At 40.3% G+C, this 115343-nt stretch carries 90 protein-coding genes and 10 tRNA genes (2 of these 100 cut by a window edge); 39 read left to right on the forward strand and 61 right to left on the reverse strand.

What is annotated here, in order from left to right:
• Positions 1-3048 carry the 3' portion of a response regulator gene (locus IPZ59_RS19365; RefSeq protein WP_236137690.1) on the forward strand. Its footprint begins 183 nt before the window's first position, so only the last 3048 of its 3231 coding nucleotides appear in the window; its start codon lies beyond the left edge, outside the window; the stop codon is at positions 3046-3048.
• Positions 3049-3100: 52 nt separating this feature from the next.
• Here the strand turns inward: IPZ59_RS19365 and IPZ59_RS19370 are convergent, their stop codons facing one another.
• Positions 3101-4501 (reverse strand): hypothetical protein, encoded by a 1401-nt coding sequence (locus IPZ59_RS19370; RefSeq protein WP_236137691.1) that lies wholly within the window; start codon positions 4499-4501, stop codon positions 3101-3103.
• Between the two features lie 171 nt (positions 4502-4672).
• Between IPZ59_RS19370 and IPZ59_RS19375 the strand changes: the two genes are divergently transcribed.
• Both IPZ59_RS19375 and IPZ59_RS19380 read left to right on the forward strand, forming a co-directional pair.
• Entirely contained in the window at positions 4673-5905 is a 1233-nt protein-coding gene (locus IPZ59_RS19375; RefSeq protein WP_236137692.1) for a serpin family protein, read from the forward strand.
• A gap of 421 nt (positions 5906-6326) precedes the next feature.
• The gene (locus IPZ59_RS19380; protein WP_236137693.1) at positions 6327-7037 is read left to right on the forward strand and encodes a hypothetical protein; all 711 of its coding nucleotides are present in this window, start codon (positions 6327-6329) and stop codon (positions 7035-7037) included.
• Between the two features lie 448 nt (positions 7038-7485).
• Here the strand turns inward: IPZ59_RS19380 and IPZ59_RS19385 are convergent, their stop codons facing one another.
• The gene (locus tag IPZ59_RS19385) at positions 7486-8400 is read right to left on the reverse strand and encodes a glutaminase (protein WP_236137694.1); all 915 of its coding nucleotides are present in this window, start codon (positions 8398-8400) and stop codon (positions 7486-7488) included.
• Between the two features lie 58 nt (positions 8401-8458).
• Between IPZ59_RS19385 and IPZ59_RS19390 the strand changes: the two genes are divergently transcribed.
• The 10 genes from IPZ59_RS19390 (at position 8459) to IPZ59_RS19435 (ending at position 15520) form a co-directional block, all read left to right on the forward strand.
• On the forward strand, positions 8459-9022 hold the full coding sequence (locus IPZ59_RS19390; RefSeq protein WP_236137695.1) for a YdeI/OmpD-associated family protein: 564 nt from the start codon (positions 8459-8461) through the stop codon (positions 9020-9022).
• Positions 9023-9398: 376 nt separating this feature from the next.
• Positions 9399-9743: a PadR family transcriptional regulator gene (locus tag IPZ59_RS19395; protein WP_236137696.1), complete on the forward strand. Its 345-nt coding sequence runs from the start codon at positions 9399-9401 to the stop codon at positions 9741-9743.
• Between the two features lie 142 nt (positions 9744-9885).
• A complete protein-coding gene (locus tag IPZ59_RS19400) occupies positions 9886-10569 on the forward strand; it encodes a hypothetical protein (RefSeq protein WP_236137697.1) in 684 nt (227 codons plus the stop codon).
• Positions 10566-11297 carry a hypothetical protein gene (locus IPZ59_RS19405; RefSeq protein WP_236137698.1) on the forward strand — a complete coding sequence of 244 codons (732 nt, stop codon included), beginning with the start codon at positions 10566-10568 and terminating at the stop codon, positions 11295-11297. The genes IPZ59_RS19400 and IPZ59_RS19405 overlap by 4 nt, the downstream gene beginning before the upstream one ends.
• Positions 11294-11956: a hypothetical protein gene (locus tag IPZ59_RS19410; RefSeq protein WP_236137699.1), complete on the forward strand. Its 663-nt coding sequence runs from the start codon at positions 11294-11296 to the stop codon at positions 11954-11956. The genes IPZ59_RS19405 and IPZ59_RS19410 overlap by 4 nt, the downstream gene beginning before the upstream one ends.
• A 62-nt stretch (positions 11957-12018) precedes the next feature.
• Positions 12019-12693 (forward strand): hypothetical protein, encoded by a 675-nt coding sequence (locus IPZ59_RS19415; protein WP_236137700.1) that lies wholly within the window; start codon positions 12019-12021, stop codon positions 12691-12693.
• 25 nt (positions 12694-12718) lie between these two features.
• On the forward strand, positions 12719-13423 hold the full coding sequence (locus IPZ59_RS19420) for a DUF3784 domain-containing protein (protein WP_236137701.1): 705 nt from the start codon (positions 12719-12721) through the stop codon (positions 13421-13423).
• Positions 13424-13435: 12 nt separating this feature from the next.
• Positions 13436-14125, forward strand: coding sequence for a hypothetical protein (locus tag IPZ59_RS19425; RefSeq protein ID WP_236137702.1), 690 nt, complete (start codon positions 13436-13438; stop codon positions 14123-14125).
• Entirely contained in the window at positions 14112-14801 is a 690-nt protein-coding gene (locus tag IPZ59_RS19430) for a hypothetical protein (protein WP_236137703.1), read from the forward strand. Before IPZ59_RS19425 ends, IPZ59_RS19430 begins: the two co-directional genes overlap by 14 nt.
• Positions 14802-14821: 20 nt before the next feature.
• Positions 14822-15520: a hypothetical protein gene (locus IPZ59_RS19435; RefSeq protein ID WP_236137704.1), complete on the forward strand. Its 699-nt coding sequence runs from the start codon at positions 14822-14824 to the stop codon at positions 15518-15520.
• 49 nt (positions 15521-15569) lie between these two features.
• On the opposite strand, the gene IPZ59_RS19440 is transcribed toward IPZ59_RS19435, so the two are convergent.
• From IPZ59_RS19440 to IPZ59_RS19525, 18 genes are all read right to left on the reverse strand, one after another.
• Entirely contained in the window at positions 15570-16721 is a 1152-nt protein-coding gene (locus tag IPZ59_RS19440; protein WP_236137705.1) for a lyase family protein, read from the reverse strand.
• Between the two features lie 93 nt (positions 16722-16814).
• Positions 16815-18017: a 3-oxoadipyl-CoA thiolase gene (gene pcaF / locus IPZ59_RS19445; protein WP_236137706.1), complete on the reverse strand. Its 1203-nt coding sequence runs from the start codon at positions 18015-18017 to the stop codon at positions 16815-16817.
• Between the two features lie 6 nt (positions 18018-18023).
• Complete coding sequence (locus IPZ59_RS19450; protein ID WP_189580145.1) at positions 18024-18788, reverse strand: CoA-transferase subunit beta; 765 nt, start codon at positions 18786-18788, stop codon at positions 18024-18026.
• Positions 18778-19599 carry a CoA transferase subunit A gene (locus tag IPZ59_RS19455; protein WP_236137707.1) on the reverse strand — a complete coding sequence of 274 codons (822 nt, stop codon included), beginning with the start codon at positions 19597-19599 and terminating at the stop codon, positions 18778-18780. The genes IPZ59_RS19450 and IPZ59_RS19455 overlap by 11 nt, the downstream gene beginning before the upstream one ends.
• 1 nt (position 19600) lies before the next feature.
• A complete protein-coding gene (pcaG, locus tag IPZ59_RS19460; protein WP_236137708.1) occupies positions 19601-20182 on the reverse strand; it encodes a protocatechuate 3,4-dioxygenase subunit alpha in 582 nt (193 codons plus the stop codon).
• Entirely contained in the window at positions 20175-20879 is a 705-nt protein-coding gene (pcaH, locus tag IPZ59_RS19465) for a protocatechuate 3,4-dioxygenase subunit beta (protein WP_189580154.1), read from the reverse strand. Before pcaH ends, pcaG begins: the two co-directional genes overlap by 8 nt.
• 10 nt (positions 20880-20889) lie before the next feature.
• A complete protein-coding gene (gene pcaC, locus IPZ59_RS19470) occupies positions 20890-21261 on the reverse strand; it encodes a 4-carboxymuconolactone decarboxylase (protein ID WP_189580157.1) in 372 nt (123 codons plus the stop codon).
• Positions 21258-22043, reverse strand: a complete 786-nt coding sequence (gene pcaD / locus IPZ59_RS19475) for a 3-oxoadipate enol-lactonase (protein ID WP_236137709.1) — start codon at positions 22041-22043, stop codon at positions 21258-21260. Before pcaD ends, pcaC begins: the two co-directional genes overlap by 4 nt.
• A gap of 1 nt (position 22044) precedes the next feature.
• Positions 22045-23259 (reverse strand): NAD(P)/FAD-dependent oxidoreductase, encoded by a 1215-nt coding sequence (locus IPZ59_RS19480; RefSeq protein ID WP_236137710.1) that lies wholly within the window; start codon positions 23257-23259, stop codon positions 22045-22047.
• A 72-nt stretch (positions 23260-23331) separates the two neighbouring features.
• Entirely contained in the window at positions 23332-23652 is a 321-nt protein-coding gene (locus tag IPZ59_RS19485; protein ID WP_189580163.1) for a 2Fe-2S iron-sulfur cluster-binding protein, read from the reverse strand.
• Between the two features lie 21 nt (positions 23653-23673).
• Positions 23674-24861: a cytochrome P450 gene (locus IPZ59_RS19490; protein WP_236137711.1), complete on the reverse strand. Its 1188-nt coding sequence runs from the start codon at positions 24859-24861 to the stop codon at positions 23674-23676.
• Between the two features lie 18 nt (positions 24862-24879).
• Positions 24880-25626, reverse strand: coding sequence for an SDR family NAD(P)-dependent oxidoreductase (locus tag IPZ59_RS19495; RefSeq protein ID WP_236137712.1), 747 nt, complete (start codon positions 25624-25626; stop codon positions 24880-24882).
• A complete protein-coding gene (locus IPZ59_RS19500) occupies positions 25626-26228 on the reverse strand; it encodes an HD domain-containing protein (protein WP_236137713.1) in 603 nt (200 codons plus the stop codon). The genes IPZ59_RS19495 and IPZ59_RS19500 overlap by 1 nt, the downstream gene beginning before the upstream one ends.
• Position 26229: 1 nt before the next feature.
• Complete coding sequence (locus IPZ59_RS19505; RefSeq protein WP_236137714.1) at positions 26230-27657, reverse strand: aldehyde dehydrogenase family protein; 1428 nt, start codon at positions 27655-27657, stop codon at positions 26230-26232.
• A gap of 3 nt (positions 27658-27660) precedes the next feature.
• Entirely contained in the window at positions 27661-28269 is a 609-nt protein-coding gene (locus IPZ59_RS19510; protein WP_236137715.1) for an HD domain-containing protein, read from the reverse strand.
• Positions 28266-30092 (reverse strand): PEP-utilizing enzyme, encoded by a 1827-nt coding sequence (locus tag IPZ59_RS19515; RefSeq protein ID WP_236137716.1) that lies wholly within the window; start codon positions 30090-30092, stop codon positions 28266-28268. Before IPZ59_RS19515 ends, IPZ59_RS19510 begins: the two co-directional genes overlap by 4 nt.
• A gap of 26 nt (positions 30093-30118) precedes the next feature.
• On the reverse strand, positions 30119-31198 hold the full coding sequence (locus tag IPZ59_RS19520) for a PEP/pyruvate-binding domain-containing protein (RefSeq protein WP_189580180.1): 1080 nt from the start codon (positions 31196-31198) through the stop codon (positions 30119-30121).
• Positions 31199-31216: 18 nt separating this feature from the next.
• The gene (locus IPZ59_RS19525) at positions 31217-32461 is read right to left on the reverse strand and encodes a cytochrome P450 (RefSeq protein WP_236137717.1); all 1245 of its coding nucleotides are present in this window, start codon (positions 32459-32461) and stop codon (positions 31217-31219) included.
• A 264-nt stretch (positions 32462-32725) separates the two neighbouring features.
• Between IPZ59_RS19525 and IPZ59_RS19530 the strand changes: the two genes are divergently transcribed.
• Complete coding sequence (locus IPZ59_RS19530) at positions 32726-33634, forward strand: helix-turn-helix domain-containing protein (RefSeq protein WP_236137718.1); 909 nt, start codon at positions 32726-32728, stop codon at positions 33632-33634.
• Positions 33635-33686: 52 nt separating this feature from the next.
• Here IPZ59_RS19530 and IPZ59_RS19535 read toward each other — a convergent pair whose 3' ends face one another.
• Complete coding sequence (locus tag IPZ59_RS19535) at positions 33687-34895, reverse strand: ATP-binding protein (RefSeq protein ID WP_236137719.1); 1209 nt, start codon at positions 34893-34895, stop codon at positions 33687-33689.
• Between the two features lie 438 nt (positions 34896-35333).
• Here IPZ59_RS19535 and IPZ59_RS19540 point away from each other — a divergent pair, with 438 nt between their 5' ends.
• Positions 35334-37412: a glycoside hydrolase family 97 protein gene (locus tag IPZ59_RS19540; RefSeq protein WP_236137720.1), complete on the forward strand. Its 2079-nt coding sequence runs from the start codon at positions 35334-35336 to the stop codon at positions 37410-37412.
• Between the two features lie 407 nt (positions 37413-37819).
• Here the strand turns inward: IPZ59_RS19540 and IPZ59_RS19545 are convergent.
• The 8 genes from IPZ59_RS19545 to IPZ59_RS19580 form a co-directional block, all read right to left on the reverse strand.
• Positions 37820-37892: transfer RNA gene (locus tag IPZ59_RS19545), tRNA-Lys, on the reverse strand.
• A gap of 45 nt (positions 37893-37937) precedes the next feature.
• Positions 37938-38011 (reverse strand) — tRNA-Arg (locus tag IPZ59_RS19550).
• A 172-nt stretch (positions 38012-38183) separates the two neighbouring features.
• Positions 38184-38260, reverse strand: a tRNA-Pro gene (locus tag IPZ59_RS19555).
• 314 nt (positions 38261-38574) lie between these two features.
• Positions 38575-38658, reverse strand: a tRNA-Lys gene (locus IPZ59_RS19560).
• A 195-nt stretch (positions 38659-38853) separates the two neighbouring features.
• Positions 38854-38926, reverse strand: a tRNA-Lys gene (locus IPZ59_RS19565).
• Between the two features lie 45 nt (positions 38927-38971).
• Positions 38972-39045, reverse strand: a tRNA-Arg gene (locus tag IPZ59_RS19570).
• 409 nt (positions 39046-39454) lie between these two features.
• Positions 39455-39531: transfer RNA gene (locus IPZ59_RS19575), tRNA-Pro, on the reverse strand.
• A 134-nt stretch (positions 39532-39665) separates the two neighbouring features.
• Positions 39666-39738: transfer RNA gene (locus IPZ59_RS19580), tRNA-Lys, on the reverse strand.
• Between the two features lie 113 nt (positions 39739-39851).
• On the opposite strand from IPZ59_RS19580, the gene IPZ59_RS19585 reads away from it, so the two are divergent.
• Positions 39852-40580 (forward strand): tetratricopeptide repeat protein, encoded by a 729-nt coding sequence (locus IPZ59_RS19585; RefSeq protein WP_236137721.1) that lies wholly within the window; start codon positions 39852-39854, stop codon positions 40578-40580.
• On the opposite strand, the gene IPZ59_RS19590 is transcribed toward IPZ59_RS19585, so the two are convergent.
• Both IPZ59_RS19590 and gap read right to left on the reverse strand, forming a co-directional pair.
• Entirely contained in the window at positions 40575-41231 is a 657-nt protein-coding gene (locus tag IPZ59_RS19590; protein ID WP_236137722.1) for a hypothetical protein, read from the reverse strand. The two genes, IPZ59_RS19585 and IPZ59_RS19590, sit on opposite strands and share 6 nt — an antisense overlap.
• Before the next feature lie 127 nt (positions 41232-41358).
• Positions 41359-42363, reverse strand: a complete 1005-nt coding sequence (gene gap, locus IPZ59_RS19595) for a type I glyceraldehyde-3-phosphate dehydrogenase (RefSeq protein WP_236137723.1) — start codon at positions 42361-42363, stop codon at positions 41359-41361.
• 264 nt (positions 42364-42627) lie between these two features.
• Here gap and IPZ59_RS19600 point away from each other — a divergent pair, with 264 nt between their 5' ends.
• Positions 42628-43503: a trypsin-like peptidase domain-containing protein gene (locus tag IPZ59_RS19600; protein WP_236137724.1), complete on the forward strand. Its 876-nt coding sequence runs from the start codon at positions 42628-42630 to the stop codon at positions 43501-43503.
• An 85-nt stretch (positions 43504-43588) separates the two neighbouring features.
• On the opposite strand, the gene IPZ59_RS19605 is transcribed toward IPZ59_RS19600, so the two are convergent.
• The 5 genes from IPZ59_RS19605 to IPZ59_RS19625 all read right to left on the reverse strand — a co-directional run bounded on the left by IPZ59_RS19605 (position 43589) and on the right by IPZ59_RS19625 (position 48492).
• Entirely contained in the window at positions 43589-45814 is a 2226-nt protein-coding gene (locus IPZ59_RS19605; RefSeq protein WP_236137725.1) for an NADP-dependent isocitrate dehydrogenase, read from the reverse strand.
• A gap of 111 nt (positions 45815-45925) precedes the next feature.
• On the reverse strand, positions 45926-46720 hold the full coding sequence (locus IPZ59_RS19610) for an amidohydrolase (protein WP_236137726.1): 795 nt from the start codon (positions 46718-46720) through the stop codon (positions 45926-45928).
• Between the two features lie 45 nt (positions 46721-46765).
• Complete coding sequence (gene def / locus IPZ59_RS19615; RefSeq protein WP_236137727.1) at positions 46766-47320, reverse strand: peptide deformylase; 555 nt, start codon at positions 47318-47320, stop codon at positions 46766-46768.
• Positions 47317-47730, reverse strand: coding sequence for a Holliday junction resolvase RuvX (ruvX, locus tag IPZ59_RS19620; protein WP_236137728.1), 414 nt, complete (start codon positions 47728-47730; stop codon positions 47317-47319). The genes def and ruvX overlap by 4 nt, the downstream gene beginning before the upstream one ends.
• Complete coding sequence (locus IPZ59_RS19625; protein ID WP_236137729.1) at positions 47731-48492, reverse strand: hemerythrin domain-containing protein; 762 nt, start codon at positions 48490-48492, stop codon at positions 47731-47733.
• A gap of 152 nt (positions 48493-48644) precedes the next feature.
• On the opposite strand from IPZ59_RS19625, the gene IPZ59_RS19630 reads away from it, so the two are divergent.
• Both IPZ59_RS19630 and IPZ59_RS19635 read left to right on the forward strand, forming a co-directional pair.
• Entirely contained in the window at positions 48645-50279 is a 1635-nt protein-coding gene (locus tag IPZ59_RS19630; protein WP_236137730.1) for a S41 family peptidase, read from the forward strand.
• Between the two features lie 118 nt (positions 50280-50397).
• Positions 50398-50862 (forward strand): VOC family protein, encoded by a 465-nt coding sequence (locus IPZ59_RS19635; protein WP_317208025.1) that lies wholly within the window; start codon positions 50398-50400, stop codon positions 50860-50862.
• Positions 50863-51159: 297 nt separating this feature from the next.
• Here the strand turns inward: IPZ59_RS19635 and IPZ59_RS19640 are convergent, their stop codons facing one another.
• Entirely contained in the window at positions 51160-53115 is a 1956-nt protein-coding gene (locus IPZ59_RS19640) for a M1 family metallopeptidase (protein ID WP_236137731.1), read from the reverse strand.
• Positions 53116-53347: 232 nt separating this feature from the next.
• Between IPZ59_RS19640 and IPZ59_RS19645 the strand changes: the two genes are divergently transcribed.
• The 5 genes from IPZ59_RS19645 to IPZ59_RS19665 all read left to right on the forward strand — a co-directional run bounded on the left by IPZ59_RS19645 (position 53348) and on the right by IPZ59_RS19665 (position 71778).
• Positions 53348-54601 (forward strand): DcaP family trimeric outer membrane transporter, encoded by a 1254-nt coding sequence (locus IPZ59_RS19645; protein ID WP_236137732.1) that lies wholly within the window; start codon positions 53348-53350, stop codon positions 54599-54601.
• A 3-nt stretch (positions 54602-54604) separates the two neighbouring features.
• Positions 54605-55609 carry a glutaminase A gene (gene glsA / locus IPZ59_RS19650; protein ID WP_236137733.1) on the forward strand — a complete coding sequence of 335 codons (1005 nt, stop codon included), beginning with the start codon at positions 54605-54607 and terminating at the stop codon, positions 55607-55609.
• 141 nt (positions 55610-55750) lie between these two features.
• Positions 55751-57595: a TonB-dependent receptor plug domain-containing protein gene (locus tag IPZ59_RS19655; RefSeq protein ID WP_236137734.1), complete on the forward strand. Its 1845-nt coding sequence runs from the start codon at positions 55751-55753 to the stop codon at positions 57593-57595.
• A gap of 562 nt (positions 57596-58157) precedes the next feature.
• Positions 58158-70730, forward strand: coding sequence for a T9SS type B sorting domain-containing protein (locus IPZ59_RS19660; RefSeq protein ID WP_236137735.1), 12573 nt, complete (start codon positions 58158-58160; stop codon positions 70728-70730).
• A 22-nt stretch (positions 70731-70752) separates the two neighbouring features.
• Positions 70753-71778 carry a PorP/SprF family type IX secretion system membrane protein gene (locus IPZ59_RS19665; RefSeq protein WP_236137736.1) on the forward strand — a complete coding sequence of 342 codons (1026 nt, stop codon included), beginning with the start codon at positions 70753-70755 and terminating at the stop codon, positions 71776-71778.
• A gap of 201 nt (positions 71779-71979) precedes the next feature.
• Here the strand turns inward: IPZ59_RS19665 and IPZ59_RS19670 are convergent, their stop codons facing one another.
• The 7 genes from IPZ59_RS19670 to IPZ59_RS19705 form a co-directional block, all read right to left on the reverse strand.
• On the reverse strand, positions 71980-75174 hold the full coding sequence (locus IPZ59_RS19670) for a CheR family methyltransferase (protein ID WP_236137737.1): 3195 nt from the start codon (positions 75172-75174) through the stop codon (positions 71980-71982).
• A gap of 421 nt (positions 75175-75595) precedes the next feature.
• A complete protein-coding gene (locus tag IPZ59_RS19680; protein WP_317208026.1) occupies positions 75596-75748 on the reverse strand; it encodes a hypothetical protein in 153 nt (50 codons plus the stop codon).
• Between the two features lie 127 nt (positions 75749-75875).
• Positions 75876-75950, reverse strand: a tRNA-Val gene (locus IPZ59_RS19685).
• Between the two features lie 31 nt (positions 75951-75981).
• Positions 75982-76056, reverse strand: a tRNA-Val gene (locus IPZ59_RS19690).
• A 118-nt stretch (positions 76057-76174) separates the two neighbouring features.
• Complete coding sequence (gene amaB, locus IPZ59_RS19695) at positions 76175-77719, reverse strand: L-piperidine-6-carboxylate dehydrogenase (RefSeq protein ID WP_236137739.1); 1545 nt, start codon at positions 77717-77719, stop codon at positions 76175-76177.
• Positions 77720-77789: 70 nt separating this feature from the next.
• The gene (locus IPZ59_RS19700; RefSeq protein WP_236137740.1) at positions 77790-78812 is read right to left on the reverse strand and encodes a DUF4421 domain-containing protein; all 1023 of its coding nucleotides are present in this window, start codon (positions 78810-78812) and stop codon (positions 77790-77792) included.
• Between the two features lie 614 nt (positions 78813-79426).
• Entirely contained in the window at positions 79427-80629 is a 1203-nt protein-coding gene (locus tag IPZ59_RS19705; RefSeq protein WP_236137741.1) for a pyridoxal phosphate-dependent aminotransferase, read from the reverse strand.
• Positions 80630-80762: 133 nt separating this feature from the next.
• Here IPZ59_RS19705 and IPZ59_RS19710 point away from each other — a divergent pair, with 133 nt between their 5' ends.
• From IPZ59_RS19710 to IPZ59_RS19725, 4 genes are all read left to right on the forward strand, one after another.
• Entirely contained in the window at positions 80763-81620 is an 858-nt protein-coding gene (locus IPZ59_RS19710; RefSeq protein WP_236137742.1) for a toxin-antitoxin system YwqK family antitoxin, read from the forward strand.
• A 72-nt stretch (positions 81621-81692) separates the two neighbouring features.
• Positions 81693-82133 (forward strand): MarR family winged helix-turn-helix transcriptional regulator, encoded by a 441-nt coding sequence (locus tag IPZ59_RS19715; RefSeq protein WP_236137743.1) that lies wholly within the window; start codon positions 81693-81695, stop codon positions 82131-82133.
• A gap of 79 nt (positions 82134-82212) precedes the next feature.
• Entirely contained in the window at positions 82213-83217 is a 1005-nt protein-coding gene (locus IPZ59_RS19720) for an NAD(P)/FAD-dependent oxidoreductase (protein WP_236137744.1), read from the forward strand.
• Between the two features lie 21 nt (positions 83218-83238).
• A complete protein-coding gene (locus IPZ59_RS19725; protein WP_236137745.1) occupies positions 83239-83559 on the forward strand; it encodes a 2Fe-2S iron-sulfur cluster-binding protein in 321 nt (106 codons plus the stop codon).
• Between the two features lie 42 nt (positions 83560-83601).
• On the opposite strand, the gene IPZ59_RS19730 is transcribed toward IPZ59_RS19725, so the two are convergent.
• From IPZ59_RS19730 to IPZ59_RS19740, 3 genes are read right to left on the reverse strand one after another with little or no spacing between them, the layout of a single operon-like run.
• Positions 83602-85521, reverse strand: a complete 1920-nt coding sequence (locus IPZ59_RS19730) for a DUF389 domain-containing protein (protein WP_236137746.1) — start codon at positions 85519-85521, stop codon at positions 83602-83604.
• Positions 85522-85534: 13 nt separating this feature from the next.
• Positions 85535-87655 (reverse strand): methylmalonyl-CoA mutase, encoded by a 2121-nt coding sequence (gene scpA / locus IPZ59_RS19735; protein ID WP_236137747.1) that lies wholly within the window; start codon positions 87653-87655, stop codon positions 85535-85537.
• Between the two features lie 11 nt (positions 87656-87666).
• Positions 87667-89067 (reverse strand): methylmalonyl-CoA mutase family protein, encoded by a 1401-nt coding sequence (locus IPZ59_RS19740; protein WP_236137748.1) that lies wholly within the window; start codon positions 89065-89067, stop codon positions 87667-87669.
• Positions 89068-89203: 136 nt separating this feature from the next.
• On the opposite strand from IPZ59_RS19740, the gene IPZ59_RS19745 reads away from it, so the two are divergent.
• The 3 genes from IPZ59_RS19745 (at position 89204) to dnaA (ending at position 92412) form a co-directional block, all read left to right on the forward strand.
• A complete protein-coding gene (locus tag IPZ59_RS19745) occupies positions 89204-89959 on the forward strand; it encodes a 5'-nucleotidase C-terminal domain-containing protein (protein ID WP_236137749.1) in 756 nt (251 codons plus the stop codon).
• Between the two features lie 4 nt (positions 89960-89963).
• Positions 89964-90866, forward strand: coding sequence for a bifunctional metallophosphatase/5'-nucleotidase (locus IPZ59_RS19750; RefSeq protein WP_236137750.1), 903 nt, complete (start codon positions 89964-89966; stop codon positions 90864-90866).
• Between the two features lie 115 nt (positions 90867-90981).
• A complete protein-coding gene (gene dnaA, locus IPZ59_RS19755) occupies positions 90982-92412 on the forward strand; it encodes a chromosomal replication initiator protein DnaA (RefSeq protein ID WP_236137751.1) in 1431 nt (476 codons plus the stop codon).
• Positions 92413-92417: 5 nt separating this feature from the next.
• Here the strand turns inward: dnaA and IPZ59_RS19760 are convergent, their stop codons facing one another.
• The 3 genes from IPZ59_RS19760 to IPZ59_RS19770 all read right to left on the reverse strand — a co-directional run bounded on the left by IPZ59_RS19760 (position 92418) and on the right by IPZ59_RS19770 (position 94838).
• Complete coding sequence (locus tag IPZ59_RS19760) at positions 92418-93161, reverse strand: DUF3298 and DUF4163 domain-containing protein (RefSeq protein ID WP_236137752.1); 744 nt, start codon at positions 93159-93161, stop codon at positions 92418-92420.
• 233 nt (positions 93162-93394) lie between these two features.
• The gene (gene meaB, locus IPZ59_RS19765; RefSeq protein ID WP_236137753.1) at positions 93395-94402 is read right to left on the reverse strand and encodes a methylmalonyl Co-A mutase-associated GTPase MeaB; all 1008 of its coding nucleotides are present in this window, start codon (positions 94400-94402) and stop codon (positions 93395-93397) included.
• A 31-nt stretch (positions 94403-94433) separates the two neighbouring features.
• Positions 94434-94838: a hypothetical protein gene (locus IPZ59_RS19770; protein WP_236137754.1), complete on the reverse strand. Its 405-nt coding sequence runs from the start codon at positions 94836-94838 to the stop codon at positions 94434-94436.
• Between the two features lie 51 nt (positions 94839-94889).
• Here IPZ59_RS19770 and IPZ59_RS19775 point away from each other — a divergent pair, with 51 nt between their 5' ends.
• The 3 genes from IPZ59_RS19775 to IPZ59_RS19785 are packed head-to-tail and all read left to right on the forward strand — an operon-like array spanning position 94890 to position 96544.
• Positions 94890-95423, forward strand: a complete 534-nt coding sequence (locus IPZ59_RS19775) for a CopD family protein (protein WP_236137755.1) — start codon at positions 94890-94892, stop codon at positions 95421-95423.
• 10 nt (positions 95424-95433) lie between these two features.
• Entirely contained in the window at positions 95434-96087 is a 654-nt protein-coding gene (locus tag IPZ59_RS19780) for an SCO family protein (protein ID WP_236137756.1), read from the forward strand.
• A 1-nt stretch (position 96088) separates the two neighbouring features.
• The gene (locus tag IPZ59_RS19785; protein ID WP_236137757.1) at positions 96089-96544 is read left to right on the forward strand and encodes a c-type cytochrome; all 456 of its coding nucleotides are present in this window, start codon (positions 96089-96091) and stop codon (positions 96542-96544) included.
• Here IPZ59_RS19785 and IPZ59_RS19790 read toward each other — a convergent pair.
• Together IPZ59_RS19790 and IPZ59_RS19795 are read right to left on the reverse strand one after the other, a co-directional pair.
• Positions 96541-96963 (reverse strand): hypothetical protein, encoded by a 423-nt coding sequence (locus IPZ59_RS19790; RefSeq protein WP_236137758.1) that lies wholly within the window; start codon positions 96961-96963, stop codon positions 96541-96543. The two genes, IPZ59_RS19785 and IPZ59_RS19790, sit on opposite strands and share 4 nt — an antisense overlap.
• Before the next feature lie 59 nt (positions 96964-97022).
• Complete coding sequence (locus IPZ59_RS19795; protein ID WP_236137759.1) at positions 97023-97457, reverse strand: MerC domain-containing protein; 435 nt, start codon at positions 97455-97457, stop codon at positions 97023-97025.
• A gap of 40 nt (positions 97458-97497) precedes the next feature.
• Between IPZ59_RS19795 and IPZ59_RS19800 the strand changes: the two genes are divergently transcribed.
• Positions 97498-98319, forward strand: a complete 822-nt coding sequence (locus IPZ59_RS19800) for an aminotransferase class IV (RefSeq protein WP_236137760.1) — start codon at positions 97498-97500, stop codon at positions 98317-98319.
• A gap of 104 nt (positions 98320-98423) precedes the next feature.
• Here IPZ59_RS19800 and IPZ59_RS19805 read toward each other — a convergent pair whose 3' ends face one another.
• From IPZ59_RS19805 to IPZ59_RS19825, 5 genes are read right to left on the reverse strand one after another with little or no spacing between them, the layout of a single operon-like run.
• Positions 98424-98867, reverse strand: a complete 444-nt coding sequence (locus IPZ59_RS19805; RefSeq protein ID WP_236137761.1) for a hypothetical protein — start codon at positions 98865-98867, stop codon at positions 98424-98426.
• 36 nt (positions 98868-98903) lie between these two features.
• A complete protein-coding gene (locus tag IPZ59_RS19810) occupies positions 98904-100127 on the reverse strand; it encodes an ABC transporter permease (RefSeq protein ID WP_236137762.1) in 1224 nt (407 codons plus the stop codon).
• On the reverse strand, positions 100124-100756 hold the full coding sequence (locus IPZ59_RS19815; RefSeq protein WP_236137763.1) for an ABC transporter ATP-binding protein: 633 nt from the start codon (positions 100754-100756) through the stop codon (positions 100124-100126). The genes IPZ59_RS19810 and IPZ59_RS19815 overlap by 4 nt, the downstream gene beginning before the upstream one ends.
• Positions 100757-100758: 2 nt before the next feature.
• Positions 100759-101937, reverse strand: coding sequence for a hybrid sensor histidine kinase/response regulator (locus IPZ59_RS19820; RefSeq protein WP_236137764.1), 1179 nt, complete (start codon positions 101935-101937; stop codon positions 100759-100761).
• 55 nt (positions 101938-101992) lie between these two features.
• Complete coding sequence (locus tag IPZ59_RS19825) at positions 101993-105421, reverse strand: ATP-binding protein (protein WP_236137765.1); 3429 nt, start codon at positions 105419-105421, stop codon at positions 101993-101995.
• 130 nt (positions 105422-105551) lie between these two features.
• Between IPZ59_RS19825 and sucD the strand changes: the two genes are divergently transcribed.
• The 3 genes from sucD to IPZ59_RS19840 all read left to right on the forward strand — a co-directional run bounded on the left by sucD (position 105552) and on the right by IPZ59_RS19840 (position 107651).
• Complete coding sequence (gene sucD / locus IPZ59_RS19830) at positions 105552-106433, forward strand: succinate--CoA ligase subunit alpha (RefSeq protein WP_236137766.1); 882 nt, start codon at positions 105552-105554, stop codon at positions 106431-106433.
• A 196-nt stretch (positions 106434-106629) separates the two neighbouring features.
• Complete coding sequence (gene hemG, locus IPZ59_RS19835; RefSeq protein WP_236137767.1) at positions 106630-107166, forward strand: menaquinone-dependent protoporphyrinogen IX dehydrogenase; 537 nt, start codon at positions 106630-106632, stop codon at positions 107164-107166.
• 86 nt (positions 107167-107252) lie between these two features.
• Positions 107253-107651 (forward strand): hypothetical protein, encoded by a 399-nt coding sequence (locus tag IPZ59_RS19840; RefSeq protein WP_236137768.1) that lies wholly within the window; start codon positions 107253-107255, stop codon positions 107649-107651.
• 61 nt (positions 107652-107712) lie between these two features.
• Here IPZ59_RS19840 and IPZ59_RS19845 read toward each other — a convergent pair whose 3' ends face one another.
• From IPZ59_RS19845 to tsaD, 4 genes are all read right to left on the reverse strand, one after another.
• Entirely contained in the window at positions 107713-109596 is a 1884-nt protein-coding gene (locus tag IPZ59_RS19845) for an amidophosphoribosyltransferase (protein WP_236137769.1), read from the reverse strand.
• Between the two features lie 139 nt (positions 109597-109735).
• Positions 109736-110251 (reverse strand): HNH endonuclease, encoded by a 516-nt coding sequence (locus IPZ59_RS19850; RefSeq protein WP_236139842.1) that lies wholly within the window; start codon positions 110249-110251, stop codon positions 109736-109738.
• A gap of 55 nt (positions 110252-110306) precedes the next feature.
• A complete protein-coding gene (gene smpB / locus IPZ59_RS19855) occupies positions 110307-110774 on the reverse strand; it encodes an SsrA-binding protein (protein WP_236137770.1) in 468 nt (155 codons plus the stop codon).
• 457 nt (positions 110775-111231) lie between these two features.
• A complete protein-coding gene (gene tsaD, locus IPZ59_RS19860) occupies positions 111232-112236 on the reverse strand; it encodes a tRNA (adenosine(37)-N6)-threonylcarbamoyltransferase complex transferase subunit TsaD (protein WP_236137771.1) in 1005 nt (334 codons plus the stop codon).
• Positions 112237-112249: 13 nt separating this feature from the next.
• On the opposite strand from tsaD, the gene IPZ59_RS19865 reads away from it, so the two are divergent.
• Positions 112250-115343, forward strand: partial view of a translocation/assembly module TamB domain-containing protein gene (locus IPZ59_RS19865; protein WP_236137772.1) — the 5' portion only. Its footprint extends 1526 nt past the window's final position; the window shows 3094 of its 4620 coding nt (coding positions 1-3094); the start codon lies at positions 112250-112252; its stop codon lies beyond the right edge, outside the window.

Consider the following 115343-nt stretch of genomic DNA (forward strand, 5'->3'; position numbering starts at 1 on the left):
GAAGTTTTTAAAAATCAGGAGTTTTGGCATAGCCATGTGGCTGAATTAAGGCAAATTCCATTCATGATCTTGGAGGGCACGAATAGCAATGTTCAAACAGGTGAAAAGTTTCCTGTTGAAGTAACCGTAAAATACCTTTTACTGGACAACATTGGTTATGTTGTAGCTACCTCGCGAGATATTTCAGAGCGAAAACATATTGAAGCAGAGCTGGTAAATGCCAACGGCTTTTTAAAAAGAGCCATGAATATGGCTAAAATGGGTTCATGGGAGCTTGACCTTGATACAAGAAAGCTTAAGTGGACAGAAAACCTCTTTAAAATCCATGAATTATCAGAAGGTAAAGATATGGATTTGGAAAAGGCCATGAGCTTTTACAGTAAAAAAGATCAGGTTTTACTACAAAAAATATCAGAGCAGGTCATTCAGACGGGTAAGGAAGCAGAATTTGTTGGGAGAATCACAATAGACGAAAATAAATTCAAGTGGGTCAAAGTCAAACTTTTATTAATTGAGGAAGAAGGACAATCCAATAAACTTGTTGGACTCACGCAAGATATCACTGATCAGCAACTTGTGAAAGAAGAGATTGATAAACAAATCGAACTTCAGACCTTGATGATTGATATTTCTTCCACCTATATCAATACCAAAATTGAAGACCTTTCCAAAACCATCAATGAATCCCTTTACAGAATTTCAACCTTTGTAAAAGCCGATAGAGGCTACGTTTTTGATTATAATTTCATTGATAATACGGCATCCAATACCTATGAGTGGTGTGCAGCAGGTGTGCCTCCCGAAATAGAAAATTTGCAAAACCTCCCCATAGAATTTATACCAGCATGGGTTGAGCAACATCAGAATAGTCAGACCTTCGAAGTTCCTGACATCAGTACCTTGGAAAATGAGAACTTGAAATCTATCATTGAACCTCAAGGAATCAAAACACTGATTACATTCCCTATGATTCATGGAGACAAATTGATCGGGTTTGTAGGCTTTGACTGGGTACATGATGTTCATAAGTTTCAGGATTCAGAAAAAAAGCTGTTAAAGATCTTTGCAGAACTCTTGGTGAGTGTCAATACCAAAAGTATGCTTGAGAAATCATTGATTTCAGCCAAAGAAGATGCTGAAAAATCGAATAAAGCAAAGTCTGAATTTTTAGCCAATATGAGTCATGAAATCAGAACGCCACTCAATGGGGTAATCGGATTTACCGATTTATTGATTAATACTGACTTATCAGATGTACAACTCCAATATGTAGAAAGCGCCAACTCCTCTGCTCATTCCTTGTTGGGGATTATCAATGATATCCTAGACTTTTCTAAGATAGAAGCGGGTAAACTGGAGTTGGAAGAAGTGGAAACAGACCTAGTTGAACTGATTGAGCAAACAGCAGATATTGTAAAATTCAACACTGCCACCAAAGATTTGGAACTACTGCTCAATATTCAGATCGAAATGCCGAGATATATCGTCGTCGATTCTATCCGGTTGAAGCAAATCCTTGTCAATCTGCTCAGCAATGCAATCAAATTTACTGAAAAAGGCGAGGTTGAATTAATTGTAAAGTTCCAAGAAGATCCTACAAAAGAAGGAATAGGGCAGTACACCTTTTCCATCAGGGATACGGGTATTGGGATTTCCGAAGAACAACAACAAAAGCTGTTTAAATCTTTTTCCCAAGCGGATTCCTCCACTACTAGAAAATTTGGAGGGACAGGATTAGGTTTGGTTATTTCTCAAATGCTCACAGAAAAAATGGGGTCCAAAATTGAGTTACTTAGTGAACTCGGCAAAGGGTCTACCTTTTATTTCTCTATAGAGAGGCCATTTAAATCCACTACTCAAACGAAAGTCAAGGAATTTTCAAGTATAAAGAAAATCTTATTGGTTGATGACAATGTCAACAATAGAAAAATCCTAAAAGACATTTTACATTATTGGAAAATTGAAACCGAAGAAGTAGACAATGGTCTGACTGCTTTGCAAATTTTAGCCGAGGATAAGAAATATGATATCTTAATTGTTGATTATCATATGCCCTTTATGGATGGCTTGACCACTATTGGGGAGGCGAAAAAAATCATCTCAACCTTCAAAGGTAAAAAGCCAAAAATACTTTTATACAGTTCGGTAGATGAAGTACAGAATGATGAGCGATTTGAAAACTTACAAATTGATGCCAAACTTATCAAACCGGCAAAAATCTCTGAATTATTCAATTGCCTGCTAAGCTTGGCGGATGACAAAGATAATACCATCAGTGCGATGAAAAAAGGTCCGGCGGAATTTGAACTTCATGCAGATGGTCCGATCAAAATTCTCATTGCAGAGGATGTTTCCTTGAATATGATTTTGCTTAAAACGATCCTGATGGCTCATTTCCCTAAGTGCGAAATCATTGAAGCTATCAATGGTCAAGAAGCTATAGACTCGTTTGAATCCCACCAACCCAACCTGATTTTTATGGACGTTCAAATGCCTGTGAAAGACGGTTTTGAAGCAACTAGAGGTATCCGAGCTTTGGAGGGAGAGAGTGGCATCCAAACTCCAATTATTGCCTTAACTGCAGGAGCATTACAATCAGAGAAAGAAGCTTGCCTTGCGGCAGGGATGAATTATTTCATGACCAAACCTCTAGAAAAACAAAAAATTCTAGACTTGGTCAAAGAGATTTTTAAAAGACCTGACTCTGATGACTTAAGCCTAAAGAAAGAAGAATTTGACTATGAGTCACTTTTAGAAATGCTTTCTAATGATGAAGATCTTTTACGAAGTATTATGCTTCAAGGCTTTAGTGAAATTGAAGAAAGTCTTCAAAAATTATGCACGGTGGTACTCGTAGATGAGAAAGAAAAAAACAATCTACTTCACAAGTTAAAAGGGCTTACTGGTAGCTTGTGTATGAATGAGTTTTCACAAAGTATCCGATTAATGGAAGCTATGGAAAATCCCGTAATGACCATTGCGGCTAGCAAAAAAGCCTTGGCTTCTTTCAAAGATCTCAAACTTAAGATTGAAAAAAAGATTTTATAAAAAACAACTAAACCCCTATTCGGTTATATTTCGAATAGGGGTTAAATAGTTATCATTTTTTAAAAATAATATTCAAAGGCAACTTGTACCCCATCTCCAAAACCCAGCCATTGAGAGAGCCAGAAAAAATCTGATCAAATGGTTCACCATTTACTTCCCCCACCAATTGAACTTTTCCAACTTTGGGACTTCCAAAATTTCGGGAAAAATTAAAGGTCAACAGACTCGAATTGAAAATTGGCACTTCCATATATGCTCCTGCATTAAAAAGAATTTTCCCAGAAATAGTTTGCTCAATCGGAATAGAAGCTAGATCATAGATTACGTCATTATTTCTCCCAGAAAATGCAAACCAACTCCAATATGGTCCTTGAGAATCTAATATAACCATTGAAGAGGCAGAGGCACCAACCCTCAATCGATTACTCGACCCCATAGCCACATGATACCTCAATCGCAGGGGAACTACATCAACACTGTAGTCTGAAGGTGTGTGATTGTTTACACCATCTATAAAGACCGCATTGGTGTAAGCATTCATTTTCTTGTAGCCAGTCTCCAAACTCCAAGACCCCTTCGTATAACCGGCCAAAAATTCATATCCCCCAGAAATATTTGAGAATTCAAGATTTTGCTCTCGTTCTGATTTAGGCCTAAATCTCAAGAGGCCTGAAACCAGCACATATGAACCATCTCCCCATGCTATCGTTCGTTTATTGATTTTCCGCTCTTCCTTTCCTGATTTCCAAAGCGTCTTTTCTTCCCCTGTCTTTCCTTTAAAATCAATCCCATAGCCTAAAACTAAACCAGTGTATGATCCCCTTCTCTGAATGGTTGAAACTGGAGCATCATTAAACCAATTGAAATTGACAGGATATAAATCATTAAAGCCTTGTTGGTGACGAAGACCAATAGTATAATAATTTTTATTTTTGGTATAGAATTTCATTCCGAGCTCTAACCCCATATTGACACTGACTGAGGTCCTCCGTGTAAAAAAATTGAATGAGGAAAGTGTGTCATATTGAGAATAATCAATGTACCTAGCCATAGTAATCCCAAGCATGGGTTGCATGTAGAGCGCATGAGCACCCTTCTCCCAGGTTTTTCTAACACCCAATCTATGATTCCAGAGTTGGCCACCTCTTGCTGTAAATCTTGTGGCACCCTCAACTGATGGGAAATTGGGGTAAGCGGTATACCTATAGGCAAGACCTGTAAATTCTGACTGCACTATAAGTTGCCAATCCGGCTTAACTGAATAAAGTAATCCTAATCCTAGGTGGTTGGCTACTTTCGGCTTAAAATTAAGACTAGGCCGTGAGTCATTCAAGAGTTGCTGATACCCCATCTGAGGACCAGTGTATAACTCCAGTTTTACATCACTTTGAGCATTTACTTGACTAAAAATGCTAAAAAGTATACCAACTATGAAAATACGGTGATTCATCATGAATTTTTTTTTAAAATTAACTAAAAAAATTTTATTCATTCAAATCAAAAAAAATAAATTTTTTGTAGCGTTTGTTTAGATCCTTGCGTCTTTACTTTTAAACGCTTTGCTATGAAACCTGATTTTAAAAACCTCCCCTTTTCCGTAACATTCCTTGCTAAATGTACCGTAATGTTATTAATTATTTTGGTAGTAGGCTGCTTACCAGGAGAGCCTCCCCTTCCCGGTAGAGTTGAACCCAATCTGAGAGTACTTTCTGCTTCAGAAGAGAAACTTTCTGAATCAAGCACCCAATTTGCAATCAATCTTTTTCAGCAACTGAATCAATCAAATGAGGCAAAGAATCAATTTTTTAGCCCCTACTCCATTCATCAGGCTTTAGCTATGACAATGAATGGCAATGAGGGGGAAGTGAAACAAGAATTTTTGGATGTCTTACAAATGCAGGGTATGAGCTTAGAGGATGCCAATCAGGCTGTTAAAGACTTGACTACTTTTTTATTGCAGGTAGATGAAAAGGTTAAACTCAACATTGCCAATGGTATTTGGTATAAGGAAGGTTATCAGGTAAAACCACCTTTCAAAGCTGCGGCTAATCGCTATTTCAATGCAGAAGTGGCACCCTTGGATATGTTAAACCCCAACTCTGTGAACGTTATCAACAATTGGATTGCCCGACAAACCAATAATCTAATTCGAGAGATGCTGGATCAAATCCCACCGAATGCTGTAATGTATTTGGTAAATGCTATCTACTTTAAAGGAGACTGGACCTACAATTTTCCGAAAGCCAATACCAAAAAAGAAAAATTCACACTGAGGAATGGTCAGGATATCATGGTTGACATGATGGACCTCAAAGATGCCTCGGATATGAGATATGGGTTTGGTCATGGAGCCGCCTATTTGGAAATCCCTTACAGTTCAGAACAATACTCTATGGGCGTTATATTCAATGAATCCGGTGATCTCTCACAGTTGGCACCGCTACTTACCTTAGAAAATCTAACTGAATGGAGAAGCAATGCAAGAGAAAGAGGTGTCATTCTCAAAATGCCCAAATTCAAGATTTCTTATAAAATGGACAATATGAAAGGAGATCTGATGGCTATGGGTTTGGTTCGCCCATTCTCTTTCCATCCGGATAACTTTACTGCCCTTTTTTCCAATCCTACCGATGACTTGAAGATAAGCAGGGTCATCCATCAGGCTTTTATAGAAGTGGATGAAAAAGGCACCGAAGCCGCTGCTGCAACCATTGTAGAAGTAGTCGAAAGGTTCAGTGCAGGACCTTCTGGCCCACTTAGAATTACATTGGATCGTCCATTCATCTTCTTTATCCAAGAAAAACACAGTGGTGCCATCCTGTTTATGGGCAAACTCGAGAATCCATTAGAGGGATGACGGAAAGTGAACAGTGAACAGTTGGCAGTGAACAGTGAGTAATGAACAGTGAGTAGTTGGCAGTGAACAGTGAGCAGTGACACACAGTTGGGAAATTTAGAATGAAAAATGAACAGTGAGCAGTGGGAAGTGAGCAGTGAACAGTGAGTAATGAACAGTGAGAAGTGAATAGTGGATAGTTCAGAAATACAAGACTTAATTCCCTTAATACCTTAATGGTTATAAAAAAACCTCATTTAACTGCTAATTTCACAATGGTAGGAAAACCATTAAGAAATTAAGGAGCATTAAGAGAGGTATAATTCTCTCAACATCTGGTGAACTTTGGAAAAGTTTCTCATTATCAGTAATTTATATGTTAGCTCTTACTTCTTGATTCTTGCCTCTTGGCTCTTGATTCTTACCTCTTAATTCTAATAACATGACAAAACTCCCGTATCTAATTTCTCGCCTCTCGTTTCTCGCTTCTGGCCTCATGCTTCTATTCATCAATTGGTCTTGTATTGATGCTGATGAGTCTACATCCTTACTCGAGGAATGTGATATTTTAAACTACCGGATTTACCAAGGAGAGCAGTTAACTTTGGGAGAAGTGTCTCGAGAATTTATATTTATCGGGATAGACAAAAGTTATACTGACGAGGATATTAGTGATTTTTTACAAACACAAAATTTTTTAGATCAAGGTTTTAACTTCACGATCCATGAAGATGCTCAATACCAATTCAAACAAATCCCCGTTCGATTAAACAGACAAAGAAACTGTTCCGAAATCTCGGTGATCCTTGAATCACTCGAAGGTAGTGATATCGTTGCCTATGCCCACCCAACTTTTGAAACAGATGATTGCCAAGATGCCATCGGTAACCCTGTGGGAGAGCAATGCGTAAGGGTGTACGTCAGTTCCTTTTTTGTTCGAGTTCCTAACCCTGAAGAGTTAACAGCGCTCCAAGAATTGATTGCTTCCACTAATACCGAGTGGCTTGGTGCCAATCAGTTTATGTCCAATTGGCATGAAATCCGCGCCACCAAAAACTCCCAGGGAGATGCTCTAGAAATGGCTAATTTCTTTCTACAATCCGGAGTAGTGAATGCCGTTGATCCAGGTATTGGAATTTATCCGGTTAGGTAGTGAGCAGCGAGCAGTGGATAATGTGGAATGAAAAATGAGAAATGAACAGTGAGCAGTTCAGAAACACCAGGCTTAATCCCCTTAATACCTTAATGGTTATAAAAAAACCTCATTTAACTGCTAATTGCCCAATGGGAGGAAAACCATTCAGAAGTTAAGGAGCAGTAAGAAAAACCTTAAAAAGGCTTAATTCCCTTAATACCTTAATGGTTTCAAAAAAACCTCATTTAACTACTAATTTCACAAAGGTAGGAAAACCATTAAGAAATTAAGGAGCAGTAAGAGAGGTATGATGCTCTCAACATCTGGTCAACTTTGGAAAAGTTTCTTGGTCTCTGTACATTCATCCTTCCTTCCTTCATCCTTTGTTTCTTGATCGGTCCATGAACCTGTCAAAAGGTTCGCTTCAATCAGTCATCAAGTTCAAAATAAAGAAATAGCTAAAAGTTTAGAATAGCGAGAACGACAATTTATCCGTCAACAATTCCAGCGCTTGAATCGCCTTGACAGAATTCCCTTTTTCATTGAGTTCGGGACTCCACACGGCAATGCTAAACTTATGAGGCATAACAGCAGCAACACCACCTCCTACCCCACTTTTGCCAGGCAAACCCACTCTAAATGCAAACTCCCCCGCTTCATCATAAAACCCACAGGTGAGCATCAAGGCATTGATCCTGCGTGCATGACTTTCAGAGACAATTTCCCGTTGTGCAAATATAGAATAACCGTCATTAGCCAAAAATGAGAATGATTTGGCCAAGTCCACACAGCTCATCTCTATGGCGCAATGTGAAAAATACACATCCAATACCTCCTCCACATCATTATCAAAGTTTTTATAGGCTTTTAGGAAATAGGCCAATGCTGTATTTCGCTCCCCATGATTTTTTTCAGAATTTTTCACAGAGGGATTGATACTAACACATGTCTTACCCGCCAATTCATTAATAAAATCGGATACCTGTTTTGTGGCATGCTCAAATTTACTACAAAGTGCATCTGTAATGACCAAAGCTCCCGCATTGATAAAAGGATTTCGCGGAATACCCTTTTCAAACTCCAATTGGGCAATAGAATTGAAAGGGTTGCCACTTGGCTCAACATTCACCCTTGACCAAAGCTTGCTTTTAAACACATGAAAGACCATGGTAAGCGTGTGCACCTTACTGATACTTTGGATAGAAAAAGGAACTTCATAATCCCCTACCCCATAAACATTCCCTTCCAAATCCACCAATGCGATCCCAAACTTATTCGGATCTACACTTGCCAACTCAGGAATATATGTAGCCACTTTTCCTCTTAAATTTTTCTCCTGTACTTCCTGGTATACTTCTTCTATAACTTGCTGATAATTCATACTATCAAAGGGAAAGATTTTTTACTACAAATTCAACAGCTTTTTCTTATTTTTCACCATGAAATCAGCAGCTAACGATTGGACCGAAGAACTCAGTGCCCTCCAAGGATTATTGAATGAAACCGAGCTTACCCCTCTCATTAAATGGGGAATTCCCGTGTATTGCCATGAAGGCCAGCATGTGGTTGGCTTGGCAGGGTTTAAAAATTTTGTTTGTTTGTGGTTTTACCAAGGCGTATTTTTATCTGACCCAGATAGAGTTTTATTGAACGCTCAAGAAGGAAAAACCAGAGCCCTCAGACAATGGCGATTTACTGATAGCTCCGAAATCAACCCCGAACAAATTCGAACCTACCTAGCTGAAGCTATTGCCCATGCCAAAGAAGGCAAGAAACTAGCTCCTGTTCCAGCAGGTGAAATCATTGTGCCAGAAATCTTAGAAAAAGCCTTCCAATCATCACAAGAACTTCAATCCGCCTTCGATCAACTCACTCCTGGAAAACAGCGGGAATACATCGAATACCTTAACCAAGCCAAGCGTGACGCCACCAAACAATCCCGACTAGAAAAAATCACTCCCATGATTTTGGAGGGAAAAGGATTGAATGATCAGTATAAGTAGAGAAGTGAGACTTGCCTGCTGCAAGCAGGAGTCGAGAAGCGAGAAACGAGAGGTTAGTGATATGTCCTGAAATTACTTGACACTTTTTTAAAGAATAATTCTATTGTTTACACGACCCCAATATATCGCCGATAGGCATATATCAACTTATATCGCGCAAGCATATATCACTCTCTACCTCTCACAATTTCTTTTTCTAGCAGTTTCATCCTCTATTTCTTGACTCTTGTTTCTTGTCTCCAAAACTGAAGTCGGCTTCCGAGTAGATTCGAGTCTAATCTCTCCCTTCTAACCTCTCGTCTCTAAAAAAATATACCCAAGTTTCTTATGTATATATTTTTTTTATATATTTAGCCATCCAATGTACTTAAACACCATGTCGAATAACAATCTAATCAAGGGAAGCCTACAAACCATCATCCTCAAACTACTGGAAGAGAATGAGAAAATGTACGGCTATGAGATAACCCAACGGGTAAAGGAACTGACAAAAGGCGAAATCAAAATCACCGAAGGTGCCCTCTACCCTGCCCTACACAAGTTGGAGGCAGAAGGACTGCTGACCACCGAAATCCAACAAGTGGATAACCGGGTAAGAAAATACTACAGCCTGACCAAAAACGGGCAAAAGGAAGTCAGCGCCAAGATGTCCGAGTTACAGAATTTCGTAGGTAATCTCCAACGCATCTTGGATCCTGAATGGAAGCCGGGCTTGGCTTAAAGGGTTCGCGCAGCGTTCGCAACGAATGACGCAATGAACGCAAAGAAATATTAAACAATAATTTAAAAGTTAATAACAGCCAAAAAAGTACTCGTAGCGCACGTGGCGAAAACTTTGCGCCCGTTGCGAGAAACCAACATGTATGCGCCAACTAACCGACATAGAACTTCAAGAAATCCGCAAAGCCATCATGCGGAAAGAGATCTCCTCAGCTGAGATTCTGATGGAGGTGTATGACCATTACATCAGTCACTTGCAGGAGTTTTCTGAAGAGGAATTCAATGAACAACTTTTTGAATTGGAACATAAGTTTACCTATGCCTACTGCCATGCCCTGCAGGCTAAATTCAAAAAAGCTGCCCATGAGGATATCAGTAAGACCCAATGGAAGGTCCTCAGAAGTTTTTTCTGTTTGGGCCGCTGGATGTATTTCGTGGGTTTCTTGGCAATTGTCATTTACTTAAGTACTTATTTTCAAACCGTTGAGGAGGTGAAAATGATTATTTTATTACCTTTTATCCTCTTACTAGGCTTTCAGCTATACTATGGCTATCAATCGTACAAGCACATGAAACCCATACGTCAAAACTTTAAAGGCATCGGAATACCCATCCAATCATCCTTGGCAGGCTTCTTTGAAAATAGAGCTAGTTTACCTGGTATGTTCATCTATGCTTTCATCAGTTTCCCTGCTTTATTTTTCAATTGGGAGCTGACTAAAGTAATTGCACCCCAGGTCGCTGCTGTTTTCACCATACTGATAACCCTTTATGCTTTATCGTTGATAGAAGTCTGGAAAATCAAATCAAAAACGGCACTGGTATGAAACTGACAGCAAAAGATATCGAAACCTTGCATTATCACATCAATGCTAAACAAATCCCTTACATTGAGGTGAGGGATGAGGTATTGGATCATTATCAGACAGCTTTAGAGTTGGAGCAAAAGCGATCTTTGGAAGAAGTTTTGGCTGAGTTGGATCAGACTTTTACCGTAGGGTATTGTAAACAATTAGCAGAAAACTATCTAAATGAATTACATTCAGCTTATCCAGAAGTTTTCAAAAAGAAATTAACGAATTTATTAATCGGTAGAAATTGGTGGATCGCAGTCCTATTGCTCGCATTTTCCTTCTCACTCCCGTCTTGGGTTGACAAGGCTAGAAACCTACAGTTTTTTATCACCATATTAATATTGTTCAGTACTGGTTTGGTTAGCTGGACAATTGATAGGGCCTACCCGAAAAGAAAGATAAAACACCAATACAGATTAGTAGATGACAAACCCATACTAGCCATGTATCATGTAGGCAAGCCAAGAGGTATTGCTTTGATTGTTGCGCTCATGCTACTTCTTGTTGCATTGCCCATCCTTATCCTGAGCACACTTGAGTTTTTTACAGAACACTCAATAGTATTCCTTTTCCAAGCTCCTTATGTGTATTTCACGGTTGGATTGATTTGGTTATTTTTCATAGCAATCATTGCCAGAGCCCAAGCAATTATTTCCATGACTAAAGCATATACTCCGAAATTAAACTGTGGTATTCGATGAAAAGAACCCTGTCTGCTATAGAACTACAAACCATCAAAGCCCGTCTCGATCGCTGCCAGATTAGCTATCAGGAGGTCTATGATGAGCTGTTTGACCATTATGTTTCGGTATTGGAACACGCTTCCGAAGAGGAATTTCCACACAGGAAGGAAGCGTTGGACCACGCTTTTAACTGGTCCACCATTCGTCAAATGGAAAAGCAACAAGTAACACTAGCAACAAGAGATTTAGACAAGCTATTACTTACAAAAATATCATTACAGATTTTCAACAAATTAACAATGGGTATCCTTGCCTTGCTTTTGGCATTGAATTACAGCTTGTATTGCTTCATGGGCTTTCATTCCTTTGCCAATCTCACACTACTGATGGTTTTTGCCCTACTTGCTTTTGCAGCCTATGCCTCACAAAACATTCCTTTTTTGTTGGTACAAAACAAAGCGAAAAAGGCAATCCATGAAGCAGCGTTCAAAAAGCATTTATTCTATTTCAATGTACTGAACTTTGTTTTGCTAGTTCCCTCGTTTATGCTCCATCACCATGGTTATCAAGAACCTAGTCAAGTACTGATCATTGGATATGCAGTTATTGTGCTATCTATATCCTTATTAATTTACAGGACAATCAAGCACAAACCATTGGAAATAACTCATAAATAATTCCGACATCAAAGCATTTTAAAGACATTGCCTAAAAACTTAAAAAGCCAATCTGAAAATCAATGAGATCGCTTACTGAAACCGAAATCCAAACCATCAAAACCCGACTCGATCGTTGCTTGATTGCGTATCAAGAAATCTACGATGAGTTGTTAGATCATTATATATCGGCTTTAGAACAAGTTCCAGTTGAGGTGTATTTACAAAAGAAAGAAGAACTGGATAATACTTTTTCCTGGTCCGTTATCAGGGGCATGGAAAAAGCATTAGAAAAATCTGCTAGGAAGGAGTTTTTACGCACCGCTCGCTCAAGCTATAAAATCTGGACTTTAGGCTGGAAAAAACTTGCATTACTATTAATCATAAGTTTACTAGTTGTACCTGTTTTCCAGTTTACAGGCCCGGAAGGCACGTACATCGTCTCTGCTTTAGTACTTTTTTCTATGGTTGGCTTTTCCCTCTATTTTAATAAAACCAAATATGGATTTAGCTGGTCTTTGGCTCCCGGCGTTCATAAACCTAGATATGTCTTGGCCCATCAATTCTTTGGTTCTCATGTTTTCATCTTTGGGATCACCAATTTATTTGCCCAGCTACTCCCAAAACTCTTGGAAAACACTTCGTTCGCTTATTTGACTCCCTATCTTTTGCTCTTATTCAGCATGATTTTACTGACATTTTGCTGGGTGATTTTCAACGCTATTAATCTAAAAACCTTAAAGCTAATTAAGTCATGAAAACTAAACCTGCGAAAATAACAGTATGACTACCCTAATTGGAATAACGTTAATCAGCTTTGGCTTTTTCGTGAAGGCCTTCCCAAAGTTAATTTCGGGATACAATACCATGTCCAAGCGCCAACAGGAAAATATCGATATAGAAGGTTTATCGACCTTTATGAGGAATACTTTTCTGGCCATGGGCTTTTTGGTGGTAGTAGGTCATATCCTATTGAAAGCAGTTAATCAACCGTCTTTATCGGACTATTTCGCTCCGTTAGTCATTGCAATAGGAGCGATCATAATGGTGGTAAAAGGAAGGCAATTTGATCATAACCAAGAGAAGTTTGTCAATTCTAAGTTTAAAGTACTGTTTACCGCTCTCATCTTAATAGGAGCTTTGCTTAGCGTAATCTTTGGCATCATTCCTTCCAAACATGAGATGAAGTATGAATCAGTTGCCTTTTCTGGTGCTTATGGAACAGAATTGAAATTTTCAGAGATTGACTCCATCGCCCTTACGGATCGGATTCCAAGGGTCCTATCACGCAACAATGGCTTGGGCGTAGGCCAAATCAAAAAAGGAACTTTCCGTGTAGAAGATATTGGCAAAGCCCACTTACTAGTGCATGCTTCGTCAGGCCCCTTTCTAGTAATCATCACCAAGTCAGGGGAAACGACGATTATCAACTATAAGGACAAAGCTAAAACAGACCAGATTTACAAGGAGATACAAGCTAAAATTTAAAAATCAACTGCAATGAAAATCTCTCCAACAGACATTCAATTCTTAGAAGAAAAAACAACCGAACTCCCGATCCATAGCGAGGAATTGTATATTGAAATTCTTGATCATATCCTGTGTGCCTATGAAGCATCAGGAACTAAGGATGTCTATAGCTTTTGGGAAAAAGAAAAAGAGAACTGGACCGGATGGAAGCTGTTCAAAATCAGATTTAAACATGAGAATGCGCTAAGTTTAGAGTTTGCTTCTTGTTTTGTCAGAAGTATTTTTTCTTTAACTCCTAAAAATATCCTGGGCCATCTCTTATTATTAGCCATAGCAGCAGTTGTTGGATTTAGTTTTTCAATATATAGCACACTTATGGTACCGCTATTTTTACTTTTTGTCTTACTTCCAATCTTCTTTTTTGCATGGATTTATCACACTAAGGATACCTTTGGAGAGAGAACTCTTGAATTGAAAGGAAAAGGACTATACAGTAGCAGAAGAGACGCATTCAATGTACTAATTGCTGCGCACCTATTTGGATGGGGGATTTTTCTTTTCACTATCAAGCAGTTAAACGATTTTGAAAGCATTTTTGATGTACTTACTTCAACCCCTGCCACTACCACAGCCATCTTATGGATGTTACTCTTAGCTAACAGAGCACTCTTAAAAGTCTATGAAACCAAACTAAAACCTTTCCTGTATGAAACTAAGTAAAGACCAAATCGGGCAATTAAAGAACTTGATTTCTTACAAGGGCCATGCATACATCGATGTCCAATACGAAATCCTGGACCATGTGGCATGTAAAGTTGAGGAATTAATGGAAGAAAACCCCAACCTTCCATTGGATGAGGCTTTTCGCAAGGTATTTGCCAGATTTGGTGCTAAAGGATTCAATGAACTAGATGCATCTTATCAAAGAATGATTGAAAAAAGGCATCGCTCCTATTTTTGGGAGGAATTCAAGCGCTTTTTATTAAGCTATAAAGTATTAATAGTGATGGGGATTTTTACTTTATTCTACCAATTCCGCTATGAATTTGAATCCGAAAATGGCTGGATTGGAGGATTGTTGATACTTTTTGTTTGCTGTGCAGTAACTATGGCTGTTATTCACTGGCGAAAATCTAAAAAATACCGGAAATATGCATCCTTTAACACAACAGGGAATTTCTTTATTATCTTCCCTTTTGTTTACCAACTGTGCAGTTTCAGCTACATCCTTTTGAATAATTCCTTAAAAGACGAAACCATTTGGACTAGTTATGGAGTACTTGGGATAACCGTTTTACTCGCATCCATGTTTGCTTGTTTATTTATCTTGCCCAAAGTCTTTCAAAGAAGTCAAGCAGATACAGAGAAACTCATCCAACAGTACCAAACCAATTGAGTCTAAAATCCCAAAACCCAATGAAACTAACCAAAGACCAAATCGAGCAACTCAAAAAAATGATCTCCCGTAAGGGTTATCCATTTATAGATGTGCAGTACGAGATTTTGGACCATGTGGCTTGTAAGATAGAAGAACTAATGGCCGGCGACCCTAAAATCTCCTTGGAAACAGCCTTCGCTAAGGTGCATGCTTCCTTTGGGATTTTTGGGTTTTCAGGGTTGGAGGAGTCTTATGTCAAGTTGATTGAAAAGAGATTTAAGAGCCATTACTGGACTGAAATCAAAGCCACCTTTAGCAGTACTAAAATCATCCTACCCATTGGTATTGCAGTAGCTATGTACCAAGTTTTCCTTCTAGTCCCTGATCTCAAGACTTGGTATATCATCATGATTGCAGCTTTGGTTATTCCTTTGGCCGCTATGTTTTTCAAATACAGGAAATACCATTCACGGTACAAGCAATATGTTTCCTACACTGCTCAAAATACCTTGTTTGTATATTTCAACATAGGCATGCAAATATGTTTGCAAGGTCATGTATTCCTAAATCAATCGAGATTTCTTATCGAAAATATTATTGGACAGCTGTATTTAGGATTGGTCGTTGCCATCATGGCATTTTTATTCCTAAGCTTCTTTTTACTCCCTAAAGTCTTAAACAAGAATATCGCAGATACAGAAAAATTGATGCAACTATATGGAGAAGTGAAGAAATAGGAATTATCTGACACTGGATTGAAAACTCCAACCATATGATGTTTAAAATTCAATCCTCTTCGGATAGCAACAATCTCAGCAATTCCTCTTTAAAACCTTTGCTTAAGACTGCTTCCTGCAACTGATGCTGAAAGAAAGAGGCGTGCCTTCCCAAAGCCTCTTTTTGCCATTCCATCAAATGCATCGTTTTTAAAAATCCATGCGCGGCCAATTGAAGCTGACTATCCAAAGCCGACAAATAGTACCATTCCAATGTCCAACTCACCCCATCCCGCTCGGAACTAAAGATAGCATGTTTTTTATAATTTTGAATGCTATCTAGGGCTATGCTTACCAAAACCATCGCTTGTTCGAGCTGCACGGGATTGTTTTTATGGGCCATGGCCGAACTCTTTCCCTTTGTAAGCAAGCGAAGCTCAGCAATCTCTGAATTAGCCAAAAAAATCCAATCCTGAAGGATTTTTCTCAATTGCATCAAGATGCGTTCGTAAACATTTACAATTTCTAAAACCGGCTGCCTATTTTGATGCCAAACAGCTCCAAAATCATCCATGCCCAAGGCCTCAGCCAACTTTTCCGTAAGCACCTTCCCCTGCTCACCAAATGCCCGCATATCCCCTACAGGACCGCCCAGAGAAACCGGAAACCGGAGTTGTTCGAGTATCTTCAAACTATCCACTAATGGCGAAAACCAATGGTAGAGTTTGTATCCAAAAGTCACTGGCAGTGCCTGTTGCTGTCGGGTTCGTGCCATACATATCCAATCACTATGCTCCAACCAAGACTTTACCAAGGATTGAAAATTTCCAGAAAAAACCTGCTGAAAGTCTTTGGTCAGTTGCTGAAGTGCAAGCATGTGCGCCGTATCAATCAAATCTTGAGAAGTAACCCCAACATGTAAAAATGGATGATAACTTTGGTCCAGCTGCTCTTTTATGGCCTCAACCACTGCGATGATGGGAATACCGTTTTCCGCAGTGGAACTGTCCACTTGTTGAATCAAGCCATCATCTACCCTCACTCGATTGACAGCCTCATGGATGGCTTGAGCAGCCTCCTTTGGAATGATACCTAAACTGGATTGACAGGAAGCTAGACATGATTCGTATGTCAAAATCGCACGAATGAAACTTACATCGCTAACATGTGAGTTCACCTGAGGGTACCCCCAATAAGTTCTGAAAATCTTTCTGTCAATCATGCCTTCAAGTTAAGAAAAAAGAAGGGAGCTATAGTCCATGGGACCTGTAAATCATCCTGCCACAGAGATATTCACATTCGGCTCCCCAATAAGTCAAACCAATTCCAATGCAATACTGATACCCTGCCCCACTCCTATACACATAGTGGCCAAGCCTCTTTTGGCTTTTCTAGCCTGCATTTCAAGCGCCAATGTGCCTGTAATCCGAGCTCCCGACATGCCCAGTGGGTGCCCAAGAGCGATCGCTCCACCGTTCACATTTACTCGAGGGTCATCAAAAGCAATCCCTAATTCCTGCAAACATGCCAAAGCCTGTGCAGCAAAAGCCTCATTGAATTCATACAAATCAAAATCTCTGTCTGAAAGCCCTGTTCTTGCCCATAGTTTTTGTGTAGCAGGTACAGGTCCTATACCCATAATTCTTGGAGGAACACCCGCCACGGCACCTGTCAACACCCGGGCAATGGGCTCCAGTTGATACTTTTTTATGGCTTTTTCAGATGCCAACACCAGACAGGCAGCACCATCATTGATACCAGAGGCATTGCCAGCGGTTACTGTTCCATTTTTTCTAAAAAGTACAGGTAGCGAACCCAACTTTTCCAAACTTGTTCCTGCTCGTGGATGCTCGTCTTGGTCAAAGAGCACCTTATTTTTCCCCACCTTCACTTCCATGGGGAGAATCTCCTGTGCAAACCTTCCCGATTGCTGGGCAGCGGCACATTTTTCCTGAGAAGCAAACGCAAAGCGGTCTTGGTCTTCCCGCTTGATATGATACATTTCGGCCACATTTTCCGCCGTCTCTGGCATGCTATCCGAACCATACAAGGAATCCAACACAGGGTTGATAAAGCGATAACCCAAAGTACTATCCTCAATACTCATGTTTCTAGAAAAAGCCGCATCTGCCTTAGGAATGATAAATGGTGCCCGTGACATGCTTTCGACTCCTCCTGCCAAAATTAAATCGGCATCCCCAGATTTAATCATGCGGGAGGCTATCAAGATGGCATCCATTCCAGAACCACAAAGCCTATTGACCGTGCCGCCTGGTATGGATGTCGGTAATCCGGCCAACAAAGAGGCCATGCGGGCCACACTGCGATTATCTTCACCTGCCTGATTGGCACAGCCAAAAATCACATCGTCAATTGCTTCTGTATCCACATGAGGAAGGGTAGCTAACGTACCTTTGATAACTGCTGCTGCTAAATCATCCGGTCTTACCCCTGACAAACTCCCTCCATAGCGTCCAATGGGACTTCGCTTAAACGCGCAAATAAAAACTTCCTGCATGGTGTATTAGCCCTGATGGGCCATTTTAGTTTTTTCATTCAATAATCTCAATGCCTCCAACTCTTCCAACTCGGGAACATCAGTAATGGCAACTTCTTCTGCGAATCGAATCTTCCACCCGGTATTTTCTTGGATAGTTTCCCTAGCTACCCCTGGGTGTATGGATGTGACAATAAATTCACCCGTCGCCTCTTCTGTCTCCATAATGCACAAGTCGGTAATAATTTTGGATGGGCCACTCGTGTTAAGTCCCATGGCTTTTCGCTGACCGGGACCATCTCCATGGCCAAAAGAGGTGATAAAATCCACTTTTTCCACAAAAGCGCGAGGGGATTGCTTCATGATCACATAAATGGTATGACAAAATGCAGCAATTTCGGGAGCGCCTCCTCCACCGGGAAGCCGAACCTTGGGTTTGTGATAATCCCCTACAACGGTGGTATTGATATTGCCAAACTTATCAATTTGAGCCCCTCCTAGGAATCCTACGGTAATCCTCCCGCCCTGCAACCAATAGCTAAACATCTCGGGTACAGATACGGTGGTCAAGGCTGTTTCACACAGTTCTCCATCCCCTATGGAAAGTGGCAATACGTCTGGCTTGGTTTGAATAGTACCGGATTCGTAAATCAAGGTGATATCTGGTGCGTGGGTAAGTCTGGCTAAATTACAGGCTGCAGATGGCAAGCCAATTCCAACAAAGCATACATCGGAATTTTTTAATATCCGGGATGCCACCACGGTCATCAATTCTGTTGAATTATACTGCATAGTCTGTTGATTTTAATTCCTGAAGCCACTGATTAAATTTATCTCGGTCTTTGGAAATCGCTTCCCAATCCATGTACGCTTTGTTATCTCGGCTATAATATCCATGGGCATAACTGGGTTTGGCACCACCGGGTACATGTACTACAGCGCTGACAGTCCAGGAAGGCAAAATCACGGCATTCGGGCTTGAAGGCTGTAACTCATCCACGATTTCCTCCACAGTTACGATGGCAGCTTTGGCAGCAAGGACAGCCTCCTTTTGCACACCCACAATTCCTTCCAAGGAAACGTCCCCTTTTTTGGAGGCTTTTTGGGCATGGATGATGGTAACATCAGGTCGAATGGCTGGTACTGCCACCAATCGTTCTCCAGTAAATGGACAGGCAAGTGTCTTGATAGAAGGATTGACTTTCTCCAAATCCGCTCCATAATATCCTTTGAAAATGGCACATGGCATACCTGATGCTCCGGCTGCATAAGCTGCTGCCATGGCCGCATGAGAATGTTCATCGACTTCCAAGGGTTGAGGGTAGCCTTTTTCAATAGCTTCCCGCAAGCGGTACAAAGATCCCACCCCCGGGTTTCCTCCCCAAGAGAATCTTAATTTGCGAACACACCCTGCCCCAATCAGCTGATCATAAATCATATCCGGAGTCATCCGAACCAATTCCAGATTTTTGAATCCCTGACGGATAATCTCATGGCCTGCGGCAAAGGGAATCAGATGTGTAAATCCCTCCATAGCTACCGTTGCCCCATCAAAGAGATGGGTGGCAATAGCCTCTTGCAATGTTTGTATCTTAGCTTGCATATCAATAATCAAAAAACACCGTTTCATTTTCGCCCTGCATATGCAGATTGAACTCATATATTGTAACAGGGCTCTCCTGTACCTTTTGGGCAATCAAAGTACTTCTTCTTTCTTCGGCAACTAACTTCAAATAAGGGTCTTCCTGATTTAATTCCTTGAAATCCTCGAAATACACACGGGTATACACATGACTCAACAGCCCTCGCATAAAAACAATCATGTGAATGGCAGGTGCCTGATCTTGCTTTTCCGCTGCAGGAATGCAGGTGGTAAATTCAAACCAGTTTCCTTCTATGGTACCTGTACCCATCCTTCCGATGGAGAAAAAGCCTTGATGAGGTTTGATCTGGAATTTACCTTCTTGGTCCACTTGCCAGATTTCAATCATCGCATCATCCACAGCCTCTCCATGGAGGTCATACACCTTTCCTCGGAGAATGATGGCATCCTGAGAGTTCTTCTTAGCATCAAGCAAAACGGGAGTAGCCAAACTTTGATGGTCAAATTTATATTGCTCTGGTGTCAGACCATAGGCAAAATAGGGCCCTACTGTCTGTGATGGGGTTTGTCCTAGCTTATTCATTTTCAAAAGGGGTTGAATGATGTCCTCTCAATACAATGTCAAATTGGTAACCCAAGGCAAAACCTTCTTCGGTCAAGCCCAGGTCAAAGCTTGAAATCAAGCGCTCACGTGCTTTTTCTGGAACAGCCAAGTAAATGGGATCATAATCCAACAAGGGGTCTCCTGGAAAATACATCTGGGTTACTAAGCGCGTACCGATATTGGGTCCAAATACACTGAAATGAATGTGATTAGGTCTCCAGGCATTGGGATGATTTCCCCAAGGGTAGGCACCTGGCTTGATGGTGTAAAACTTAAAAATGCCTTCTTCATTGGTCACGCATCTCCCTGCACCAAAGAAATTGGGGTCCAAAGGGGCATGGTGTTGGTCACGCTTGTGTACATACCTTCCCGCTGCATTGGCCTGCCATACTTCAATAAGCGTATTTTTCAGTGGCTGTCCATGTTGATTCAACACCCTTCCACTGACTACAATACGTTCTCCAAGCGGTTCACCGTTTTTGATGCCATTCTTGGTCAAATCATGATCAAGGGGAGCCACAGACTCCAAACCGAAGATGGGTCCGGAACTCGGTTTCATCAATTCGGGTACGGTAATCAGGTTTTGAGAAGGTCCTCTGAAAATGGTGGATTTATAGCCTGGAGCTATCAAGGGTGGATGGCTTGTCCAATCGCGTTGGTTTTGTGTAGTATCCATATGCGTACTGTTAAAGGTTAAAGACTTGTTTGGCTATTCTAAAGGCAGTATTGGCAGCTGGCACACCTGCATAAATGGCCACATGCATCAATACTTCTTGAATATCTTCCAGGCTTGCACCTGTTTGCTGGGTTGCTTTGAAATGCAGGATCAATTCCTCTTCATGTCCAAGACCTGCCAAGAGCGCTATGGTAATCATGCTGCGTTCCCGCTTGGTCAAATGCTCAGAAGACCAGACAGTACCCCAAGCGGATTCCGTAATAAATTGCTGGAATCCTTCATCAAAGGAAGTTTTTGCAGCCTCCGCTTTGGCAACGTGGGCTTCTCCTAAGACTGATTTGCGGGTTTGCATGCCCTTTTGGTACTTATCTGTTGGATTCATAGTGCTGAAATAAAATCTTGTAAAATGACCGTAGTCCGCTTGGGGCTATCTACGCAAGGCAAATGCCCTGCATTGGGAATTGTAATCAAGGAGCAGTTCATCAATTGGGCAAAGCCTTGAACCAATGCAACAGGAGTGGACTTATCCTCTTCGCCTACCATACAGATTACCGGAATAGCAATACCTTGAGCGGTTTCAGTATAATCCGCATCCCGAATTGCTTCACAGGCAATCCGATAACCCAAAACATCCGCCCGTTCCAACATGGCTTGATACAAGGCAAATGCTGCTGGCTGTTGCTCCTGAAAACTCGGTGAAAACCAATTAGTCAATATCGAAGGAGCTACCGCTTGCATTCCTTTCGTGGAAATGGCTTGTATGCGATTGTTCCAAGCTTCTGCCGTTCCAATCTTTGGAGCGGTATCCATAAAGACGATTCCTGCAATTTTGTCGGGATAACGTTGGTAGATATCCAAGCTAATCAAGCCACCAATGGACAGTCCGACCAAAACGATTTTATCCAAATCCAAGACTTCACATAGGCCTATCACATCAGCTGCATAGCTAGAAATACTGCCTTTTTCAACAGCTCCTAAACTACTTAACCCATGACCCCTTTTGTCAAATCTGAGTGTCCCAAATTCGGTACCCAAGCCATCAATCACGGCATCCCAAATGCGAAAGTCCGTACCCAAAGAATTGATAAACACCAAGCAAAGGTTTTTCTCCCCTTTGTTGTATGCGTAGTGAATGGTGGTATCATGTATCCGAACCGCTTGCATATCAACACTCGTTCAATTTGATGGAATCGTCCGACAACTTTTGTACGTCAGGCGTGTAAGAAGCCTGAATCCATTTTCTCGCCTGTAAATGATCTGCAGGTTTGTTGATAGAATCTACAGCTATCAATTGGTTATTCTTGAAATAGAAGACCGAAAACTTATCCCCTTCCACATCTCCTCGGACGATGAGTTGGTCATAGCCTTCGGATAGACCGGCCATTTGCAATTTGAGATTGTATTGGTGTGTCCAAAACCAAGGCACCTGATGGTAGCTCACTGGTTTCCCACAAATGGTAGAGGCAATGGCTTTTGCCTGATCTACTGCATTTTGAACAGATTCCAGACGAACCATTCCTCCACCCGCAAATGGATTGGGATGCAAAGCACAGTCGCCGATAGCAAAAACCCCTGTTGCAGACGTTTCGCAGAATTCATTGACCTCAATACCATTGCTACATTTTATACCCGCTTGTTGAGCTAAGTTCTGGGACGGGAGCACACCAATACCGACAACTACTTGGTCTGCGGCAACCGTTTCTCCAGTGCTCAAAGAAGCGGTCCATCTGGAGTCCTGATTCAGGGCTTGCACCCCTACACCCATCCGAAGATCCACTCCATAGGCTTTATGTTTGGCGGCAAAATGCTCACTTAACATGGGCGGAAGAACCCGCTGCATCAGGCGTGGCTGATACTCCACAACAGTTACTTTTTTCCCGGATTTGGCCGCATAGGCAGCGATTTCCAATCCGATAAAGCCTCCACCAATCACCAAAATATCCTGGACATTCTCCTGATCGAGGGCAACCTTTAAGTAATCAGCATCTTTCATGGTCCGCAGGTACAGCGGTTGGTCTGTTCCCTTGATAGGAATTGGCAATTCTCTGTTGTATGCACCCGTAGCAAAAACCAAGAAATCAAATGTATAAACCCCTGAAGTTGCATACACTGTATTTTGTGAAACATCTACTTTGTCCACAAGCTCCCCAAGTTTTAACTCCACTTGATTGTTTTCATACCAAGCTTCAGAGCGAAACATGATGCTGTTCTTTTGCTGGGAACCATCCAAATAGCCTTTGGATAGCGGTGGTTTTTGATAGGGAAAATCAGCATCTTCTGAAAAAATACAGATGGACCCTTCAAAACCCTCTTCGCGAAGGGAAGCAGCAGCCTGTATGCCTGCATGGCCGGCACCGATGATGATGACATTTTTCTTCATGGGAATGGAATTGAGTGGTATATTGGGGAAAGGCAGAGGTAGTAGTATTTCCTTCTACCTCCACTGATGTGCTTATTGTTCTTGAGGAATTTCTACGACCAAACCATCCAAGGCATTGCTGATCCGAACCTGACAGCCCAAGCGGCTTCTTTCTGTTCGAGGTGCTACTGCTCCCTCCAACATTTCGTCTTCCTCTTCTTCCATTTCAGGGAGTTTGTCGAGGTATTCCTCGCCAATGTAGCAATGACAAGTGGCGCACATGCAGGAACCTCCGCACTCGGCGATAATTCCTTTAATGTCGTTTTGAACTGCACCTTCCATAATCGTAGCGCCCAAAGGCAGTTCTACTTGGTGCTTGTTTCCGTCTGAATCGATGTAAGTAATCTGTGGCATATTGATAAAATTTAAATGTGTTTATTTTCCAATGGTCAAAGGTAACTTGACCGGTGAGCGGAAAGTAGTGGATGGATTCCAATCCAACTGTTCCGTGCTGATGTAATATTCAGGTATTCTGGTGAAAAATTCACCCATAGCGATTGTGGTAATCATCCGGGCAAACATATTGCCCAGGCACAAATGAACACCGCCTCCGAATCCCAAATGACCTCTCGTATTTCTTTCCAGATCATACACGTCAGGGTTTCTGAAAAAGCGCTCATCTCTATTGGCAGATCCGTAACAAAGCATGACGAAATCTCCTTTTTTTATTTGCTGACCATGCATCTCCAAATCCTTGGTCAATACCCGCTTGAAGCGCTGTGCAGAGGTATTGAAGCGAAGGGTTTCCTCGATAGCTTTTGGCATCAAGCTGGCATCGGCTGCTATTCTCCTACGGGCATCGGGGAAGGTGGCCATGTTGTAAGCCATCATGGATAAGAAACTGGAAAGCGACTCCACTCCCGCCAAGATGATGGTAGCAGAAGTCATGATGATTTCCGCCTCTTCCAATTTATCTCCGTCGATCTCCGCCAAAATCAAGCGAGAAATCAAATCATCCTTCGGGTCTGCTCTTCGCTGACGCACGATATCTTCCACATAGTTGGTCAAAAACTTAAAGCCACCGATATGCTCTGGTCCTTTTTGTCTGGTTTCTTGATCTGACTGAATGGACAAAATCACATTTCTACGAACCTCGTGATGGTCCTCATCGGGCAAGCCCATCATGGCAAATAGGGTTCCCACCGTAATTTGACTGGAAAAGTCTTGCACAAAGTCAAATGAACCCATTTCCAGCACCTTGTCCAAGACCTCTGTAACCAACTCCTTGGTAGGGTCCATCAGGTGCATCAAATTATTTTTTGCAAAGGCTGATTGGATAAGCTTGCGCAAGCGATCATGACGGGGAGGATCAGTAGTGCCTAGGGTTGAACCAGATCTTCCTGGGAGCTCATCCACCAAATTTCCTTCACTGGAAGAGAATGTTTCCCACTCTACTCCAGCACGTTTGATATCATCGTAGCGGGACAAAATCCACATATTCACATCATCCGACCAAAAGCAAGGATATTGATCGCGTAGCGTTTTGTAGAATGGAAAAGGGTCGGCGTCCATGATTGGACTATAGGGGTTAAACTGAAATTTCTGTTCGGTGATGGTTTCCATGTGGCTATGATTTTATTGTTAAATGAATTGTTTTCCTCCGTCGACGACGATAGTTTGCCCAGTCACATAATCGGATAAGGCACTACTGAGGTACAAAACTGTCCCCACGATGTCTTCGGAGCTTGAACTTCTTTTGATGCTGCCCCTATCTACTCCATAGGTAGCGGCATTTTCCATGATGGAAAGACTGGCTTCCGTTAAGGTAAACCCGGGTGCTACCGCATTGACATTGATATTGAATGGTCCACATTCTTTGGCAAGCGTTCGGGTGAGTCCAATAACTGCACCTTTGGAACTCACATAATGGGACCAATTAGGCGAACCTGACATAAAGGTGGCAGAACTGATATTGACTATTTTACCGCCATTTTCTTTCATGTAGGGAAAGCATGCTTTTGCAAGCAACCAAGGTCCTTTGATATTGACTTGCATGACCTTGTCCCATTCCTTTTCTGAAATTTCATAGAAAGGTGCACGGCTCAAATTTCCGTACATGGCTGCATTGTTGACCAAGATATCGATGGATCCGAAGTCTTTATGAATGGCTGCTACCACTTCTTCTACTTGAGCCGCATTGCTCACATCCATGGCATAGGCCAAGGCAGAGGCACCCAGTTCCAGAGCAGTTTCTTGGGCTGCTTGTAAATTGATATCGCAAATGGCCACCTGAGCTCCTTTTTGGACAAAGGCTTCTGCAAATGCTTTGCCCAGTCCTATAGCTGCCCCTGTGATGATGACCGTTTTTCCTTTAAAATTTAAATCCATTACTGCTTGATTAATGTACCTGCATTCAGTTCTGTGTATGACACTTCTAAGAAGGATTTGGCCAACCATTTCCCTTCTTTGGTGAGTAATTTTGGTAAGACGTGCCCATCCAAAATATCCAAGACTTCCGCTTTCTCAATTTCAAACCACTTTCCGATGGTGGCGACACCGTGAGGGGTATACCTCCACAATTTGTCAGCATCCTTCACAAGGGAATCTTCCAAAGATCTCGCTTCGGCGGTGGTGTCATGCCCGTCGATAATAGCTGTCACTTGGGCAATGAACTCCTTGGAATAACCATGTTTTTCCAAGAGCCCTAAGGCTATTTCCATCCCATATACTTCATGCGCACGGGTCAACTCAGGATACTGATTATTGGGACCAAATGCCTTCAAAATCTTATCCTCGGGTATTCTGCTCCATCCGGTATCGTGCAGCATCATCGCTAGCAAGCACACCTCTCTATCAGCTTCTGCATGCCAATCAAGGAGTAATTTCACCAACTGATAGGAATGGAGGGTATGAACATCGTTGTCTCGGATAGTCAGAAATTCCTTGGCTTCCTCCCAAATGGCGATATGATTTTCTTGAAGGATTTCCATATCAGTAGTTCAGGTAAATGGTTTTCAATTCGGTATAGGCTTCCAATCCATGGATACCTTTTTCCCGTCCAATCCCACTTTGCTTCATGCCTCCAAAAGGCACCGAATGATAAGAACGTTGGATATTGTTGACCCAAACCGAACCTGCCTGCAACTGCTCCGCAATCCGAAGTCCTCTACCGATGTTATGGCTGAAGACATACGCTGCTAATCCATACTGCGAGGCATTGGCTTCTTGGATGGCTGCTGTTTCATCTGTAAAACTTGCAAGGCCTATGACTGGTCCAAAAGTTTCTTCCCGCATGATTTTCATCTCGGAACTTGACTCAGCGATCAGCGTAGGTTCTAAGAAAAAGCCTTTTTCAAAGATCCCTCCTGTTCTTCGTTTGCCACCCGTCAGAATGCGAGCGCCTTTGCTTTGGGCATCTTCAATCTGTTGGAAAGCATTGGCGAAAATTTTCTCATTGACCATGGGGCCTAAATCGCAGGTATCTTCGATTCCAGCTCCCAAAGTCAGTTTTTCGGTAGCCTTCTTCATTTTTTGGCAGAATTGCTCATACAAGCTTTCGTGTACATAGACGCGATTGACTCGGTAACAAAACTGTCCTGTATTGGCAAAGCCATGTTTGACAATGGCCGGAACAGCCGTATCCAAATCTGCATCTTCACAAAGGATGGCCGGTGATTGCCCTCCCAATTCTAAGGTTATTCGTTTATGTGTTCGGGCAGCTACCCCAGCAATATGTGCACCTGTGGAAGTTCCTCCCGTAAAGGCTATTTTGGCAACTTTGGGATGAGATACCAAAGCATCTCCAATTTCCCTACCGTAACCAGTAATGACATTGAAAACACCTGCTGGGTAACCAGCTTCCTCAAAGCAAGCAGCCAATGCCAAGGTACTTAAAGGGGTATCTTCTGATGGTTTGCTGACCATGGTACATCCCATAACTAAGGCAGCACCCATTTTGAAAGTCAGTAAAGTAATCGGGTAATTGAACGGAGTAATGGAAACAACCACTCCCAAAGGTTCTCTGGTCACTAGCACTTTTTCTCCTTCCACATTTGTCAAAGGAAAATAGCCTTTCATGCGCAAAGCCTCTTCGGCATAGTATTCAAGAAGTTCTGCACTCCGATTGATCTCATGAATACAGGCTGCCAATGGTCTGCCCAATTCCAAAGAAAGTTGGCGTCCGATGGAAGCACTGTGCTTGCGCATGGAGGCAGCCAATTTCTTTTGAAGCTGTACGCGCTCTTGCATGGGTGTTTTTTTCCAGGTCTCGAAAGCTTTGGTAGCAGCATTCACAGCGGCATTCACATCCTCCAATCCAGAGCGGCATACGCTATCCAGTAAACTGCCGTCTACCGGATTGTGTACGTCCATTTCTTCTTGACTGAAGGCTATCCATTCACCGTTGATATAATTTTTCATGTCTTACAATACATGTGCGAGCAACAGAGCTCTTGTGGCAGTTAATTCTCTTTTAGCGATGGCTACAGATTCCGGCAGATGCAGCTGCTCAATATTGGTGTCTTCCAATCGTTGGGCATATTGCACAGGAGTCATTTTAAACCAATCACAGGCTACACTGACGCCTGTGACGGCAAACCTCCATAACTTATCTGCATCCCGTACAATTTCATCCTCTTTGGATTTGGCAAACTTACGGGTATCGTGACCATCGATGATAGTACAGACCTTCTCGATGAATTCCTCATCATAGCCCAAGCTTGCCAATAAAGGTTTGGCATATTTCACTCCTTCAGACTCATGTAGATAGCGCACATCCGAAGTCAGGATATCAGGTCCACTAAAGCCTTTTTCGAAGATTTCTTCCTCGTCTATGGCATACCAGCCGATATCGTGCAGGATGATTCCGGCAGCAACAACAGCTTGATTCACCTCGGGATAGTGTTCCATCAACTCTAGAGCAAATCTATAAGAGAGTGGGATATGCACGTCGTTTTTACGGACGCGCATATACTTCTCTGCTGCTTTGAAAATGGCTTCGTATGCCGGCATATGCAAAGGATGCATCATCATGCTTCTACTAATTCCTCCAAAATCTCTACTGTACCCTTTCCTCCGTCAACCCGGATTTTCATACCCGTTTTAATTTGTGTGGAAGCGGAACCCGTACCTGTCACAGCAGGCAGCCCGTACTCTCTACACACAATCGCTGCATGGGACATCATTCCTCCAATATCAGTAACAGTAGCTACAATTTTATTGAAGACCGGTGCCCAGCTCGGTGCAGTCACTCGGGTTACAAGAATTTCTCCTTGCTTCAATTGGTCAAGTTCTGAGGCATCGTTGATGATGCGAGCATACCCTTCTACCAAACCTGGGGATGCTGCCATGCCTTTCATATGACTGGATTTTTCGTCTCCGCCTAGCCAAGATTCCACTGCTTCTGTGGTAATGCCCCACAACATGATGGTAAAAGGCTCAGTAACCACTTTTGGAGGATTATTGAATGCCGGTTGAGGAGGTGCAGTTGCCAAGGCGTCTACAATTTTCTTTCTTCGGCTAATCTCTTCTTGCAACACGGCAGGCCCTACGGCAGGAACACCTACCGCCCAACTGTTGCCATAGTCAAACAACACCTGAAGAATTTCCTCTCTACGGAAGTAATACATATCGGATTCCTGTTGCCAGAAGCCTTGCTCCTTCAGCATGCGGCTGAGTTCGCGGGTTTTTCTCCAAAACACCCCCATCGCCCAATGCTCAATGTAGAAGTTATGATTCTCTACGTAAGGGAATACTACTCTTGCAAGGCCTAACTTACCTTCAAAAATTGCTCTTGCTTCATCATCCAAGGATTCAGCGTATTCGGTAGTGATTCGATCACGCTCTGCTTCCAAAGCTTCGGTAGGTCTATCAATGACTTCGCCTCTCTGCAATTTCTCCACATAATTTTTCAAATAGCCATATGGAATATCCAAATGCTCAATCCAATACTTATCTGAAGAATAAAAACCATTCCCTGAGGTATAGTTAAACCAAGGGTGCTTGGCTTTTTCCCATGCCTGCAACCACTGACCGCCGTTTTCTTCTAAGGCGATACAATGCAAGGCTTCGTTGACATCCTTTTTTTCAAAGCATTTCTCTAAACCAAAGGAGATGGCAAGCTTTGCCAATTTCTTTAGTTCATCATCTGGTCTGAACAAATCTACATCGATGCCTTGGACCATTTTTGCTACAGACAGATCCGGGATTCCTGGGAACACTTCCTTGCAGAAACCAAAGAAATCCAAGTAGGCTGCATAGCCGAGATTTAAAAATTCAAAATGGTATTGCCAGGTTTCGTAGCAAAGAGAAATCAACTTATTGTAATCGTTGATCATCTGAAAGGTAGGATCGAGCCCTACTCCACCTTTGATTGCCTGTATATCCACCCGATCAGGAAGCGGTTCAAAATGAATGCTTTCCATATCGTCAATGACGCGTTTTACTTTTTTATGCCAGTTTTCCAACAGCTCATTCCAATTTTGGAAATAATAGCCGGCTCTTTCCATGAATTCAGGAACCCTTCCTTCAATCAATTCAGGGCTGACAGCTACTGGGCTCATGTAGCAGTAGCCATTATGGATTTTAAAATCAACCCCATTGGCTGGAGGAATCACATAATGCCTGGAATTATATTGGGAAAGACATTTCACAGCAAACTCCACTGTCATAGCATCAAATGGCTTGAATACATTCGGCCAATGCTGTGAGTCGCAAAAAAAGAATTTGTCTTCCTCCTGCTCCTTTAATTGCTCTTGAAAAACCAAGAAATAAGGATACAATTCTTTCCATCCTTCTGACCCTTTGGGAGCTGTATGCTCGTAAGGGCTGATAAATTTTTTCTTCTTGTCGGTCATAATGGTGTATATTGTTTGGGGTTATGTTATTTTTTTGCACTTAAGGGGTTGATCAGCGAACCTACTAGTCCTTGCATTCCGGACATGTAGTGTTTTTTGGTCTCTGTTTTTTTATTGGACCAGACGGTTTCCGGGCGACTTTGAAGCAAGGTGAATGCTTCTTCGCCTTCTGCATCTGCGTCCAAAGCCCATTCGATATCCTGTGGACAGCCGTAATGTTTTTCTATACGTTTGGCGATTTTGCTGATAAAAATCAATTCATCTCGAGTAAGACAGGCTTCAGTCGCTTTCACTGGATCCACTTCAATTTCTATCACACGCTTGTTGGCAGGGTCGGGAATCAAGGCTATCTTTTTATCCTGAATAGAGGACTCCACCAATTCAAAAATCACCTTATCCATCAGGTAATTATCCGGGGTAACGGTACCTGATACCACACTTTCTCCCAGTCCGTAAGATGCTTCAATAGCAATTTTTGTTCGGTCTCCGTTTGTTGGATTTAGGGTCATCGTCACCCCCGCAACTCTGGCATTGACCATTTTTTGCACCACCACACTCATATGTATGTCCTCTTCTGGGATATTGTGGTCCTTTCTGTAAGCTATCGCACGGCTCGTATACAAGGAAGCCCAGCACATTTTGATATGGCTTAACACCTCATCTTCTCCCACTACCCATAAGTAGGTGTCTTGCTGACCTGCAAAGCTGGCATCTGGCAAATCCTCCGCCGTAGCTGAAGAGCGGACTGCTACCGGAAGGTCCCCTTCTTTACCATACATTTCACACAAGCTGCGATAACTCGCCAAAATATCTTCTTGAATGTCCGCAGCAATGGTTTTGTTGAGAATCTGACTCCTAATTTCCCCGGACAACTTATCCAAGGACCCCATATTTTTGGTGTCCAATTTGGCCAAGGAAGCAAAAAGTCCTTTGGCAGTCATCAAATCCTGGATAAAGGCTACAAACGCATCTGTGGTTACACAGAAACCTTGCGGCACCGGTAGATCTGCTTGGGACATACTGGCCAAGCTCTTTCCTTTCCCTCCGAGACTTTCTAATTGTTCGGGCTTAGCATCTTTGAAAAACAGGCTGTAAGTGGGTTTCATGTTACTTAAATTAAAGGTTTACCATTGTACCTGTAGTGCTTGTGGCGCTCTAAAGGATGTATTGGGTGCAAATGTGAATGTTTGATTAGGCTTCAATTGAAGACTAGGAATGCGTGCCGTGAGTTCTTCAAGCACAACTTTAAACTCCAGTTTAGCCAAGGGAGAACCCAAGCAAAAATGGATACCAGAACCGAAAGACAAATGTGTTCCGGCATTTCCACGGGTGATATCGAAGTTTTCTCCGTTTTCGTACATCGCCTCGTCCCGATTAGCCGAACCCATCACCATCAGAATATCTGCCCCTTCAGGAATCATCACGCCTCCTACTTCGGTAGCTACTTTACATTTCCTTCTCCAGGATAAAATGGAAGGAGAATATCGCAATACTTCATCCACTGCTTTTGGGATGAGCGTTTTATCTTGTTTGATTGCCTCCCAACTTTCGGGATGCACCAGTAATTCACGAATGCCATTTCCAATCAAGGAGGTAGTTGTTTCGTGGCCTGCAAACAATTGGCTGTAACAAATGGCGGCAATTTCTCGATCTGTAATTTCATGCCCTTCGGACTGCAAAGTCACTAAGTCACCTGGCAAATCATCTTGCATTTGATGTTTTCTATCACTGACCAGCTTTTGGCAATAATTCCAGTAACGGATCATATTTTCTGCATGCATCATCTGCGCATCTTCATCCAAATCCCCCCAAGTAAGGAGTAGTCGACTTTCTGCCCAGCTTTTCACCTGTGCTACATCGCTGTCAGGTACACCTAGTAATTTGAATATTACCAAAGCCGGTAAATCATAAGCCAATTCAGAAACCATTTCAGCCTGATTTTTACCTGCCTTCAACTCTTCAATCATGCGAATTGCTATTTTCCGGATTTCAGGCTCTAGCTTTTTGATACGGGCCAAATTAAACGCCATGCTGACAATCCTCCGAATACGGGTATGGTCTGGGGGAATTCTTCCAGAAAGCCCGGATAAGCCTACCAATCCAGCAGAGTCCATCAAGGCTTTTGCTTTGGAGGCAATCGGCTTAAATGGGCTTTGTGCATTTTCAGAACTGAATGCCTGCCAATTTCCAAAAATAGCTTTGACATCCTCATACTTAGACACCACATAATAGCCTAACTCCTCACTGAAAAAAATAGGACACTTTTCTCTAACTTCTTGATAAAAAGGAAAAGGATTGGTGAGGTCAAATGGTTGGTAAGCTGCATTTAATTCCTTGTGATAAGGACATTGCTCGATTCCTGCATTCATGTCGTTTTGGGTTTATGAAGAATTCTCTGCAATATCCCTCGATTTCCTGGCTTACATCCATTGATTTTAAAAAATTACTTGTACTTTTATTACATATGGAAAATAAATTAGTTTTTTGCTAAACATAAACACACAACCTATTTCCAAACATTCTATCGAAAAAAAGTACTAAACCCGTTTATGTAAAGTTTTAACCCATCATACCACAGAAAATCCTGAAAATATCCGTAAAATAACTACTTGCACTTTTAACCAATATCACCAATGAAAAAAATAGATAACTATGTATTGTATGGGGAAACCAAGCAGGAAATCCTTCCAGAGTTTATTCACTGTGAATCCATCGACGCACGAAGCAGAAATCATGATTGGGTCATCAAGCCTCATTTACATAATCGCTTGTATCAGTTTGTGATAATCGAAGAAGGCTCCTTTGAATTTACTTGCGGTCCCACAGTGCAACATATAGACGAACCTTGCCTGATAGCCATGCCTGCAAATACGCTGCATGGGTATTTATTCACCCCTGATATCAAAGGAATGGTGCTCACACTTTCAGATGAGTTTGTCGAGGAAATTCTCAACCCACAACCCCATGTATTATTAGAAATCGAAAAGCCGAGGGTAATCTTCAGCAGTTGGAACAATGAGCGCTTTGGCCTGATGTCACGGCTTTTCAGAAGAGCTAACAATGAGTTACTAACTGAATATCAAGGGAAGTCTTTGGCCATCAAGTCTTATTTGTCCATCCTCTTCGTGGAGTTTTACAGAATGATTTTGGAAAACCGACACAACACCTATAAAGTAGTCAATACCAATATCAAGTTTTTCCGCTCATTTATGACTCATATCAAACGTTATTATAGTAATCGATTATTTAAAGGCGAAAACGTCGACAAAAAGTTAACCGTAGCATCCTTGGCTGATGCCATGGGAATTTCTACCGTCCATCTGAATCGTGTTTGCCAAGCAGTAGCTTCCAAGTCTCCCATGCAGGTCATCCATGAATTTATCCTTAACGAATCCATCCGATACCTAGAGCAAACAGATTACAGCATTGCAGAAATTAGCTATAAGCTAAAGTTCGAAGACCCAGCTTATTTCTCCCGCTTTTTCAAAAAGTTTACCGGGAAAAGTCCTTCAGAATTTCGAGATAAAATAGAAGTTGCTTAAGCTAATTTAGAAGCATGCCACATACAATATCATTCAAAGCTATTTAGAAAGTCTAAACTGGCAATTGATAAAAAGGCAGAACCTTGATGGCATACCCGTCCTGCTCAAATTGATCTTCTTGACTGAATGTCACTAATAATGCTTCTTTTTGATCGAAAAAACGCATAGCCTCCCAAAGACCATCCAACTCTCGTTTGATGTTGTCCATATTTAGTTCCCAGCATACTTGAACCAAAGCCACAAGTCCTTTTCTATCAAAAACAACAAAGTCACACTCCCCCTTTTCTGAAAAATAATAAATTTCTGAATAACTCCTACGAAAATGGAGGAACACCATGTTCTCAAACCTTCTTCCATCATCTCCTGAAAAGGATCGTGTATTTGCAGTTACCAATCCTGTATCTATAGCGTATACTTTTTTGGGGTTAACCAATTGCTTGCGTTGAGAATAAGAGAATTTTGGGACAAAAAAGAATAGCCAACTCTCTTCCAAATAGGAGAAATACTCCATTACAGTACTGGTTGCTTTGATTTCAAGTGTCTTTCTGAGGTTATTTCCTGAAACTGGTTTAGCAACGTTGGATATGAGATATATCGCTAGATTTTGTAAGGACTTGACATCTCTAACCCTATAGCGAACAGCAATATCCCTTAACAGGATATCGTCCAATAACTGATGCAACAATTCCTGTCTTTTGCTTTTCAGGTATTCAGGAAATCCCCCTAAACTCATGTAGTCACGGGTACTTTCAGGAGACTTTTTTAAATCTTCAAATTGACAGAACTGAGCATATGAAAATGGAAACAACTCCCTAGTGACATGACGCCCAGTCAATTTGGTCCCCAATTCACGACTTAATAAAGAAGCATTAGACCCCGTGATCACCAAGTTAGACAGCCCTTGATCCAACTTTTGTCTGACATAGCGCTCCCACCCATTTACCACCTGTATCTCATCAAAAAAGATTGTTTTGTCATCCAACTCCTCTATCAATATATCAAGCTTTTGAAAATCAGCCAATGCAAATCCATACAAACGAGGATCTTCAAAATTCATATAAAAAGCCTGAGGAAATTGCTTCATTAATAATTGAACCAGTAAGGTACTTTTTCCACAACGTCTAATACCTGATATGATCAACGCATGGCTTTGAAGGAGCGAATAATCTTCCAACTCTGTTCGTTCGAGCCCTAACAATTTTTTATTTAAATCGTCTTTTTGGCTTTCAACAACTTCCACAAGTAAATCTTTGGATATCATAAGATGCAGTTTTAAACAAAAATACAAAAATTATGTTTAGCAAACAACGTTTTTATTGTTTACTAAACAACACTATTGTCGTTTGCTAAAAAACAAAATTGGCAAACACAAAATTATAACTAAACCTTAACCTTGTATTTGCCGATATCTTTTAAATAAACTGGTTTGTACAAACTGGTTTTACATGAACCTGACAGTTGATTTAAGATTTTCTCAAGGCTTGAATGGCGGTATAAATTAATTCTGTGCGCTCTTTTTTGATTAAAGTAGCCTTATCTGTAACGTCAATTCTCTTTTTCAATACCTAACTCCCAATCAGTCAATCGTCTTAACGGTAAGCATATCCTTGATTAGCCTTAATACTTCCTATGAAAAACCCTCATTTTTAGCTATTTTAGCCAACGATCAAATAAAAATTAGAACTAAAATCTGAAACCTATGCGATGTAGCTGTCTATTCACATGCTTTTTAGCCTTATCCATTTTCCTTTTTTCCTGTACTAATTCAGAAAAGCAACAACTTTCCATGCAATCGCCTGATGGCAAAATCAGGCTTATATTGGATGTAAGCACAGGTAAACCAACGTATACTATTGACTTCAATAAGATAGCCATACTTAATAAAAGTGAATTGGGTATACGCTTCCAAGATTTTGAAATCGGAAAAAATGCAACAATCAGCTCCATTAAAGAAACGGAAATTGAAAGAACTTGGAAACCACTATGGGGAGAAAAGGCAGAATTCCTGGATCATCACAAAGGCTACATAGTATCTTTGGAAGAAGAAGGACTGCAATACGAATTGGAGTTCAGGCTCTTCAACGATGGGTTAGGATTCCGATACCATATTCCTGCACAGGATGGATTACCTGACAGTCTATTGATCATGGATGAAAAAACTGCTTTTAATCTTTCCGATGACTTTACTGCATGGTGGATTGAGGGCAATTATGATACTTATGAGTTATTATACACCAAAAGTCCCGTCAGTAAAATCGGAGAAATCAAAAATGACTTCAATACACACACCCACTCTACCGGTGGTTTTCCTCAAAATTCTGCACATACACCACTGACGATGCAAGCTGGAGAAAATATCTTCCTAAGCATACATGAAGCTGCATTGGTCGACTATGCAGGTATGACCTTGCTTAGAGAAGATGGACACAAACTCAAAGCCAACTTGGTACCTTGGCCCGACGGAGTTAAGGTTAGGACTACTGCCCCCTTGACCACCCCTTGGCGAACAATTCAATTGAGTGTAAAAGCGGGAGATTTAGTCACTTCGCCTTTGATTTTAAACCTCAATGAAGAAAATAAGCTAGAACGTACAGATTATATCGAACCCATGAAATATGTAGGTATTTGGTGGAGTATGCATTTGGGAATAGAAACTTGGGGCAAGGAAGGTGGTAGACACGGAGCAACGACAGAAAACACCAAGCGATACATAGATTTTGCTGCCGCTAATAATATCAGAGGAGTTTTAGTCGAAGGTTGGAATACAGGATGGGAAAGTTGGTATTCAGATGATAATTTTGATTTTCAAACAGCCTACGACGATTTTGATCTGAAAGCAGTCACTGATTATGCACGTGAAAAGGGGGTGGAAATTATTGGTCATCATGAAACTGGTGGGCAAGTACTCTCCTATGAAGCCAATTTAGAAGCCGCCTTGGATTTATACGAGCAACATGGAGTCAAGGCTATCAAAACAGGCTATGCAGGCACCATGCGTCCAGAAGGACACTTCCATCAAGGACAATTTATGGTGATGCATCATCAAAAAGTGGTGGATGAAGCTGCCAAAAGAGGAATCATGGTTAATATCCATGAACCGATCAAAGACACAGGACTCCGAAGAACTTATCCTAATCTCATGACAAGGGAAGGGGTGAGAGGTATGGAATGGAACGCCTGGTCAAGAGGAAATCCTCCTAATCATACACCTACCTTGGTCTTCACCCGTATGCTTTCAGGCCCACTTGATTATACTCCTGGGATTTTTGATCTAACATTCGAGAATTTTGCCGACCAAATGACCCTTTGGAATGAATTGGACGGACTGGAAACCAAAGGCCGAATGCACAGCACTTTAGCCAGACAACTGGCTCATTATGTTATCCTCTTTAGTCCAATGCAAATGGCTGCTGACATGATAGAAAACTATGAAGGACATCCTGCATTTGAGTTTATCCGACAGGTACCCGTAGACTGGGATGACACCAAGGTTTTGGATGCCAGTATCGGTGAATTCGTAGTGATGGCACGACAAAAAGAAGAGGATTGGTTTGTGGGGGGTATAACCGATGAACAAGAAAGAAACATTACCGTCAAGCTCGATTTCCTTGATTCAGGTGATTACGAAGCTATTGTATATGCTGATGCTGAAGATACGGACTATCAAATAAATCCAGGAGCATATTTGATTACCACTTATCAAGTATCCAGCTCAGGAACATTAGACCTTCCAATGAAAGCAGCTGGTGGGTTTGCTATCCATTTTAAAAGAAAGTAATCATCATACAAAACAAAAAAACCTCCATTAGGGAGGTTTTTTAAGTGTGATCCCGCTGGGGCTTCCCGACACGAACTTGCTGCGCTACGTTCTATCGGGATAAACTTCTCGCCCTATGCGATGAATCTTTAAACCAGTGATCCCGCTGGGGCTTCCCGACACGAACTTGCTGCGCTGCATTCTATCGGGATAAACTTCTCGCCCTATGCGATGAATCTTTAAACCAGTGATCCCGCTGGGGCTTCCCGACACGAACTTGCTGCGCTGCATTCTATCGGGATAAACTTCTCGCCCTATGCGATGAATCTTTAAACCAGTGATCCCGCTGGGGCTTCCCGACACGAACTTGCTGCGCTGCGTTCTATCGGGATAAACTTCTCGCCCTATGCGATGAATCTTTAAACCAGTGATCCCGCTGGGGCTCGAACCCAGGACCCTAACATTAAAAGTGTTATGCTCTACCAACTGAGCTACGGAATCGGTACTAGTATTAATAAATAGAGCATCCTCAGCGGATGCTCTGAGTGATCCTGTCAGGAATCGAACCTGAAACCTACTGCTTAGAAGGCAGTTGCTCTATCCAATTGAGCTACAGGACCATTATTTCAATATTTGTGAACTCAAACCAGAAACCTTCCCGATAGATCGGGATGCTCTATCCAATTGAACTACAGGACCATTATTTCAATATTTGTGAACTCAATCTAGAAACCTTCACGATAGATCTGAATGCTCTATACAACTGAGCTACAGGACCGTTATTTAATTAAGTGGTCGGGGTGGCAGGATTCGAACCTACGACCTCCACATCCCAAATGTGGCGCGATACCGGGCTACGCTACACCCCGAACTTTAATTCATCAATACGATAGTATTGAAAGCAATAAATGATAGATTCCGCTGGGGCTTCCCGACACGAACTTGCTGCGCTGCGTTCTATCGGGATAAACTTCTCGCCCTGTGCGATGAATCTTTAAACCAGTGATCCCGCTGGGGCTTCCCGACACGAACTTGCTGCGCTGCATTCTATCGGGATAAACTTCTCGCCCTATGCGATGAATCTTTAAACCAGTGATCCCGCTGGGGCTTCCCGACACGAACTTGCTGCGCTGCGCTCTATCGGGATAAACTTCTCGCCCTATGCGATGAATCTTTAAACCATTGATCCCGCTGGGGCTCGAACCCAGGACCCTAACATTAAAAGTGTTATGCTCTACCATCCCGATAGCTATCGGGATACGGAATCGGTACTAGTATTAATAAATACAACATCCTTTGCGGATGCTCTAAGTGATCCTCTCAGGAATCGAATACCGAAAATCGCCACAGGCACTGAAACCTTCCCGACTAGTCGGGATGATCTATACAGTTGAGCAAACCATATACAATTCCCAAAACCTTACAAAACAAAAAAACCTCCAAAAAGGAGGTTTTTTTAAAGTGATCCCGCTGGGGCTCGAACCCAGGACCCTAACATTAAAAGTGTTATGCTCTACCAGCTGAGCTACGGAATCGGTACTAGTATTAATAAATAGAGCATCCTCAGCGGATGCTCTGAGTGATCCTGTCAGGAATCGAACCTGAAACCTACTGCTTAGAAGGCAGTTGCTCTATCCAATTGAGCTACAGGACCATTATTTCAATATTTGTGAACTCAAACCAGAAACCTTCCCGATAGATCGGGATGCTCTATCCAATTGAGCTACAGGACCATTATTTCAATATTTGTGAACTCAATCTAGAAACCTTCCCGATAGATCGGGATGCTCTGTCCAATTGAGCTACAGGACCATTATTTCAATATTTGTGAACTCAAACCAGAAACCTTCCCGATAGATCGGTATGCTCTGTCCAATTGAGCTACAGGACCATTATTTCAATATTTGTGAACTCAAACCAGAAACCTCCCCGATAGATCGGGATGCTCTATCCAATTGAGCTACAGGACCATCATTTCAATATTTGTGAACTCAAACCAGAAGCCTTCCCGATAGATCGGAATGCTCTATACAACTGAGCTACAGGACCGTTATTTAATTAAGTGGTCGGGGTGGCAGGATTCGAACCTACGACCTCCACATCCCAAATGTGGCGCGATACCGGGCTACGCTACACCCCGAACTTTAATTCATCAATACGATAGTATTGAAGGCAATAAACTAGAGACCTCGCTGGGGCTTCCCGACACGAACTTGCTGCGCTGCATTCTATCGGGATAAACTTCTCGCCCTATGCGATGAATCTTTAAACCAGTGATCCCGCTGGGGCTCGAACCCAGGACCCTAACATTAAAAGTGTTATGCTCTACCAGCTGAGCTACGGAATCGGATGTCAATATGCGCCTCAGACGTTTTAGAGACATTTTTTAACAAACTTTGATTTGTTTTTTGTCAAATCATTGTCGTAATTGGACTGCAAAAATAAGCGCTCGAATTTAAAATGCAAAACATCCAACCAAACTTTCTGACAAAATTTATAATTATTTCATTGGGCTTTATACAAACCTTTAATTGTCAGGCTGATAAATTTTCGCTTCAAAACGCAGATTCTTTGTTTGCAGGTAATAATTATCAAGAAGCCCTTGCTATCTACGAACATTTACTTGTCGAAGAAGAAATCTACTCTCCTGCCATGCTTTTAAAAATGGCATTTGTAGCAGAAGGTATGGGAGATTTCTCTAAAGCTTCCTATTACTTAGCTAAGTTTTATGATATCAATCCAAACCCTAGAGTCATCACCAAAATCAAATCTCTGACCGAACAATCCGAACTTTACGGGTATGAGCTCTCCGATTGGGATCAATTTTTTGGATTTCTAACTGACTTAAGGGTAGAATTAACGGCTTTTTTTGCTTTTTTGCTGGTCGTTTCATTGACGTTATTGGTAGTGTTCCGGGAAAAAGCTATCAAACCGAAATATTACATTCCTTCTTTTGGTTTAATTTTTCTGATATTCCTCTGCAATAATTTCCTTTACCAGCCTCGCACGGGCATCATCACAGGAAGTCCCACACTGATCATGGATAAACCTACTGGGGCAGGAAAAGTGCTTTCTGTAGTCGATCCAGGGCATAGAGTTATCATCCAATCCTCCAAAGACATCTGGCATGAAGTAAAGTGGAAAAATAAAAACGCTTATATCAAAAAAGATCACATAACCAGATTATAGGGATCCTTGATCTAAGGCACCCATCAACGCTGAAATTGTTTCAGGTGACATGTACAAAGCACGTATCTTGTTTTTGTAGGTATCAGTGAATTTATCATGATCCAAAATGTATTGTTTATGAAAAAGTATTTGTGGTCCTAATCCATAAGCAATGGCATAACTATCTGCAACCAGTTCAGCTTCAATGTATCTCTTTTTGGAAAGTGTATATCCTATACCAAATCCTATCATATTCAAGGAACTCCTATTCAGATAATCCATCACATGACCCAATTCATGCCCAATCCAACCTACCAATGCTTCTTGGGGCACTTGTTCAATAGGCATTTTATAGTCATCAAAAACCAAGGTTTCAGTGATCTTAATTCTATACCTACGTTCATTTTTTCGGTCAACAATCAAGGAAAGTATGTTGGGCTGAGCTTGCATCACCGCACCTTTGATATTTTTTATCAACTGAAAATCAATTTTCACATCTTCCAACTCAGGAAAATGTGAAAAAGCTTCCAAAATCGATTTTTCTAGCTTCTGCGGATAGGTGATATTCTTATAACTGACGATGGAATCTTCAATGGGGGCTTGATATATATTTCCTTCTTTCTCAGGCGTAAATGTAGTCCACAAAAAGAAAACCAATAGAGATTGTAACATAATGGATGATTAATACTTTTTTTCAGTATACGAAAAAAGCCGAAAAAAGCCAAAAAAAACTCCAAAATGAACCCCTTAAATTAAAAAAGGAGGCCAAATGGCCTCCTCCTTTTGTATATAACAAATATTATTTATTGGCTATGAAGACCAACAAATCAACAACTTTATTAGAGTATCCCCACTCGTTATCATACCAAGAAACAACTTTCACAAAAGTGTCACTCAGCTGAATACCTGCTCCGGCATCAAAAATGGATGTTCTTGCATCACCATTGAAGTCAGTGGAAACCACTGCATCTTCTGTGTAACCAAGTACTCCCTTCATAGAAGTTTCAGAAACCTCTTTCATCTTTGCGCAAATCTCGCTGTATTTTGCAGGATTTTTCAAACGAACGGTTAAATCAACTACGGAAACATTTGGTGTTGGAACTCGGAAAGCCATACCGGTTAATTTACCATTCAACTCAGGGATAACTTTGCCTACTGCTTTAGCAGCACCCGTAGAAGATGGAATGATATTTTGACCTGCACCTCTACCACCTCTCCAATCTTTAGAAGAAGGAGCATCTACTGTTTTTTGCGTTGCAGTAGTCGCATGTACTGTTGTCATCAAACCTTCTTCAATACCCCAGTTATCATTCAATACTTTGGCAATTGGAGCCAAGCAATTGGTTGTACAAGAAGCGTTGGATACAAATGTCATATCAGGCGTGTAAGAAGACTCATTTACGCCCATAACAAACATAGGAGTATCATCTTTTGAAGGTGCGGACATGATTACTTTTTTCGCACCTGCATCAATATGCCCTTGTGCAGACTCTTTGGTCAGGAAAATACCTGTAGATTCTACCACATAGTCGGCGCCAACTTCACCCCATTTCAAGTTTGCAGGACTCTTTTCAGCTGTTACTCTGATTTCTTTTCCATTGACCACTAGCTTTCCATCTTTGACAGATACATCTCCGTCAAAAACACCATGTGTGGAATCGTACTTCAACATATAGGCTATGTAGTCCACATCAATCAAATCATTGATAGCAACTACTTCTACGTCGCTTCTATTAGAGGCAGCTCTGAATACCAATCGTCCGATTCTTCCAAATCCATTGATACCGATTTTAATTTTGCTCATAATCTGTGTGTTTATTGTTTGTGTTGTGTATTAATTTTTAAAATTTGATAATCAGTAAGCCTTATTTGGCTTGGTTAAAGAAATTTCACAGCACTAAAATACCCAAAAAAAATCAGTCCCCCAAACATAATAAACTTTTGAAAATGAACATTTTAAAGTGGACACAACTTACAATCGATTGCGGGTTAACTAATGAGAAAACAATTATTTGATTATCAGTAGGATAATTTTTTATGTATTTTAAGCAAAAATCTAAATAATCCAATGTTTGTTGACGCAATTCAAAAAGTTTCAGGCTTTACCCGTGCCATTCATACCATCAGTAGATCGTATCTGTCAAATCAGGTCATCCCAGGTGCTGCCACTTTATTTTTCGTAAATGAATTAGGCGTTGCCGTCACCTGCAAACATGTCATTCAATGGCTTACCCAAGGCCAAACCGTTCAATCTCGCTACCAAGAATTCTCTGCTAAGAAAACCCAAGTGCGCCATCCGAAAAAAATCAAAGAGTTAGAGCTTGCATACGGCTACAAAGAACACAGCCTCATCCAAATGAAAACTACTTTTGTGGATTGTGTAGACCGTATGTCTGGATTTACATGGCACCTACACCCTACCTATGATTTAGCAATTTTAAAATTCAATGATATCGGACGTTCCCTCTACCATGGTCATGCTATTTTCGGAAAAAGTAGTCAAGCAATCAACCAAGGAAGTTATTTGTGTAGACTGGGCTTCCCGTTTCCTGAATTTAGTAACTACACCTATTCGGAAGCACATGATGATATCTTATGGACTGCAGAAGGAGTAAAAGCATCTCCTCGATTTCCTATTGAAGGTATGTTGACACGATTTGTAGCAGATTCCAACGGTGTTAAGTATGGTATAGAAATGAGTACTCCCGGGCTGAGAGGACAAAGTGGCGGTCCATTATTTGATGCAAATGGTCATATTTATGGTATGCAAAGTAGAACTAAACACCTCCATTTGGGCTTCGATATTGAAGAAAAACAAATTCGAAGCAATGGGAAGCTAAAAAATGTAAGCGACTATTCCTTTATTCACTTAGGAGAATGCATTCACTTGGACATCATCAAAGACTTCCTAAGGACCCATCAAATCAAGTTCTATGAGGAGTGAAATACCTATTCAAAAAAAAACTCCTTGAAAAAGAGCTGAGTCGCTTTCAAGGAGTTTTTATACTTGAATATCTAGTTTGTAAAGCTTAAGAAGCCAAAATAGCGTTAAATGTAGCGCTCGGCCTCATAATAGCAGAAGTTTTTGCAGGATCAGGTTTATAATACCCTCCGATATCAACTTTTACTCCCTGTACCTCATTAAGTTCTTGGATAATAGTTGATTCATGAGCTTTCAAATCCGCCGCAATTGGGGTGAATTTATTTTTCAATGCCTCATCCTTGGACTGTGCCGCTAAAGCCTCTGCCCAGTACATCGCCAAGTAGAAGTGGGAACCTCTATTATCCAGTTCTTTTGCTTTTCTAGACGGAGACTTATCCTCTTGCAGAAACTTGCCGGTTGCAGCGTCCAAAGCTTCTGCTAAGACCTGAGCACGTTCATTTCCAAATATAGTAGCCAAATGCTCTAGGGAAACAGCCAGTGCTAAGAATTCACCTAGAGAATCCCAACGAAGGTGGTTTTCTTCTACCAATTGCTCTACATGCTTGGGAGCAGAACCTCCAGCACCAGTTTCAAACAATCCACCTCCATTCATCAACGGTACAATAGAAAGCATTTTGGCACTTGTTCCCAATTCTAATATGGGGAACAAATCAGTTAAATAGTCTCTTAAGACATTTCCAGTAACAGAAATAGTATCTTTTCCAGCCTTAATTCGTTCCAAAGAGAAACGGGTGGCTTCTATAGGAGACAAAATAAGGATTTCCAATCCATGGGTATCATATCCTTTCAGATACTTTTCAACCTTTACAATCAACTCTCTATCGTGCGCACGGTTTTTATCCAACCAGAAAACTGCAGGTGTCTGTGTTGCTCTTGCACGGTTAACAGCCAGCTTTACCCAATCTTGGATTGGTGCATCTTTTGTTTGACACATTCTCCAAATATCTCCAGCCTCCACAGCATGAGTCATCAACGTCTCACCAGCTGTATTTTTCACAACTACAGAACCCTCAAATGGGATTTCAAACGTCTTATCATGCGATCCATACTCCTCCGCTTTTTGAGCCATTAAACCAACATTTGGCACAGAACCCATGGTTGCAGGATCGAATGCCCCATTCTTTTTACAAAATTCAATAGTTTCTTGATAAACCCCAGCATATGAGCGATCAGGAATCACTGCTTTTGTATCCTGAGGCTTCCCTTCCTTATTCCACATTTGACCGGATGTGCGGATCATTGCAGGCATAGATGCATCAATAATTACATCACTTGGTACGTGTAAGTTGGTAATCCCTTTATCAGAATTTACCATTGCCAGATCAGGCGCTTCAGCTAAACAGCTATCAATAGCAACCTCTATTGCCATACGCTCTTCAGTTGGCAAGGTAGCAATCTTAGCCATCAGATCTCCAAAACCGTTATTGACATCTACCCCTAGGTTCTGGAAAGTTTCTCCAAACTGTTCAAAAACAGGCGCAAAAAACACTTTAACTGCATGACCAAAGATAATTGGATCAGACACCTTCATCATAGTAGCTTTCATGTGTAATGAAAACAAGACTCCTTGTTTTTTGGCATCTTCTTTTTGTTCTGTCAAAAAAGCATTCAGCTTTGCAACATTCAAAACTGCTGCATCAATGACTTCTGCAGCCTGTATTTTTAAATGATCTTTCAATACTTTAATTTGACCATCTACTCCATGGAGTTCTATGCGGACAGTATCAGCCGCTGGCATGGTTACGGATTGCTCTGACCCATAAAAATCACCCTCAGCCATAGATGCTACATGTGTTTTGGAATCAGATGACCATTTCCCCATGCTGTGTGGGTTGTTTTTCGCATAATTCTTTACAGCCAACGGAGCTCTTCTATCGGAATTTCCTTCTCTCAAGACAGGATTCACAGCACTACCTTTGATTTTATCGTAACGTGCTTTGATTCCTTTTTCCTCTTCTGTCTGAGGATCATCTGGATAATCAGGCAAGGCATATCCTTGTTCTTGCAATTCTTTGATGGCTGCTTTCAATTGAGGAATGGAAGCAGAAATATTAGGGAGTTTGATAATATTTGCTTCCGCTGTTTTAGCCAGCTCTCCCAACTCTGTCAAATCATCATTGATTCGTTGGCTTTCCTGTAAAAACTCTGGAAACTGAGAAATGAGTCTACCAGCAAGAGAGATATCACGTGTCTCAACCTTGATTTCTGCTGAATCTGTAAATGCTTTTACAATTGGTAAAAATGAATAAGTTGCTAGTGCTGGAGCTTCATCCGTAAGCGTATAAAGAATTTTTGCCGCGTTCGTTGTCATTAGTTAATGATTCTTGTTTGGATTGATTTAAACTGAAAGGTTAACTGGATTTACTTTTGTAAAATTCCTTAACCTTAAAAATCGGGCTAAAATAAGTAAAAAATCCCATTTTTAAGGTATTGTGAAATTATCGGCATCCATCCATGCTGGAAATTTAGCCCGATATTCCATCAGGGGTTTATACCCCAAAGTGCTGTAAAGCACACAATCTTCGTCTTCATTAAAGACCAGCGTATTCCCTTTAAAGTCATATACGGCACTGTGCCCCGAATAGGGGATAGCATTCCCATCCTGCCCTACTCGATTGACTCCTAGGGAGTAGCAAAGATTTTCGATCGCCCGCGCTTGCAAAAGTATATCCCAAGCTGAAATTCTTGGTTTTGGCCAACTAGCCACAAAAAGGATTAAATCATACGCTAACATGTCCCCTTCCATTGTATTTCGAGACCAAACAGGGAAGCGGAGATCATAGCATATCTGTGGGAGGATTTTCCATCCTTTATAAGAAATAATGATGGTAGCTTGACCTGGAGCATAGTGCTGTTCTTCGTTGGCCATTCGAAATAGGTGACGTTTATCATAGGTAAAGATCTTGCCATCCGGCTCAACCCATAAAAAGCGATTGTAAAAGTTCCCTGCATCACTTATTACAATGGAGCCACAAATTACAGCGCGAGTTTGAGCGGCCATCTGTTTCATCCATTTAGTAGTGGTCAAATTCATTGGTTCAGCTACTTCAACAGCATCCATCGTAAATCCTGTAGTAAACATTTCAGGTAAGACGATGATATCCAAAGGCTGTTGCAGATTAAAAATTTTTTCTTCCAACATAGCCAAATTGGCTGTTTTATTCTTCCAAAAAAGGGAAGTTTGTATAAGTGCTACTTTTAAATCAGGTATTGACATAGGAAATAAACTTCACAGAACTAAGAATTCAGCTGAATCCTTGACTTACTTCAACGGATACACCATCCGGTAATCGGTTGAGATTTTCCCTTTGCTGACATCGATCAGCTTGCTTTGTATCAGTCGTTTTTTTAATCCTTTGAGATAATCCACAAAAAGAATTCCTTCCAAATGATCATACTCGTGTTGAATAACCCTTGCAGTCATTCCTGAAAACTCCTCTTCTTTCAAGTTCCAATTTTCATCGTAATACTCAATAGTCAGCTTTTCGGGACGAATGATTTCTGCGCGAACATCTGGAATACTGAGACAACCTTCTTCGAATCCATAATTATCTCCGTATTCATCCAATATAATTGGATTGATAAAGGCTCTGCGGATGCCTTTTTCCTCATCCTCTTCATCTAGCATCAAGGAGCTATCAATTACAAATAATCGAATACCTTTATTGATTTGGGGAGCTGCCAATCCAACGCCGTTGGCATGGTCCATGGTGCTGTACATATCTTTGATCAGCTCAGACAAATCATCTCCTTCATGTATTTCTTCAGCTTCTTTTTTTAATATGGGGTTGCCATAAGCAACAATTGGGTATATCATAATCTATCTAAATAGGTCTGTAATATGATTGCAGCGCTCAGTTTGTCCAAGTTCCCTGCTTTTTCTTTTCTATCTTTTTTCTTAGAACCCATAGCTATCATGGATTGCATAGCCATTTTGGAGGTAAAACGCTCGTCTACAAATGTTATGGGCATCTCAGGAAACACTTTTGTTAAGCGTTTTTTTAACGCTTCCACCAAAGGAGTCATTTGATTAGGGGTACCATCCAGTGATTTGGGGTATCCAATGATAAGCAATTCAACCGTTTCTTTTATGAAATAATTCCTTAAATAATCCTCTAAAGTGTGGGTTGGAATAGTTTCTAAGGGATTTGCAATCATTTTTAAAGGGTCCGTGACTGCCAAACCCGTGCGCTTAGTGCCCAAATCAATGGCTAGAATCCTCCCCATTTAGTTGCTGATTATTTTTTTCTTCAACCTTCTCACAACTTCACGCTCAAGTTCAATAGCTTTAGGAAATAGTAAGGTATCCTCAATGGTAGCATGTACTTGCAATTCTTTTTCAAAAACCTGCAATTCATGGTAAAGAACCTTAATGGCTGTAGGGGCATCTGCTTCCAACTGATAATCCTTCGTAAGTTGTCGGATACCAACCATCTCATCATCATGCGCTTCATGCTGATCTGATAAGTGAGAAATTGGCTTCTGCTTCAAAATTTTCAAGGCATCTGGCAATATGTATACGTCAGATTCTATTTCTTGCAGTAATTTGATGCGATTAAACAAAGTCGTCTCTTCTTCATGGATGTGGTGGATGAAATCTTCTACAAATAATGGAAACAACATCTTTAGGTCACCTAATATCCCGTCATACATGCCTTCGACACGGATTCCCCCGATCATATTGGACAGAAAAGGCAACTCCTGCCTTACAAAAAAGTAATGCTTGCGCTTCAAATACGCCATGAGAACTTCAATCGGCTTTAAATAAAGATCTTCATGACTAGGTTCTTTGCGCAATGCCCAAGATTCCAATTCTGCTGTCAACTGCTGAGGATTAATTTTAAATTTTTCACAGACCTCGGCAAGGGAATTGTGTTCATACAAAAAAAAGTCAATGCCAAAATAATGTAATACAGCCGCAAAAACATAGTTTTCTTCTACCAGTTCCTTGATGGGCTTATGATGACTATTTGATTTCAACTCTGACATTCAACAAAATTACTTTATTTTACATAAATTAAGACAAAGACTTCGCCAAAAATCAAATAATCACGTTTATTTAAACGAATTGGTCGAGTTTACAGTTAAATTGTATATTTGAAGATATTCGAAAGTCCCAAAAACTAACTACCTACAAAACCGTGAGTGAAATAAAAAACAGTAAACAGCAAATTAGGGTACCAATTATATTGGCCTTGGGGATTTCTGCAGGGATTTGGATTGGAGCCACCTTTGCGGAACCAAAAAATGACCGAAATGACTTAAGAGCTGCGATTTACAAGTTGCAGGAAATTATTACATATATCAATCGAGATTATGTAGACAGTGTCAATACGAATGAGTTGGTGGAATATGGAATCCAACAGATGTTGGAAAAACTAGATCCACACTCCTCTTATATCCCTGCAAGGGATGCCACTTTGGCCAAGTCGCAATTAGAAGGTGAATTTGATGGCATCGGTGTTGAATTTGGGATTATCCGTGACACCATCTATGTGGTTGCTCCATTAACTGGTGGTCCGTCAGAAAAATTAGGCATCCAATCAGGTGACCAAATTATCTCTGTAGATGGAAAGTCAGTAGCAGGAACAGGTATCACCAACCGTGATGTATTTGATTTGCTACGAGGTCCTAGAGGAAGTAAGGTGAACATTGAAGTCAAACGTAAAAATCAAGCGTCTTTATTGCCATTTGAAATCCAACGAGATAAAATCCCTCAATACAGTATCAATGCCACTTACATGGTAGATCATGAAATCGGATACATTAAGGTAACAAGATTCGCAGCAACCACCTACGAAGAATTCAAAAAATCCCTCAGTGACTTGAAAGATCAGGGAATGACTAAACTGATTTTAGACTTACAAAGCAATCCAGGAGGATATATGACCGCCGCTATCAATATGGTAGATGAACTCTTGGGTGATAATGCATTGATTGTTTCCCAAAAAGGAAAAACAAGCCGCTTCAATAACAAAGCATATGCAATCAGACCTGGAATGTTTGAAGATGGCTCTGTTATCGTGTTGATCAATGAAGGCAGTGCCTCTGCATCTGAAATTGTAGCAGGAGCCATCCAAGATAATGACAGAGGACTTGTAGTAGGTAGAAGGTCCTTTGGGAAAGGTTTGGTACAATTACCATTAGATCTATCCGACGGAGCAGAACTACGTCTAACCATCGCTCGATACTATACTCCTTCTGGAAGATCGATTCAAAAACCATATGGAGAAAACGAAGACTACTCTTCTGATTGGAATAATCGTTTAATTCATGGAGAGTTTTTCTCTGCTGACAGTGTGAAATTCAGTGATAGCTTGAAATATGAAACAGTTTCAGGCAGAACGGTCTATGGAGGGGGTGGAATCATGCCTGATTTCTTTGTCCCACTTGATACTACCATGGCAAGTGCTTATGTCAATAGATTGTTTAACTCAGATTCTGCACGTGAATTTATCCTGGATTATGTGGATTCCAACAAAAAGAAATTTGAAGGCATGAGTTTCGAAGATTATTACAATAAATTTAAAGTTTCGGATGATATGCTTCAAGCCCTGATCAAGATGGGGGAGAAAAACAAAGTGAAATACGACGAGAAGGATTTCAAAAAATCTAAAGAATATCTTCGCGTCCTTGTCAAAGCACATATGGGGAGAAATGTTTTCGATGACAATGCCTTTTACAAGGTTATCAATGATATCAATGAAATCTACCTGCAAGCTGTCAATCTTTTTGATGAAGCGGAAAAATTGGCATTGAATTCTAAAAAGGAGTAGAGTTTAAGAAAATCTTTTAATAGAAAGCCAGGCTATCAGAAGCTTGGCTTTTTACGTTTATGGAAAATCGCTTGATTCAGAAACGCTTTTTGAGCTAATTTGAAATAAATCCAGCATTATGAAGTACTCCCTGTTCATCTTTCTATTTGTTTCAATCATTTCAATGAAGCCACTGAAGACTCAAGCCCAAACTCAAACTCAAGCTAAAGCTAAAATCACCCATATCGCAGTATATGTCAAAGACATTAAAAGCAGCACTGATTTTTACGTCAAAGTTTTTGGCTTTCCCAAACTCGACGAACCCTTTAAAGATGGCCTCCATGATTGGTTGGATATTGGGAATAACTTAAGCATGCATATCATTCAAGCGCCTTGGGAACCTGTGATTATCAATAAACATAACCACATTTGTTTCAGTGTCCCCGATATGGACACGTTTATTCAAAACCTAGAAACATTAAATATTCCTTACGAAGACTGGCCCGGCAACCCCTACACTATCACCACCCGGCCTGATGGAATTCGCCAATTGTATATCCGTGACCCTGATGGGTATTGGCTAGAGGTGAATGATGAATATTGAGGGAACGCGAAGGCGCGAACGCAAGGTTTTAAAATCGCAAAGAATCAAATCCTGGGGTAAATATGAAAAATCTTATATACGTTAAAGGACTGTTTGCCACAAAGGCTCAAAGGCACTAAGATATGAGGTTGGGGAATATACATCTCTATAAAATCTCAAATTATGTCTTTTTTCGATTATAAGTGCAAATGAAAAATAGTATTCATGGTTATTCTTTGTAGGTATAAGTAAGTTCTTGCCTTAAAATCAATGATAAAAAAAGCCTTGGTGGGATCACCAAGACTTTTGAATAAATTATTATTTGTAAAGGGTGGATGGCCATTTGTCATTGCCTGAGTTGATATCGGTGATCACTTTGTCAGGATCGATTTCTACCGCTACCACTTTCTTATCTACTCTGAGTAGGTGGCTCCATTGATTACCCTTAAACCAAATCTCTACTGGTAACATTCTTCTTTCTTTCTCTCCATCTTCATACGTGATTTCTAGCAATACAGGCATTGGCATTTCACCTCTATTGGATAGATTTACCACATAATTACCACCGTAAGGGAATACTCCATCAATGGCTAAATCAATGTTGGCATTGCTGTAGAACCAGCCCTTCCAGAACCAATCCAGATTCTCTCCCGATACATTTTCCATGTGGTTAAAGAAGTCTGTGGGCTGCGGATGCTTGTAAGCCCAAGTATTAATGTAGGATCTGAAAGCTCTATTAAATGTTTCGGGGCCTAACACATACTCTTTGAGCATCATCAATCCCATCGCCGGTTTGTAGTAAGCTGCCATTCCTAAATTATTGGACTGTGTTCTATCAGGGTGTGTGGCGGTGGGCTCTCTGTCTTTGCTTGTCATCCAACCGATATATCTTCTGGTCTGCTTCAGATTATTGGTGTACTCTCCATCATTAAACGCTAGGTAACTGTAGTAATTGATAAACGTATTGAAACCTTCATCCATCCAAGCATGTCTACGCTCATTGGAACCCACAATCATCGGGAACCAATTATGTCCAAACTCATGGTCAGTCACACCCCATAAAGACTCTCCTTTGGACTTCCAACTACAGAAATTCAATCCTGGATATTCCATCCCTCCTACTTCCGCCGCTACATTAACCGCTACTGGATAAGGATATTCGTACCACATCTCAGAATAATGTTCTACCGAAGCTTTACTGTATTCGGTGGATCTTCCCCAAGCTTCATAGCCATCACTTTCTACGGGGTAAACCGATTGGGCCATGGCAGTCTTGCCTGAAGGCAAATTGATTTTGGCTGCATCCCAAATAAAGGCTTTGGAAGATGAAAAAGCCACATCGCGGGTATTGTTCATTTTGAAATGCCAAGTGAGATTTCCGCTTTGGGCTGGACGAGTTTTACCATAGTCTGTTACTTCATCTGGTGAAATAAGGTAAACCCGTTCATCACTAGTAGCTGCTTGCTTCATTCTATCTTGAAGTAGCTTAGGTAAAACTTGCGTTGGATTGACCAACTCACCTGAAGCTACTACGATATGATCATAAGGTACTGTGATTTTATAGTCAAAATCTCCATAACCCAAATAAAACTCTCCAGCACCTAAGTACGGATCGGTGTTCCAACCAGTCACATCATCGAAGACAGCAACTTTAGGATACCATTGTGCTAATGCAAAGATTTCACCATTTTTGGTGCTTACGCGACCCATGCGATCCATTCCTTTTTGTGGGATTTTATAGGCAAAATCCATGGAAATAGTCGCTTGGCCACCATTGGCAGGTATAGGTTCAGCAAAATACACCTGCATGCGGGTATCGGAAATGTAATGCTCACTGGAAACAGGCTTGTTTCTACCAACCACCTGTGCTTTCACATTAGTAATCGTATTTCCACCATCCAAATCTCCATTATAGCGATTGCCTTGAACGGGAGTTGTTAACGTCCCACGAGATTCTGGGGTAAATCTATTTTGCTCCAAATACAACCACACAAAGTCCAAGGCTTCTGGAGAATTATTTTTGTAGGTAATCACCACATTACCTGTAATTGTCTGCTCATCTTCATCCAAGATAACATTCATGACATAGTCTGCCCCGTTTTGCCAGTAAGAAGGACCGGGTTTGCCGGAGGCCGTACGGTAAGCTGTTCCCTGACGGTAACCAAATTCGGTAAAAGCATCATCTCTATTATCCCGAACCTGCTGTGCAAACAGTGGGCTCGTGGCAGAGCTGATGAAAAATAGGACGATGATCCCTATCCAAGTATTTTTCATAATTATTTAAGTTGATTTAAATCTTTTTTCGATGAAATAATAGTACAAACACAAAAATACAGGAAAGTGTAAGGAGATAAAGTTCTTGATGTTAATTTCTCCAAAATCATGCAAAAGAGATGAAAATTAGACTTCAGAAAATAGATCAATAAATTAAAAACAAAAACTAATCGGTTAAGTTCTTGAATAGATTTTATATTCATTTGATGTCCCGTGTTAACTTTATCTCGAGATGAACTATTCTTTCAAGCACGCTTTTCTCCTTGTAATATGTGCATTATCCTTATTCTCAGCCAAGGCACAAAACAAAAACCCCATCGATATTGAATTTACGGGAATGTTTTGGTTGATAACCACTTACAACTTTCAATCTTCAGATCCCAATTGGGCGGAAATGTTGAGACCTACACGTATCTTGGACGATCAAGGGAGACCTTTTGCCGACAATGGTTCTTTCGGCATCAGTGTTAGACCATCCCGAGTTGGTTTTAATACCAGGCAATCTACGTCTAAAGGTGATTTAGTCACACGATTCGAATTAGATTTGGTTGGTGGAGGAAGCAATGTGGGAGAAACATTTTTCCGCGTTTTCAATGCCTATGCAGAATGGAATAGATGGACCTTTGGAAAGCGAAACTCTGTTTTCATGGATGGCAGTGTTGTCCCCAATACGGTAGAGTTTTTCGGACCTAATGGAATGGTACTTCTTCGAAATATTCAGATCAGCTATAAGCTTGTAGATTCGCCCAAAAATCAGGTGCAAATCGGCATCGAAAACCCTTCTGCTTCTTCTGACTTAGGCCCTTTTCGTGAAGACTTTACATTCCAAGAAAAACTTTCTGACATTGTCTTCACTAACAAACTCCCAGCCTTTACTTTCCATTACCGAAGAAATTTCGAAAAAGGACATCTCCAAGCCAGTTGGGTAAGCAAATACATTTCTTGGTATGATCGAGGCAGAACCCCGGATGCAGACTTTTCAGGAGATGCATGGGGGCATGGCACCAATATTTCAGGAAGCATCAACCCTACCCGTTACATCCGCCTGTTGGGCTCTTTTGTTACTGGAAGAGGAATTCAAAACTTTCTCAACGATGGTACAGCAGACGTTGGGGTAAGGGCTAACCCAGCAAACCTAGTCACTCCTGTCAATGGAGCCCCGATTCCTTTTTATTCTGTCATGGCTGCAAGTGAAATTCGTCTAACAGAAACCCTCAGTTCAACAGTTGCTTTCTCAAGAGTGGTAAATGACACTTTTGACTCCCAATTAAGTACATCTTTTCAGAGCGGAAGTTATTTGACGGTGGGTTTGATACATAAGCCTTTACCTGGAATATCCTTTGGTCTTGAATACCAATATGCTAACCGACAAAATGCAAATTTTGTGGGGGCACCTGATCTTGAACTCCCTGCCGCTCAGGGAAACTTCTTTGCCGTCAATAAAATCCAAGCAAATTTCGTCTATCGTTTTTCTAAAATGAATTAAGTCATGAACATTCAGAAAACACTTCTTATTTTCCTTCTTTGGGGAGTCTCTTTTTATTCCATTGCCCAAAGTCAGCAAGCAATTCAACAGGTAGTTGAACAAGCATACCAAGAATTTAAAGATGTCCAAGAAGGAAAAAATGCAGACTATATCAAAGAACTGGCAAAAGTTGACCCTTCCATTTTTGGAATAGTTATGGTAGATATTGATGGGAACATTTATTCAGCAGGAGATAATTTTTCTCAAGTTTCTATTCAAAGTGTATCCAAGGCATTTGTGTTGTCACTTGTACTCAATGAATCTGGTCCTGAAGTCATTAAAAATAAAGTGGGAGCAAATGCAACCGGCTTCCCATTCAACTCTATCATTGCCATGGAGATCAACCGAGAGTCCGGTATCAACTCCATGGTAAATGCAGGTGCAATTGCTACTACAAGTTTGGTAAATGGCGCAACAGCCGACGACAAATGGAATGCTATTGTTAAAAAGCTTTCTGAGTTTGCGGGTAGACCCCTTGAGGTGGACGAACCAGTCTACATCAGCGAAGCTGGCGATAATCAGCGGAATGTTGCGCAAGCCCAATTGCTAAAGGCCTACGATAAAATCTACTTTGATGCTGACCAATCCGTTGATATTTACACAAGACAATGTGCCCTAAGTGTGCATGCACGGGATCTTGCCATTATGGCTGCTACCTTGGCAAGTGGAGGGAAGAATCCGATAACCAATAGCCGTGTAGTATCTACTGAGGCTGTATCTTACACGTTACCTGTGATGGCTACTGCGGGCTTGTATGAAAACTCAGGCAAATGGCTCTATCAAACCGGGTTACCTGGTAAAAGTGGGGTCGGTGGCGCTTTGATCGCCGTGGTACCTGGGAAATTTGGCATAGCAGTGGTATCTCCCCCTTTAGATGAAGCAGGTAATTCTGTGAAAGGACAATTAGCAATCAATTACATTGTGGAAAAGCTTAATTTAAATCCTTACTTGGTGGAATCAGGAAATTAAACGCATTTCCTTTGGTCTTTTCCATACTCACTCGATAGAAACCAAACCTTCTATCGAGTTTTTTATTTGAGCTCATAGAAAGTTTCGATTTGCTATTCCATGATATTCATCAGTAATTTGCTTCTGAATTGATCTGCTTTTATGAAAAAAATCATATTTCTTGTCTTTTTCTCTTCAATCCAAGCAAGCTTTGGGCAGGAAAAAGACAGTACAACGGTAGGGTTAGATGAAATCATCATCAAAGAAAACCGAATCGAAATCCCTTTCAATAAAACTTCTCGTAATATATCTGTCATCACCCGAAAGGCGATAGAAACCACGCCAGCCAGAAGTATTCAGGAGGTACTGGCTTTCACACCGGGGGTAGATGTACGTCAGAGAGGCGTCAGTGGTGTGCAAGCAAATATCGGCATCCGAGGTGGAAGTTTCGAGCAAACCTTAATGCTGCTCAATGGAATCAAACTGACCGATCCTCAGACGAATAACCACATGATGAATATCCCTGTGCCTTTTCAGTCCATTCAGAGGATTGAAATCTTGAAAGGCCCTGGTTCTCGTGTATTTGGACAAAATGCTTTTGCCGGAGCGGTAAACATTGTGACAGAACTACCCGAAACCACAAGTTTAAACATTCAAGGCTTTGGAGGGGACTTTGGAATGAGAGGTGGTCACATCATCGCTTCCCTACCGGTGGGTAAGTACAAACAGACCATTGCCGTCTCCCAAGATGCGTCCGATGGACATTGGTATAATTCAGATTTCAAAGTCACTAATTTTTTCTATGAATCAGGTTTGGAGTTGAATGAAAACCATGAATTTAACCTCATGGCTGGTTGGAGTGACCGAACATTCGGAGCCAACGGATTCTATACCAACGCCTTCCCTGATCAATGGGAAAGTTTGCAGACTTCTTTGGCCGCCTTGAGTCATACCTACCGAAAATCCAACCTCTATGTTCAAACAAGGGCATATTGGAGAAGAAACATAGATGAATTCCGGTTGAGGAGAGATGAACCCTCCTTTTTCACCAACAATCATGTATCGGATGTGCATGCCCTCGAGGTAAATGCCACCTATACTTCTTCGCTAGGTACTACCGGATTTGGTATCGAAGGACGAGATGAGCGGATCGATAGTAATAACTTAGGAGAGCGTGATCGTCAGTTTGTGGGGATATTTGCCGAACATCGAATCGAATTTTGGGAAAAGTTTGATGCTCGTGCTGGGATTTACTCCAATCTATACGATGAATTTGGATGGAGACATTTCCCCGGCGCAGAATTAGGCTATCAGCTCAACAGCAATTCTCGGCTGTATACCAATCTAGGAGCAAGTTTCCGTATCCCTTCCTTTACGGAATTGTATTACCAAGATCCAAGCAATTTCAGTAATCCGGATTTATTGCCCGAGGAAGCTTGGAATTATGAAATAGGATGGAAATTAGATAAAAAAAGAACGCGTGCTGAGCTAGTTTATTTTTACCGCAATACTAACAATCTGATCGACTATATCCGTGAACCAAGCGAAGAACAACCCAACCCCAACCGCTGGACTCCGCAAAACATCAGTCAGGTCACTTTCCAAGGGATAGAAGCCTCTATTCAGTATCTGATTAATTTCGGGAGTTCGCAGGCAAAATTGAGAGAAGTAAACCTAAGCTACAACTACATCGACGCCAATCTCGTGCAGGCGGAGGGTGTAGAATCCCGTAATGCCTTGACGGCTTTGCGTCATCAAGTGATTGGTGGCTTGCAGGCAGAATTTATTCAAAAAATTGAGTTGACAGTAAAAGGTCGATACATCGAGCGTTTTGCCTTAGATCCTTACTTCCTTTTGGATGCCCGTGTGGATTACAATCGGTTAAAGAAGGTAGGCTTTTTTGCAGAAGTGTCGAATATCAGTAATACAGATTACTTGGAAGCAGGCTTTGTACAGATGCCTGGAAGATGGGCGAAGGCTGGATTTATGGTGAATGTGGGGCGGTAATCATCTTGTGAAATTTTAAGACCTCCTAAAAGGTTTATCTAGTAGAACTTATCAAGAAGTATAAAACGAAACAAACTAAACAAAATAGAGGGGTGTGATCATTTTTTTAACCCCTCTAAAACTTTTTTAATCCACTCCATACCCTATTCCCTTTCATCAATCAAAAACAAACATTGATACATCAAAAAAAGTAAATCATCTTTTGATATGTATTCGAAAAAATTTTAAAATAATTTCTTAAGCTATTTTAAATCAGATTTTTAGCTGTTGGATACCATTTTTTCGACAGTCAACGACTGCTTTCTTATAAAACGAAAGACCCATAAAACAATATTTTTTGAATAATCAGATTTATTCATTTAATTATTGGATATGACCAAATTTAAGAATTGTATTTTACTAGATGTGAAATACAAAAATAATGTTTTGTAATCATCAAACGCAAAAATGATGCTTTATAATCCATAAAAATATGGTCGAAAAACAATAAAAATTAGTACAAATCTAAGCGAATGAAACAATCTTATCCAAGTGTTTCCTTCGTACATGAGTAAAAAAATATATGGCGAAATTTTACAGAACAATCTTTTTCCTTTTGACTGTAATCTTTGCAGGTGGCTTTTCTTTGGAGAGTTTTGGCCAAGGGCTTATACAAGATATCTTTGCTATTCGTGAATGTGAAAGAATAGCAGAGTATAGAGTAAGGGGAGGTACACCACCATACACGTATGTATGGACTTTAAACGGGGTGGTCGTTCAGGAAGATATAGGTTTAGATGCTACACAAACAAGTATTCTCACCCAAGCTCAAAGTGGAACATATGAAGTTACAGTAACTGATGCAGCAGGAAATACGCGGAGTGCATCGTTCCCTTTTAGCGAATCCTCCAATTTCATTTTGGACATTGAAATTTTAGAGGACCAAGAATGCGAAGGTACCACGTTTGGTAGAATTGTTGGTATAATTGAAGATGGAATTGCTCCATTTTCAATTACAATAATCAATGAAATCGGTCAGGTAGTATTAGCCAATCAACCACTCCCCGGAAGGGAAATAAATTTAAGTGGCTATCCTGCTGGAATTTATTTGATTGAGGTAGAAGATGCCAATGGCTGTAGAGAAATCACCGAAGTCGAACTAGAAGAAATCCCTCCACTCACCTTTGAAGAGGGGGCTGGCTTGGGAGCTTTCCCTGTGACCTGTGAAGACAATGGAAGCATTGCCTACAATGTACAAAATTCCGAAGGTGACGTTCGTTTCCGTATCCGAAGAGCTGATGGCTCTTTTGTCAACAATTGGACAGTTACAAACCCTAATGGAGAAATCAGATTTGATGGATTGCCTATTGGTGATTACGTACTAGAGATTGCCGATGATTTTCGAACAGAAGCCTGTCCTGCCGAATTGCCTTTTTCCATTGTTGACGAAGTACTTTTTGTTTTTGAAAACACACCTGAGAACATCGTCTGCTTTGGAGATACCAATGGAAGCATCCGTTTTGATATCATCCGAAACTTTACAGACTTTACCCCCCTACCGAATCAAGTAGAACTAACCTTAACCAATGCCTCTGGAGTTGTAATTGAAACAGTTACAGTTCCTATTGGGGTTGATAGTGGCTTTCATATTTTTAATAATCTAGGCGTTGGCGTGTACACCATCACCACCCGCCATGGAGGAGTTGACTATCCTGAATGTGTGCAAACATTTACCGTTGAAATTGAAGGACCAGATTCTCCCCTTACTGCAAGCATAGTTGGTACAAATGAACTATGTTTTGGAGACAATGATGGTACCGCCACTGTCACGGCGAGTGGTGGATGGGGAGGTTACACCTACCTATGGAGCAATGGTGGAAATACATCGACGATTTCAGGATTGGCTCCAGGCGATTACTGGGTGGATATTACTGATGCTGGAGACTGTACTATCCGCAGAGAAATTACCATAATCGGTCCATCTGCGGCTATTACAGCCGATATCCGTGTCATCAATGACCTGACTTGCGTAGGAGCCAATGACGGAGGGGCTATCATCGAAAATATTCAAGGGGGCTACGGAGGCTACACCATTCAATGGAGTGTAGGAGGGCAAACAACTGCCGAAGCTATTGAACTTCCTGCTGGAAACATTTCGGTGACCGTTACCGATAGTGAAGGATGTTCTGCTACTTTTTTCACCGAATTAGTAGCACCTCCTGCTCCAGATGTTTTGATCAGCGAAAGTATAGTCTCCTGTTTCGGAGCTGCGGATGGCTCCGTTAGAATCCAAATTTTTGGAACTGATGATTATACCGTGACTGTTGCAGGACAATCCCAAATTGGGAACGATGTTACATTTACTGGTTTACCATCAGGGGAACATCCCGTTACCATCAGTTACGGAGGAAACTGCAACATTGCCCGAACCTTTATGATTGCAAGTCCTAATGCTGTGGTCATCAATCGCAGCAATGTGATTAAATCTGAAATTTCCTGTTTTGGCCAAGAAGACGTTGCTATCAGTGGTCTCACTGCATCTGGTGGGACAGGAACCTTAAGTGTACAATGGCAGCAAGAAATCAGCGGCACCTTTGAAAACATCCCCGGAGCTACAAACTTTGATATCAACAATTTAGGACCAGGAAGATACAAAATTATCGTTACGGATGTCAATGGCTGTTTAGATGAGTTCACATACGAATTTACCGAACCTGCACCTCTTCAAGTATCCCCTCCTTCGATCACAGACGTCACTTGTTTCGGTGGCGCCAATGGTTCTGTTACGTTCACCATTACTGGTGGCAGAGCTCCCTATGCCTATCGCTTAAATGGAGGAACTGAAGTATTGACAAATAATAACACCATCACCTTACCGAATTTACCCGCAAGTACGGGGAATATCATTGAAATCCGCGACGCAAGCAATTGTACCGTTGATAGCTTTACTTTTGATATTGCTTCCGCACCACCTATTGAAATTGAGTTGGTAGATATTATTGAAGAAACCTGTTTTGGACAAAATAATGGAGGTATTAATATCAATATTGGTGGTGGGTCTGGGGTATTGAGTGTACGGTGGTTTAGAAGTAATAACCTGAATGACCCAATTTCCACCAATCAAAACCTGACCAATGTAGGCCCAGGAACATACACTGTTAGGGTATTCGATGCTGGAAATGAGTTTTGTTTTGCTTCTGCTGAATATACTATCGCTCCTACTCCCGAAATCGAAGTCAGTTTAGCCGGTTCTCCGGTCAATGTCTTGTGTTTTGGAGAAGAAACAGGAGCTATCAACATCAATGCATCCGGTGGAACAGGAGAGTTAACCTTTGCTTGGACGGGCCCTAACGGCTTTACTTCTACCCAACAAAATATCAGCAATCTAACGGCTGGAGATTATCAGGTCCGTGTAACAGACGCTAATGGTTGTTTTAAAGATCTGGTGGATATTTTGATCACCCAGCCTGCAACAGGAATTACTATCAACACCTTGCTCACCACAAGCCCGCTATGTTCAGATAGTAACGATGGCTCTATTCAAATGCAGGTTTTTGGGGGACAAGGTCCATATACGCTATCATGGGAGCGGCAAAATGCACTCGGAGATTTTGAGTTTTTCCCAGGTACAGGGCTGTCATTAACATCTATTCCAGGAGGAACTTATAAATTGACAGCAACCGACGCCAACGGTTGCTTTGCAGAACGAGAAGTAATTTTAACAGCTCCCGACGAACTTGTCATTACAGTTACCAATATCATCAATGTCTCCTGCTTTGATAGGAATGACGGTAGGATTAACATTGAAGTAACCGGAGGGACTGGACCCTACACTTTTACATGGGACCACGGTTTTGTCAACCAAAACCCTTCCAATCTCAGTGCAGGAACGTATGCTGTGAATGTAAGAGATGTGAACGGTTGTGAAACTCGTTTGGAAAACATTCAAATCACACAGCCGGCTGAAACGCGAATAGATGAGGTTTTTGTAAGCGCACCAAGTTGTGATTTTAATGATGGTAGAATTGAGGTAGCCTTTGTTGGAGGAGATGCAACCTTTACAAGTACATGGTTTAGTCTTCCATCAAACACCCCTCTCGCTACCAATACCAACGTCCTAGAGGGTATTACCCCAGGTGCTTACAGAGTGGACTATGGCAACGGTACAAGCTGTACCATCAGTAGGATATTTGTAGTCCCAGGCCCTACCAATCCACTACAGTTGAATATCAGTGCACAAGATCCAACTTGTGACAACAACAATGGAATCATCGCTATATCAGCATCCGGTGGTACTCCTGGATATAATTTCTTCATCGAAATAGAAGGCAATCGAGAGCCACTTAATAGCACTATACTTGCTAACAGAGAAGCAGGAATATACACCATCATTGTACGGGATAGCAATGGTTGTGAAGTAGAACGTACCATTGAAATCAATAATCCCAATCAGCCCATTTATGAGGTTGAAAAAATTCAAGATGTCAGCTGTTTTGGCGGTAATGATGGGATTATCAACTTTACTACGTTTGGGGATTTGACCGGAATCTCTTTCCAATGGTTTAGAAGAGAACTAACAGGAGCTTTGACCCCCATCAATGAAAATGAATTAAACCAACTAACCGCAGGAACTTACTTTGTACGGTTTACTTATGACAATAACTGTACACTGAATTCTGAAGATATCATCATTACCCAACCTGATCAGCTTATTATTACGAATACCGTAACTCAATTGGTATGCTTTGATGATTTGGGAAGCATTAGCTTCAACATTTCAGGTGGAAATTCGGGAAAAACACTTACCCTTACAGGCCCTAGCGCTTTCTCCCAAACGGAAAATAATATTTTCTCAGGAACTTTCTCTTTTGAAAACCTATCTCCAGGAGTTTACACTTGGACTTTGAATGACGCTGGATGTCCAGAACAAACAGGAACTATCACCATTAATTCCGTACAGAGACCTACATTCACATTAAGTAAAACAGATGTTATCTGCTTCGGAGATAGCAATGGCAGCATTGATGTTGCGGATATTTTATTAGAAAACAACCGAACCTACACTATTATTTTGAATGGGGTAAATAGAGGTCTTCAATCCAGTTTCACTAATTTACCTGCGGGACTTTACACTATTCAAATTGTAGATAGTCAGGGTTGCGCATCCGAATCCCAAGTTATCCAAATCACTCAACCAGATAGACCACTCGAAATCTTAAATCTTCTTACGAGCGATGCTACTTGCTTTGAAGGAAATGAAGGTTCGATTTCTTTTGAGCTATCAGGAGGAACAACACCTTATACCTATACCTTATCCAGATCTAATGGATTCAGTATCTCTGATTCAGGGGTCTTTGCGAATTCTCCAATCAACATTCAAAACCTGAGTGCAGGGACCTATTTGTTAGAGGTAATGGACGCCACTGGAAACTGTCAAACAGCTGGTAGTTTCACCATCAATCAACCAACAGCCTTAGTATTCAATAGGGAGATTGGACAAATAGCCTGCCCTGAAGGAACTACATTTATCCGACTATTACTTTCAGGTGGAACAAGTCCTTACAACTACACTTGGGAACGATTGGATAGCTCTGGTAATTGGGAGCTTTTGGCAGAAAATGGCAATGAATTAACGGGGATTGTAGCAGGAACCTATCGCTACATCGCTACCGATGCCAATTCTTGTGAAATTTTCACCGACATAGTGGAAATCCCTGAAGCAGCTCCTGTTAGCCTATCGTTTATTGCTGATGATATTTTATGCTTTGGAGGAAATACACAAGTGACACTGAATGCCAGCAGACCTGGATTTAGCAATTTCACGTACTTTGTCAATGGCAATCAGATTTTCGGTAATACTTTTCCAGCAATTGCCGGTGATTACGAAGTATTTGCCCGAGACAATATCAATGGTTGTGTATCGGATACAATCACCATCAGTATCAACCAACCAGCTGAACCCTTAAGCTTTTCCAACTTTACTACCTCCCAGCTATCTTGCTTTGAGTCAAATGACGGGGTTATTTCTTTTGTCCTAAATGGAGGAACAGCTCCTTACCGGGTGACATTCCAAGGAGAAGAGCGATTGGCGAATGCAGGTGAAGTACTCACGTTTAATAGCTTGGCTGCAAATATTCCATATGGATTTGATGTTGTCGACGCTAATGGTTGTTTGCTGACCATTCCTTCTGTAATTCTTACTCAGCCCTTCCCTATCCAAGTCAATAGTTCCTTTACACCCATCCAATGTTTCGGGGGAACAGGTTCGATTGTGATTCAGGCAACCGGTGGACGTGCTCCATTTACCATCCAATGGGAATATGCTGTCGATGGAGTCAACTTTGCATCAGCTCCTGAATTTGACCAAAGTTTTACATTGAATAACCTTCCTGCGGGAGCTTATCGATATACACTTACAGATAATGGTGGATGCCCTCCTGTAGTAGAAACTATTGTTCTCAATCAACCAACGCAGACAACCTTAACTTTTGATGCAACAGATGTCAGCTGTTTTGGCGGAAATGACGGTAGTGTTCGTCTGTTCCCTTCTGGAGGTCCATCCACTAATTATCAATTATTCTTCAATGGGCAATTGGTAACAGGAAACGAGGTTTTTGGACTTTCGGCAGGAACCTATGAAGCTTTCGCCATCAGTGGTGGCTGTCCTTCTGAAATCATCAGCATCACAATCGAGCAACCAGCAGAAGCATTGACTGCACAGATCAGCTTCCCTGCCGAAGTACTTTGCCACAATGACCTCGCTTCTATTGAGCTATCCATTTCAGGTGGTAATGGTATCTATGAAGCAAGCATTGACGGAACATTCCTTCCGGTGGATAGTAGTGGATTGATCCTATTTGAAAATGTGACCCCTGGAACCTATACCGTAGAAGTACGTGATCAAAAAGGATGTACATTCACAGAAGTGATCACCATCGGAAACCCACTTCCTTTGGAATTGAACCTTGAAGCACTCGAAAATATAAGCTGTGCTGATAGTGATGACGGATTTATTGAAATCAGTATTCAAGGAGGTACAGGAAGCTACACTTACTCTTGGATTGATGCTAATGGAGTAGAAATCGGAAACAGTGCACGAATAGAAAATCTAGCTGCTGGTATGTATCAAGTAATCGTACAGGATGCCAATGGATGTGAGATCAGCGAAACTTTTGAAATCGAAAATGTCGCTCCTCTATCAATCGAATTGACGGATCTGATTCATATCAGCTGCCATGGTAATGAAACCGGTGCATTTACTATTATCCCTACAGGTGGTAATGGAGATTATAGCCTTTTTGTCAACGGAATTGAATCCAACAACTTCCAAGTTTCAGGTCTTGCTGCTGGAGATTATGAAGTTTTTGTCATGGACAGCAAAGGCTGCGTATCTCCGACTATTATCGTAACCATCACACAACCGGAACCATTGGCTGTCACCTTCAATGTTACTCCAATTACCTGTTTTGGAGCTAATGACGGAATGGCTAATTCATTGATCAGCGGTGGTGTAGGACCTTATGAAATCCTTTGGTCAGATGGCAGCACCTCCATAACCAGAGAAAATTTAGTACCAGGAATGTACGAGGTCACAGTTACGGATGCCAATGGTTGTATCCAAACGATCTCTACTATAGAAATCACACAGCCTCAAGAATTAGTAGTAACTAGTTCCTTCACCCCTATCCAATGCTTTGATGGAGAGGGAAGCATTCAGGTGCAGGCAACTGGTGGCAGATCTCCATTAAATATCAGCTGGCAGTATGCCGCCAATGGTGTTGACTTTACAGCCATGCCTGGTTTTGATGGACTATTTGAGTTGGCGGCATTGAAAGCAGGAGCATACACCTACACGGTCACTGATAACGGTGGCTGCCCTCCTGTTGTAGAGACCATTGTTCTGGAGCAACCTACTGAAACCGTTTTAGCTGTGGAAACAGGGGATGTGAGCTGTTTTGGAGGAAATGACGGATTTATCCGATTCCTTCCTTCCGGTGGCCCTTCTTCAGTTTACCAACTCTTCTTGGATGGACAATTGATTACAGGAAATGAAGTCTTGAATTTAACAGCAGGCACCTACGAAGTTTATGCTGTGAGCGGGGGTTGTCCATCAGAAATCCTGTCAGTAACTATCAACGAACCAGCTGAGGAACTTCAGGTGAGCATTGATCACCCTGCTATGGTGTTATGCCACAATGACCTCGCTTCTATTGAGCTATCCATTTCAGGTGGTAATGGTATCTATGAAGCAAGCATTGACGGAACATTCCTTCCGGTGGATAATAGTGGATTGATCTTATTTGAAAATGTGACCCCTGGAACCTACACCGTAGAAGTTCGTGATCAAAAAGGATGTACGTTCATAGAGGTGATCACCATTGGAAACCCACTTCCTTTGGAATTGAACCTTGAAGCACTTGAAAATGTAAGCTGCCCAGATGGAGATGACGGATTTATTGAAATCAGTATTCAAGGAGGTACAGGAAGCTACACTTACTCTTGGATTGATGCTAATGGAGTAGAAATCGGAAACAGTGCACGATTAGAAAATCTAGCTGCTGGTATGTATCAAGTAATCGTACAGGATGCCAATGGATGTGAGATCAGCGAAACTTTTGAAATCGAAAATGTCGCTCCTCTATCAATCGAATTGACGGATCTGATTCATATCAGCTGCCATGGTAATGAAACCGGTGCATTTACTATTATCCCTACAGGTGGTAATGGAGATTATAGCCTTTTTGTCAACGGAATTGAATCCAACAACTTCCAAGTTTCAGGTCTTGCTGCTGGAGATTATGAAGTTTTTGTCATGGACAGCAAAGGCTGCGTATCTCCGACTATTATCGTAACCATCACACAACCGGAACCATTGGCTGTCACCTTCAATGTTACTCCAATTACCTGTTTTGGAGCTAATGACGGAATGGCTAATTTATTGATCAGCGGTGGTGTAGGACCTTATGAAATCCTTTGGTCAGATGGCAGCACCTCCATAACCAGAGAAAATTTAGCACCAGGAATGTACGAGGTCACAGTTACGGATGCCAATGGTTGTATCCAAACGATCTCTACTATAGAAATCACACAGCCTCAAGAATTAGTAGTAACTAGTTCCTTCACCCCTATCCAATGCTTTGATGGAGAGGGAAGCATTCAGGTGCAGGCAACTGGTGGCAGATCCCCATTAAATATCAGCTGGCAGTATGCCGCCAATGGTATTGACTTTACAGCCATGCCTGGTTTTGATGGACTATTTGAGTTGGCGGCATTGAAAGCAGGAGCATACACCTACACGGTCACCGATAACGGTGGCTGCCCTCCTCTTGTAGAGACCATTATTTTGGATCAACCTACTGAAACCGTTTTAGCTGTGGAAACAGGGGATGTGAGCTGTTTTGGAGGAAATGACGGATTTATCCGATTCCTTCCTTCCGGTGGCCCCTCTTCAGTTTACCAACTCTTCTTGGATGGACAATTGATTACAGGAAATGAAGTCTTGAATTTAACTGCAGGCACCTACGAAGTTTATGCTGTGAGCGGGGGTTGTCCATCAGAAATCCTGTCAGTAACTATCAACGAACCAGCTGAGGAACTTCAGGTGAGCATTGATCACCCTGCTATGGTGTTATGCCACAATGACCTCGCTTCTATTGAGCTATCCATTTCAGGTGGTAATGGTATCTATGAAGCAAGCATTGACGGAACATTCCTTCCGGTGGATAATAGTGGATTGATCTTATTTGAAAATGTGACCCCTGGAACCTACACCGTAGAAGTTCGTGATCAAAAAGGATGTACGTTCATAGAGGTGATCACCATTGGAAACCCACTTCCTTTGGAATTGAACCTTGAAGCACTTGAAAATGTAAGCTGCCCAGATGGAGATGACGGATTTATTGAAATCAGAATTCAAGGAGGTACAGGAAGCTACACTTACTCTTGGATTGATGCTAATGGAGTAGAAATCGGAAACAGTGCACGAATAGAAAATCTAGCTGCTGGTATGTATCAAGTAATCGTACAGGATGCCAATGGATGTGAGATCAGCGAAACTTTTGAAATCGAAAATGTGGCAGCACTGACCATTCAAGCCAATAACATCAATAATGTATCTTGTCATGGAGAGCAAAATGGAAGCTTCAGCATACTTGCTTCAGGAGGCAATGGCAATTACAGACTATATGTCAATGGAATTCCGCAAAGCGGTTTACAAGTTAGCGGATTGGCTGCGGGTATTTATGAGGCCTATGTGGAAGATAGCAAAGGTTGTCTTTCCCCTACCCTAACCATAGAAATCACAGAGCCTGATCCTTTAGCCGTTAGCATTGACCGAACTGAAATCAGCTGCTTTGGCGCGAATGATGGACAAGCTACTATTACAATTACTGGCGGAACGGGGCCTTATCAGGTACGTTGGTCAGATGGAAGTTCTGAATTGAACAGAACCAATCTGATCCCAGGCAATTATGAAGTGGTGGTTATTGATGCCAATGGTTGTATGGTCCGTACCAACCTCCTATTTGAGCAGCCTAGTCCTTTGAATGCTTCGGGACAAGTAAGTCCTGTCACTTGTTTTGGAGGAAATGATGGCCGAATCGTATTATCTGTTGCTGGAGGTACTGCTGGCTACTCTATCCGATGGCTAGATGCTTCCAACAATGAAGTAGGTCAAGGAAATGAATTAGTGAACGCGTTTGCGGGAGAATACACGGCTGAAATCACGGATAGTAATGGTTGTACGCTCGAGAGGACTTTCATTATTCCTGAGCCATTTGAAGCGTTATCACTGACTCCATTCATCTCCAATATCCGCTGTGCCGGTGAAAGTAATGGGAGAATTGATCTTTTGGTAGCTGGGGGAACTGCTCCTTACACTTTCCAATGGTCTTCAGGTGAAACTACCCGCTCCATTACCAATAAAACTGCTGGTGTTTATGAGGTAGAAGTTCGGGATGCTAATGGTTGTTTGTTGGTTCAAAGTTTTGAAATCACAAGCCCTGAACCAATTAACATTGTCGCATCCTCTATCAACGATGTTTCTTGTAAATTCGGAAATGATGGAAGCATCGACCTATCTGTTTCTGGCGGCCTAGGCCCTTATCAAATATTCTGGTCCAATGGCGATATCGGCCCATCTATTCGGAATTTAAGAGCCGGCATTTACATTACCTTTGTGTTTGATGATAATACCTGCTTTGCTAGTGAAACATTTATCATTCAAGAGCCTGCCGAAGAATTAACTGTCATAGCGGTCAATAACTCCGAAATCTGTAATCCAGATGATGATACAGGAGTAAGCTTAACTGTAACTGGTGGAACCGCACCATACAGCTACCTATGGTCCAATGGCTCAACAGCCGCAGAATTGATCAATGTTCCAGCTGGCCTTTATTCAGTAGTGGTGACGGACGCGAATGGATGTACTGTAGCAACAGATGTAGAAGTACAGGAACCTGCTCCAGGCTTGCAACTTTCGTTGGAAGGAACTACGGCAATTTGTGCATCAGGAGGACGAGCAGAAGTAACTGCGAACGTAACGGGAGGTGTGGCCCCTTACAGTTATCGTTGGTCCAATGGCTCAAGTAGCCCTACCCTCTCCAGTCTGGTACCAGGTATTTATACATTAACTGTTACAGATGCCATAGGATGTACAGTTGTAGAGGAAATTGAGATCTTCCCTCCTTTAAATCTTGGTGTCCGATTAGAAAACATTCAGGGAGTTTCTTGTTTTGGAGGAAATGACGGAGCCATTACCATTGGACTTGTAGGAGAGATGGCTCCTTTTGAAATCGAATGGAGCAACGGTGTTCGCGGGATCACCTCCCTTACCAACCTTAGAGCAGGAACTTACTCGGTAACCGTAAGTGATGCAACCGGCTGTAGCACTACGGCAACCTACAATTTGAGGGAACCTGAAGTATTGACATTTACTGAATCGGTCAGCAATATTTCCTGTCATGGGGCTAATGACGGAAGTATACAGCTTGACATCTTGGGAGGAACTGCCCCTTACACCTTCCAATGGTCTCATGGCTTTAATGGGAGAAATCCACGAAACCTTGCTCCGGGCATGTACACAGTTATCATCACGGATAGAAATGGCTGTAGCACAGGTGGTACATTTGGCATTTCGCAACCTGAACCTCTGCAATTGGAAGGCGATCACTCCACTGACTTATTGTGTTTTGGAGATGCCCAAGGATTTATCAATGTCAATATCAGTGGAGGCATACAACCTTATCGGGTGATTTGGTCTGACGACCCTAACGAACAAAGTTTTAACCGCACCAATTTGTTGGCAGGCAGTTACAAAATCACCGTAATTGATGACAACAACTGTGTGATTGAAGAAACTTTTGACATTAGACAGCCTCAAAATTTGGAGGCTCGCTTATCTCATCGCTTTGATGTGGACTGTGAAAATCAAGAATTAACTGGGGTAGCATGGTTAGATATCAGTGGGGGTTCTGGTGACTATGAAATTTGGTGGTACAATGGAGAAACCGGAAGTGAAGAAACCCGCTTTTTTAACAGTGAAGAAGTTCTGGCCATTATCACCGATAGCAATGGCTGTAGAGTGGAGGTTTCTGCCCGTATTGAAATGCCATTGGTATTTACACAGTCGGATTTCATGTACACCATCCCATCTCTTGGCACTACTGGAGAAATATTGGTCAATGATCCTGTATTATTCTTTGACAGAACTCTTGGAAATGTCATTGCTTGGGAATGGGATTTTGGAGATGGAAATACCAGCACAGAACAAAATCCAAGTCATACCTATCGAAGACCTGGTAGCTATACGATTACACTCCGGACCTTTGACATCTATGGCTGTATTTCAGAAGCTTCTATTGTCGTCGAAGTATTAGCTTCTTACAGAGTTCTCATTCCAAACGCATTCACTCCGAATGGTGATGGATTAAACGATACATTCCTACCCAAAATGAGGGGAATTGCTTCATTCGAATTTTACATTTTCAACAAATGGGGAGAATTGATTTACACCAATCTTGAAAATGCAAATGAAGGCTGGGATGGCACGCTCAACGGACGCATGAGTCCTAATGGCAATTATGTTTATAAGTTGGTGTATACCGCAGAAGATGGGGAGACAGGTACACAAACAGGTGTATTCACCTTGATAAATTAATGACATTGAAATTCTCTTAGAGATGAAAAAATTGATATTCTTAATCTTGTTTGTCACGATGGCTATTGAAGTCAAAGGACAAGATGTGCAGTTCACACAATTCTACGCAGCGCCGGTTTACCTGAACCCTGCATTTACTGGGGCATCCGAATTAACCCGTGTAGGAGCCAACTTTCGAAATCAATGGCCTGGGTTGGATCATTCTTTTGTATCCTATTCGGCTTATATTGACCATTATATGTTTGATATTAATTCCGGTGTTGGATTGATTTTCAATGCGAATAGAGAAAGTAAATCCCGATTGGCAACAAATGAAATTGGATTGACTTATTCCTATCGTCTGCAACTAGGGAATGACGCTTTTTTAAGGGTTGGTGGACAAGTGAGCCATATTGGTAGAGATGCCTATTTTGGTGATTTGATTTTCGGAAGTCAGCTGGATATCAATGCAGGCACTATCGGTACAGACAGTGGAGAATTACTCAGTGAAGATTATCGTCATAATTTCTTAAATTATAACCTTGGCTTCTTGTTTAACTCAGAGAGAGTTTGGTTTGGCGTTTCGGGTCACAACCTTACCCAACCCAACATCTCATTCATTGATGACAACATCAGCAGGCTTCCCATCCGACTATCTGCTCATGGAGGGATAAAAGTCGATTTAGGAGAAGGCTATATCAATAACTTTTACAGTAATGCACGTCAAGAAAGAGCCGCAATGTTTGCCTTCAACTATAAGCATCAAGCTCCTTTCAATCAATTGGATATCGGTACACAGATTTTCATTCAGCCCTTGGTGTTGGGTGTGTGGTACAGAGGTTTCCCTGTAAAATACGCCATGCCCAATAATGAATCCATTGCTGCATTGATAGGTATCACACTTGAAAGCGGTTTGGATATAGGTTATAGCTATGATTTCACCATTTCGAAATTGGGTAACCTGCAATCTGCCGGTGCGCACGAGATATCGATTCGGTATTCATTTCTCTATGGTGACCCTAATCAACGAAACAGACGAAGTACCATTATTCCTTGTTTTAGGTTTTGACCAGTAGTTTACCCTTCTTCAAAAAAAATCTTTTTTTCGATATTTTCGTTGTGCAATAAAATACAATACCTGTATCAGTCTTTTTTCTTTTTCCGAGATTTTTACAAAAGAATTCAGTTTCAAATCCCACAAGAGTAGGATTGAAATCTATTGATTTAACTATGCAGGAAGTATCTTCTCAACTAATTAAAACCTTGTTTTTCAAACTTTTAATGCACAATTGAAATAAACCTTAAACACAGAACCTTTCCCCAACTCACTTTCCACTTCGATTTCACCACCGGATAGGTTAATGATTTTTTTCACCAAAAATAACCCTACGCCGCTTCCTTCAACGTGATCATGTACTCTTTTGAATTTAGCGAAGATTTCTCTTTTTTTATTTTCAGGGATGCCTAACCCATTGTCATGGATAGTTAAGATTATAAAGTTGTCCTTTAACTCAGTACTAAATTTAACTTCAGGCGCTCGATCAGGGGATCTATATTTTATCGCATTACTTAAGATGTTTGTTAGAATACTTCTCAGGTTTTTTCTCGAAAATGGAATTTCAGTGACTTTTAAATCCAAATGGATTACTGCATTGGACGATGTCAATTTATTTCCCAAAGATGACTCTATTTCTTTTAGCATCTCAGCTACATCTATTTTCTCAGTAATATCTATTTCATTTTCTATTTTGACTATGTCTGAAAGTTCATTGATAATAGATCCAAGATTGAGAGTGGAAGAATTTATCATATCAAAAATCTCTTTATCTGATTCATTGCGAACCTCCAAGGATTCCTCCAAGAGTGCGATCAATGACTTAAGATTATTAAGAGGTCCTTTTAAATCATGGGAGACGGAATAGATAAAAGTATCATGATCTTCGTTGATCCGTGAAAGCTTGTTTTCGACTAATTTAATATCTGTGATATCGTTGAAAGTAATGATCGCACCATCGTTTCGGTTATCTTTTAACTTAATGTATGGTATCACCATCATCTGATACCATCTCCCATCAAGGGTTTGAACCTCTTTCTCAATTTTCTTTTCATCATTGATTACTTTGGCAATATCGTCCATCAAAGTAGAGAATTTGATATTAGTTGACAAATCACTGATTAACCTACCTATATCACTCTCTTTAAGGTTAATTTGTAGAATAGCTGATGGTGTGAATTTTCTTAGGACCAGACCTCTGTCTACATATAGCTGTGCATTGATGGTGGATTTAAAATAATTATTAAGGTCATCATTCAAATCTGCAAGCTCTCTGATTTTCAATTGATATTCATTATTGACTGTCTGAAGTTCCTCATTGACAGATTGAAGTTCTTCATTGGTACTTTGCAATTCTTCATTTCCTGAAATCAATTCTTCATTGTAGGAAGAAATATTATCGTTAGAAACTTCAAGTGCATCATAGGCATAAGTAAGTTTTTGCTTGGTTTCTGCTAATTCATTTTTAATATCTTCATAATAGCGAGCAGTGTGCTCTTCTATACTAAAACTTTCAACATGCTGATCTTCAATCAATTCTTTTTGTATACTAAACAAAACTATAGCTACATCTTGCGAAGATTGGTCTGATGCTAAAAATGGTTTGACTAGAATATTTACCAATTGATTGGTACCATCAATTCTAGTATTTACTTTATTTAATCTAATTTTCATATTCGTTTTCAATGCTTTCTTCAAAGAAGTAAAAGTCGCCATTGCGAGTTCTTGAGGAAGCATTTCCAAGAGATTGAAATTAAAGATTTTTGGAAGTAGATATTTTTCAAAATCACCAGTTGAATGTAGAATTTCAAAGTTGGTATCTATCCATATTGCTGCTTCATGTCCAAACTCCTCAAGCAATGTTTGGTTAGTAAGTTCTATCAAGTTATTGATCTTGAAAGTTCTTTTATGTGTTGCACTTAGATTAAGGTTTGTAATTTGCCGTTCTAATCCAGGAGTGCTGTAGGTTGTGTTTCTTAAATTCTGCACCACTTCTGTACTTTTAAAAATTTTCCATTTCTTATCATGCTCTAAAAATGATTTTTTCAAGTCTCCCAAGCTTTCACTTGGTCCTAAAAACAAATAACCACCACTATTGAGACAAAAATGGAGGGAAGATAATATTTTCTTTTGCAAAATCGGATTAAGATAAATTAGCAGATTTCTGCAGCTTATCAAATCTATTTTCCCATAAGGCGGTTGCTTGACAATATCATGTTCGGCAAAGATTATCATTTTCCGAACGTTATCTCTGATTTTAAATTTTTTATCTTGTTTTAAAAAGTATTTTTCGAGTCTTTCTTTAGATACTTCTTTCGAAATGCTTTCTGGGTAAACTCCTTTTGAAGCATGTTGAATTGCTAACTTATCAATATCACTAGCGAAAATTTTGACTTCTAAGTTTTTTTGCATTGATGTGAGCAACTCATGTATAAGAATAGCAAAAGAATATGCTTCTTCACCAGTGGCACAGCCTACTACCCAAACTTTCAGAGTGTCCACTTGTAATTTATCTTCAATAATATTTTTAAGTACTTTTTCTTTTATGATTTCAAAAGCTTCGCTGTCTCGAAAAAATTTAGTGACGCTTATCAAAAACTCTTTTGCTAGAATATCGATTTCAGAAGAATTTGATTTGAGAAAATCTGTGTAATCTTTTAAACTAGTGAAATTATTTTTCGCCATTCTCGCGAGTACTCTTCTTAAAATGGTGGGTTTCTTATACTCAAAAAAGTCAAAAGGTGTATTCTCTTGAATAAGATTAAGAATATCAAACAATTCAGCTTCACTATTTTCTGAAATCTCTTGAAAGTTTTTTTCTATGGCCGTTTGTTTTAAATAAGAAAGTAGCGCTTCCGGAATCAATCCAGATGGACAGATGATATCTGCGTTTCCAGACTCGATGGCACTTTTCGGCATCGCATCAAATTTTGCACTTTCCGGATCCTGTACGATTACAATTCCCCCACTACGTCTGATAGCCGAAATACCTTTGGTACCATCCGACCCTGTACCAGACAGTATAACTGCAATACTTTTGTTCCCACAGTCATTTGCCAAAGAATCAAAAAATATATCAATTGCTGTATTAGGCTGCTTTGCATGACTTTTGGTAAGAAGTAATCTTCTATTTTTGATGATCATATTCTTACCTCTTGGAATAAGGTAAATGCAATCAGGCCTTACAATCATATTATTTTCTGTAATGAAAATTTTCAAATTGCTGTGTTTAGCAAGTGTTTCTGCCATAAAACTTTCATGATCTGGAGAAAGGTGTTGGATAATCACATAGGCTAATCCTTCTCCTGAAGTATTATCAAAAATAGAATGAATAGCCTCCATTCCTCCAGCAGAAGCACCAATCGCTACTATAAACAAATCATTATTAGGGGGGATGGCATCATCATTCATAGCTAAGGATAAAATAATTGTGAGCTAAAAAACAGATTATGAATCAAGTGAAAAAGTGATCAAGATTTTATTAAAAGTGTCTTGATATCAGCTTATTCCCTTGGTACAAGTAAATGTCAGAGAGCGTAAATTGAAAAGATTTACTAAATGTAAGCTTAATTTCGACAATTACAACATTTAAGTTGTTTATTTTTAGCAAATTAGAAAACCAAAACCTATTGAATTTTAATATTAAGCCATTTTGAGGTAGTTATCTTAAAGGTTGTATCAACCAATTACATTCAACCCGTTAGTTTGGGAAAAATATTTTTCTGTTTTGTAGTTACGCGAATCGATTTGAGCCACCTGATTAGAATCTACCTGTCGGTAGACAGGCCCCCGACCCTCCCGACTGTGGTCGGGATGATCTGAACCAGCTAAGCTAACGATTAACAAGTTCCATGATTTTTTTACGGCTTTTCCAAGATTTAACTTGCCTCTCTCTTGCAAAAGCTTCCAGTTTGTTTGCAAATGATTCATAGTATACGGTTTTCCAGTGAGGAACTTTCCCTGTAAACCCTTTATGATTGGACAAATGCCGCCTCAGTCTTTCTTCAAGTTGATCACAGGTATGACCTATGTAAAACTTGTCTAAGGTCTAAGAATACAATATGTAAAAGTAGCATGCCATAAACAAAAAAAGCCTTAGAAGAAGGCTTGTGTGGGAGTTGAGGGATTCGAACCCCCGACCCTCTGCTTGTAAGGCAGATGCTCTGAACCAGCTGAGCTAAACTCCCAATAAAATAAATCTGTAAACGTACATTAATGTGGGAGTTGAGGGATTCGAACCCCCGACCCTCTGCTTGTAAGGCAGATGCTCTGAACCAACTGAGCTAAACTCCCGTCTACATTCGATCATCAAATGGAATGCAAATGTAGCTGTATTTTCATTTTCTGCAAACTAGTACTTCAAAAAAAGAGAAGTAAATTAGACAACATGCTGAGAATGAATTTAATATTTTTAAATATCAAATTTAATCCCCTGTGCAAGCGGCAAAGATTCGCTGTAATTGATCGTATTGGTTTGACGACGCATATACGCTTTCCAGGAATCTGACCCTGATTCACGACCGCCACCTGTCTCCTTTTCTCCACCGAAAGCCCCACCAATCTCAGCGCCAGATGTACCGATATTAACATTGGCAATCCCACAATCCGAACCGGCAGCAGATAAAAACGCCTCAGCTTCGCGCATGTTCAAGGTCATAATGGAGGAGGATAATCCTTGTGGAACCCCGTTTTGCATCGCGATCGCCTCATCCAAGGTTTTATACTTCATCAAATATAAAATAGGAGCAAAAGTCTCGTCTTGTACCATTTGGTAATGATTTTCAGCTTCTATAATGCAAGGTTTCACATAGCAACCCGATTCATACCCCTCACCTTCCAATACCCCTCCAGCAACCAACTCTTTCCCTCCTTCTTCTATAACTTTTTTAATAGCATTCAAGTACGCATTGACAGCATCTGTGTCAATCAACGGGCCTACATGATTTTTTTCATCCAAAGGATTCCCAATGACTAACTTTGAATACGCAGCCTGTAATCGCTCTTTTACCGTATCATATACAGAATCATGCACGATCAAACGTCTAGTGGTAGTACATCTTTGGCCAGCAGTACCTACTGCCCCAAATAAGGCCCCACGGATAGCTATATCCAAATCTGCTTGCTCACTCACAATAATGGCATTGTTACCACCTAGCTCCAACAGCGTACGACCCAATCGTGCCGCAACTGCCTGACCTACAATTTTTCCCATTCGTACCGAACCGGTTGCTGAAATCAAAGGTATTCGTGGGTCTGTGGTCATCATCTCTCCAACTCTATAATCCCCCATAATCAGTCCCGAAAGGCCTTCAGGTAAATTATTATCTTTGAAAACTTTTGTCACTATATGTTGACAAGCTATTCCTGAAATAGGAGCCTTTTCGGAAGGTTTCCAAATGCACACATCCCCACAAACCCAAGCAATCATACTATTCCAGGACCAAACGGCAACTGGAAAATTAAAAGCCGAGATGATTCCCACTACTCCGATCGGGTGCCACTGTTCATACATGCGATGGCCTGGGCGCTCTGAATGCATGGTCAAACCATACAATTGTCGGGATAAACCAACCGCAAAATCACAAATATCAATCATCTCCTGTACTTCACCCAACCCCTCCTGATAGGATTTCCCCATTTCATAGGAAACCAATTTCCCTAAATCATCTTTCACTTCTCGTAGTGCATTTCCAATTTGCCGTACGATTTCCCCTCTTTGAGGCGCTGGCATCAATCTCCAAGATTGGTATGCTTCCACTGCTTTGGACACTACCTGTTGGTAACCCTCTGCATCTGTAGCTTGAACACGAGCGATCACCGAACCATCTACGGGTGAAATAGAAGAAAAATATTCCCCCGAACTGCTTAACCAAGAATTCCCTGTAGACGTACCCTTATTTTCCGCAGAAACTCCTAGACGCTGCAAGACTTCTTTGATTCCGAATTGATTGGACATGATTTTTGGATTTATTGTTTGAATCTGTCGTAAAGCTAAAGAATAAAAAAAATTATGATACCAAAATTGATCACTTTTTCAATCGTTCAATTATTTTTCGGGGACTAACAGCATCTAATTTGGAGCGTAGCTTTGGTCCTGGCATTATTCGATACACAAAATTTAATCGATAATTACCTACCAAAAATGTGCTTTCCATGTCATTGAGTGCTTGATTTCTTACTCTATTTTGAACATAGTTTGCATTGATAGACCATAGCCTAGAATTATATCCGACAAAACCTCTCCAAAAAAAATTAGGACTTAGTCCCCATTGCACTTCCCTCCCATTCTCCAAATCCATTGAAATCCGATTCACTGCAAGATTTGCTGAAACCATCCCCGTAAGAAAAAAATGTTTTGCAAATATCAAGGTGTGAACATATCCTACATTTGGTCCAAAATCGATGGAAGCGATACGGTCAAAGTTTCTAGATTCCAACAATTCTGGTGAAGAGGGCAGAATCAATCCATCATTGGCAACCCTACTCCCATAGGCTTCTACCCCAACCACCAGTGAACCTGCTGATTTTTTTTGCCAAGCACTTTGCAAGAAAGCCGCCTTTAATGACAGCTGTTCACCATTCAATAAGTACTGAACATTTACCCCAAGCTTGGTGACCTGCATTTCTGGTAAAACAAAAATCACATCATTCCCCGCCCTTAAATCATCAAGTAAATAATAGCCTGTGTAAAATTGACCAAAAAAATCGATCACAAATTTATTAGGATACATGTGGGCCTGCAAGTCCAAATAACGTGTCTGCCCTGTACCCCTATCAGGATTCATAAACCCAAAACCATAAGCCAAATTGAGTGTAAAATCATCGTAAGTGATCCCAACCCCTAAATTTAAAGTACTATTAGGTTCAAAGCGGTATGATTGATTGGTCAATTGATCCCTTACTAAAAGAGAAGTGTATTTCCTGGATGTATAAAATCGAGTAGTTAATTGGTCTCGATAATTTTCAAAATAAGTGGTATCAGCTTGAAACTGCGCATGTATGTCAGTAAAGATAAGAAAAAACAAAATGCTCAAAAGAGACCTTTTCATCAGGCTAATAAATTTCGGGACTATTACTAAAAGTTAAATAAATCCCTATAAGTTCAAGGAAGGTTAGAAAAAATACATTCTCACAATAACCTTCATTAATAATCTCTAAAAACAACAGCAGAAAAAGTTGCTTAATCACCCGTTGCAAAGATAAGAAAAATTAAATCTGAATAGCAAATAAACCATCATGGTATTTTTTGATTTTTTAACAAAAAAGTAACATCGGTAAAGTTAGTCAGAATCAAAAAGTGCCTTCTTCATGAAAAACAAAGGTTTGCACAAGTTTATTTATGGTTATTCTAAATACACGAGAGTTTCTTAATCAAATAGTAAAACTACCACCTTAATCAATTGAGACTATCATTAATAGTCAGTATATTAGGTCCTCTTTCGACTAGTTTCCATTCTTGGCACCTATTCTACTTTCACATTCTCTTTTTCAATGGAAAATAGACAAGTTGAGATAATATAATTTTTCTTAAAATAATACAATACATAAAGCTCAATATCTCAACAAGAATTAACTGAAAGAATACAATAAAAAAACAAACCCCGCAGTGTTGACAAGAAAATCGTCAATACTGCAGGGAATGAAAGTGATATGTAATGGCTTCTTAGGAAAGTTCTTTCAAAGCTTTGGCAATTCTGTCCAATGCCTCTGTCAAATCTGCCTCAGAAGCTGCATATGAAAGACGCACACACGTGGGAGCTCCAAATGCATCCCCAGTTACCAAAGAGACATTCGCTTTTTCGAGCAAGTAAATACAGAAGTCATCTGCATTGTTCACAGAGAATTCACCTGCTTTTTTACCAAAAAAGAAGCTGACGTCTGGGAAAAAATAAAATGCACCTTCTGGAATATGCGTTTCAATTCCGGGAATGGCTCGTAATTTTTCTAAAACTAATTCTCTTCTTTTCAAATATGCTTTTTCCATATCCTGAGAAGGAGTTTGATCTCCCGCAATAGCTGCCAAAGCGGCACGCTGTGCAATGCCAGTACCTCCACTGGTAAACTGACCTTGCATTTTTTCACAGGCTTTGGCAATAAATAATGGAGCACAGATATAGCCTACTCTCCATCCGGTCATGGCGTATCCTTTGGAAAATCCATTGACTGTGATGGTGCGTTCAAACATTCCTGGCAAAGAACCGATACTAAAATGTTCCCCTGTAAAATTTATCAACTCATAAATCTCATCTGCAATCACATAAATATCCTTTCTTTGTTGGATTACATGTGCAATAGCTACCAGTTCTTCTTTGCTAAAGACTGAACCTGTCGGATTACATGGAGAAGAATAAATCACTGCTTTGGTACGATCTGTGATAGCTGCTTCCAATTGTTGCGCTGTGGCTTTAAAGTTATTCTCTATCCCTCCTTCGATCAACACAGGTACTCCACCTGCAAGTTTGATAATTTCGGCATAGCTGACCCAGTAAGGTGAGAATATCACCACCTCGTCCCCTTCGTTAAGCATACACATAAATACATTAGCAATGCTATGCTTTGCTCCTGTGGAAACTACAATGTTTTCAGCTTTAGCTTCTGCGATATTATTTTGATCTCTCAATTTTTTAGCAATGGCTTCTCTTAAATCTTGATAACCTGCTACTGGAGGATATGCGAAGTACTTCCCTTCATCGATGGCATTCTTAGCGGCCTGCTGTATATGTAAGGGGGTTTTGAAATCTGGCTCTCCCAAACTTAAACTGATGATATCAATTCCTTGGGATTTTAACTCACGCGCTTTCTTAGCCATGGCCAATGTGGCCGATTCTTCCATCTGATTGATGCGGTCTGATAGGATTGAATTCATTTTTGGTTGTTTATTTTTATGGCTCAAAATTAAGGATTAAGCGGATTAATTCTAAACTTACATGGGATTTGATGAATGCTTATTACATTTATATCGAAAATAATTTTAATCGCTTGGCGTTAGTACAATAGCTATGCAAAAATTCTTGCTATTAACACTGGTATTTATATTCCTTGCTTCTGCTAGTTTTGGACAACGAAAGAAAAAAAAGGAAGCGGAAGTTAGTGACCCAGATTCGACGGGGGTAATTTCTGACAGATTATTACCGACCACTCTTCCTCTGCTTTTATTTGAAGACGAGGAAAAAAAAGAAAAAGATCGTAGCGAAAAAAAGAAAGTCAAAAAAAATATATTTTATGGCGAACGTACCACTAAAGCTCGAACCAAGCAGGTATTTCGAAATCAAATATTTTGGGAGTTTTTTCACATCGTTAACGTCAAACGAGAAGCAGACCCTTACATCAGGGATGTATATTGGTTTGATCGCTCCGAAAAAATCGTCCGAAAAGAAAAATGGGATCCATCTAAAGGCCAACTTTTACATGGGCCTTATGAAAAATACATTGATGAAACTCTCGTAGAAAGTGGACATTATTACTTTGGTACCAGACATGGTACTTGGATGTTTTTTGATGGTAAAAGTATTTTAACAGATAAACTCCATTTCTCTGAAGGTTGGCCTAAAGACTCAAGAATCTCCTACTATGACCGAGAAACAAATCAAATAGAGAAACTCATTCCTATAGAATATGAGCTAGCAGAAGGAAATTTTTTCCATTTTCATGAAAGTGGTCAAGTTGCTGTTACAGGTGAGTACAGATATGGAGAAAAGGTCGGCTTATGGACAGAGTATTGGGATCAAAACTCAAAAACTGTTCGAAAAAGAGAAATTCAATACCAAGAGCAACCATTTACAAAAAACTTCAGACCCTTTATTCGAGCCGAATGGGATAAAGACGGAAATTTGATTTATAGAAGACAAGGAACTTGATGGCATGTAGAATCAAGGCATTGTTTTACGCATTGGAAAGAAATCCATATATTTGTCACACTAATTATTTGTATGACACAGGAACAATTCAGTAAGTACTCATTTCTTTTAGACCGAACTGCACGGAAAGTCAAACAGTATGCGCAGCAGAAGTTTAAGCTGGGAGAGTTTGGTATAACAGTAGACCAATGGCTTGTCATGAAAAATTTAGATGAAAATGAATTGCTCAGCCAATCTGAATTAGCTCAACTTGTATTTAAAGACCAACCGACGCTCACAAGAATTATAGACATCCTTTGTAAAAAATCCTACGTCACAAGAATTCCCCATCCCCATGATAGGCGTTCATTTCAATTAGTCTTGACAGAAGACGGAAAAACAAAAGTTGGGGAATTAAAGCCTCTTGTTTCAGGAATCCGTGAAATAGCATGGAAAAACTTAAACCATCAAGATTTTGAAGAGTTTAAACGTATCTTAAATACGATTTACTCCAATCTAGAAGATAATCATTAAAAATAGACAAAATAGTTGTTACACTAATTATATTTGCACGAACAAATCAGCAAACAACTGGTTTAGAAAAAAAAACAACATGATTACTACCGACATTTGCATTATTGGAGCTGGACCTGTAGGCTTATTCGCTGTATTTGAGGCAGGATTACTGAAAATGAGATGCCATCTGATTGATTACCTTCCTCAAGTAGGTGGTCAGCTTTCAGAAATTTATCCTCAAAAACCTATTTATGACATCCCTGGCTATCCAGAAGTGAAAGCGCAGGAATTAGTGGATAATTTAATGGATCAAATCAAGCCTTTCAAACCTACCTTTACCTTAGGTGAGCGCGTAGACCATTTGGCAAAACAGGAAGATGGTTCATTTATCATTACCACGAATGATAAAACCCAAGTACATGCACAAGTAATTGTGATTGCGGGTGGATTGGGCGTATTTGAGCCAAGAAAGCCTGCTTTGGAAAATTTAGAGGCATTTGAAGGTAAAGGAATCACATACATGGTTAAAAATCCTGAAACATTCCGCGATAAAAATGTTGTCTTAGCGGGTGGAGGAGACTCTGCTTTGGATTGGACCATTTATCTGGCCAAAATCGCCAAAAGAGTAACATTGGTACACAGAAATGAGACATTCAGAGGTGCACCTGATTCTGCTGCTAAAGTTTTTGACCTCGCTAGTAATGGGAAAATAGATTTAATCCTTTCTGCTAACTTAAAAGAAATTTCAGGGAATGGCACTTTGGAAAAAGTAACCCTAGAATCAAAAAACAAGGAAGAAATCAACATTGATGCAGATTACTTGATTCCTCTTTTTGGACTAAGTCCTAAATTAGGACCGATTGCAGACTGGGGATTAAACATTGATAAAAATGCCATTGAGGTAGATACTCGAGATTATTCTACAGGTGTGGACCGTATTTATGCCATCGGAGATATTAACACCTATCCTGGGAAATTAAAACTTATCCTTTGCGGCTTCCATGAAGCAGCCATTATGATGCACTCCGCATTTAAATTTGTGTATCCTGATCAGAAATTAAGTTTCAAATACACTACTGTGAATGGTGTAAACGCCTTCTAAGAACATTTAACATCCCAGACAATGATAAAATTTACCGTGGAAGATCATGACGGCGCGCGTCAGGAAGTAGAAGCTCCTGATGACATGGGCCTAAGCTTAATGGAAATACTGAAAGCTTCCGAATATCCTGTATTAGCAACTTGCGGAGGCATGGCTCTCTGTGCCACTTGTCATGTAGAGGTCTTGGAAGGTCAAGATGGATTGGGTGATGCTACAGATGCTGAACTTGATCAATTGGAAAATTTACCTGAGTTTTTCCCAACAAGCAGATTAGCTTGCCAAATCCGGATTTCGCCACAGTTAGAAGGCGCTGTAATTAAACTTAGAGGAGAAGATAATTAGCATAAAAAAGGAGGCCAGTTAGCCTCCTTTTTCAATTATAATTTATTGTTGTGTATTTTTTATACGGATAGCTAAGGTTAACTCCAATTCAATTTCTTTCCCTACCAAACCCTCTATTTCCTGCTTCACCTCTTCCAATTCAACCAAATCCAACGGAGCATCTGATACCAATGTAACGGATAGTCGGATAGGTTCCATTTGAATAATCTTCACATCTCTAAGTTTCCCCTTATCCAATTCTTTGCCACTGAGTAGTTGCACCAGTTGTGTTTCTTTGACCATTCTTGAAAAACCAAAACCCAAAGGGGTACTAATCAATAATACAAGAACCAAAGAGATCAATAGCCCCTTTTTTGCTAAATGAAAAGGGCTGAAGCCTAATATCAAAAAAGTCAGTGCCCCTGCAAGAACCATTCCTGCTAGGTTGGTCCCTAGTAAAAGCAAGGCTCCAAGAAAAATTTGCCAATCAAGCCACCCAAGGCCTATCCCAGAAACTGCCAAAGGTGGTACCAATGCGACGGCTATCGCCACCCCCGCTAAGGTCTTGGCTACTTCTTTTTTAGCATGCGCATATGCACCAGCAACACCCGAAGCTGCTGCTACTCCAAGATCCAACAAATTTGGTCTGATCCGTGCAAGAATTTCACTATTAGGCACCTTTAATGGAGTAATCCAGGTAATCAAAATCGCAAAAAAATACCCCACCAAAAGCCCCATTCCAATAGTAAATAAACTATCCCTAATTAATGTGGAATCTTGTCTCAACACGCCCATCGCCAAAGAAATAATGGGAGACATCAAAGGAGCTAAAATCATGGCACCAATAATCACTGGACTGGAATTTCCAAACAGACCAAATGCTGCGATCAAGGTAGACAAGGCCATAAGCACTAAGTAGGAAGAAGAAAGTTTTGAGTTTTCTCTCAATGCTGTAAACAACCATTTAAATTCCTCTGTTGTCGCATGGTTGGTAAGCGGGAGGTAACCTTTCAATAATTCTCTTTTCAGCTCTCCAGTAGGAAGTTGATTGACTTTATAAATCTTCTGACTGTCCTTAACAGTGTTGACTTGTAAGTATTCTCCTGGTATAACATGAAGAGCATTTGATTTAACCTCCAACTGCAACTCTTTGGCTGTCAACAGTGTGTTATCCAAATTATAACTGATCGGCTTGTCACTCCTCAATGTCAATGCATCAGTTTTGATATGCGCCACATATGCAGGTAACTTTTGAACCTTTCCAGTCCTAAAAATACCCTTCCCTGCAAATTTCAAGATTTCTATCAAACTTTTAGGGGCATGGATGAGGGTATGAAATAAGCCGTCGTTGGCATAAGAATCCTCTATGTATCTTCTGGATAAGATAGAGCTTTTCCCATGCTGTACTACAATCATTCCCAATGCGACAGTTTCAATATCTTTGGAGGTAATTGTATCCTCTTTTTGTTCTTGCCAAGATATTGAAAACTTCTGAAGACTTACCCGCTGAAATGTTTTGATAAAATTTTGAACTTTCCTCTTTAGCTTTTGAATCCAATTAGTCTCCAATCCTGGTCCAGAAAGCATACTAAACGTTCTTCCAATCACCAATTGATTGAGAATTGGTTTATCATTTGCTAACAACACGTCTATTTGAAAAGACTCCCGATCTGCTAGCAGGTAGCGGATTGTTTCTTCCAAATTTGAAGAAATGCCAAAGCCCTGTTTAGCTTCCTTCATCATAGGATGAGGTAAAAATCCCAACTTGACAGGGTTGCCAATTAGATCTTCAATTAACTCGTGTAATTGAGCATCCGATAGATACACAAGTAGGAGTTCTATTTCTGAACAATCCAAATTCCGAAGCTCACTATAGGCAAACAAAGCAGGTTTTTGTGCATTTGAAATGAATGGAACAATGTCCTTATTGACTTTATCCACCAACTCATCATCATAAATCAGCCCAATCCTTCCTGTCGCCATCAAAACTTATGTATTATTCTTCAATCAATTGTGATAAAATCTCAATAGCAGCTTTGGACAAAACAGTTCCTGGGCCAAACACTGCTGACACCCCTGCATCGTAAAGAAAATCATAATCTTTCGGGGGAATGACTCCTCCTGCAATGACCATGATATCCTCTCTACCCAAACGCTTCAATTCTTGAATCAATGCTGGCACTAAGGTTTTATGACCCGCAGCAAGGGAGGAAGCTCCCACGATGTGTACATCATTTTCAGCAGCTTGCATCGCTACCTCTTCTGGAGTCTGAAACAAAGGCCCAATGTCTACATCAAAGCCTAAATCAGCAAAACCCGTAGCGATCACTTTTGCACCTCTATCATGCCCATCCTGCCCCATTTTAGCGACCATGATTCGAGGTCTTCTGCCCTCCAATCTTGCAAATTTGTCAGCCAACACCTTGGCTTCTTGAAAGGTTTTGTCATCCTTGGCCTCTCCAGAATAAACCCCTGAGATTGACTTGACTGCTGCTTTGTGTCTTCCAAATTCCTTTTCCATTGCATCTGAAATTTCCCCGAGTGTAGCTCTAACTCTAGCTGCTTCGACTGCCAATGCAAGCAGGTTTCCTTCGCCCGTCTTAGCCGCATCTGTAATTGCAGCTAAAGCCTCTACTACCGCCTCCTGATTGCGTTCACGCTTTAATTGCTCCAGTCGCTTAATCTGTGATTCTCTAACCGACTGATTATCCACTTCCAAAATTTCAAAATTGGAGGCTTCATCCGATTCAAACCTATTGACTCCAACAATAACATCTTTGCCACTGTCAATGCGTGCCTGCTTTCGAGCGGCAGCTTCTTCTATTCTTAATTTAGGAATACCTGCCTCAATAGCTTTCGCCATACCGCCGAGCTCCTCCACTTCCGTTATAAGTGCCCATGCTTTTTCCACCAATTGATCTGTCAAATATTCCACATAATGAGAGCCTCCCCATGGATCGACTACCTTCGTAATCCCTGTTTCTTCTTGCAGATACAATTGCGTATTACGGGCAATCCTAGCAGAAAAGTCAGTCGGTAAGGCTATGGCCTCATCAAAAGAGTTGGTATGCAGTGATTGGGTATGACCCATTGCTGCTGCTAATGCCTCGACAGCAGTTCTCGCGACATTATTGAATGCATCTTGCTCTGTCAAAGACCATCCGGATGTTTGACAATGTGTGCGCAATGCCAGTGATTTAGCATCTTTTGGATTAAATTGTTGGACAATTTTAGCCCATAACAATCTCCCTGCACGCAACTTAGCGATCTCCATAAAATGATTCATGCCTATAGCCCAGAAAAAAGACAATCGCGGTGCGAAATCGTCAATATCCAACCCTGCTGCAATCCCAGTCCTCAAATACTCCAAACCATCGGCCAAGGTATACGCTAATTCCAACTCCGCTGTAGCACCTGCTTCCTGCATATGATAGCCCGAAATGGAAATGGAATTGAACTTTGGCATCTTTTGAGAGGTGTACTCAAAAATATCTGCAATGATACGCATAGATGGTAAAGGAGGGTAGATATAGGTATTTCGTACCATAAACTCCTTCAAGATATCATTTTGGATAGTGCCACTAAGCAATTCCGGTTTGACACCTTGCTCCTCCGCTGCTACTATGTAGAATGCCAAAACGGGAATCACAGCGCCATTCATGGTCATGGATACGGACATGTGGTCTAACGGAATCCCATCAAACAAAATTTTCATGTCCAATACCGAATCAATGGCTACTCCTGCCTTTCCCACATCCCCAACTACCCGTGGATGATCTGAATCATAGCCACGATGGGTTGCTAGATCAAAAGCCACAGAAAGCCCTTTTTGTCCAGCCGCCAAATTTCTTCTGTAAAATGCGTTGGATTCTTCTGCCGTGGAAAAGCCCGCATACTGACGAATGGTCCAAGGACGCATTACATACATAGTACTATATGGGCCGCGTAAATAGGGCGGTATACCAGCAGCATATCCCACGTGAGGTAACTGCTCGATACTGGCAGCTTCAAATGCCGCAGGAACTTCTATTTTTTCAGCGGTCTCCCAGAAAGTGTCAGGTACTGAATGTGCACTGGTATTTTTTTTAAAATTTAATGAATCTATAGATGGTCTCATAAAATCTGCTCTTACTGTTCGCTTAACAAGGATAATCTTGAAGGTAAAACTTGCCAATTGGCCTCCTCAACTACTATTGGGGAAAGCGATGTATCTTCTTTGTTGGGGTATTTATTGACTCCAACAAGAATAGTCTTGCCATCAGCAACCGCCTGCTGTCGCTCTTGCCTTGTTAATTTAATTTCCTCTTGCATTTGCAGAGAGGCATATAAATGCCACCAGCCTCCCTCCTGTTCGATCACTGACAACTTATCCTTTGTAGCCTCTAATAGTTGAAGCATCAAATTTTCAATATAATAGCTTCCTGCCGTGGGGTCCAAGATTTTGCTCAAGTAGCTTTCTTGTTGCAAAATGGAAGAAATATTGCGACTCATCCGTAAAGAAAATCTGTCAGCATCCTTGACTGCTTGATCAAAAGGAAGCACATGCAAGGCATTGCAGCCTCCAATGATTGCAGCCATGGCCTCATAGGTATTTCGGATCATATTGGTATGCACATCCTTTTGGGTTTTCGTCCACTGGCTCGTAGAAGCATAAACAAAGATTTCCTCTGCATTGTAATCTACCCCATACAAGGACAAAAGTTGATGAAAGAAAATACGGTAGACTTTTACTTTAGCAATTTCTTCAAAAAAATCACTACCGACAGCAGTCCCAATGAATGTTTTCTTAGCAAGCGATGCTATGCTAACTCCTTTCTGACTCAATCGCTCTGCAAGTCCCATCCAAGAACCAAATGCATAGCCCATTTCCTGGACAGAAGTCGCTCCGGCATTATGATAATAGGTCCCTACGATTCCAACAACTTTAAAATAAGTATACTTTTGAGAAAGCTCCAGCAATTGATACGCATCCTCCACTAACTCTGATTTAGAATTTTTAAAGCGTAACGCATACACTAAACCTCCCCACATGAAGGCTCCATGCAATTGATCTGCTGGAAACTGTATCTCCTCTAAATACTGCACAAACTCTTGCATGATCTTGGTAGGGTCACCCTGAGGATCTAAAAACACTTGAATGTATTGCAAGTGCACATCTTTGAGTAATTGTGAATAATCTTCTCCACCTTTCAACTCCACCCGAATGGCATCCGCTCCATTTGAAAGTGCATATAAGATCCCTTTATTGGCAGATACTTCATCGGTAATTACCACATGATGGACATTGGACCAAAGTCTTGGATCCAAACCAGGGATTTCTGAAATAGGGTTGATAAGATTTCTATAGGATTTGATTACATCTAGGTGTTGAGTGTCTTCATCAGTAAAAAATGGATTCACTTGTAGACCGGCACTCGTTTTTGAAACAAGTGCTTGCTCAAAATCTTTCCCTTTGAGATCTTTTACAACTTGTGTCACCCATTCCTCTTTGGAAGTTTTCGGGAATACTTCAAAAAGCTTTTGATTCATAGTGGGTTTAATTGATAAGGTTAAATTTATATAAACTGATACCGATTCTTCGCGTAAATTCGAGGCGATGGCCTATCTTGCAGTTCAAAAATAACTCGGATTAGTTTCAAAACCCATTATTTTGATTCAAAAGAATATGAGGAGTACAAAGCTTTTGCTAAAACCTATACCTGCACTCTTCCTTGGAAGCATTTTGGTGGCGTGCAGTCCCAATTTAACCCCATCTGGCACAGGCCAATTTATTGGCATTTCAGAAACTGTGGAAGTAAAGGAGGAAATTCAGGCCTTTCTTGAGCCTTTCAAAATCTCCTTGGAAGCAGAAATGAATGCAGTAATAGGTTTTAGTGAAGAAGAACTCAATAAATCAGGCGTAGGGGAAAGCACTTTAGGTAACTTAATTACAGATTACCAAAAAAGCTATACAGAAGAGCTATTGGGCCATTCCATTGATATTTCAATAATGAACAATGGGGGTATTCGAAATGTACTACCCAAAGGTGAAATCACTTTAGGAGCCATTTATGAGATTTCTCCTTTTGACAATTATTTACATATTCTGGAAATTGATGCAGCAGGTATCATAGAATTGATCAAATATGCCTCCCGTGGCAGAAACGTAGGGATGGCTGGGCTCACCTACAAAACTGTTGACGGTGAAATTGAAGAGATTAGAATCGGTGGCAAAGAGTTATCAACTGAACAACGTTACCGACTCGCTGCCAATGACTACATCGCCAATGGTGGTGATAATATGACTTTTTTGGTATCACTAAACCGGATCGAAGAAACCAGCATTGTATTACGGGATATATTGATCGATCGCATCAAAAAAGAAACAGCTCAAGGCAATACTATCAAAGCAAAAATCGAAGGAAGACAGCTTATCCAATAACCCCATGAATAGAAGGATTTTCATCAAAAACACAGTTTTGACAGGAATTGGCGCAGGCTTGATGGTCGAAAATCTTTGGGCGACACCCAAAGTGAAAAAAATCACCATCCTGCATACGAATGACATCCACAGCCGCATTGAATCTTTCCCAAATGACGGCAGTAGAAATGCCAACCAAGGAGGAATGAATAAACTCGCCACAGTAATTGAGTCAATTCGTTCTTCTGAAGAACAGGTGTTGTTATTTGATGCTGGAGATGTTTTTCAAGGTACACCTTATTTCAATTTGTATGGTGGGGAAATTGAGTTTCGCTTGATGAGTAAAATGGGCTATGATGCTGGAACCTTGGGTAATCATGAATTTGACAATGGTTTGGAAGGAATAGAAAAACAATTAGTTCACGCCAAATTCCCACACTTGATAGCCAATTATGATTTTTCCAATACTTTGCTTAAAAATGCTTTTGAACCTTACAGAATTTTCCAAAAAGGGGGAGTGAAAATTGGAGCATTTGGACTGGGTATTCAGTTGGAAGGTTTAGTTGGAAAGAAGAACTACGGCGCTACCAAGTACCTTGATCCAGTAGCGGTGTCAAAAGAAATGGTTCAAGAACTGCGGAAGAAAAAATGTGACATCATTGTCTGCCTTTCTCATTTAGGTTATTCTTATCGAAGCAATAAAATAGACGACCTCAAACTTGCTCAAGAAGTAGAGGGTATCCATTTGATCATAGGAGGTCATACACACTCATTTTTGGACAGGCCAACGGAAGTTGCTGGCCCAAATGGATCTCAAACACTGGTGAATCAAGTAGGTACAGGAGCACTTCGACTAGGAAAAATCGACTTCACTTTTGAAGGTTCTAGCCCGCTAGCACACCATAACTCGAAAGTTATCCACATTTAATTGGTCTTTGAAGCAAAAATGATTTTTAATTTAGACATATTTTTGTCAACTTTGATGCCCCCGATTTTGGTGCAAGGAAAACCTGATTGTTTAAACAAAATTTAGAATACCGTTCATGAGTGTAGAGGCTACAGCAGTTTGGAATGAGTGCTTGCGTGTGATCGAACAGCATGTCAATGAGCAAAGTTTCAATACTTGGTTCAAACCAATTAATCCAGTAAAACTGGAAGGTAGTAGCCTAACCATACAGGTACCAAGTCAATTTTTTTACGAGTGGCTAGAAGACAATTACGTCAATCAACTGAAATTAGCAATCAAATCAATTTTAGGTCCTAACGGACGCTTGGAGTATGCGGTAGTTGTAGATAGAGGTAATTCTCAAAATCAGCCCTATGTCGTCAATTTACCACATGGGACAGCTACGGGAAATCCTCCCAAAAAGCAACATACTAATCAGCCTGACGAAAATAAAAGCCCGTTTGCAATGCAATCGCTCAACGACGAAATGTTATTGCAATCTAACTTGAATCCCAATTATACATTTGGCACTTATATAGAAGGGGATTGTAATCGCTTGGCTCGTTCGGCAGGACATGCGGTCGCTACTAAACCAGGAATTACTTCTTTCAATCCACTCATGGTTTATGGTGGAGTTGGCTTAGGCAAAACACACCTAGTTCAGGCAATCGGAAATGAAATTAAAAATGGACCTGAAGAAAAGTTTGTACTATACGTTTCCTCCGAAAAGTTTGTAACTCAGTTTCTAGATGCAATTAAGGATGGAAACATCAAGCCATTTACAAACTTCTACATGCAGGTGGATGTATTGATCATTGACGACATTCAGTTTTTGGCAGGAAAAGATCGAACACAAGAAATGTTCTTCCATATTTTCAACCATTTGCATCAGAACAAAAAACAGATCATCATGACCTCAGACTGTCCTCCCAAGGATTTGAAAGGGCTTGAAGAGCGATTGGTTTCCCGGTTTAAATGGGGATTAACCGCCGATCTGCAAATGCCTGATTTTGAAACAAGGGTAGCCATCATTAAAAGAAAAATGCAAACAGAGGGGATCTTCATCCCTGATGATGTAATTGAATACTTAGCCTACACCATTGATACCAATGTTCGTGAATTGGAAGGGGTATTGATTTCTTTGATTGCACATGCCTCCCTCAATCGCATCGATATAGATTTAGCTCTTGCTAAATCTATTATGAAAAATATTGTAAAGGACATTGAGACAGAAGTAGGAATCGATTTTATCCAAAAAACTTGTTCAGATTATTTCGATATCAAAATAGAAGACCTCAAAGCCAAAACGAGAAAGAAAGAAATTGTAACGGCGCGGCAGGTGGCAATGTATTTTTCAAAAGAATTTACCAATCATTCCCTTAAGTCTATTGGCTATCACTTTGGTGGAAGAGACCATAGTACTGTCATCCATGCTGTGCAGACCGTAAACGATCTGATGGATACCGACACTGCATTCAGAAATGCCGTCAATGAGCTTAAAAAGAAATTTAAGATGAAATCCATTTAAGGAATTTACTCTACTTTCCGCACTATTCCATTCAATTCTTTTAGAGGAATACGAAGCTCGGTAGCTCCAATGACATAAGGTCCAATCTCGTATGGATTATAAAACAATATAAAATCATCTCCATCAACGCCCATAGTTACAGGTAGAAAAAAACGGCTATCATCTTCAAGGAAAAAACGACCATCTTGAGCTAAGTCCACTTCCTCTTGTACCTCGTGATACGCTCGAAATTTTTTTTCAGCTATGGCTAAAAGGCTATCGTGGTCCAAAACCAACTCTTCATTGGAAATAATCGAATTTGATTGTTTGGAGAAATTTACATATTGCAAAAAATAATTGGGATGTGCTCCCCCTGTATACGAGTAATTTTCAACTACCAAACTAATCATGTCTTTTCCTTGAAACGTCTCACGAACTCGTAAATCTAAGCTCCATTCGTGATAAGCATCAAATTCCTCCATAAATTGTAAATAGCTATCCAAAAAATTGGTTATTGCCAAACTTAGAGATTCAGCCTCAAAGTCTTCTCCAATAGCTGCCATCATAGACAGCTGTTGCTCAATATGTTCATTCAGATAGACGGCAGACTCAGTAGATCCCACATACAAAGGATAGGTTAACTCAACAGTAGCACAATACTCTTTATAGCAGGCTTTTTCTTCATATGTCTTTGTCTCAAAAATCAGCAATTCTGTTTGTTGGCAGCCTAATAAAGCTAAACCAAAGAATAGAGAAAGATACTTTTTCATAGAATCATTACATTTAGATGATTATCAGCTTTCACTCTAGTAGCTAAGCAAATGCTGATTTTCATTATATTTTTTGGCATCAATTGACTGTGCTTGATTATTTGCAATAGCAGAGATGTTATTTTTACTCTGCTATAATTGCTGATAATCAGATAATTTATGTGTAATTTAATATAAACGCTGGTTTTGTAGAACTGTATGTGCAATTCATCTGCTAAAACCACCAACAGAACTTAGAACTTATCCTTGTTGAGTCCATAAAACATTTCCACCAATTGTTTGGCTTTAGCAATGGAGGAGAAAGCTCCTCCCCTCACACCTTCCTCAATTGTTTTCATAGACTCCTGAATGGAAGGATTATTGTAAAAACTGGTTTCTAACAAAAAACGAATGTGTTCATGCATCCAGTTAACCCGCTGTGAAGACCGGTTTGAGTTAAAATAGCCGTTCTCTTTTACTTGAGTTTGATATTCTTGAATCATTTCCCAGATTTCAGGAAGACCATCAGCAGTTAGTCCAGAACAAACTTTTACTTGGGGAAACCAGTTATTTTCTTTGGCAGGAAAAAGATGTAACGCATTTGCATATTCTCGTTTAGCCCTTTTGGCGACCTCAGCCCTTTCTCCATCTGCTTTATTGATTACCAATGCATCACACATTTCTACAATCCCTTTTTTAATACCTTGAAGCTCATCTCCTGCTCCAGCTAACATTAATAAAAGAAAAAAATCCACCATTCCTTTTACAGCAATTTCTGATTGCCCTACCCCCACTGTTTCAATAATGATCACATCAAAACCTGCAGCTTCACATAGAAGCATGGCTTCTCTTGTTTTTGCACTAACTCCTCCTAAAGTAGATCCAGCTGGACTTGGCCGAATGTAGGCTCTATTATCTCTTGCAAGTGTTTCCATTCGGGTCTTATCCCCTAGGATACTGCCCTTGGTCTGTTGAGAAGATGGATCAATCGCTAAGACTGCCAAATGGTACCCTTGATCCACCACAAGTGCTCCAAAACTCTCAATAAATGTACTTTTACCGACACCCGGTACTCCTGTAATCCCAATCCGAACGGAGTTACCTGTATGGGGTAAGACACCTTCCACTACTTGAGAAGCTAACAATTTATCTGATTCTAAAGAACTCTCTACCAAGGTAATGGCACGGCTCAGGAGAATCCGATCTCCGGCTAAAATCCCTTGAATGTATACATCGGGAGTAAATCTACTTCTTTTACCCAAAACTTTACTTTTTTCTGTTAATGTAAGAAAATTAATTGAATGGCTGTATTCTGAAAGAAGCTTGTCCCATAGCATTTTTCTCATAAACTGCAATGCAAGACTCTTGATAGACACTTTCAAAATGAGGAATAGTGGGATTCAGATTTTTTGGTGTCAATTCAGATTGATCAAAGAAGTACACTGTCGTAGTCCCATACTTGGTATGAGGCATATACATCCCATACTGTTCTAATGCATCCCAATCTTTACTGGACGTATACACTGCGTAAACACGCTTTACTGGACCTGTATTATTTTCATTCCGATAAAATGCTCTTTCTTCAAATGTACCTTCCAACTGACCTACACCCGGCTGATTGAAGGACTCATACACAAACCATACGACCAAGGCCGTAACCAAAGAACCCAAGATATAGAAAACCTTCTTTGCATTCATTACGCTAGCTGTTTTGAATTATAAGGCTTAATTTAGAGGAAAAATTCAAAGATGGCATTCGATTATATCAAAGCTTTGCACATCATTTTCATAGTCACTTGGTTTGCAGGACTTTTCTACATAGTACGCTTGTTTATTTATCAGCGTGAAGCCTATGATAAATCTCCCGAGGAACAAAGAATTCTTTTACCTACACTAAATCTGATGGCCCACCGGCTATGGTACATTATCACTTGGCCATCCGCAATCCTAACCTTTATTTTTGGGTTTTGGGTTCTTTCTTATCGATGGGGATACACTGGTATGGGTTGGATGCAAGCTAAGCTTATCTTTGTTTTGCTTTTATACGTATACCAGTTTATCTGTCATAAGATTTTCCTAGATCTGCAAAACGGAAAAACAACCCTAACATCAATGAAGTTACGAATGTGGAATGAAGTGTCTACTGTTCTTTTATTTGCTATCGTCTTCTTAGTGGTTCTTAAAAGTTTAATCAGTGTAGTCTGGGGGATCGCAGGATTAGTAGGATTAAGTGTCCTGATGATGCTAGGTATCAAATTGTATAAAAAAGTAAGAGAATCATAAAAATATAAACATGAAAAAGTTAGGAAGTTGGGTAGTACTTGTACTTATAACGGCCGTCGTTGCTTGCTCTGGAAAAGAGAGCAGTGAAACTGACAGTGGAAAATTGCCAGTTCTTGGGCATTCTTATATTAATGAATTTGAAATGGAAGGCAAAATGGTGAAAGACACCATTTACCATAAAATTGCTGATTTTTCTTTTGTCAATCAAGTTGGTACTACCATTACAAACGCTGATGTTACCGGAAAGGTCTACATCGCCGATTTCTTTTTTACCACCTGTCCTACCATTTGCCCTACAATGAAAGCACAAATGCTGAGAGTTTACGAGAAATTTAAGGATAATCCAGATTTTCAGATTTTGAGCCATAGCATCGATCCTACACATGATACGCAGGAAGTTTTAAAAGAATACGCAGAACGTATCGGTATCGAAGATGCCTCTACTTGGCATTTTTTGACAGGTGATCAAGAGAAAATCTTTGAAATCGGTCAGACAAGTTACCTTACTACCGCTATGGAAGACCAAAATGAACCAGGAGGATTCCTACATTCCGGGGCCTTTATTCTGATTGATCAACAAGGACGAATAAGAGGTTTGTATGATGGCACAAAAGAAGATCAGGTCAATCGATTAATGAATGATATTCCAAAATTACTCCCGTAACATGCGATGCTTTAGATGGATACTTCCTGTTTTTGGAAGTTTATTGTTCGCTTGCCAAGGAAGCAACAAGCCCGATAGTGAGAAAGGATTAGCGGATATTCGGGATACCAAGGTGATGCAATACGCAATCGAAGGGAAAACAATTTATGAAAATCTCTGCGCCAATTGTCATGGTCTAGACGGGATGGGGTTAGGAAGACTAATTCCCCCTATTAACGGAGCTGATTATTTCAAAGAAGACATCGGAAGAACAATTCGAATCATCAAAAACGGACAAGAAGGTTCAATTATCGTCAATGGAATGGAGTACAATGGAGTTATGCCTGCTAATCCTAAATTAACGAACATCGAAATAGCAAAGCTGACAACTTATTTATACAATATCTGGGGTGAGTCTCGAGGAGTCATCAGTCCGTCAACTGTAGAAAAATATTTAAATGAAAAAGGGAGCAATTAGCTCCCTAGCTCTTTTTTGGCATTTTCTATCGAGTTTTTGATATCTCGATTTACTTTTTCTACCAATACCTTTTGTTCGATTAAATATTGATGGACTTCTTCTTCTGACCCCTCAAAGTTTGATTGAAACTGCCGCATCCATACAAACATCCCCTCGAAAGCCTCCTCCAAATCATCTGCGTATTTTATCATGCGCTCAACCGCCTCTTTATTAGTTAGAGAATCTTCTTCCATCAGATCAACTCTTTCCAACAATGATTTTTTCAGCGAACGTAATTCCCCCATTTTTGGCATTACTTCATCGTGAATCTCAATCACCTCCTGCTTAAGAACTTGATTTTCGTCAACTTTTTCATTTGCACAGCTGACACCAAACACGAGGAAGCAAAAACTCACAAATAATTTAAAAATATTCTTCATCTTCAAAGCGGTTTCCTCGCAAAGAAAATAAATTTACAACATAAAACAAAAGTAAATATTTAAATATTACATTTTTTGTGAAACTTCCAATTGACAACATGCGTCGTAAATAAAGCCAAAGATGCTAGTAATGAAACAATTAGCATGTATTGATTCCAATCATGCAATAAAATTGCGATGGAAAAAATAGAAACTGACGACCAAAGTGCTATTTTTATACTTTGGGAAGATGCCTGTTTAGAAGCTTGGAAAACAGCCCATAATGCAAGGACGATAAATAGATAATCTAACATATGCCAATCCCAATGAAAATGGAAATGCCCATGATCATGATCATGGTGATGATGTGCAGCATGTCCGTCCATGCTCTTTACCACAAACCCAAGCGAAATAAATATGGGGAGGGCAAGACAGTGTATCATGCACAATACAGATGCTGACATTCCCAGAAAATCAGCTTTTGGAATAGAAAGTCTTTTAATTATTTGCAACATAATTGCAAATTAAACACCTTAACGTTCAAAAACCAAATAAATGAAGACATATTGCTTTGCGAATGACCAAATTATAGCATCCAAGGATGCTTATCTGCATCCTATGGATATAGGGCTTATCCGTGGGTATGGTATCTTTGATTTTTTACGAACCAATGCCTACAAGCCTATGTTTTTGGAAGATTACCTAGACAGATTTACCCGTTCAGCGGAAAAAACCCATTTACAACTCGCGTACACAAAAGAGGAATTGAGGCTAATCATTCTTGAGCTCATTGATAAAAATGATCTGAAAGAAGGTGGCATCCGGTTAGTTTTGACAGGAGGAGTGTCTGAAAACCACTTCAGCCCGACGAAAGGAAGCCTATTTATCTTCAATGAAGCCTTGGACTTTCCTGCTCAAGAAAAATATGAACAAGGTGTCAAACTTCTGAGTGTAGAACATGTCAGGGCAATAGCAGATATAAAAACCACCAATTATGCCTTCCCTGTTTGGCACAGTGCTCAATGGAAAGCAGCAGGAGCAGAAGATGTCTTGTATCATTGGAATGGGGTTATTTCTGAAAGCTCTCGATCGAATATTTTCGTCATCAAAGACGGTGCTATAGCAACCCCCAACAACCATATTCTACATGGAATAACACGCAAAAGGGCTTTGGAGTTAGCTCCAAAAACAGAAATTCGGGAAATTACCATGGATGAAGTATTTGCCGCTGATGAAATTTTTATCACAAGTACTACAAAAAAAATACTCCCCATCACGCGCATCGATGACAAAATAATTGGTAAAGGAATAGTAGGTCCTTATACTGCAAAACTCATAGAGTCCTTTGCGACAATGGAAACAGCTGTCCTTGCCTAGACAATATCGGATTTATTTATCCAAAAAAAGCCCGTTGAATCAGTATTTGACTGAATCAACGGGCTTTTTTTAAGTGGCTTAAAATAACTTACTTTCTACTATATTTAATTACTTAATAGTTCTGCATCAACCAAAATGTACATGAGCTTTTCCGGATCTTTATCATTTAAGGTTAATCTACCCTTAACACGCACTTTTTTGCTTGTATATTTTATCGGGTTTTTGAGCATTACTTCCATGACTGTTTCTGGACCTCCACTACCGCAAAAGAAACATTCAGCGAGCGGAAGCGAAGAAAGAATGATATGCTCGGGTTTAAACATTCCTTCAAAGGGGATGATAAAACCGTCCGCTTCCACAACTTTCCCTTCCAACTTTTTAATCTTATCAGCAAAAACGGGGATATATAGTTCACCAAACTCATCCTGTCCAATCTTATACGTCACTTCGGATAGATCCCTCCATACCGAAAAGCTAGTTTGAGCATAGCTCTGAAAAGAACTAAGCAGGAGAATGATAATGGTTAGTTTCAAGAATTGAAATTTCATAGATAGTTTGATATTGAAATAACTGAAGTATGCAAGTTAAGACTTGGTAAGTTGTTTGGCAATATCTGTTTGATAAGCGTTCCAAGCAGGTATAAGAGAGGCTAAAACTCCTACTGCTAAGGCATAAGCCATCACCCACAACTCTTCTGGTAAAAATACCCAAGCGCTTAGGGTACTTAATGCGCCTTGATCATTTTGAGCAGTCAAAACTACCAAAAACCCATGACCTATCAATATTCCCGTAACAGCTCCCAAGAATGTGAGGATGACTCCCTCCAACAAGATGTGAATAAATAACTGCCCACTGGAAGCGCCCAAAGTACGCATGACAGCTAAGTCATATTTACGTTCTTTTAAAGAATTAAACAGTGCAATAAATATACCCAATCCTGCAATAATGATGATGATTACCGCTAAACCCTGGATTAATGTTACACCGAAACCTAACAATTCAAATAGGCGCGAGATTTCAAAAGCTGGTGAGGCAGCTTGTAACGAACTACGGCTGTTAATAAATCGTGGCAACTGCACTGCCGCCATAGGATTTCGATACTGCACCAACATTGAGGTAATCTCCCTATCCTCATCGGTTTCGGGAAATCCACGCTTGGCTACGATTTGGGTAAATTTGTCGTGATCATGGTCTTCATCATGGGTATACCAGACTGATTCCATACTTGTCAGAATCAATTTGTCCAATACATTTCCCATGGGCTGAAGGATACCTGTAATGGTGTAAGGATGCTCATCATGTGCATGGCTCGATGCTCCAATACCGTGGGAGCCAATAAAGTTCTCACCCACTTTCAGATTTAACTTTTGAGCCACTTCATGACCTAAAACCACCTCAAAAGGGACTTCCCAGAAAGACCCCTCCAACACCTCTGCTTGGTATAAATCCAAATAATCATAATTTGTACCCACAATCCGATACCCTGAATAGTTATCTCCCAAACCAAGAGGAATAGTGTTTTTCACCAACCGATTGTTGGCAATTGACTTCGCTTCTGCCATATCAATATTCCCTGTAGGAAAATCAATATGATAGACACTGGAAAGAATCAACTGCAATGGACTACCCTTAGCACCTACTACCAAGTCAACTCCCTCGGCATCTTTGGTCATTTTCTTTTCAAATTGATCCTGAACTAAAATCAATACTGTAATAATAGCCAGACCCAAAGCCAATAAAAGGATATTGAGTACCGTGCTCAGTGGCTTAGCGATCAAGTATTTCCAACTTAACTTTACTAAATTCATCGTGTACCTCCTATAGTAATATGGTTGGCAATATGATTTTTAACCCGTTGATCATGCGTCACTATGACCAATGCAGCATTAAATTGAGATGCTTGATACTGCAACAATCTGATAACTTTTTCAGCATTATCATCATCCAAACTAGCTGTTGGTTCGTCGGCAAGTATCAATTTGGGCTGATTGGCAAGCGCTCGGGCAATGGATACCCGCTGTGCTTCTCCTTCACTGAGAGTTTGGATACGTTGATTTCGTTTATCCCAAATCCCAAGATCCTTTAAAATTTGTTCATTTTGTAGACCTTTCCCAGAAACAAAGTAATTCGCAATCTTAAGATTTTCTTCTACCGACAGAGCTGAAAGTATATGTGGTTTTTGAAAAATAATCCCAATATGAGTTCCTCTAAATTTATCTAACTGAGATCCCGAGAGCTGATAGATTTCTACTCCATTAATGACTACGGTACCCTTTTGGGGTTTCAAAAGACCTGCAATGATATTGAGGATGGTGGTTTTCCCACTTCCCGATTTACCCAAAATCAACAGTTCTCCACCTGATTCAAGAGAAATATCAGGTATTTGAAAAGGATCTGAGGTGTTGTATTTGAACTCTACATTCTTTAAAGTTAACATGCTTATCGCTTTAATGGCAAGGTCACTATGAAGGTCGTTCCTTGGTTTGCTTTGCTGATAAACGTAATATCACCGTTCAAAACCTCCACGCATTTTTTGACAATGGATAGGCCAAGACCAGAACCTTCAATGATCCCAACGTTTTTTGCTCTAAAGAAACGGTCGAATAGCTGACTATGTTCACTTTCTGGAATACCAATTCCCTGATCTTTTACTTCTGCCTTCAAAAACTCCTCGTCCTGCCAAACTGTAAACTCCACAGTTTTACCCTCTTTAGAGTATTTGATGGCATTGGAAAGTAAATTCTCAAAAATTTGATACAATAAATCCGGATCGGAAGTGATTGTTTTGGGTAATTTATTAAAACTCGTGATTAGCTTTACATCTTGCTCTGCTCCTGCTTTTACTACATCTACAACCTCGTTTAGCATAGCTGCCAAAAACATCTTTTGAGGCTTATAATCAATTTTATTGGCATCTGCTTTACCAAAAAACAACACAGATGTCAACAAACTATTTAAATTTCTAACTGAGTTCTCAATTTTATCCGCATGCTTAGCGATTTTTGCTTTAAAAGGATGATCCTTTTCCGCATACTTTTGCAATAATTGCGCAGAACTTAATATAGATGTAAGAGGTGTTTTGAATCCATGGGAAACATTCAATACGATACGGGATTTTAACTCACCTATTTCTCGCTCTTTTTCCAAGGCACGGGTCAATTCTTTGTTGGCCTCTGCAAGATCTTTCGTTCGTTGACGGACTTTTTCTTCGAGTTCGTTATTTAACTTTTGAAGTTCTTTTTCTTTTCGATCTTTAAAAATAGCCAATTCAATCACCATATTCAACTCCCTGATATTGAATGGCTTGATCACATAGGCGGATGGATTGGTACCTACAACTTTATTAAGAGTTTCTGCATCCGAACTTGCACTCAAGTAAACTACTGGTATATCGTACTTGTCGTTGATGATTTCAGTGGTACGAATGCCATCCAATTCTCCCGCAAGATTAATATCCATCATAACGATATCTGCCTGATTCGTCTCCAAAATATCCAACGCATATTCGCCTGTCTCAGATATAGCGATTATTTGGTGGTTATTTTTTTCCAAGGCCTTTTTGAGGAGCAAAGCAGACACATGATCGTCTTCAACAATTAGAATTTTTAAAGGAAACATAGCGTTGTTAGAATTGAGATGTGCAAATTACGAGTTTTGATGGTATTAAAAAACACTAGTTTTTATCCAAAGGAAGGAACACCAACACCATCGTTCCAACCCCTTTTTTACTTTGCAGGTCAATACTCCCACCCATCAAGGCAATCAAACTGTGGGTAATAGCTAGGCCAAGACCCGAACCTTCAAATTGACGGATATAACCATCACTCTCCTGCTCAAAGGGTTGAAATAAGCGAGACTTAAATTCCTCACTCATCCCTATACCTTGGTCCTCAACTTTGATCAATAAATTCCCCGCTTGCTTGCTCACTTTTACTGAGACCAAACCTTGCTCCGAATACTTAATAGCATTGCCTACCAGATTATTAATGATCATTTCTACATAGCGCTGATCAATTTTACCCACCAAAGGTTGCTGCTCGTATTTTGCCGTCAACAACAATCCCTTCTTCATCGCTAGTGCTTTGAGAGGAAGCAAGATTTTGGCTACAAAATCATTGATATTAGTCTCTTTGTAAGTGAGATCCATTTTGTTGGCCTCTATTTTAGAAAGATCCAAGATGCTGTTGATCGTATGAAGCAAACGCTCTCCGGATTCCAAAATAATTTCTAATTGATCAACCAAATCCTTTTCCTCCGCTCTTTCTAGCATGATATGCTCCGCTGTCCCTAAAATACCATTCAATGGTGTCCTGATTTCATGGCTCATGTTAGAAAGAAAGCTCGTTTTCAACCTGCTGTCTTCTTCAGCTTTTTCCTTTGCTGCTTGAAGTCGCAACTCTTGTTGCCGCTGTTTTGTGATATCTGTAAATACGGAGAGAAAAACTTTTTTCCCATTAAAATCAGATTTTAATTCTGTTGAAAAATAATCAATCACCTTCATCCCTGTAAAGAATGGCATATTCATCTCTAAACTAAAAGTTGTGGAATTTTGACGAATGATTAACTCTTCGATGTACTTGCGTTGCTTTTCATAATAAGAGGAGTCGGAGAAAATATCCCATAAATACGCTTCCTCCAATACTTTTTCTGAAATACCAACCATCTTTTCCAAGGCAGGATTTGCAGCTATTATTTTTCCTTCTTCTGTTGTCAAGGACAATCCATCTTTAGAACTCATCCAAACATTCTTAAACTGATCTTCAGTAACAGAGGCTTCTAAAATTTTCTCATCAATTGCCTTTTTAAGGACTCCTTTTTCTTTAAACTGGGTTAATAAAGTACTCACCAGGTAGCCGATAAAAAAGAAAACCACCAATACCATCAAAATGAACCACAAGCGAAGGTAAACTGGTTTAAGGACCACAAATTCTTGAGAAGATACAATACCTGTTTCTGTTATATTTCCCAAACTGATCTTCATATGAAAACGATAAGTTCCTGGGGGGAGATTGCTGAACGTAATCGCATTTGTCCGAGGATTGGTGACTTGTATCCAATCTTCATGAAAACCTTCAAGGTAGTAATGCACAACGTAATCCAAACTCTGCAAAAATGAAGGCGCCATGTAAGCTACTTCAATAAAATTATTGGAAGATGAAATTTTGCGAAGATCCAAATCTTCTTCATCTGAGTTTAACATCGCTAATGAGGTGATTTCTAAGAAAGGCTTAGGAACTTCCAGATTTTCCTCTGTTGGATAAAATATAGATAACCCCTTATGCGTACCGATAAGCATTTGCCCACTAGGAGTTCTTGCTAAAGCACCACGATTGATTTCTGATCCTACCAAACCACTCCGTTCACTATAGTTTTTGATGGTAGATTCATCAATTACAAACATCCCCTTATCAGTTCCTGCCCAAACTCTCCCTTTCAGATCTTTCTTTAATGCGTATACTGGCCTGAGTATCCTTTGGCCATACAGGTTAAAATCATTAAGGCCTTTTTCATTATATATTTTAAGGCCTTTTTCAGTACCAATAAGAATTGCACTATCCAATTCCATATAATCAAACCCTACTACAAAAAGCTTACTAGAGGTCGAAGATATAGAGTCATTTGTATAGACATTTCCTCCTAACAACACCATCAATCTACCGTCGTCCAAGGGACCGATTTTTCGAATGTAAAACTCCTTCAAACCACTGTATTTCCTCCAATCGTCTGAAATATCCCTGCTAAACAACCTTTCCCCTTCGTCCCAAACCGAGGCTACATACAGCCTATTTTTGGCACTGATATAAACAGAGTCCTTAATTGGAAATACGCCGATAACTTCTTCTTTTTCAAGGGTATTAAAAAACTGAAACTTTCTGGTTTTCGGGTAATATTTGCCCACTCCTTGTTGATTAGATGAAATCCACACTTGCCCAACTTTATCAGCTACTATATTGGTGATCCGGTTTTTTGGTTGACTTATTAGCTCTGGAAAATACTGAAGCGTCTGTACTTGATTATTTTCCCAAACTTGTAGACCGTTATTAAAACCTAAAAGATAGCGATTTTCATCCAGTACATGAATGGCAGTAATTTCATCGTCTAAAAACTCTTTTTTGTTGTAATTGACAAACATTAGCGAAAAAACATTTACTAGTCCACGCGTAGATGCTAACCAGATAATATCTTCCCGATCTACCAAAGCATCCGTCAAGCTATACGATCGTAAGCTTTGCATAGTCTCGACTTTTAATACTCTATCAAGACTAGGGTCATACTGCATGAGGGAGGAGTTGAAGAAATAATAAACTTTTCCCTTGTGAATTTGCATAAAGGAGAAATCTACGTGAGTATACTTCGGTTCCTCAAAACCTTCCACCAATATTTTTTCCAAGCGGGTACTCGAGCTCCCACTGGCCAAAAAATTCCTCCCCAAGAAAAAATAAGTATCTTTCTCTTTAGCGATGTGAAAAACACCTTCTTCTCCAAAGGGATTATCCAAGGAGATAAACTGAGGTTGATTATTTTGAATTGAAATGACCGATTTATCGAAGAGCAACCATTGATCATCACTATCCTCCCAATGAGAAGCAAAAAAACCAACTTCTTCAAAGGATAGCTCAAATGATCCCCATTTAGATCCTAACCTGTCTAACAGGTAAAGTTTCTGATCGTCCATGAGTACCACTTTCTTCTTTTCCTTCGAGCCAAAGACAACCATCCGTTTATACAAGGATGCCACTTGATCTACGACACCTTCAGGCAATTCTAATTCATTCCAATTGCGTTGATCATAGAAAAAGATTTTAGTGGATTTTGTTCGATTAAATATCCAAATCCAGCCATCCTTATCGAGGAACATACCCACATCATTACTCAGCTGGGTTTGTATTTCACTCGGGATGGGGTAACTCGAGAAGCCATCAGAGTAAAATACACCCATAGCAGTATTAAACCACATTCTTCCTTTAGAGTCTTGCAAAAGACCGTTGATGGTTTCGGATGGTAAATCCACCCCTCGAATCTGTTGATTGAAGGTGAACGATTGACTTTGGATTTGAAAGCTCCAAAAGAGTGTACAAACAAGAAGGAAAATAAACCGCATGATGACTTGGAATCCCGTCTAAATTAGAAAAAGTTATGGGAAGTGAAAATTATATGGATAATGTTTATCATTTCTTTTTGCAGTAGGCTGTATTCTTTTAATTTTGTGACAAACTAAAAATTAACCGTAGATGAGTGTTTTAGTCAACAAGAATTCAAAAGTGATCGTGCAAGGCTTTACCGGTTCGGAAGGTTCCTTTCACGCACAGCAAATGATAGAATATGGCACCAATGTAGTAGGTGGCGTGACTCCGGGCAAAGGTGGTACCACCCATTTGGAAAAACCGGTGTTTAATTCTGTAGAAGAGGCTGTCCAAAAAACAGGAGCAGATACATCCATCATTTTTGTTCCTCCCGCATTTGCGGCAGACGCTATTATGGAAGCTGCCGAAGCAGGCATTAAAGTTATCATTGCTATCACCGAAGGAATTCCTGTGGCTGATATGATGAAAGCTAAGCCCTACATTAAAGAAAAAGGTGCTACTTTGATTGGACCTAACTGTCCAGGTGTCATTACTCCAGGGGAGGCAAAAGTGGGTATCATGCCCGGTTTTGTTTTCAAGCAAGGCAGAGTTGGTATCGTATCTAAGTCTGGAACCTTAACCTATGAAGCTGCTGACCAAATCGCCAAGGCTGGTTTGGGTGTTTCCACTGCTATCGGAATCGGAGGAGACCCTATCATTGGAACCTCTACCAAAGATGCTGTACAATTGTTGATGGAAGATCCTGAGACAGATGCTATCGTCATGATCGGTGAGATCGGCGGTAACTATGAAGCAGAAGCTGCGAAATGGATCCGTGAAAACGGCAACAAAAAGCCAGTAGTTGGTTTTATAGCAGGCCAAACAGCACCTCCAGGACGTAGAATGGGCCATGCCGGTGCCATCATCGGTGGCGCAGACGATACCGCAGCTGCAAAAATGCGTATCATGGCAGAAAATGGAATCCATGTTGCTGAATCACCTGCCGAAATCGGAGCTGTTATGGCTAAGGTTTTAGGCGTAGAGGCTTAACCAAATAGCAACTAATACTTGGAAATCCCCAAGATTTAGAAATAGTAGACCCGAAGCCTAGCTTCGGGTTTTTTTATGTATTGCAAAAGAAACCGAAAAATTTTTTAAATTGATTGACTTTCCACATTCTGAAAACTCAATACCTAATTTAATAAAAACCGCTTCATTTTTCAGGCAAATCAAAATCCGAAAAAATATGCCTTCTACTACTTGTATCATTTATTCCTCTGTCGATGGACAAACCAAGAAAATCTGCGACCGTATACGGATAATTTTAGAAGATTTGGGTGAATCAGTCGTCATGACATCGGCAACAAACTTGAATCAACCTCAAACAATCCTTCATCAGGCAGATAAAATCATCTTAGCTTCAAGTATTCGGTATGGAAAGCATAGCAAGCAAATCACAACCCTCATCGAGAGTTACCATGGAGTGTTAAACTCCAAGATATCTGCTTTTATTTCAGTTAATTTAGTGGCACGCAAAAAAGAAAAAAGTAGTTTCGATACCAATCCCTATGTCATCAAGTTTCTCCAATCCATACCTTGGAAACCTACGAAAACAGCTGTTTTTGCAGGCAAATTAAATTATCCAAGTTACAAATTTTGGGACCGCTTTCTTATTCGGTTAATCATGAAGCTCACAAAGGGTCCAACTGACCCAAATACTGTTATTGAATATACCGATTGGTCAGCAGTAGAGAACTTTGCGAAAAAATGGTATCAGCCGTAAATAAGTAGTTATTTTTAAGAGTATAGTTTGTGTTTTTTCACACTTTTTATATCTTAGCTTAAAGGATCATTCTTCATTTAAGGCTCATGCGAACTTTTTACACAGAACACGGAAAAATAGTCTTTACAACGGACAAAATTCTGATTGAGGACAATGCCAAAAAGGAAAAAACATACCAAATACTTGCTGCTTCATGCGGCATAATTGTAGGCTTTTCACAAATTTTTAATTCTTTTGGTAGTGATGGCTGGTTTTCTCTTGGAGTAGCAATATGTTTAATAAATGGGGCTATAATTATTGCTTACTTATTTCGCTCTAGTGATTCTGAAATTCCATTCTCAGAAATAAAGTCTATACGAGTTAAAAACAGGCTTGGAAATTTATTTTTGGATATCAAACTCAAAAATAAAAAATCCAGACAAGTTCGGGGGAGCTTTACTAGAGAACCCTTAGAAATATACATTGCTGAAGTATTTCCAACATAAAAGCCTTTCTCCCGACCTAGAAACAGTCAAAAGAAAGGCCTTATTAATTTTTTATCACTTATTAATACGCTCGAACCACTTTGCCCTCCATATAATTTACAAAAGCACGATTGACCACTCGCATTCCACCTGAGGTTGGAAAATCGCCCGTAAAATACCAATCACCTAAGTGATCTGGAATACATTTATTTAGGCTTTCTACAGTTTGATACAAGACTTTTACTTCAGCACGAATTTCAGAAGTAGTGATGATTTCGGCAACTTTATCAGAAATCTCCTGATCCGTGAATGATTCGTAGATTTCTTTAACAAAATTTTGGTTGGTATTATGTTGTGAAGCACATTTATCATATACCAGCTCCATCAAATCCTCCATATCTCGCTCTTTTAACAAAGCCACAGCTGCTCTGAAAGCAATGAAGTCTTTCATTTTGGACATGTCAATGCCATAGCAATCTGGATACCTGATCTGCGGTGCAGAAGAAACAATCACAATTCGCTTGGGATTCAACTTATCTAAGGTCGTCAAGATGCTTTTTTCCAAAGTTGTACCCCTTACAATGGAGTCATCGATTACCACCAAGGTATCAATTCCAGCTCTCACTACTTCATAAGTAGTGTCATACACATTGGCAACCATAGCATCCCGATCGGAGTCATTGGTGATAAAGGTTCGCAATTTAACATCCTTGCTGACCAATTTCTCTACGCGGGGACGGAAGTTCAGAAGTTCTTCCAAATCTTCCAAATGAGGTTTTCCATCGAGTAGAATCTCTTTCCGCTTGGCGGCTAGATAATCCTCCAACCCCTCAATCATCCCTAGAAATGCGGTCTCTGCGGTATTGGGGATATAGGAAAACACTGTATTCTTCAGATCAAAGTCAATCGCTTTCAATACTTGAGGAATCAAAGCCTTACCGAGCAGCTTTCGCTCCCTGTAAATATCTGGGTCAGTCCCTCTAGAAAAATAGATTCTCTCAAAACTACAGGATTTACGCTCACGTGCAGGCAAAATCTCATGTTCTCCAAAAGAACCATCCTTATTGATTACCAAAGCATGCCCTGGTTGTATTTCTTTGATTTCGTTGTAAGCTACATTGAATGCGGATTTAATTGCCGGCTTTTCAGAAGCTACCACTACAAATTCATCATCCGCAAAATAATAGGCTGGACGAATACCCGAAGGATCCCGTACCACAAAACTACTTCCATTTCCGATCAAACCTGCCATCGCATAACCTCCATCAAAATCTCTGCAAGATCTACGCAGAATCCTGGCTACATCTAATTCGTTTTCGATGACGTGTGTCAGCTGCTCGTTAGAATACTCGTGTTTGTATTTATCAAAAATTCGTTGATTCTCTTCATCCAAAAAGTGTCCGATTTTTTCCATGACAGTCACGGTGTCTGTCTTTTCTTTTGGGTGCTGCCCAAGTTCGACCAATTTCCCAAAAAGCTCTTCCACATTGGTCATGTTGAAATTTCCGGCCATCACCAGATTCCTGCTTCTCCAGTTATTCTGTTTTAAGAAAGGATGGCAAGTTTCAATACTGTTTTCACCGTGGGTCCCGTATCTTAAATGACCCAACCAAACCTCTCCAGTAAAAGCAACATTTTCCTTCATCCACTGGGCATCTAAGACACCTTTTTCTCCTGCTTGCTTTTTAGCTTTTTTGTATTTCTTTTGAATTTTTTCAAAAATATCGTTTACAGCTTGGGGTTCTATCGATCGGTAACGACTGATATATCTGGTTCCTGGAGAAGTATTGATTTTGATATTGGCGACGCCTGCCCCATCTTGTCCTCTATTGATTTGCTTTTGCATCAATACATAGAGTTTATTGGGAATAAACAGCGGAGAGCCGTATTTATCTAGGTAGTATTGAGGGTCCTTCCTCAACCGAATCATGGCTATACCACACTCATGCTTGATTTGATCACTCATTGTATTTGGGCGAAATATCCTGAAGTGGCAAAGGTAGCTCTTTTTTAGAAGTTTAGAGAACCTTTAAAAAATTGATTTCGCTTTTATTCTGTTAGCAAGCAAAAAACTTTTGAAATCCAACTCCATAGTACTAACCAACTTATTGAGTCTTTAATACTTTTACATCCAAAAAAGGCAACCATTCCTCTGCATTTCTGCCAGCATAGTCTGCTAAGTAAAAACTCAAGGTAGGTTTGAATGGCTGTGAACGTAATTTTAACCCTGCCTGCTCAGGAGATTTATCGCCTTTGTATACATTGCAGCGGTTACAAGCGGTAATCAAATTTGTCCAATTAGTTTTTCCTCCCTTGGACTTGGGAACAATATGATCTATTGTGAGATTTTTCGAAGATCCACAATATTGGCATTCATTACTATCACGTTTAAATAAGTTATTCCGATTCAATAGAACGCTCTTGAAAGGGATGTTCTTATACTCGTTTAAGCGGATGACAGCTGGGTATTTAAATTCTTGTGTGACTGTCCGAATACTTAAATGTTCGAAATGACTCAATGTAGTTACTTTATCTAAAAAAGAAAGTACAAGCGCTTTTTGCACCGTGACTACACCTACGGGACTATGGTCTAAGTTTAACACCAATACTCGTTTTTCCATCATGCACTAATATAAAATCTTTGATTGGAAAAACCTGTTGTTCAGAAGGAATGTTTTAAAACTTCATTCTTTCTAACTCCCGCTTGGTATCTTTAGCTTTGATACTTTCCCGCTTATCATGGATCTTTTTCCCCCTTGCAAGTGCAATCTCTACCTTGGCTAAGCCTTGATCATTGATGAAAATCCGAATGGGCACAATGGACAAGCCTTTTTCAGAAAACTTTCCTTCCATTTTTTCCAATTCCTGTTTATTAAGCAGCAACTTCCGCTCTCTCACCGCATCATGATTATAACTAGCTGCCATGGAATATGGGGCAATGTGCATTTGTTTAATGAACAACTCTCCCCTTCTAAAATAACAATACGCTTCAGTCAAGGATACTTTCCCCTCTCGGATGGACTTTATCTCTGTCCCCTTCAATTGAATCCCAGCGACATATTTATCAATAAACTCAAACTCAAAGCTCGCTTTCTTATTCTTGATATTGATGATTTTTTCAAATCTATTTTTCTTTGTTGTCATTGCTTTTGATCAAATTAAATTCCTTGGGTTGAAACCTAGCCCTATTGATTTTTTTATTTCTCGTCACAGGGTTGAACCCCTCTACTTTAGATTTTGTGCTTGGGTTATAACCCAAAACATTTTCTTTTTTCTATCGATACTCTGAGTTAAAACTCAGACTCTTGTTTTTTGATTCTTCACCATCGGGTTGAAACCTTGGACTAACGATTTCATAGCTGGGTTTAAACCTAGATGACATTTAAATTTCCTAATTTTTTCTCCAAATGAGTGGACAGACATAAGGATAAAGATGAAAATGTGAGTTCAGAGTAAACAAGTCTAATCTGTCGCTCCTGTTCGCCGCAGGAAAGTCTAATCTCTCACTTCTTTTTTGGCCCTTGGCTCTTTTTTCTTACTTCTTGTCTCTGATGTCTTGTATCTAATTTTGTCTGTTTTCGCTTCTCGACTCTCACTTCTATCAAATCTTCATCCTCGCTTCAGGCACCACATCCAACCCCACAAACTCTCCTTTCTTATATTTAAAATGTGCTGCCATAGCAATCATGCCTGCATTATCTGTGCAATATTCAAACTTTGGCACGTAAACATTCCAATGATACTTTTTTGCAAATACATTCAGCTCATTTCTTAATCCACTATTAGCCGAGACACCACCTGCTATGGCGATTTCTTTGATTTTATAGCGTACAGCTGCCTTTTTTAGCTTTTGCATCAACATCTTTATCAACGTGTATTGCACAGATGCACAAATATCGGCTAAATTTTGCTCGATAAAAGCTGGATTATCTTTGACTTGGTCTCTTAGGAAGTATAGGACGGCAGTTTTGATTCCTGAAAAAGAGAAATTTAATTCAGGCATATCTGATATTGGAAAAGAATACGCTTTGGGATTTCCAACTTTTGCATAGCGATCTATCAAAGGACCTCCAGGATATGGCAAGCCCAGCAACTTGGCAGTCTTATCAAAGGCCTCTCCTACCGCATCATCTGTAGTTTCTCCGATGACTTCCATCTTTAAGTAATCTTGAACGAGTACTAGCTGGGTATGTCCTCCACTAACGGTAAGACAAATAAATGGGAATGTTGGCTTGGGATCCTCAATAAAATGAGCCAAAATATGCGCTTGCATATGATTGACTTCAATCAGTGGAATATCCAATGCGAAGGCCATTGCTTTGGCAAAGGAAACACCGACCATCAATGACCCCATTAATCCTGGGCCACGGGTAAATGCGACTGCTGATAATTCTTCCTTGGGAATACCAGAAGATTGAATTGCTTCGTGTATAACGGGAATCAAGTGCTGTTGATGGGCTCTTGAAGCAAGTTCCGGTACTACACCCCCATATTTTTCATGGACAGATTGCGTTGCGATTATATTATTAAGTACTTTGCCATCAGAAATAATTGCGGCAGACGTTTCATCACAGGATGACTCGATGGCGAGTATATTTATTTTCATTTGAGATTAACCCTTGGAAAAGAAGCCGAAAGTTACGGAATTTTTATGGAAAGCCTTGAGGCTACTCACAAGGCTAACAGTCTTTCTTGTTTTACTGTTCGTATTATTGGCCGCCTTGCTTCAAGTACCCGCTGTTCAAACACGGATTTCCAAAACCCTTACAAATTATTTAAGTGAAAATACAGGCTTCAAAACCAGCATAGACCGTGTGAAAATACGGTGGTGGGATGCCATCAGTTTGGAAGAAGTGCGGATACTGGACCATCATGACAGTTTGATGATTGATTTGCGGGAGGTCTATATTGACTTTTCTGTTAAAGGTCTTCTGGACCGAAAAAATCCAGCCGTAGACCAAATCAAAATGCAGGAAGGCAATGTGCGCCTACTGTTCCACCCTCAAGAGTCCTATCTCAACATCGTAGAATTCGTAGCACGCATCAACGATCTTTTCCCTGGAGCACCCAGAGAGCCGGGGCAGGAACCAATTCGGTTTAGTATTGATAACATCAATTTTAAACAAACATCTGTTGACATCCTTAATTATGGCGCTTCGCCTGTAAGCTATGGATTTGATTACAATAACTTAACCTTCAGAAACCTAACCGCAGATGCTGATGCATTTTACAGTAAGGGACCTGAGATCGGTTTCCAATTAAATTACCTGCGGGGTTTGGAGGCAAACTCTGGATTGGAATTTCAACAGCTGCGAACAATTTTCACCTATACCCCTACCTATATGGAGTTTGATCACTTGTATCTACGCTCCAATCAAACGGAAATTAAAGAATACCTGCTTTTTAGTTACGAATCTCTGGATGATCTATCCAAGTTTACTCAAAAAGTAAAACTTACAGCTCGGTTAGATGAGAGTATTCTTCACTTACCGGATCTCAAGATCTTCGCACCAACATTGCCAGAGATAGACGACAAAATCACCTTAAGCGGGGAAATCAGTGGCACCATCGAAAAACTCTTTTCCGAACAATTACTCATTCGTTTTGGTCAACGCAGTGCACTTTTTGGGAAATTTGACATAGATGGACTTCCTAATTTAGACCAGACATTTTTTAAAATGTCATTGGTAAACTCTGTGCTTAATAGCAGTGATTTAGCACCCTACATCAGCAAAGAGAACCAAAACGAACTGGATAAATTCAAAGACATTCGATTTGACACTGATTTCTCAGGGTATCTGGACTTTTTTACAGCAAATGGTAATTTCCGTACAGCCATTGGGACATTAATCGGTAGGTTGAATTACAGGACAATCAATAATGAACCAACATATAATGGTAGAATAGAGTTACGGAACTTGGATATGGGTATCCTACTAGAAGATCGGGATCGATTTCAACGTGTAAACCTTACTGGTAACATCAAAGGGCGAGGACTTACACTGGCCAGTGCTATTTTGGAAATCGACGCCAACATTAAGAATGCTGGAGTCAATGGTTATACTTATCAAAACATTCAAACAGCAGCCACTTATGGGCGTGACTTATTTAAAGGTAACCTTGAAGTAAATGATCCCAATTTAAAAGCCTCATTTGATGGAATCTTAGACCTTCGACAACAGAAGGATTCTATACAATTACTTGTAAAAATCGATACTGCATTTTTGAAGGAATTGAATTTCTTGGAAAAGGACTCTTTCTTAAGTGGTGAGATCGAAATGGACACCAAAGGCATTACTTTGGATGATATCGAGGGAATTGCTCGCTTCAAAAATATCAATTTAAGTTACGAAGATCGAAACCTTTACATCGACAATTTCTTCTTTCAATCTTTATTTACAGAAAATGCCCGCCTAATTTCCCTCAACTCTGACTTATTGGTGGCAAGTATCAATGGTGATTTTAAAGTCGAACAACTCATAACAGATGTACAAGATCTAAGCTCGGAGTATTGGGCCATTTTGAGCAATTCTACAGATAAGTTTGTTTTTCGAGAGAAAAAAGAGATTGAACCCTATAATATCGACATCAACCTCAATTTTATTGACATCAATCCAATCATCAATTTGATTGAGCCTCAAGTATCTATTTCTAAAAACACACTTATCGAAGGAGCCTTTTATCAAACTCCTGATAACACCATCCTAAACTTCTTTTCAAGCGTAGATACAATCTATTACAAAGAAAACCTTTTCTTCAATAATAATCTCGATTTCAACACATCCAAATTAGTCAACTCTTCCGATGTATTGGCATCTTTTTATGTGTATTCCAAAACCCAAAAATTACGCTCAGGTTTGACCTTTGATAATTTGGCCATAGAGGCCCTTTGGGATGAAAACAATGTAGATCTTTCTTACAGCCAAGATCAACTTCAATCAGGTAGTTACATTCGTGTAGAAAACGAAATCACAATTTTCCCAGACCACACAGAAATCATCTTTGCTCCATCTGAATTTAAGATCTTGGATAAAATATGGCGGTTTGACAGTGATAACCAGATTTTTTTAACGGCTGACAATATTTTGATTGATAACTTAAAACTATTCAACCAAAGTCAATTCATTTCCTTGGCTGGACAAATTTCCGCCACCAACCCTGATGCGGTCCTTGGTTTAGATATCAATCAATTAAATCTGGACTTTTTCAACACCCTCAGTACCAAGGAATTTCAGGGAGTAGCAAACGGACAATTTGCACTCAGTAATTTTTATCAATCCTTACTAGTAGTGGGAGAACTTCGGGTGCAAGAACTATTGATCAACAATTTTTTGGTTGGAGACATTTTTGCATCCACTTACAGTTCAGAGACCAACATCAACCTAGAAATAGAAAATATCCGTAACGGTCAAAAGGTAGTGGAAGTCAAGGGGTACCTTGGAAGCGACGAACAAAACCTTGGATTGAATGCGCGACTGAATAATGCAAACTTATCGGTTTTGGAGCCGTTTTTGTCTGATTATATCACTCAAATTGATGGCACTGTCACAGGAGACTTTAGCATTGAAGGTTCTATCAATTTCCCAGTAATCATAGGTTCAGGCAGAGTCAATGAAGGAAAATTGTTAATAAATTACCTCAATACATACTACACAGTTGATGGAAATCTCCTTTCGGACTTGAATGATATCAGTTTTCGAGAGCTTACCATTC

The organism is Mongoliitalea daihaiensis (assembly GCF_021596945.1).
GTDB classification, from domain to species: Bacteria; Bacteroidota; Bacteroidia; order Cytophagales; family Cyclobacteriaceae; genus Mongoliitalea; species Mongoliitalea daihaiensis.

Bases quoted from the DNA above. Each gene is read 5' to 3' on its own strand.
- IPZ59_RS19775 (WP_236137755.1), top strand. From the start codon at position 94,890: ATGGCATTCGATTATATCAAAGCTTTGCACATCATTTTCATAGTCACT.
- IPZ59_RS19600 (WP_236137724.1), top strand. From the start codon at position 42,628: ATGTTTGTTGACGCAATTCAAAAAGTTTCAGGCTTTACCCGTGCCATT.
- IPZ59_RS19490 (WP_236137711.1), bottom strand. From the start codon at position 24,861: ATGGAAACCATCACCGAACAGAAATTTCAGTTTAACCCCTATAGTCCA.
- IPZ59_RS19400 (WP_236137697.1), top strand. From the start codon at position 9,886: ATGCGCCAACTAACCGACATAGAACTTCAAGAAATCCGCAAAGCCATC.
- IPZ59_RS19815 (WP_236137763.1), bottom strand. From the start codon at position 100,756: ATGTTAACTTTAAAGAATGTAGAGTTCAAATACAACACCTCAGATCCT.
- IPZ59_RS19825 (WP_236137765.1), bottom strand. From the start codon at position 105,421: ATGCGGTTTATTTTCCTTCTTGTTTGTACACTCTTTTGGAGCTTTCAA.
- IPZ59_RS19640 (WP_236137731.1), bottom strand. From the start codon at position 53,115: ATGAAAAATACTTGGATAGGGATCATCGTCCTATTTTTCATCAGCTCT.
- IPZ59_RS19515 (WP_236137716.1), bottom strand. From the start codon at position 30,092: ATGACCGACAAGAAGAAAAAATTTATCAGCCCTTACGAGCATACAGCT.
- pcaF (WP_236137706.1), bottom strand. From the start codon at position 18,017: ATGCAGGAAGTTTTTATTTGCGCGTTTAAGCGAAGTCCCATTGGACGC.
- IPZ59_RS19605 (WP_236137725.1), bottom strand. From the start codon at position 45,814: ATGACAACGAACGCGGCAAAAATTCTTTATACGCTTACGGATGAAGCT.
- IPZ59_RS19520 (WP_189580180.1), bottom strand. From the start codon at position 31,198: ATGAAACCCACTTACAGCCTGTTTTTCAAAGATGCTAAGCCCGAACAA.
- IPZ59_RS19760 (WP_236137752.1), bottom strand. From the start codon at position 93,161: ATGAAAAAGTATCTTTCTCTATTCTTTGGTTTAGCTTTATTAGGCTGC.
- IPZ59_RS19700 (WP_236137740.1), bottom strand. From the start codon at position 78,812: ATGAAAAGGTCTCTTTTGAGCATTTTGTTTTTTCTTATCTTTACTGAC.
- IPZ59_RS19510 (WP_236137715.1), bottom strand. From the start codon at position 28,269: ATGATGATGCATCCTTTGCATATGCCGGCATACGAAGCCATTTTCAAA.
- hemG (WP_236137767.1), top strand. From the start codon at position 106,630: ATGCCTTCTACTACTTGTATCATTTATTCCTCTGTCGATGGACAAACC.
- IPZ59_RS19455 (WP_236137707.1), bottom strand. From the start codon at position 19,599: ATGCAAGCTAAGATACAAACATTGCAAGAGGCTATTGCCACCCATCTC.
- IPZ59_RS19625 (WP_236137729.1), bottom strand. From the start codon at position 48,492: ATGTCAGAGTTGAAATCAAATAGTCATCATAAGCCCATCAAGGAACTG.
- IPZ59_RS19645 (WP_236137732.1), top strand. From the start codon at position 53,348: ATGAACTATTCTTTCAAGCACGCTTTTCTCCTTGTAATATGTGCATTA.
- IPZ59_RS19655 (WP_236137734.1), top strand. From the start codon at position 55,751: ATGAAAAAAATCATATTTCTTGTCTTTTTCTCTTCAATCCAAGCAAGC.
- IPZ59_RS19670 (WP_236137737.1), bottom strand. From the start codon at position 75,174: ATGAATGATGATGCCATCCCCCCTAATAATGATTTGTTTATAGTAGCG.
- IPZ59_RS19500 (WP_236137713.1), bottom strand. From the start codon at position 26,228: ATGGAAATCCTTCAAGAAAATCATATCGCCATTTGGGAGGAAGCCAAG.
- IPZ59_RS19525 (WP_236137717.1), bottom strand. From the start codon at position 32,461: ATGAATGCAGGAATCGAGCAATGTCCTTATCACAAGGAATTAAATGCA.
- IPZ59_RS19740 (WP_236137748.1), bottom strand. From the start codon at position 89,067: ATGAATCAAAAGCTTTTTGAAGTATTCCCGAAAACTTCCAAAGAGGAA.
- IPZ59_RS19535 (WP_236137719.1), bottom strand. From the start codon at position 34,895: ATGATATCCAAAGATTTACTTGTGGAAGTTGTTGAAAGCCAAAAAGAC.
- IPZ59_RS19635 (WP_317208025.1), top strand. From the start codon at position 50,398: ATGAAGTACTCCCTGTTCATCTTTCTATTTGTTTCAATCATTTCAATG.
- glsA (WP_236137733.1), top strand. From the start codon at position 54,605: ATGAACATTCAGAAAACACTTCTTATTTTCCTTCTTTGGGGAGTCTCT.
- sucD (WP_236137766.1), top strand. From the start codon at position 105,552: ATGAGTGTTTTAGTCAACAAGAATTCAAAAGTGATCGTGCAAGGCTTT.
- IPZ59_RS19745 (WP_236137749.1), top strand. From the start codon at position 89,204: ATGAGGAGTACAAAGCTTTTGCTAAAACCTATACCTGCACTCTTCCTT.
- IPZ59_RS19780 (WP_236137756.1), top strand. From the start codon at position 95,434: ATGAAAAAGTTAGGAAGTTGGGTAGTACTTGTACTTATAACGGCCGTC.
- pcaD (WP_236137709.1), bottom strand. From the start codon at position 22,043: ATGCAAGCGGTTCGGATACATGATACCACCATTCACTACGCATACAAC.
- IPZ59_RS19810 (WP_236137762.1), bottom strand. From the start codon at position 100,127: ATGAATTTAGTAAAGTTAAGTTGGAAATACTTGATCGCTAAGCCACTG.
- IPZ59_RS19420 (WP_236137701.1), top strand. From the start codon at position 12,719: ATGACTACCCTAATTGGAATAACGTTAATCAGCTTTGGCTTTTTCGTG.
- pcaG (WP_236137708.1), bottom strand. From the start codon at position 20,182: ATGAATAAGCTAGGACAAACCCCATCACAGACAGTAGGGCCCTATTTT.
- IPZ59_RS19800 (WP_236137760.1), top strand. From the start codon at position 97,498: ATGAAGACATATTGCTTTGCGAATGACCAAATTATAGCATCCAAGGAT.
- IPZ59_RS19495 (WP_236137712.1), bottom strand. From the start codon at position 25,626: ATGGATTTAAATTTTAAAGGAAAAACGGTCATCATCACAGGGGCAGCT.
- dnaA (WP_236137751.1), top strand. From the start codon at position 90,982: ATGAGTGTAGAGGCTACAGCAGTTTGGAATGAGTGCTTGCGTGTGATC.
- IPZ59_RS19820 (WP_236137764.1), bottom strand. From the start codon at position 101,937: ATGTTTCCTTTAAAAATTCTAATTGTTGAAGACGATCATGTGTCTGCT.
- IPZ59_RS19410 (WP_236137699.1), top strand. From the start codon at position 11,294: ATGAAAAGAACCCTGTCTGCTATAGAACTACAAACCATCAAAGCCCGT.
- IPZ59_RS19660 (WP_236137735.1), top strand. From the start codon at position 58,158: ATGGCGAAATTTTACAGAACAATCTTTTTCCTTTTGACTGTAATCTTT.
- IPZ59_RS19435 (WP_236137704.1), top strand. From the start codon at position 14,822: ATGAAACTAACCAAAGACCAAATCGAGCAACTCAAAAAAATGATCTCC.
- amaB (WP_236137739.1), bottom strand. From the start codon at position 77,719: ATGTCCAATCAATTCGGAATCAAAGAAGTCTTGCAGCGTCTAGGAGTT.
- IPZ59_RS19540 (WP_236137720.1), top strand. From the start codon at position 35,334: ATGCGATGTAGCTGTCTATTCACATGCTTTTTAGCCTTATCCATTTTC.
- IPZ59_RS19375 (WP_236137692.1), top strand. From the start codon at position 4,673: ATGTTATTAATTATTTTGGTAGTAGGCTGCTTACCAGGAGAGCCTCCC.
- IPZ59_RS19430 (WP_236137703.1), top strand. From the start codon at position 14,112: ATGAAACTAAGTAAAGACCAAATCGGGCAATTAAAGAACTTGATTTCT.
- smpB (WP_236137770.1), bottom strand. From the start codon at position 110,774: ATGACAACAAAGAAAAATAGATTTGAAAAAATCATCAATATCAAGAAT.
- IPZ59_RS19390 (WP_236137695.1), top strand. From the start codon at position 8,459: ATGAAATCAGCAGCTAACGATTGGACCGAAGAACTCAGTGCCCTCCAA.
- gap (WP_236137723.1), bottom strand. From the start codon at position 42,363: ATGAGCAAAATTAAAATCGGTATCAATGGATTTGGAAGAATCGGACGA.
- IPZ59_RS19405 (WP_236137698.1), top strand. From the start codon at position 10,566: ATGAAACTGACAGCAAAAGATATCGAAACCTTGCATTATCACATCAAT.
- IPZ59_RS19705 (WP_236137741.1), bottom strand. From the start codon at position 80,629: ATGAATTCAATCCTATCAGACCGCATCAATCAGATGGAAGAATCGGCC.
- IPZ59_RS19370 (WP_236137691.1), bottom strand. From the start codon at position 4,501: ATGATGAATCACCGTATTTTCATAGTTGGTATACTTTTTAGCATTTTT.
- IPZ59_RS19415 (WP_236137700.1), top strand. From the start codon at position 12,019: ATGAGATCGCTTACTGAAACCGAAATCCAAACCATCAAAACCCGACTC.
- IPZ59_RS19380 (WP_236137693.1), top strand. From the start codon at position 6,327: ATGACAAAACTCCCGTATCTAATTTCTCGCCTCTCGTTTCTCGCTTCT.
- ruvX (WP_236137728.1), bottom strand. From the start codon at position 47,730: ATGGGGAGGATTCTAGCCATTGATTTGGGCACTAAGCGCACGGGTTTG.
- pcaH (WP_189580154.1), bottom strand. From the start codon at position 20,879: ATGGATACTACACAAAACCAACGCGATTGGACAAGCCATCCACCCTTG.
- IPZ59_RS19530 (WP_236137718.1), top strand. From the start codon at position 32,726: ATGAAAAAAATAGATAACTATGTATTGTATGGGGAAACCAAGCAGGAA.
- IPZ59_RS19665 (WP_236137736.1), top strand. From the start codon at position 70,753: ATGAAAAAATTGATATTCTTAATCTTGTTTGTCACGATGGCTATTGAA.
- IPZ59_RS19425 (WP_236137702.1), top strand. From the start codon at position 13,436: ATGAAAATCTCTCCAACAGACATTCAATTCTTAGAAGAAAAAACAACC.
- IPZ59_RS19785 (WP_236137757.1), top strand. From the start codon at position 96,089: ATGCGATGCTTTAGATGGATACTTCCTGTTTTTGGAAGTTTATTGTTC.
- IPZ59_RS19805 (WP_236137761.1), bottom strand. From the start codon at position 98,867: ATGAAATTTCAATTCTTGAAACTAACCATTATCATTCTCCTGCTTAGT.
- IPZ59_RS19790 (WP_236137758.1), bottom strand. From the start codon at position 96,963: ATGAAGAATATTTTTAAATTATTTGTGAGTTTTTGCTTCCTCGTGTTT.
- IPZ59_RS19725 (WP_236137745.1), top strand. From the start codon at position 83,239: ATGATAAAATTTACCGTGGAAGATCATGACGGCGCGCGTCAGGAAGTA.
- IPZ59_RS19840 (WP_236137768.1), top strand. From the start codon at position 107,253: ATGCGAACTTTTTACACAGAACACGGAAAAATAGTCTTTACAACGGAC.
- IPZ59_RS19440 (WP_236137705.1), bottom strand. From the start codon at position 16,721: ATGATTGACAGAAAGATTTTCAGAACTTATTGGGGGTACCCTCAGGTG.
- IPZ59_RS19505 (WP_236137714.1), bottom strand. From the start codon at position 27,657: ATGAAAAATTATATCAACGGTGAATGGATAGCCTTCAGTCAAGAAGAA.
- tsaD (WP_236137771.1), bottom strand. From the start codon at position 112,236: ATGAAAATAAATATACTCGCCATCGAGTCATCCTGTGATGAAACGTCT.
- IPZ59_RS19715 (WP_236137743.1), top strand. From the start codon at position 81,693: ATGACACAGGAACAATTCAGTAAGTACTCATTTCTTTTAGACCGAACT.
- pcaC (WP_189580157.1), bottom strand. From the start codon at position 21,261: ATGAATCCAACAGATAAGTACCAAAAGGGCATGCAAACCCGCAAATCA.
- IPZ59_RS19385 (WP_236137694.1), bottom strand. From the start codon at position 8,400: ATGAATTATCAGCAAGTTATAGAAGAAGTATACCAGGAAGTACAGGAG.
- IPZ59_RS19485 (WP_189580163.1), bottom strand. From the start codon at position 23,652: ATGCCACAGATTACTTACATCGATTCAGACGGAAACAAGCACCAAGTA.
- IPZ59_RS19585 (WP_236137721.1), top strand. From the start codon at position 39,852: ATGCAAAACATCCAACCAAACTTTCTGACAAAATTTATAATTATTTCA.
- scpA (WP_236137747.1), bottom strand. From the start codon at position 87,655: ATGAGACCATCTATAGATTCATTAAATTTTAAAAAAAATACCAGTGCA.
- IPZ59_RS19770 (WP_236137754.1), bottom strand. From the start codon at position 94,838: ATGAATGCAAAGAAGGTTTTCTATATCTTGGGTTCTTTGGTTACGGCC.
- IPZ59_RS19730 (WP_236137746.1), bottom strand. From the start codon at position 85,521: ATGGCGACAGGAAGGATTGGGCTGATTTATGATGATGAGTTGGTGGAT.
- IPZ59_RS19720 (WP_236137744.1), top strand. From the start codon at position 82,213: ATGATTACTACCGACATTTGCATTATTGGAGCTGGACCTGTAGGCTTA.
- IPZ59_RS19845 (WP_236137769.1), bottom strand. From the start codon at position 109,596: ATGAGTGATCAAATCAAGCATGAGTGTGGTATAGCCATGATTCGGTTG.
- IPZ59_RS19750 (WP_236137750.1), top strand. From the start codon at position 89,964: ATGAATAGAAGGATTTTCATCAAAAACACAGTTTTGACAGGAATTGGC.
- IPZ59_RS19850 (WP_236139842.1), bottom strand. From the start codon at position 110,251: ATGGAAAAACGAGTATTGGTGTTAAACTTAGACCATAGTCCCGTAGGT.
- def (WP_236137727.1), bottom strand. From the start codon at position 47,320: ATGATATACCCAATTGTTGCTTATGGCAACCCCATATTAAAAAAAGAA.
- IPZ59_RS19590 (WP_236137722.1), bottom strand. From the start codon at position 41,231: ATGTTACAATCTCTATTGGTTTTCTTTTTGTGGACTACATTTACGCCT.
- IPZ59_RS19610 (WP_236137726.1), bottom strand. From the start codon at position 46,720: ATGTCAATACCTGATTTAAAAGTAGCACTTATACAAACTTCCCTTTTT.
- IPZ59_RS19480 (WP_236137710.1), bottom strand. From the start codon at position 23,259: ATGAAGAAAAATGTCATCATCATCGGTGCCGGCCATGCAGGCATACAG.
- IPZ59_RS19795 (WP_236137759.1), bottom strand. From the start codon at position 97,457: ATGTTGCAAATAATTAAAAGACTTTCTATTCCAAAAGCTGATTTTCTG.
- IPZ59_RS19710 (WP_236137742.1), top strand. From the start codon at position 80,763: ATGCAAAAATTCTTGCTATTAACACTGGTATTTATATTCCTTGCTTCT.
- IPZ59_RS19450 (WP_189580145.1), bottom strand. From the start codon at position 18,788: ATGCAGTATAATTCAACAGAATTGATGACCGTGGTGGCATCCCGGATA.
- IPZ59_RS19395 (WP_236137696.1), top strand. From the start codon at position 9,399: ATGTCGAATAACAATCTAATCAAGGGAAGCCTACAAACCATCATCCTC.